This window comes from Kocuria rosea, from assembly GCF_023715525.1.
GTDB lineage: Bacteria > Actinomycetota > Actinomycetes > Actinomycetales > Micrococcaceae > Kocuria > Kocuria rosea_A.
The window spans coordinates 1-112,408 of sequence record NZ_JAMBOG010000006.1; the positions used below are offsets into that span (position 1 = coordinate 1).

Sequence of the window (112,408 nt, forward strand, 5' to 3'; positions counted from 1 at the left end):
GCGCACGGGCCCGGGACAGCGTCGTCCCGCGCCCGTGCGCCACGGCGAGGTCACGAGGAGGAGCCCGTGGACGAGGACGCCAGCGGCAGCCGTCAGGCACGCCGGGTCCAGCAGGCGCTGGCCGCGGCCGGGGTCGAGACGGTCCAGCTGTGGTGGGAGTACGTCGGCCTCGGCGGGGAGGCCACCGCGATCGACGTGGAGGCCTATCTGCGCCGCCGCGTGCGGCTGCCGCGGGAGCAGCGTGAGCTGCTGGTCCTGGCTGCCGCCGGGCTCCTCGGTCCCGGGCCCCGCGCCGCCGCGGGATGACGCCGGGCAGCGGTGGCACCGCAACGACTGCAGCCCGCTGCTGATGGGCCCGGTCCTGGAACGGGCCACCGCACGGGACGCCTCCGGGGGCCCGGCCGCCCGCCGCCAGTACTGGTGGTGGGTCGACACCGCCCGTGCGGGCCGCTTCTACGCCCGCGGCAGCATCGGGCAGTTCGTCCACGTCGACCCCGCCGGCGTCGTCGTCCGCCTGGGCCCGGAGTCCGGCCGGGGGGACTGGCCGGAGATCCTCCGCGACGTCGCCGTCCAGGTCGAGCGCCTGCCCGCAGGAGGATGAGCGTGCTCCTCGCGGCGGCGGGTGTGCTGTGCACCACTGCCCTGACGGTCACGCCGTGCGGGCCAACGTCGAGATCACCGGCTCCCGGCCGGTGGAACCTCTTCCACGCCGTGCGCACCGCGCTGACGGCCCTGGCCCCGGTCTGCCCGCTCACCCCCGTGATGCCGACCGCCCCGCACGGGCGCGCGGACCCCGGGGCGGGCGCGGTCAGGACGGTGCATGAAGGTCCGGGACCGTGACGTCGGGCTCCGGTGCGGTTACCTCCTGGTACAGTTCTGCCGCCGGTGTGCCTCCACACCGGTCTCGGGCGCGGCGAGGGGGTCCGCGCAGGACACAGAACGGGGGTTGGACCCATGGCGGATCTGACGGTGATCAACGCACGCGCCCTGGAACTGGAGGAGCTGCTGCTGAGCTCGACGGATCTGACCGACTTCCTCCAGCAGTTCGTGGCCGGCACAGCCGCCGCCCTCGCCGAGGGGGCCGAGGACCTGTGGTGCTCGATCACCGTGCTGCGCGGGAGCACCGCGGCCACGGTGGCCACCAGCCACGAACGCGCCGCGGCCCTGGACGAGGTCCAGTACGCCTTCGACGGCGGCCCGTGCCTGACGGCCGCGGAGGAGCAGCGGCTGGTGCTGCTGGCCGACAGCCGCAGCGACGACCGGTGGCCGCCCTACGCCCGGGCCGCGGCCGGCACCGGGATCCGCTCCGTGCTGGCCGCCCCTTTCGACCTCGACGGGGAGGCCAGGGCCGCCCTGAACGTCTACTCCGAGTCCCTCCGCCAGTTCGACCCCACGACCGTCGCGGCGATCGAGCGCGAGGTCGCCCTGGCCTCCCGCGCGATGCGGCTGGCCGTGCGCCTGGCCCGTCACCACGACACCGAGGCCGACATGGGCGCGGCCATGCAGTCGCGGAGCACCATCGACCTGGCGGTGGGCATCGTCATGGGCCGGCAGGGCTGCACGCACGACGAAGCGGTGGAGCTGCTCAAGTCCCTCTCCAACCGGCGCAACATCAAGCTGCGGGAGCTGGCCGCCGAGCTGGTGACCCGCGCCAACAACGGGCCGGTGACCGCCCACTTCAACCCCTCCACCCCGCCGGCCACCGGCGGGGCCGTGGCGTGACCCGATCCGGCCCCGTGCTGGGCGCCCACTCCGCCAGGGCACCCCGGGTGCTGCGCGCGGAGGAGATGCTCTAGGCCGGCAGACGCGTCGGGCAGTCGGCCACGACCTTGTCGTAGCCACCGAAAGAAGCTGCTGTGCATCCTGCCCCCGACCACACCGCCCAGGAGCCGGCCTGCGGTCGGCGCAGCCCGACCCGTCGCACGGATCCTCCCGTCCTGGTCCCGGCCACGCTGCTGGCCCCGGACCAGGACTTCCCCGACGACCTGGAGCACCTGCCCCTGGAGCAGGTGCAGCTGCTGCACAGCCGCCTCACCCGTCAGCTCGACCACGAGCACCTCTCCCCGGCCGGGCCCCACCCCGTGACCATGGAACGGCACCGGGACCTGAGCGTCGAACTGGACTACCGGGAGTGCACCGGCCGCCCCTGACCCTTCCACGAGCCCGGACCCGGCCGGGGCGCCGATGCCGTCCAGGGGAGCGCCCCTGGGGAAGAAGGGCGGCAACCGCCGGAGCTCCTCCGCGGCCCGTGCATCCCGGCGTGGTGCCCTGACACCGCAGCACCTCCGTGGACGGGGTCTCCAGGGGCTTCTCGGGACGGTCCCGAGGGGATCACCGAGAACTCCCCGGCGTCGCCGGGACCGGACCCTGCGGCAGGCCGGGACGAGGTGCGCTCTCGACGCTGGAGAGGGAGACGGCGAGGACGGCGGCGAGCACCAGGGCGGAGGCCGGGCCGAGCACGGTCCAGGGGGCGCGTTCGACGTAGCCGATGCCCTCGGCCAGCAGCAGCCCCCACTCGGGGGTGGGGGGCTGGTGTCCGAGCCCGAGGAAGCCCAGGGCGGCCAGGGCCAGGGCGATGCCGGGCAGGCGCAGGACCGCGTGGCGGCTCACCTCCGGCAGCAGGGAGGGCAGGACGGTGCCGAGCAGGACCCGTGCCCGGCCCACGCCCAGCAGCGGCAGCACCCGGACGTAGGGGCGGCCGCTGATCTCGGCGGCCAGGGCGGCGGTGTGGGCCGCCAGCGGGGCCCAGCTCACCGCGGTCACGGCGAGCGCGGCTCCCGCTCCGGAGGGCCCGGCGACGGCCACCACGAGGATGCCGGCGACGATCGGGGGCGCGGCGTTGGTGACCTCGACCGGGCCGGTGGACCAGCGTCCGGTCAGTCCCACGGCCAGGCCGATGACCAGGCAGGCGGCGGCCACCAGCAGGGCCAGCCCCAGGGTGTCCACCGCGCCGTGGCCGACCCGGGCCAGGACGTCGCGCCCGGCGGCGTCAGCCCCCAGGGGCAGGGCGGGCGACGGGGCCTGGAGCCGCTCGTGGGCGGAGCTGTAGGGATCGCGGAGGAGCCCGGTGAGGACCAGGGCCGCCAGGGCGGTGGCGGAGGCCGCCGGGACCGCCCACCACCGGGGTCGCGGCACCGCAGGCGGGCGGGGCACGGGCAGGTGTCCGGTCCGGGCGGCGGGTCCGAGCAGGACCCGTTGGGCGGTCACCGCCAGGGCCCCACAGACCGTGGCCAGCACGAGCAGGACCAGGGTTCCGGCCTGCAGGGTGGGCAGGTCCTGGGCCGCGGCGGCCCCCAGCAGGGACCGGCCCAGGCCCGGGACGGCGAAGACCTCCTCGACGGCCACCGCACCGCCGGTGAGGCCGATGACGACCAGCCCGATCTGTCCCACCACCCCGGGCAGGGCCCGGCGGGTGACCGCGGCGGCGATGCGGGTCCGGGGGTGGCCGGCCACGGCCCAGGCCTGCACCCAGGGCTCGGTGAAGGCCCCGGCCAGGGCGGTCCCGGCCAGCCGCCCGATCAGCCCGCCGGCCGGGATCCCCAGGGCCAGGGCGGGCAGGACCACGTGCTCGGGTCCGCGCCACCCGTACGGGGGCAGCCACCCCAGTCCCACCGCCACGACCACCAGCAGCACGGCGGCCAGCAGGAACTCCGGCAGCGCCGTCAGTGCCGCCGCCGCCGTGCCCGCGCCCCGGGCGGGCCGCCCGTCCAGCCCGGCCCGCACCGCGGGCAGGCACAGCAGGACGGCGAGCACCAGGGCGACCACCAGGGCGGCTCCCATCAGGGTCATCGACACCCCCACGGCCTGCACCACCCCGGGCAGCACCGGGTGCCCGGAGATCCACGAGGTTCCGAGGTCTCCGGCGAGCACCCCGGAGGCCCAGTCGGTGAACACGCCCAGGGGACCGCGGTCCAGGCCGAGCTCGGCACGGATCTGGGCGAGGACCTCCGGGGTGGGCTCCCGGTCGGCGTAGCGGGCGCGCAGGATCGTGTACTCGGGGCTGCTGCCCGACAACCACGGCAGCGCCCCGATGAGCACCACCACCGCGGCCAGCGACGCGGTGCGCGAGATCAGGGCCGCGGCCCAACCCCGTCCCCTCATCCGGCCACGGTGGTCTCGGCGGTGACCAGCTCGCGTTCGCGCGGATCACGGGCGGCACCGGCCACGCCGCTCTGCTCGCCCTGGATCACACGCTCGTGCAGCATCGGGATCGCGGCGTCCTCGGCCAGGATCGCCGCCTCCGCCTCCATGATGGCCGCGCGCCGCTCCTCCCCGGGGGCGGCCTTCTCGGCCCGGTCCAGGGCCGCGTCGACGGCCTCGGAGCAGAACTGGGAGAGGTTGAAGGAGCCCTCGCAGCCGAAGTCGCTGACCAGGTAGGCCACCGGGTCCCCGGAGTCCAGCACGGTGGCCCGGGAGAGGACGAACGCGTCGAACTCGCCCTCGAGGGCGTCGGCCTCGATGTACTGGTACTCGCGCACGTCCAGGTCGACCTCGAAGCCGGCGGCCTCCAGCTGCTGCTGCAGCTGGACCGCGACCTCCGGCAGCTCGGCGCGGTCGGTGAACGTGCCGATGGTGATCTTCCTGCCCTGGGGGTCCTCGGGCTGGGCCCGGTCCGCCAGGGCGGTGCGGTAGGCGCCGGTGTCCCGGCCGGCCGCCGCGTAGGGGATGGCCGGGCCCAGCAGGCCGGCAGCCTCATCGGCCCGGCCCTCGTAGACCCCCTCGACGACCGCCCCGGGGTCCAGGGCCTCCCGGGCGGCCGCCCGGATCGCGGGGTCGGCGAACGGGCCCTGCTCGGTGTTGAGGTAGACGGTGTTGGTGCGCGGCATGGGCACCTCCTGCAGGAGGTCCTGCTCGATCCGGGCGGCCTGGCCGACGGGCACGGCCTCGACGACGTCGGCCTCCCCGGTCCGCAGGGCCGCGGCCCGGGCCGTCCCGTCGGGCACGAAGGACACGTCGATGCCCGCCGCCGCGGCCGGACCGTTCCAGTGGTCCTCGTAGCGGTCGAGGGTGGCCCCGGAGGTGCCGTCCACGCCGGTGAGCTCGAAGGGCCCGGTGCCGTGACCGACCGGGTCCACCGCGGTGCCCTCGTAGGCGGCCGGGGCCAGGATCGCCAGCTGGGGACTGGACAGCCGCTGCGGGACCAGCGGGTCGGTCTCGGCAGTGGTCACCCGCACCGTGTCGCCCTCGGCGTCCACCTCCATCTGCACCCCGTCGAGGATCCGCGGGGCCGGGGACGCGCTCGCGGCGTGCTGCAGGGCGGCCGCGGCGTTGTCGGCCGTCAGCGCGGTGCCGTCGTGGAAGGTCACCCCGTCGCGGATGGTGAAGGACCACGTGGTGCCGTCGAGCTGCTGCCAGTCGGTGGCCAGCTGCGGCTGGGCCTCACCGGCCTCGTCGAGGCGCACCAGCGTCTCGGCGGTGGACCACCGGGAGAGCTTGAACGCGTCGTCGCTGAGCGGGGACAGCCCGGAGCGGGGCGGCTGGAGCATGGCCACCTCGATCCGCCCCCCGGTGCCGCCGTCTCCGCCGGCGGCACCGGGGTCCGCGGAGAAGCATCCGGTGAGCAGCACGGCGCTGGCGCCGGCCACACCGGCCGCGCCGAGGCGGCGGGCGGAGCGGGAACGGGACGGAGGCGGGCGGAGGATCATCGAGGGGTCCTTTCGGAGGAAGACGGTGCGGACGACGGACCGGTGAGGGCACCCAGGGCACCGGCCGGGAACGCGACCACGGCGTGGACGCCGTGGTCGGCCACCGGCTGGGCGCCCGGTGGTGTGCGGGCCTCAGGCGGGCAGGCGCGGAACAGCATCCACCAGCTCCCGGGTCAGCCGGTGACGAGGAGCGTCGAGGAGCCGGCCGGTGAGCCCCTCCTCGACCACCCGTCCGTGGTCCAGCACCAGCGCCCGGTCGCACAGGAACCGGATCGCGGCCAGGTCGTGGGAGACGAACAGCAGGCCCAGCCCCGCCTCGGTGTGCAGCTCCCGCAGCAGCTGCAGCACCTGCCGGCGCAGGGGCACGTCGAGCCCGCTCACCGCCTCGTCGGCCAGCAGGATCCGGGGCCGGATCACCAGGGCGCGGGCGATGGCCACCCGCTGGGCCTGTCCCCCGGACAGCTCGTGGGGGCGCCGGTCCAGGTGCTCGGCGCCCAGCCCCACCCGCTCCAGCGCCTCCCGGACCATGCGGGCATGGTCGCCGTCCACGCGGAACCGCCGCAGCGGCTCCCGCAGCTGCCGGCCCACGGACCGGCGGGGGTCGAGGCTGGAGGCCGGATCCTGCGGGACGTACTGCACCGCCCGGCGCAGCCGGCGGATCCGCTGCCGACCGGCCGCGGGCGCGCCGTCGAACAGCACACGGCCCCGGTCCGGGCGCTGCGCTCCGAGGAGCACGGACAGCAGCGTGGACTTCCCGGACCCGGACGGGCCCACCACCCCCAGGGCCGTCCCCTCACGGACGCTCACGTCCACGTCGACCAGCGCCGAGGCGGTTCCCGAGGGGCCGCGGTAGGACTTGCCCAGTCCCACACCGCGGAGGGTGACCGGCTCGGGCGGCGGGGTCACGAGGCCACTCCCACCGGTGCCGCAGCAGGCGGCTGACCGGCCTGGGCGGCGGCCACCAGAGCGGCGGTGAACGGCGCCTGCGGGGAAGCGAGGATCCGGTCCATGGGCCCGGACTCCACCACCCGTCCGCGCTCGAGGACCACGGCGTGCTCGCACAGGCTGGCCGCGACGGCCAGATCATGGGTGATGAACAGCAAGGAGCTGCGCCCCTCCCCCGTGCACCGGCGCAGCGCGTCGACCACGTGGCGCTGGCTGATCATGTCCAGGGCCGTCGTCGGCTCGTCGGCCACCAGCAGCCCCGGGGAGGCCGCCATGGCCCACGCCAGGCACACCCGCTGGCGCTGACCACCGGACAGCTGCGCGGACCGGCTGTCCAGGATCCGCCCCGGGTCCTCGAAGCCCACCTCGGCCAGCAGCCCCTGCACGAGGTCTCTGGCGTTGCCGGCGGTGAGCCCCCGCCGGCGGGCGATCGGGGGCAGCAGCTGCCGGTCCAGGCGGACCACCGGGTTCAGGGCGGTCGTCGAGTCCTGGAAGACCGCCGCCACCCCGGGACGCCGTCCCGGCGCCTGGCGCCACGGCAGCTCGTGGCCGTCCACGCGCACGGTGCCCTCCACCTGGAACTGCGGGCCCAGCAGCCCCAGCAGGGCCAGGGCGGTCAGCGACTTGCCCGACCCCGAGGCCCCGAGCAGAGCCGTCCGCCGGCCGGGCTCCACCCGGAAGCTCACGTCCTGCAGCACAGGCGTTCCGCCCACGGTGACACCCAGATCCACCACGTCCCACCGGGCCCGAGCGCGCACGGACTCTCCCTCGTCAGAGTTTCATCAGCAGGCTCCCATGCTAATGAGTATCATTCGCATTAAACAAATGGGCGTGCCCTTCGGGGCGCGCCGGCTTCCGGGAACCGCCCCACCACTGCCGCGCCCAGCGTCCGAGGCCGGCGACGACCCCCTGCCGCCTCTGCGCAGGATCACCGGGGCCGTGGTGGCGCCGGCCGGATGGAGGACCGCCCTCGGCCACCGGCACTGCGGGACGGTGCGTGCGTGCGGTGGACGGGTCCGGCTCAGGGCCGGCGGTGCAGCGCCACGACCGTGACGTCGTCCTCCCGGCCGCGCTCGAGCGCGAACGCGGTGGCACGGTCGACGAACTCCTGCGGGTCGGCGGTGTCGGCCATCAGCTGCGCGGCCGCCCGGATCGCCGCGGTGTCGTCGGAGAAGTAGTCCAGGAAGCCGTCGGAGACCACCACCAGGGTCTCGCCCGGGGCCAGGACGTCGTCGTGGGCCTCCCAGCGCAGGCCGGGCAGGACCCCGATGGGCGGGCCGGAGTAGCGCAGGCGCCGGTAGCCGCCGTCGGGCCGGTAGATCGCCCCGAGCCCGTGGCCGGCATCGACGCAGCGCAGGCCCCCGGTGCCCGGGTCCAGGCGCACGCAGATCGCGGTGACGAACGCCCCGGCCTCCTCCAGCACCGGCGCGATCGTGGCCGCGGCCTCGTCGACCGCCTCGGGCAGGCCGAGGAACCCGGACGCTCCGCGCAGGGCGGTGCGGGCCGAGGAGGCCAGCAGGGCCGCCGGCACTCCCTTGCCCATCACGTCGGCGACGTTGACCTGCAGCTGGTCACCGAGCGGGAACCAGTCGTAGAAGTCCCCGCCCAGGTCCCGGGTGGGCGTGCAGCGGCCCGCCAGCTCGTAGCCGTCCAGCCGGGGGGTGGACTGCGGCATGATCAGGCGATGGACCTGGGCGGCGCGGTCCATCTCGTCCTGGGCGGCGAGCTCGCGCTCGACCCACCCGGCCATCTCGGCCAGCAGGCGACGCTCCCGCGCGTCCAGCTCCCTGGGACGGTCATCGACCAGGCACAGCGAGCCCACCGGCTCCCCGCCGGGGGCGTGCAGCGGGTGCCCGGCGTAGAAGCGCACCGGGTCCGGTCCGGCGATGAAGGCACTGCCGGCGAACCGCGCCTCGACCACCGCGTCGGGCACCACCAGCGGGGCGTCGGCCTCGACGGTGCGGGCGCACAGCGAGTCGGTGCGGGCGGCGTGGACCAGCCCGTCCAGCCCGGTCTCGGCCTTGGTGAACTGCCGGTCGGCGTCGATGAGGTTCACCGCGGCGGCCTTCACCCCGAAGACCTGCTGGGCGATGCGCACCACCCGGTCGTAGCGCTCCTCCTTGGGGGTGTCGAGGACGTTCAGCGCGTGCAGAGCGCGCACCCGGGCTGCCTCCTCGGGGGTCCCAGCATCCACTGTCATGGCCCCTACGCTACCGGCCCCCGCGAGCACGGAGCCGGCACCGCACTCCCGGAGACCCTCGACGGGGCCTGCCCGGAGGTCGGGACCTGCTTCCGGTTCGGCGCCGGCCAGGAGCCGAGCACGTCGTCGAACTGCACAGGCTGGGCGAAGGGCATCCCGCGACCTGCCCCGGCCAGGATCTCGACGCGGCCGTCGGGGAGGTGACCGGCATGCGCGGCACGCTCCTGTGGGGCCACTCGCTGCACGACCCGTCGATCGGGATGGTGGTGCTCGGGCCCGTCCTCGCGGTCGCGGGACCGGCGCCACGCTCCGAGCAGCACCAGGACGGATGGGCGGTCCAGGCGGAGGCACCGCTGCGGTCCCGGCAGCACGGCCGGGGCCTGCGCCTCATCGCAGGCCCGTGAGCGGGGCACGGCCGCCGGAACGCACACCCCCCTTCCGCAACGACGCGGACCTGTCCAGAATCGTGGGAAGAACAACCGCGTGACGTAGGACCTGACCGTGAGAGCCATCATCTGCGGCGCCGGCATCGCCGGTCTCAGCTGCGCCCTGCAGCTCCACCGTCAGGGCTGGGCGGTCACGGTGGTGGAGAGCGCCGCCGGACCCCGCGCCGAGGGCTACATGCTCGACTTCTTCGGTCCCGGGTACGCGGCCGCGGAGGCGATGGGGATCCTGCCGCGACTGCGCGAGCTGAGCCACCCCATCTCCGAGCTGGTCTACGTCGACGACCACGGCCGGCGTCGAGCCGGCGCCGGCTACGCCCGCTTCGCCCGCGCGCTGGACGGCCGGCTGATGAGCCTCATGCGCCCCGACCTCGAGCTCGCCCTGCGCGAGCAGGTCGCCGGCAGCGTCGACCTGCGCTTCGGGTGCACGGTGGACCGGATCGACGACGGGCCCGGCTCGGTCCGCGGGGTCCTGGACGACGGGACCGTCCTCGAGGCGGACCTGCTGGTGGGCGCCGACGGCATCCACTCCCGAACCCGATCACTGGTCTTCGGCCCGGAGGAGCAGTACATCCGCCTCCTCGGGCTGCACACCGCGGCCTTCACGTTCACCGATCCGCACCTGCCCGCTCTGCTCGGGGACCGCCTGCACCTCACCGACACCGTCGATCGGATGATGGGCCTCTACGCACTGCGCGACGGCCGGACCGCCGTCTTCACGGTGCACCGCACCCCGGAGGCGGCCAGGCCCGACGATGCCCGTGCGGCGCTGCGGACCGCGTTCGCGGGCCTCGGCTGGCTGGTGCCCACAGCGCTCGACCGCTGCCCGCCCTCCGGCGGGATGTACTACGACGTCGTCGCCCAGGTGGAGGTCCCCCGGTGGAGCGCCGGCCATGTCGTGCTGGCAGGGGACGCCTGTCAGGCCGTGTCGCTCGTCGCCGGCCAGGGCGCCTCGCTCGCGGTGGCCGGCGCGTCCGTGCTCGCCGCCCAGCTCGCGTCGGCGCCCACGGTGCCGGACGGGCTGTCCGCCTACGAACGGCGCTGGAGGCCTGTCGTCGCCGAACGACAACGAGCCGGACGATCCGGGATCGAGTGGTTCCTCCCGTCGAGCAGCGCGACGCTGCGGAAGCGGCACGCGGCCCTCCGCCTCCTCGCGCTGCCCGGGTTGAACCGTGCGCTGGCGGGTTCGCTGCTCGGGCGCACCCGCGTGCCGGCAGCCGGCCCGGGACCCGACCCGATGGACGCCGTGAACGGGGCCGAGGCCCTACGATGGCGCCGTGGCACGAACTGACACCGCCTCCCGGGTGGTCGCCGCCTCCCCGGACCAGGTCTACGCCGCCCTGGTCGACCCGGACGCGCTCGCGGCATGGTTGCCCCCGGAGGGGATGAGCGGTCGTTTCGAACGGTTCGACGCCCGGCCGGGAGGGTCCTACCGCATGGTCCTCACCTACGCCAGCGCCCCGGCCGTTCCCGGCAAGGCCACCGCCGACTCCGACGTCGTGGACGTGCGCTTCGTCGACATCGTCCCCGGCGTGCGCATCGTGCAGGCCGTGGACTTCGTCTCCGACGACCCCGCCTACGCCGGCACCATGACCATGACGTGGGAGGTCACCGAGGTCGACGGCGGCACCCGCGTGGACATCCGTGCCGACGACGTTCCCGCGGGGATCTCCGCGGACGCCCACGCGGCCGGTCTCGCCTCGTCCCTGGCGAACCTGGCCCGCCACCTGGAGCCGTGAACCCGCCGCCGGAGCGGCCCCGTCGTCCCCGGCAGGGCCGCGGCCAGGGGCGCGGTCAGGAGCGGGGAACGGCGGCGGGGCGGTCGGCGGCCCAGGAGGCCAGCAGCCGCAGCCGCTCGGCCGAGGGCGAGCCGGGCTCGGCGGTGTAGATCATGAGCACGTGCCCGGGCTCGGCGGTGACGGCCAGCTCCTCGTAGGCCAGGACCAGCTCCCCCACCACCGGGTGGTGGAAGCGCTTGGTGCCGGCCCCGTGGGTCCGCACGTCGTGCGCCCCCCACAGGGTGCGGAAGACCTCGCTGCGGGTGGACAGCTCCCCCACCAGCTCCTGCAGCCGGTGATCGTGCGGGTCCCGGCCGGCCTCGGCGCGCATGATCGCCACGCACATCCCCGCGAAGGCCTCCCAGTCGGGGTAGAAGTCCCGGGAGGCCGGATCCAGGAACTGGAACCGGGCCAGGTTCGGGGTGCGCCCGCCCGCCCCGATCAGCGGGGCGTAGAAGGCCCGCCCCAGGGCGTTGACGGCCAGCAGGTCCTGGCGCGCATCGCGCACGAAGGCCACCGCCTCGGTGCTCGCCTCCAGCGCCCACTGCAGGGAGGGCCGGGCCGTCACCGGCCTGACGGCCCGCCGCCGGGGCCGTCCCGAGGTGGGCACACCGTCGGCGGCCCGGGCCAGGTCGAACAGGTGGGCCCGCTCGGTGTCGTCGAGGCCCAGGGCGGCGGCGATCGCCTCGAGCACCGAGGCGCTGGCCCCGGCGACCTGCCCGCGCTCGAGCTTGGCGTAGTACTCCACGCTCACCCCGGCCAGGGCCGCGACCTCGCTCCGGCGCAGCCCCGGCACCCGCCGGGTGCCCCCGGCCGGCAGTCCGGCGGCCTCGGGGGTGAGCTTGGCCCGGCGTGACATGAGGAACTCGCGGACCTCGGTGCGGTTGTCCATCCCGCCAGGATAGATCTGCTCCGCCACGCCAGGGACACCCTGCCGGTACACCCCTCAGCAGGGACTCCCTGCCGGCCATGAGGGCTGACCGGGGAGCATGCCCGCCCGGTGCACACCGGGGTGGCCGTCTGCGCCCTCACCTCGCGCCACCTCTCCTCCGCTGCCGCCCCTCCGACGACGGAGCATCGACCACCGCACCAGGAGGAGCGCCCCCTGGCCGGGGTCGTCATGCACCTCCTCGGCGACGTCCGTGCCGGTGACCGGCAGGACCCGGCCACCGTCGAGCCGCCCGACGGTGACCGGGGCCCGCGGCGGCGGGGGCTCAGGCGAGCGGTGCGCCGGCGGGCCCGGCCGGGGCGTGGGCGCCGATGCCGCTGGGGGGTGCGCCCATCCAGGTGCGGCACGTCCAGGGGCGTGCGCCCTGGGGGGTGGCCTGGAGGACCACCACGCCGGTGTTCTCCAGCGGGCGCCGTTCCAGGGTGGCGGCGTCGAGGTTGTCCGCCCGCCGGGCGCTCCAGCAGCGGATGGCCGTGCCGTGGCCGACCACCGCCACGGTGTCCTGCCCGGCCGCCCGGGCGGCGCGCACGGCCTCGTCGACGACGGCGTCGTAGCGGGCGAAGAACTCCTCGCCGGTCTCCCCGCCGGGCATCGGCCGCTGCAGCTGCCCGTGGGCCCAGGAGAGCACGACGTCGTAGTAGGCGTCGAGGTGGGCGGGGTCCCCGGAGAGCTCCCAGTGCGGGGCCTGGATCTCGTGGAGGCCGTGGCGCTCGACCGGGCTCAGCCCGTGCGCCCGGGCCAGGGGCGCGGCGGTCTGGTGGGTGCGGAGCATGCTCGAGACCCACAGCGCCCCGAGGTCCTCCCCGGCCAGGACCTGCGCCAGTGCCTCCGGCAGCGCCGCCGCCTGCCGGGTTCCCAGGGCGGTCAGCGGGGGCCCGGGGATCCGGGTGTCGATCACCTCGTCGGCGTTGGGCTGGGTCTGGCCGTGGCGGATGAGCAGCAGTCGCATGGTTCCCATCCTACGGAAGTTGATCGATCAGTCGAGCAAATGTGATCGAACGATCACATGGGCATAGACTGCGCGCATGGGAACACTGGAACGGCGGGAAGGCATCCTGCGCCTGCTCGAGACCGCCGAGAACGTCAGCGTGGCCGAGCTCGTGGACAGGCTGGGAGCCTCGGAAGCGACCGTGCGCCGGGACCTGGTGCAGCTGGACAAGGAGGGCGTCCTGCGGCGCACGCACGGCGGCGCCCGCCGGCTGTCCCTGCGCGGTGTCACCACGCCGTTCGCCGCTCGCACCTCGGTCAACCCCGAGGCCAAGCGGCGCATCGCCGCTGCCGCCGTCGCGATGCTGGCTCCCAGCGAGAGCGTCGTGCTCGACGGAGGCACCACCTGCCTGGAGGTGGCGCGCCACCTCCAGGACCCCAGCCTGCGCGTGGTGCCGCTGTCCCTGCGGGCCGCGACCGTCCTTGGTGACGCCGGCGTCCCGATCACCGTGTGCGGCGGGGACATCCGCCCCGACGAGCTCTCCGCCACCGGGGCCCAGGCGCTCAACAGCATCACGACCATGCGCTTCGACACCGCCGTGATCTCCTGCTGCGGGTTCTCGTTCCCCGAGGGCGTGACCTCCTACGACGCAGAGGACGCGGCGATCAAGACCGCCGCCATCCGGTACTCCGGCCGCGTGGTCCTGCTGTGCGACGAGACGAAGTGGGGCAGGACCACCTTCGGGTGGGTCGCCGACGCCGACGCCCTCACGACCGTCATCACCGACCACGTGCTCTCCCCCCACGAGCAGGCCCGCGCGGCCGAGCTCGGCCTCGAGGTCATCACGGTCTAGGCAGCACGGCCACGCCGGCGCTCCCGACGGGCGGGGCCCTCGGGCCCCGGCGGACGCTCAGGTGACGAGGTTGGCGGCGGCCTCGTCCATGTGGGAGAGCATGTAGTCCGCGGCCGCGGCCGCGTCGCCGGCGGCGATGACGTCGACGATGGTGGTGTGCCGGTCCACGCGCATGTTCCCGACGGCCCGTTCCATGCCGGCCCACATGAACGACATCCGGATCGATCCCTCCAGGGACTGCCACGAGTGCAGGAGCATGGCGTTGCCGGTGAGCTGGCACAGGGTGCGGTGGAAGTTCAGGTCGGCCTCGATCCGCTCCTCCATCGTGTGCTCGACGGCCTCCTCCATGGCCCGCACCGCCTCGCGCAGGGTGGCCACGGCCGCGTCGCGGTTCTCCGCCTGGCTCAGGGTCCGGACGGCCAGGGCCTCCAGGGCCGCGCGGACGGCGAAGATGTCCAGGATCTCCTTGGCGTCCAGGCTGCGCACGGACAGCCGGCCGCGGGCCCCGGCGGAGATGAGGCCTTCCTGCTGGAGCTGGCGCATGGCCTCGCGCAGGGTGCCGCGGCTGATCTGCAGCTGCTCGGACAGCTCCGTCTCCACCAGGTGGGTGCCGGGGGGCAGCTCTCCGGTGGTGATGGCACGACGCAGCGCCGTCAGGGCCTGCTGGCGCAGGTTCACCTTGGCCAGGCCCGCCAGGGCGGCTGTCTGAGTGGTCATCGAGGTCGTCCTTCGAGAGCGGGGGCGAGAGAGGTCTGTGGCCCTGTGGTCTGCGGTCACGGCGGGCCGGTGCCGTTCTCATGACGCGGCGCTTCCAGCGCGGCCCCGGTGCAGACCCCTGCGGGTTGCCGCGGCCGATCCGGCCATGCCTCGATCATACGTGCCGGTTAACCGTTGACGGAGGACAATCCGCTCAGCCGGACCGGAGGTCCCCGGTGCACGGATCCTGCGAGGCGCCTCGTCCGCCCGCCGGCGGACACGGGTGCGGCCCGGTCCCGCCTGGGACCGGGCCGCACCCGCTGCTTCCCGGCCGTCGGCCCCGGGCTCCGGAGCCGGCGAGCGCGCGTCGCTCACGAACCGGCAGGCACGGGCTCCTGGACGGAGGCCTCCTCGGCGAGGCGTCGCTCCGCCGGCCCCCAGGTCTCACGGGTGAGCAGGGCGGCGAGCAGGCCGATCACCGCGTAGGCGGAGAACAGCAGGGCCGGGCCCGTCCAGCCGAGCTGGATGAAGAGCAGGGTGGTGATGAAGGGCGTGAACCCCGAGACCATCGCGGAGATCTGGTAGGCCAGCGACGCCCCCGAGGAGCGGGTGTTGGCCTGGAAGAGCTCGGGGAACCAGGCGCCCTGAGCCCCGGCCAGGGAGTTCTGGCACACCGCGTAGGCGATGACGATGGTGGCGATCACGGCCAGGAACGCGCCGGTGTTGGTCAGCAGGAACATCGGGATCCCGAAGGCGGCCGCGAAGGCGCAGGAGGCGATGTAGAGCGGGCGCCGGCCGATGCGGTCGGTCAGTCGCGCCCAGGCCATCGTGGCGAAGATGCCGATCGCGGAGGCCACGCACAGGGCGGTGAGGGTCTCGGTCTTGGTGGCCAGCTCGGCGGTGTGCAGGTAGGAGATCATGTAGGTCACCGACACGGCGTAGCCGGCCGTCTCGGCGACGCGCAGGCAGATGCCGCGCACGATGTTGCGCCAGTCGTCCCTGATCACTTGCACGATCGGGTTCTTCACGATGTCGCCGTGGTCCTTGACGTCGTCGAACACCGGGGACTCGGGCACCTTGGAGCGGATGATGAGCCCCACGACGACCAGCACGATGGAGGCCAGGAACGGGATGCGCCAGGCCAGGTCGCCCGCGAGGTTCGCGCTGGCGAGGAACACCAGGTTGGCCAGCAGCAGCCCGACGGGGAAGCCGGCCTGGACGATGCCGGTGTACTTGCCCTTGGACTTCCAGGGGGCGTGCTCGTAGCTCATCAGGATGGCCCCGCCCCACTCGGCCCCGAAGGCCAGGCCCTGCACGATGCGCACGACCACCAGCAGGATCGGGGCGATGATCCCGACCTGGGCGTAGGTGGGCAGCAGGCCGATGAGGAAGGTGGCCAGGCCCATGACGATCAGCGAGGTCACCAGCACCGGCTTGCGGCCCACCTTGTCGCCGAGGTGCCCGCCGATGATCCCGCCCAGCGGGCGGGCGGCGAACCCCACGCCCAGGGTGGCGAAGGAGGCCAGCGTGGCGGTCACGGGGTCGGCCCCGGGGAAGAACGCCGGGCCGAAGTAGAGGGCGGCGGCGGTGCCGAAGCCGATGAAGTCGTAGGTCTCGATGACCGCGCCCACACCGGAACCGACGGCCACGCGCTTGGCGTCCTTGGTGCCGTGCACGTGGCCGCGCATCTGGAGAGCATCAGTGCTCATGATCAACCCTTCCGGTGTTGACTGTTAACAACAAGTGCGTCCAGTGTGAGTCACACCACAGTCACTGTCAACAGTCAGCAGTGAACCGGTGCACGGCAGGGGGACGTGCACTCCCGGCTCCTCCGCGAACCGAGCCCCTCTTGCCAGCACCAACGTGACCTGCTTCACTGTTAACTGTCAACGTTGGAGGTTTCGGCGGACCGGAGGCCTTCAGCCGCGGGCTCGGCCCGTGAAACGCCCCGATCGGCGCGAGCCGGCTCGGGGCGGGAGAGCCCTGGTGCGCACCGGCCGGCACAGCAGGTGCGCGGTCCTCGCACGGCCTCCCCGCCGCCCACCGTCCGCGCCACGACCCACATCACTCGAGGTGAAACCCATGCCAACAACCACCGAACCGGCTCCGGTCGAGACCGAGCGCCTGCAGCGGATCAAGGAGGCGGCCTTCCGGATCCGCACCAATGCGCTGATCCAGGCCGAGGTCCAGGGCCAGGGCTACATCGGCCAGGCCCTGGACATCGCCGACGTGCTGGCCGTGCTCTACGCCGACCAGCTCAACCTGCGCCCGGAGGAGCCGGAGTGGGAGGGCCGGGACCGGTGCCTGCTCTCCATCGGCCACTACGCCCTGGCGCTCTACGCGGCCCTGGCGGAGGCGAAGTTCCTCCCGCTGGAGGAGCTGGAGACCTACGCGACCGACGACTCCCGCCTGCCGATGTCGGCGATGGCCTCCTACACCCCGGGGGTGGAGATCTCCGGCGGGTCCCTGGGCCACGGCCTGGTGATCGCCAACGGAGTGGCCCTGGGCCTGAAGCGCAAGGACAACCCCGCGTTCGTCTACAACATCCTCTCCGACGGGGAGCTCAACGAGGGCTCCACCTGGGAGGCCGCCGCCGTGGCCGCCCACCACGAGCTGGACAACCTGATCGCGATCGTGGACTTCAACGACCAGCAGGCCGACGGCAAGAGCCAGGCGATGCTGGGCATGGAGCCCATCGAGGGCAAGTTCGAGTCCTTCGGCTGGATCACCCGCCGGGTCGACGGCAACGACGTCGCCGCCGTGCTCACCGCCCTGGAGGAGCTGCGCGCCCTCGAGGTACGGCAGCCGCGGTGCCTGGTCGTGAACACCAAGCTCGGCAAGGGCGTCGACTTCCTGGAGAACCGCGAGAAGCTGCACTTCATGTCCGTCGCCGCCGACGAATGGCAGAAGGCCCACGACCGACTGAAGGAGTCGTCCCAGGCATGAACACCACCCAGAACACCAGCGCCGCCCCCAAGCAGAGGCTGACCTCCGACGCCATGAGCGCCTCCCTGGCCCGTGAGGGCCAGCGCACCACCGCGGCCCCGCTGGGCCACGCCCTGGTGGAGCTCGCGGCCCGCGACGAGCGGATCGTGGGCCTGTCAGCGGATCTGGCCAAGTACACCGACCTGCACATCCTGCGCGACGCCATGCCGGACCGCTTCTACCAGATCGGCATGGCCGAGCAGGCCCTGCTCGGGGCCGCCGCCGGCCTGGCCATGGAGGGCTTCGTCCCCTTCGCCTCCACCTACTCGGTCTTCGCCACCCGCCGGGCCTACGACTTCCTGTGCCTGGACATCGCCGAGGCCGACCTCAACGTCAACATGGTCTGCGCCCTGCCCGGGCTCACCACCGGCTACGGGCCCTCCCACCAGGCGACCGAGGACATCGCGATCCTGCGCGGGATGCCCAACCTCACCATCGTGGACCCGTGCGACGCGGTGGACATCGAACAGGCCGTCCCGCAATTGGCCGCCCACGACGGGCCCACCTACACCCGCATCCTGCGCGGGAAGGTGCCCCGGGTGCTCGACGAGTACGACTACACGTTCGAGCTGGGCAAGGCCAAGATGCTGCGGGACGGGGCGGAGGTGCTGCTGATCTCCACCGGGCTGATGACCGAACGCGCCCTCGAGGCCGCCAGGGCCCTGGAGGCCGACAAGGTCGACGTCGCGGTGCTCCACGTGCCCACCCTCAAGCCACTGGACGAGGACACCATCCTGCGGGAACTGGGCCGGGACCGCCTGGTGCTCACCTGCGAGAACCACACCGTGATCGGCGGGCTCTTCGACGCCGTCGCCCACGCGGCCGTGCGCGACGGCATCCTGCGCCAGATCACTCCCGTCGGGCTGCCCGACGCGTTCCTCGACGCCGGGGCCCTGCCCACCCTCAACGACCGCTACGGGGTCTCCACCACCAAGATCGTCGAGAAGATCAAGACCCTCCTCCACCCCCGCCGCACCGAACGCGCGGACTGATCGCGGACGCACCACAACACGGCTGTGGGCCGGACGGGGACCGCTCCGTCCGGCCCACAGCCGTGTGCGGCCGCTGCCGCTGCGCCCACGGCACGGGCACCAGCCTCCGCGAGGGAACGGGGCGGGAACGCGAGGAAATCGGGCGGGGAGATGCCGGACCGGCGCCCCACCGGCACGACGGCGCCCGGGCCCCTCGGTCCTCCGAGGGGTCCGGGCGCCGTCGCACGGGCGGTGGATGTCAGTGCATGTGGCTGCCGCCGTTGATGTCCAGGGTCACACCCGTGAGGTAGGCGGCGTCCTCGGAGGCGAGGAAGGTGATCGACGCCGCGACCTCCTCGGTGGTCGCCGTGCGCCCCACGGGAACGCTCGCAGCAATGGCGGCCTCCTGCTCCGGGGTGCTGCCGACCCGGATGTTGGTGTCCACCGCACCCGGGGTGACGGCGTTGACGGTCACCCCGGTCGGGCCCAGCTCACGGGCCAGGGCCTTGGTGAAGCCCAGGACGGCCGCCTTCGCCGAGGAGTAGGGCACCTTGCCGAAGACCCCGCCGCCGCGCTGGGCGGAGACGGAGGACATGTTCACGATCCGGCCCCAGCCGTTCTCGATCATCTCGGGGAGGAAGGCCTTGGTGACCAGGTAGGTGCCGGTGGCGTTGACGTCCATGACCTTGTGCCACAGCTCCAGGGTGGTGTCCAGGAAGTCCACCGGGGAGGTGATGCCGGCGATGTTGACCACCGCCCCCACGGGGGGCAGGTCGCCCGCGGCGACCTCGGCGGCCACGGCGTCGTGGGCGGCGGTGACCGAGGCCTCGTCGGACACGTCGACCGCGTGGCCGAAGGCCGGCACACCGCACTCCTGCGCGATGCCCCGGGCGACCTGCGCGGACTTCTCACCGTCGAGGTCCAGGATCACGACCCCCCAGCCCTCGCGGGCGAAGCGGCGGGCGGTGGTGACGCCGATGCCCTTCTCGGAGGTGGCGCCGGTGATGACAGCGGTGCGTTGAGTACTCGACATGATGCTCCTCGAATGGGTCAGGGATGAACGGGTCTCGGGCTGCGACACGGCCGGGAACCCTGGGAAGGGTTCGTCCTGGAGGGCGCTCCTGCCGTGCAGAGCAGCGCCCTCAGTGGCCGGCGCCATCGGCGTGGGCCTCGACGTGCAGCGCCGGACTGTGTGCCATGTCACGCTATCGCAGTTGACTGTTGACAGTCAACGTTCACTCCGCGAGGATTTGTTCCGGGAAGTGACGCAGGACACAGGCGAGGAGAGCACGTGGTGGAGAGGGCGGGAAGGATCTGATGAGCGCCGTCAGCATCGACCCCGGGCGGGCAGGTCCCGACGCCTCGACGCTGTCCATGGCCGCGAAGGCGGCCCTCGTCCTGGCGGCCTTCTCCGGCGGTCCCGGGTCCGCGCGGTGCTCCGAGCTGGCCCACCGCACCGGCCTGTCGCTGTCGTGCGTGCACCGCATCGTCAAGGAGCTGGTCGAGCAGGGCCTGCTGGAGCGGCGGGGCTACGAGGTGCTGCTGGGCCTGAAGATGTTCGAGCTCGGCGCGAGGACGCAGCGGCCCCACGAGGTGCGCCGGCTGGCCCTGACCACCATGGTGGACCTGCACCGGGCCACCGGCCGGCCCGTGCAGCTGAGCGTGCTGGAGGGACGCGAGGTCCTGGTCGTCGAGGCCCTGAGCGGTCCGAGCCGACGGCCGGGGGTCCCGCAGGCCGGGGACCGCCTGCCCGCCCACGCCACCGCGGCCGGCAAGGCGATGCTGGCCCGCTACCCCGCCGAGTGGCTGTCCCTCTACCTCAGGAGCCCCCTGGAGCGGGCGGGGCCGCGGACCATCACCTCCGGCACCGCCCTGGACCGCGAGCTCGACGGCGTGCGGGCCCACGGCACCGCCTGGGACCTCCAGGAGTCCGGCCCAGGCCTCAGCGCGGTCGCCGCCGCCCTCCGCCGGGCCGACGGCCTGCCCGTGGGAGCCCTCAGCATCACCGGCCCCGCCGGGGCCCCGCCCACCCCCCGAGCCGCCACCGCCCTCCAGGCCGCCGCCGAGGACCTCAACCGCCGGCTCCGCACCGACCCTCACCTGGTCTCCCCGTGACGGACGAAACCTGCAGGATCACCGCACCGGCAGAATGAGCGCGCACGGGCTTCCGCTTCCCGCCGTCGCCCGGTGGCCTTCCCCGGCCGGATCATCCGGGAGCGGACAGCCTTCCCGCCCGGCCTCCACTCAGCCCCGGTCATGGCCGTGGGCGCGAAAGGACCGATCATGAGCGCACGTTTTCTGGTGACCACCCCCATCCCCGATCCTGGCCTGCCGCTGCTGGAGGAGGCCGGCACGGTCACCGTCCTGCCCGCACCCCCCGACCACGCCCGCCTGACGCAGCTGTGCGCCTCGGGGGACTACGACGTGGTCCTCACCCAGCTGCGGGACCGCGTCGACGCCGAGCTGCTGGCTGCGGCGAAGCTGCGGGGGGTGTCCAACTACGCGGTCGGGGTCAACAACATCGACGTCGCCGCCGCCACCGGCCGCGGCATCCTCGTCGGCAACACCCCCGGGGTCCTCACCGACGCCACCGCCGACGTGGCCCTGGCCCTGATCCTGGCCACGGCCCGCCGGGTCGTGGAGGCCGACCGCATGGTCCGCCAGGGCCGGTTCACCGGCTGGGAGCCTCAGCTGCTGCTGGGCCACGACGTCACCGGGGCGGTGCTGGGCCTGGCCGGCTTCGGGCGCATCGCCCGGGCCACCGCTCGCCGGGCCCTGGCCTTCGGCATGACCGTGCTCTTCGCCCCCCGGCCCCCGGCACACCGCGAGGTCACCGAAGAGGAGCTGGGCGAGTTCGCCGGGCGGGTCGCCCAGGTGTCCTGGGAGGACCTGGTGGCCCGCAGCGACTACCTCTCCCTGCACGTCCCGCTCACCGTGTCCACCCACCACCTCGTGGACACGGACGTGCTGGCCCGGATGAAGCCCTCGGCCGTCCTGATCAACACCGCCCGCGGCCCCGTCGTGGACGAGACCGCTCTGGTCACCGCCCTGCGGAACGGGACCATCGCCGCTGCCGGGCTGGACGTCTACGAGCACGAGCCCGCCCTGGCTGCGGGCCTGGCCGAGCTGGACAACACCGTGCTGCTGCCCCACATCGGCTCCGCCACGGTGCCCGTGCGCGCCGAGATGGCCCGGCTCGCGGCGCTGAACGCCATCGCCATCGCCGCAGGACGCACCCCACCCCACCTGGTCAACCCCGAGGCGCTCCGCTGACGGTCCTCCTCGCCCACCGGCTCACCCACCGCCCGGGGCAGCCCGCGGATGCGGCCGCTGAGCGCGGCCCGGGAGGACCTGGCGGCCTGCGGAGGCACGTGGCCGGGACGGGGCGAGCCGGTGCTGCTGCTCCACGGCTTTGCCCGGCACTGGTGGGGGTGGCGGGAGGGGATTCCCGGTGGCGGCCACCCGTCCACGAACAGCCCGAGGCCGTGCCCGCGAGCTCCACGGTCCTCGACCTCCGGGCGGACGACGTCGGCGCCGCCGGGGACGTGCCGTCCGTTCCGCAGGAGGAGCAGCGCCGCCGCGCGGGAGCAGGGCCGGACAGGACGCAGGTGCGTGCTGCCCGGCCCCCCGGCGGGTGCGGTCAGCGGTCCACCGCCGCCATGAAGCCCCGGGGCCGTTCGCGCAGGCCGGCGATGCGGTCGGCGATGTGGGCGTCCATGTCGAAGCCCTTGTACGGGGAGGGCGGGCGCTTCCGGACGTTGGCCGAGCACTGGAAGCCCTCACAGATCAAGGTGCCCACGGTGGAGCCGTCCCGTCCGGCCGCGCCGGACCGGCGGGCCACGTACATGACCACGGGGTGGGGCAGGCGCACGTCCTGGCACCACGCGCACATCGCCTGCTTGCCCGGCCCCGCGGGCCCGGAGGTCTGCAGGACGATGCCCTTCGGCCCCTCCTCGGTGGGGACGACGGCGAATCCGCGCCGCGGGGACTGGGGATCGCGCCAGCCCAGGTAGTCCAGGCGGTCCCAGTCCACCTGATCCAGCTCAGGGGGCACGGGCAGGCGGGCGGCGTCCCGGCGGGAGCAGTTGATGAAGCTGGAGCGGATCTCTTGTTCGGTCAGCGGGTGCATGGGAAGTCCTTCGGGGGTGCAGAGGGGCTCCCGCACGCGCGCAGCAGGGCGCCGGCCGGGGCCGGAACGGGCCCGGGGGGCAGGAGCACCCGGTGCGGCAGCGCGGGAGGGGATCAGGCGGTCGGGTCCGCGAAGCAGGATGGCCGGCACACGCCCAGGACGTGCCCGGGCAGCGGCCCGGGCGCTCCACGGAGCGCAGCGCTCCTGGAGCCGCCGAGGCGGCATCGGCCAGGAGTCCGGCGCGGGCACGCCTATCTCTGACCGGCGGAGAAGCCGCCGACGTCCTCCTGAGCGATCGAGGCGCTGCCTGACGACGGCCGGACAGGGTGGACCAGCGCTCGCGCCGCACTTCCCTGTTCGCCCATGCCACCACCCTAGAGGGGAAGCGGCAGGGCTGCCACCGCACCCGCCCGTCGGTGCGGCCTGCGCGGCCCCGCACCCCGGGCCCTTCAGCCCAGCTGCGCCGGCAGGTCCGGGAACGCGGCGGCCACCCCCGCGTGGCGGATCGTCCCGCCGGCCACGTTGAGCCCGGCCGCGAACTCCGGGTCGGCGCCCAGGGCCTGCTGCGGGTCCCGGGCGAGGCGGCGGAGGTAGGGCGTCGTGGCGTTGGCCAGCGCCCGGGTCGCGGTGCGGGGCACGGCACCGGGCATGTTGGCCACGCAGTAGTGGGTGATGCCGTCGACCTCGAACGTCGGGTCGTCGTAGGTCGTGGGACGCGAGGTCTCGAAGCACCCGCCCTGGTCGATCGCCACGTCCACGAGCAGGGCGTGGTCGTGCAGCATCCCCAGGTGCTCCCGGCGCACCAGCTTCGGCGCCGCCGACCCGGGGACCAGCACCGCGCCGATCACCACGTCCGCCCCGGCGATCTCCTCCTCGAGCACGTGCTCGTCGCTCATGAGCACCCGCGCGCGGTGACCGAGCAGGTCGGTCAGCTCCCGGATCCGCACGCCGTCGGCGTCCAGCACGGTCACGTCGGCCATGAGCCCCGTGGCCGCGAGCGCGGCCTGGGTGCCGACCGTGCCCCCGCCGACCACCACGACCTTCGCGGCGGCGACGCCGGGGACCCCGCCCATGAGGATGCCGGGTCCCCCGGCGTTGGACTGCAGGTGGTGGGCGGCGGACTGGGCGGCGAGCCGTCCCGCGATCTCGGACATCGGCCGCAGCAGGGGCAGGGTGCGCCCGGCCCGCACGGTCTCGAAGGCCACGGCGGTGGCACCCGAGGCCACGAGGGCCTCGGTCAGCGGGCGGTCGGCGGCCAGGTGCAGGTAGGCGAACAGCGTCAGGTCGGGGCGCAGGAACCCGTACTCGGCCTCGACCGGCTCCTTGACCTTGACCAGCAGCTCGGCCCGCGCCCACACGGCCTCCCGGTCGGTCACCTCCGCCCCGGCGGCGGCGTAGGCGTCGTCGTCGAACCCGGAGCCCAGCCCCGCGCCGGTCTCCACGAGCACCTCGTGGCCGTCGCGCACGAGCTGCGCGACCCCGGCGGGCAGCAGGCCCACGCGCTGTTCGGCCGGCTTGATCTCCCGGGGGACTGCGACGCGCATGGGACGGTCCTTTCGTGGCAGGGGCTACCGCCGCAGCTGTTCGGCGGCGGTGGGGTCGGAGTCGTTGAGGAACTTCTGGATGCGCTCGGCCTCGTCGAACTCGCCGATCGCGGCCGCGGCCCGGCCCAGGCACGCGAGCGCGCGCAGGAAGCCCTGGTTGGGCACGTGGGAGAACGGGACGGGCCCGTGGCCCTTCCAGCCGTGGCCGCGCAGGGCGTCGAGGCCGCGGTGGTAGCCGACGCGGGCGAAGGCGTAGCCCTCGAGGGTGCGGCCCTCGGCGAGGGCGTCCTCGGCGCACAGGGCCCACGCCAGGGGCGCCTTCGGGAAGCGCGCGGCCAGGTCCTCGGCCTCGTCGCCCGCCTCGATGCGCTCGGTCAGGCCCGGCTCCTCGGTCAGGTAGGTGGGCTCGGGGCCGTCGAGGAGGTTCTTGCCGGCAAGGTTCACGGGGCGGGTCCTTTCGGTGCGGGAAGCGGGGGAGGTGGTGCGGGGAGGACGACGGCGGCGCCCCGCACCGGGCAGGACGCCGCCGTCGGGCTCCGCGGGCGCGGAGCGGGGAGGACCTACTTGACGGAGGTCCCGGCGGAGCCGAGGTTCTGGCAGGCCTCGACCACGCGGGCGGCCATGGACTCCTCGGCCAGGGCGCCCCACACGCGCGGGTCGTACTTCTTCTTGTTGCCGACCTCGCCGTCGACCTTCAGGACCCCGTCGTAGTTGGCGAACATGAACCCGGCGATGGGGCGGGTGAAGGCGTACTGGGTGTCGGTGTCGACGTTCATCTTGACCACGCCGTAGGAGACGGCGTCGGCGATCTCCTGGGCGGAGGAGCCGGAGCCGCCGTGGAAGACGAGGTCGAAGGGGCGGTCCTTGCCGATCTTCGCCCCGACCTCCTGCTGGATCTGCTGGAGCAGCTCGGGGCGCAGCTTGACCCCGCCGGGCTTGTACACGCCGTGCACGTTGCCGAAGGTCAGGGCCGTGATGTAGCGGCCGTTCTCCCCGGCGCCGAGGGCCTCGACGGTGGCCAGGCCGTCGGCGACCGTGGAGTACAGGTCCTCGTTGATCTCGTTCTCGACGCCGTCCTCCTCGCCGCCGACGGCGCCGATCTCGACCTCGAGGATGATCTTGGCCTTGGAGGTGCGCGCCAGCAGCTCCTGGGCGATCCGCAGGTTCTCGTCGAGGGCGATCGCGGAGCCGTCCCACATGTGGGACTGGAAGATCGGGTCCTCGCCGCGGGCCACGGCCTTCTCGGACTCCGCCAGCAGCGGCAGCACGAAGGAGTCGAGCTTGTCCTGCGGGCAGTGGTCGGTGTGCAGGGCGATGTTGACGTCGTAGTTCTTGGCGACCTCGCGGGCGAAGGCGGCCATGGCCAGCGAGCCGGTGACCATGTCCTTCACCGAGGCCCCGGACCAGTAGGCGGCGCCGCCGGTGGAGGCCTGGATGATGCCGTCCGAGCCGGCCTCGGCGAAGCCGCGGATCGCGGCGTTGAGCGTCTGGGAGGAGGTGACGTTGATCGCCGGGTAGGCGAACCCCTTCTCCTTGGCGCGGTCGATCATCTCGGCGTAGACGTCAGGGGTGGCGATGGGCATGCTGGCTCCTTCGGGTCGGGTGTGGCCTGGCTCCCACTCTAGCCAAATCGGCGCCGGGGAACGACGACCGGACGCGGCTCCGTCAGGGGACGGTCTGGCCGAACACGTGCCGCCGCACCCAGGCGTGCATGGCCACGGCGGCCGCGGCGGAGGCGTTGACGGAGCGGGTCGACCCGAACTGGGCGATGGACAGGGTCACCTCGGCGGCCGCGTGCATCTGCGGGCTGAGCCCGGGGCCCTCCTGGCCGAGCACGAGCACGCACCGCTCGGGCAGGTCGTAGGTCTCCAGCTGCTCGGAGTCGGGGAAGTTGTCGATCCCGATCACGGGCAGGCCCTCGGACCGGGCCCATGCGACGAACTCCTCGACGCTGCCGTGGTGGCGCAGGTGCTGGTAGCGGTCCGTGACCATGGCGCCGCGCCGGTTCCAGCGCCGCCGTCCCACGATGTGCACCTCCCGGGCGAGGAAGGCGTTGGCGGTGCGCACCACGGAGCCGATGTTGAGGTCGTGCTGCCAGTTCTCGACGGCCACGTGGAAGCCGTGCCGGCGGGTGTCGAGGTCCGCGACGATCGCGTCCATGCTCCAGTACCGGTAGCCGTCCACGACGTTGCGCCGGTCCCCGTGCGCGAGCAGCTCGGGGTCCCAGTGCTCGCCCTCGGGCCAGGGGCCCTCCCACGGGCCGACGCCGACCTCCGGGGCCCCGTCCGTGCCGGGCGCGGGGTCAGTCAAGCCCCAGCTCGTCCTTCGTGAAGGCGTAGAGGCAGGGCACGCCGGCGGTCTGCTCGATCCGCTCCTTGGCGCCGGTGCGGCGGTCGACGATGATCGCCACGGCCACGACGTTGGCGCCCGCGCGCTGCAGGGCCTCCACCGCCGTGAGCGCGGAGCCGCCGGTCGTGGAGGTGTCCTCGACGACGACGACGTTCCGGCCCTCGACGGACGGGCCCTCGACCTGCCGGCCCATCCCGTAGCTCTTCTGGGCCTTGCGGACCACGAACGCGTCCACGGCCCGGCCCTGGTCCCCGGCGGTGCGCATGATCGCCTGGCCCACGGGGTCGGCGCCCATCGTGAGCCCGCCGACGGCGTCGAAGGAGATCCCGGCCTCGTCGAGCAGCGCGAGCATCACCTGCCCCACGTAGCGGGAGGCCTCGTGGTGGAGGGTCACCCGGCGCAGGTCCACGTAGTAGTCGGCCTCGATGCCGCTGGCCAGGGTCACCTTCCCGCGCACGACGGCGAGGTCGACGATCAGCTGGCGGAGGCGGTCGCGGGCCGTCGCGAGGTCGACGGGCGAGAAGTCGGTGGTCATGCCGACCAGTCTAGGGCCGCGGCGATCCGTCCCCGTTCCACCGCCCGCGCGGGCGGACCGGCGGGACGCTCAGCGGGGGGCCATGCGCAGGGCGCCGTCCATCCGCACGGTGGTGCCGTTGAGGTAGTCGTTGTCCACGAAGGTCGCCACGAGCTGCGCGAACTCCTCCGGCCGGCCCAGCCGGCGCGGGAAGGGCACCCCGGCGGCCAGCCCGGCCCGGTACTCCTCGCTCACGGTCGCGAGCATGGGCGTCTCGATCACGCCGGGGGCGATGGTGTTGACCCGGATCCCGGAGCTCGCGAGATCGCGGGCCGCCGTGAGGCCCAGGCTGTGCACCCCGCCCTTCGACGCCGCGTAGGCGGCCTGGCCGACCTGGCCCTCGAACGCGGCGACGGAGGCGGTGTTGACGACCAGCCCGCGCTGCCCGTCGTCGTCGACGGGCCCGGTCGCGGCGATCCGCTCGGCGGCCAGGGTCAGCACGGTGAAGGTGCCGATCAGGTTGACGCGCAGCACGGTCTCGAACAGGTCGAGGTCGTGCACGCCCTGTCTCCCCAGCACGCGGGCGGAAGGCCCGATGCCGGCGCAGTTGACGACGGTGCGCAGGGGACCGGCGTCGGCCGCGGCGGCCACGGCCTCGCGCACGGCGTCGCGGTCGGTGACGTCGGCGGGCACGTAGCGGAGGCCGTCGACGGCGGGGGCCCGGTCGATCGCGGTGGGGAGGTCGACGGCGGTCACGCGCACCCCGCGCGCGGCGAGCATCGCGGCGGCGGCGGCGCCGAGGCCGGAGGCGGCGCCGGTGACGAGGGCGGAGGTGTCGGTGACGTCCATGGAGGTCCTTTCGGGCGGGGACGGGAGGGGCTCAGACGAAGGCGGAGACGCCGGTGACGGCGCGGCCCACGATGAGGGAGTTGATCTCGTAGGTGCCCTCGTAGGTGTAGAGGATCTCGACGTCGTTGAAGAGCTTGGCCATCTCGTGGTCGGTGACCACGCCGTTGCCGCCGAGCAGGGCCCGGCCGGCCGCGGCGGCCTCCCGCGCCAGGGACGTGGTGGTGGCCTTGGCCAGCGCCGCGTGGGGCATGTCGAGCAGCCCGTCCTCCTGCAGGCGGGCGATCTGGGTCATCAGGCCGAGGGACGCGGTGGCGTGGCCGAGGATCCGGGCCAGGGGCTCCTGCACGAGCTGGAACGCGGCGAGGGGCCGGCCGAACTGGTGGCGGGAGATCGCGTAGGCGCGGGCGACGTCGAAGATCCCCAGCTGCACCCCGGCGGCCTGCCAGCCCACCCAGGCGCGGGAGTTGCGCAGCATCTCGTTGGCGGCCGCGAAGCTGGTGGCTCCGGGCAGGAGGGCGTCGGCCGGGACGCGGACCTCGTCGAGCACGATGTCGGCGTTCTGCATGATCCGCAGACCGGTCTTGTGCTCGATCCTCGTGGCGGACCAGCCGGGGCGGTCGGTCTCCACGAGGAAGCCCTTGACCTGCCCGTCGGCGGTGTCCCGGGCCCAGACCACGGCGACGTCGGCGACGGTACCGGAGCCGATCCAGCGCTTGGCCCCGGAGAGCACCCACCCGCCCCCGTCGCGGGCCGCGGTGGTGGCCAGGCCCCCGGCGATGTCGGAGCCGTGCTCCGGCTCGGTCAGGGCGAAGGCCCCCAGCGCCCGGAACCGGCGCAGGCCCGGCAGCCACCGGGCCTTCTGCTCCGCGGAGCCCAGCGCGTCGATCAGCCCGAGGACGAGCTCGTTGTGGATGCCGACCAGGGCGGACAGGGAGACGTCCGCGCGGGCGACCTCGGCGTAGGCCAGTCCCCGGAACAGCCGGCTCGCCCCGGACAGCTCGAGCTCGCCGAGCCCGTGCTCGGCGAGCGCGGGCAGCAGGTGCGCCGGGAACTCCTCGCGGTTCCAGTGCTCCGTGACGACGGGACGGATCTCCGCCTGCAGGAACGCGTGCAGGGCCGCGAGCCGCTCGCGCTCGGGCGGCACGAGGAGGGATGCGAAGGAGAAGAGGTCGGCGTCCGGGAACGGGATGCCGACGGCGTGCTCCACGGACGGGGATTCCCCGCGCAGGACCGGGATCATGGGATGTCCTCTCGTCGGTCCGGGGCGGAGGGGTGGCCCGCGTGGACCGGGTCGAACAGTACGGTTGTGAGTACGATCGTACTGTGACGGACCTCACTGGGCCAGCCTCCGCGCACGGGGCGCCGGCGCGCACGCCCCGCCAGCGCCAGCTCTTCGACGAGCTGCTGGCGCTCTTCCTGCGCGAGGGCTTCCGCGATTTCACCATGGACGGCGCGGCGGCGCGGCTGCACTGCTCCAAGGCCACGATCTACGCCCTGGCCGGCGGACGGGAGGAGCTGGTGCGCGCCGTGCTCGTGGCCTTCTTCAAGCAGGTCAGCCGGGGCACCGAGGAGGCCCTGCGTGGACCCGGCGGGGCGGCGCAGCGGCTGCTGGCCTACCTGGAGGCGATGGCCGAGCAGCTGCGGCCGGCCTCGCCGCGGTTCCTCCAGGACGTGGCCGGCTCGCCCGTGGCCTCGGAGGTCTACGAGCGCAACACGCGCATCGCCTCGGCGAAGCTGGCCGCCCTGGTGGCCGAGGGAGTGGCCACCGGGGAGTTCCGGCCGGTGCCCACGGGCTTCATCGCGGAGGTGATCTCCTCGGCCATGGACCGCATCCAGCAGCGCACGGGGATGGGCGGCCTGGAGGGCCCGAGCGCGTACCGGGAGCTCGGCCTGCTCATCGTGGGCGGCGTCCGCGCCGGGTGAGCCCGGCCGGGCCGGCGGGTCAGGGCCCGGGCAGGACCCTCCCGCGCTCCAGGCGCACGACGGCGTCGGCGAGGGCGCCGACGTCGGCGGGGTCGTGCGTGACGATCACGGCCATGCGCCCGGCCAGGACCCGGCCCAGGAGCTCGCGCAGGGCGGGGGCCGCGGTCCGGTCGAGGGACGCGAACGGCTCGTCGAGCAGCAGCAGGCGCGGGTCCGCGGCGAGCGCCCGCGCCACGGCGACGCGCTGGGCCTGCCCCCCGGAGAGCTCCGCGGGGCGGCGCCCGGCCAGGGGGCCGGCGTCCACGGCGTCGAGCCACTGCGCGGCCGCCTCGCGGGCCCCGCGCCGTCCCGCGCCGCGGGAGCGGGGCCCGAACGCGACGTTCTCGAGCACGCTCAGGTGCGGGAACAGCAGGGGGTCCTGGGCCAGGAGGACGACGCCGCGGTCGTGGGCCGGCACCCAGGGCCCCCGGCCGCGCGCGTCCAGGTCGAACAGGACGCGGTCGTCGAGGACGGCCCGGCCGGTGTCGGGCACGAGCAGGCCCGCGACGATCCCGAGCAGGGAGGACTTGCCGGCCCCGTTGGGCCCGGTCACCGCCAGGGTCTGCCCGTCGGCCATGGACACGGCGAGGTCGAGACCGCGGGCGCGCAGCCGGGCGGTGACGTGCAGGCTCATGCCCCGTCCCCGCCGCCGTCGGCGCTCCGCGCCCGGGCGCCCCGGCGCCGGCCCGGCGCGGAGACGCCCACGACGAGCACGGCGACGAGCACGAGCACCAGCGACAGGGCGATCGCGGCGTCGGGGTCGGTCTCGCGCTGCAGGTAGATCTCGAGCGGGAGGGTGCGGGTGACGCCCTCGAGGCTGCCGGCGAAGGTCAGCGTGGCCCCGAACTCCCCGAGGCTGCGGGCGAAGGCCAGCACGGCCCCGGAGGCGAGGCCGGGCAGCGCGAGGGGCAGGCTCACCCGGCGCAGCACGGTGCCGGGGCCCGCGCCGAGGGTCGCGGCGACCCGTTCGTAGCGCTCCCCCGCCGTGCGCAGCGCCCCCTCGAGGCTGACCACGAGGAACGGCAGGGACACGAACGTCTGGGCGAGGACCACCGCCGCGGTCGAGAAGGCGATGCTGACCCCGGCCAGCTCCAGGTGGCGGCCGACGAGCCCGTTGCGCCCGAAGGTGTGCAGCAGCGCGAGTCCTCCGACGACGGGGGGCAGCACGAGCGGGAGGAGGACGAGGGCGCGCAGAGCACGCCGGCCCGGGAACGCGGTGCGGGCCAGGAGCAGCGCCAGCGGCACGCCCAGGAGCACGCACAGGGCGGTGCTCGCGGACGCGGTGCGCAGGCTCAGCCCCAGCGCGTGCAGGGCGGAGGGCGAGGTGACCAGCCGGGGGAAACCGGCCCAGTCCACCCGGGCGAGCATGGCGAGCACGGGCAGGACCACCACGCCTGCGCCCAGTGCCGCCGGGAGCCACACCCATCGAGGGACGGTGCCGAAGCCGCGGGGGCGACGCCGGGTCACGGTGTCACGAGCCGCTCGGCGGGCCCGGCGGATGCCCCCGTGGAGGCGGAGTCCCCGGCGCGCACGGCCGCCTCACGCCCCGGGGGTCTCGACGACGACGTCGGTCGACTTGACGACGGCCGTGGCCACGCGCCCGGGCTCCAGGCCCAGGTCCCGGACGGCCTCGGTGCTCATGAGCGAGACCACGCGGTGCGGACCGCACTGCAGCTCCACCTGGGACATCACGGTGTCCGAGACGACCTCGGTGACCAGCCCCACGAAGCGGTTGCGCGCGGAGCTGGCGACCCGCGCGGGGTCCTCGGGCCGCACGGAGCGCTCCTTGAGCAGGCGGGCCAGCTCCAGCCCGTCCACCACGGTCTGGCCGGTCGCGCTCCTGGCGCTGCGCAGGGTGCCCTGGTCGATCCAGCGCCGGACGGTGTCGTCGCTGACGCCGAGGAAACGAGCGGCGTCAGTGATCCTGAGCTCGGTCACGGAGCCATGCTATCCGCGTCTGCGGCTCGTGCACAGCCGAACAGGCGCAGGTGCGGCACCCGGCCGCCCGCAGGGATCGTTCCACCGGGCCGGGCCCCGGGGTCCACGGGAGTCGTCCGCACGGTGGACGCGCGGGGGAACGGGCGAGGGCGGAGCTCAGGCGCCGGCGACGACCTGGCGGACGGACTCGCCGTAGCGCTCCAGCTTGGCGTCACCGACGCCGGAGACGGCGCGCAGCTCGCTCAGCGAGTCCGGCCGCGCCTGCGCGATCGCGGCGAGGGTCGCGTCGGTGAAGACGACGTACGCCGGCACGCCCTGCTCCTTCGCCACGCCGGAGCGCCAGGCCCGGAGCCGCTGGAAGAGCTCCTGCTGGGGCTCGTCCAGGGCCGGGACCGCGGCACCGGTCCTCGACGTGCGGGGGGCCTTCCTCCGCTCGGACTCGCGGCGCAGGAGCACCTGCTGCTGCCCGCGCAGCACCTCCCCCGCCGCGCCGGTGATCCCGAGGACGCCGTACTCCCCCTGCACCTGGAGCAGGCCCCGGGCGAGCAGCTGGCGCACCACCCCGCGCCACTCCTGATCGCTCAGCTCGGTGCCGATGCCGAACGTGGTGAGCTCGGTGTGGCGCATCCGCACCACCCGCTCGGTCTGCCGGCCGAGCAGGATGTCCACCAGGTGCCCGGCGCCGAACTGCTGGCCCCGCTCCCGCTGCAGCCGCACGATCGTGGACATGAGCTTCTGCGCGGGGACCGTGCCGTCGAAGGCCTCGGGCGGGTCGAGGCAGGTGTCGCAGTTGCCGCACGGCCCGCTCGCCTCGCCGAAGTAGCGCAGCAGCTGCTGACGGCGGCACTGCACCGTCTCGCACAGCGCCAGCATCGCGTCCAGGTGGAGGGTCTGGGCGCGCTTGCGCTGCCGGTCCCCCTCCCCGTCCTCGATCATCCGCCGCTGCTGCACGACGTCCTGCAGCCCGTAGGCCAGCCACGCGGTCGACGGCAGCCCGTCGCGCCCGGCGCGACCGGTCTCCTGGTAGTAGCCCTCGATGCTCTTGGGCAGGTCGAGGTGGGCGACGAAGCGCACGTCGGGCTTGTCGATGCCCATGCCGAAGGCGATGGTCGCGACCATGACCACGCCGTCCTCGCGCAGGAAGCGGGTCTGGTGGCGCAGGCGCGTCTCGGCGGACAGGCCGGCGTGGTACGGCAGCGCGTCGACGCCCTGGGCGGCCAGCCACTCGGCCGTGCGCTCGACCGAGGCGCGGCTGAGGCAGTAGACGATCCCGGCCTCGCCGTCGTGCTCCGTCCGGACGAGCCGCAGCAGCTGCCGGCGGGCGTCCTGCTTGGGCCCGACACGGTACTGGATGTTGGGCCGGTCGAAGCCGGAGACGAAGACGCGGGCCCCGTCCAGGCGAAGGTTGCGGACGATCTCCTGGCGCGTCTCCTCGGTCGCGGTGGCGGTGAGGGCGATACGCGGGACTCCGGGCCAGCGCTCGTGCAGGATCGTCAGGCCGAGGTAGTCGGGGCGGAAGTCGTGGCCCCACTGGGCCACGCAGTGTGCCTCGTCGACGGCGAAGAGCGCGACGCGGGCGCGGTCGAGCAGCCCGGCCGCCACCGGCAGGCGCTCGGGAGCGAGGTAGAGCAGGTCGAGCTCGCCGGCCAGGAGACGGCGCTCGACGGCGCGGCGCTCCTCGGCGGTCTGGCTGGAGTTGAGGTAGGCGGCGCGCACACCCAGCTGCTCGAGGGCGTCGACCTGGTCGTGCATGAGCGCGATGAGCGGGCTGATGACGACGCCGGTGCCCTCCCGGACGAGCGCGGGGACCTGGTAGCACAGGCTCTTGCCGCCGCCGGTGGGCATGAGCACGAGCGCGTCGCCGCCGCGGGTGACCGTCTCGATGATCTCGGCCTGACGGCCGCGGAAGGCGTCGTAGCCCCAGACGCGGGTGAGCACGTCGAGCGGGGCGGACGGCGTCGCGCGCGAGGCTCCGGACGCATCGGCGCCCGGCGTGCCGGGGTCGTGCGGGCCCCGCTCGCCCGGCTCCTCCGGCGGAGGCCCCGTCCGGCCGGGCTCGGGCTCGCTCCACGTCTTCCCCACACGGCCAGGGTAGCCGGTGCGGGCCGGACGGCGGATCGCGGGTGTGCGCGGCGGGGTCTCAGCGGTGCGTGAACCGGGGGTCGCGCTTGTCCGCGAAGGCGGCCATGCCCTCCTTCTGGTCGGCGGTGGCGAACAGGGCGTGGAAGAGCCGGCGCTCGAAGAGCACGCCCTGGGCCAGGGTCGTCTCGTAGGCGGCGTTGACGGCCTCCTTGGCCGCCATCGCGGCGGGCAGCGATTTCTCCGCGACGGTCTGCGCCACGGCCAGCGCCTCGTCGAGCAGGGCCTCGGCGGGCACGACGCGGGAGACCAGCCCCGCCCGTTCGGCCTCCGCCGCGTCCAGCTGCCGGCCCGTGAGGACCATGTCCATGGCCTTGGCCTTGCCCACGGCGCGGGTCAGCCGCTGGGAGCCGCCCATCCCGGGGATCACCCCGAGGTTGATCTCCGGCTGCCCGAACCGGGCGGTGTCCGCGGCGATCAGGACGTCGCACATCATGGCCAGCTCGCACCCCCCGCCCAGCGCGTAGCCGGCGACGGCCCCGACGATCGGGGTGCGCACCCGGGTGAAGGCGTCCCACCCGGCGAACCAGTCCGCGAGGTACATCTCCGGGGCGGTGCGCCGGGCCATCTCCTTGATGTCGGCCCCGGCCGCGAAGGCCCGCTCGGAGCCGGTCAGGACGATCGCCCCGATCCCCGGGTCCGTGTCCAGGGCCCCGGCGGCGGCCACGACGTCGTGCAAGGTCGCGGCGTTCAGGGCGTTGAGCGCCCTCGGCCGGTTCAGGGTGAGGACCCCGACCCGCCCGCGCCGGTCGACGAGGACGTTCTCGTACGGCTGCTCCTGCGACTGCTCGCTCATGCTCGTCTCCCTGGGTCGGTGTGCTGCTGCGGTGGTGCGTCGTCGTGCGGGGTGCTCACCCGTCGGGGGGCCCCGGAGGCCCGAAGCCGGCCTGCGCCAGCCGTTCCCGGCCGGCCGGCCCGGTCACGAAGGCCACGAACTGCTCGGCCCGCTCCCGGTCCCCGCCCTCGACGCCCACCACCGCGTAGGGGTTGGTGACCTGCGCGGCCGCGGGCAGGGGCACGCCGTCCACGTCCTGCTCGTGGGCGGCCACGTCGGTGACGTAGACCAGCCCGGCGTCGGCCTGCCCGGCGCGGACCTTGCCCAGCACGTCGGTGACCGAGTTCTCCTCGCTGACCGGGTCCAGGAACACCCCGGCCAGGTCCTGCACCGTCCGGGCGGCCTGACCGCACGGGACCTGCTCGGCGCACACCACGGTGCTGAGGTCCTCCCGCCGCAGGTCGGCCAGCGAGCGGACGCCCTCGGGGTTGCCCTGGGCCACCGCGATCGTCAGCCGGTTGGTGGCCAGGGGCTGCGGCGTGCCGGCGGCCCGCCCCGAGTCCAGGACCCGGTCCAGGGTCCGCTCGTCCGCCGCGGCGAAGACGTCCGCGGGCGCGCCCTCGGCGATCTGGACGGCGAGATCGGCGGAGCCCGAGAAGTTCAGGGCCACGTCCACCCCGGGGTGCTGCTCCTCGAACCGGGCGGCCAGGTCGGTGAACACCTCGGTCAGCGACGCCGCGGCGTAGACGTCCACCCGCTCGGCGCCCGCGGGCGTCCCGCACCCGGCCAGCACGGCGCCCAGCGCGAGCGCGGCCCCGGCGGCGCGGCAGCACGCGGCGGCCTGCGGCCGGCGCGAGCGGGCCGGCCGGACGGGTCCGGCGTCGTGCAGGGGCATGCCCCGATCCTATCCGCGGGTCCCTTGCCGCCGCGCGAAGGCCCGGCACTAGCATGAGTGCATGCGGAAACTGCAGGCAGCAATCATCGAAGAGATGGGCGTCAAGCCCGAGATCGACCCGCAGCAGGAGGTTGATGCACGCGTCCAGTTCCTCTGCGACTACCTGAGGGCCAGCCGCACCCGGGGCTTCGTCCTGGGCATCAGCGGCGGCCTCGACTCGACGCTCGCGGGCCGGCTCGCCCAGCTGGCGGTCGAGAAGCTCACCGAGGAGGGCGCCGAGGTGCAGTTCGTGGCGATGCGGCTGCCCCACAAGGTCCAGCACGACGAGGAGGACGCCCAGGCGGCGCTGCGCTTCATCGCCCCCGACCGCACGGTCACGTACGACATCGGCACGGCGGTGGAGGGCTTCGACCGGGGCTTCTCGGACGCGACGGGCCGGGAGATCTCCGACTTCAACCGGGGCAACGTCAAGGCCCGCGTGCGGATGGTCGCCCAGTACGCGGTCGCCGGCGAGCACAGCCTGCTGGTGGTCGGCACCGACCACGGCGCCGAGTCGGTGACCGGGTTCTTCACCAAGTACGGCGACGGCGGGGCCGACGTCCTGCCGCTGTTCGGGCTGAACAAGCGGCAGAACCGCCTGCTCCTGCAGTGCCTGGGCGCCGAGGAGCGGCTGTGGAGCAAGATGCCCACCGCCGACCTGCTCGACGAGGAGCCCGGCCAGGCCGACGAGGTCGAGCTGGGGCTGAGCTACGACGAGATCGACGACTACCTCGAGGGCCGCGAGGTCGACGACGCCGTGGCCGAGCGGATCGAGGCCCAGTACCTGAAGACCCGGCACAAGCGCACGACCCCCGTCACGATGCTCGACGACTGGTGGCGCGGCTAGCACCACCGCAGCACAGCACCGGGCCGGGGCGTCAGAGCAGGGGGTCGGCGCGGTAGAGGAACGCGGCCATGACGCCGCGGGTGACGTCCAGCCCGGGCCGGTAGGTCACGCTCCCGTCCCCCGCCACCCACCCGGTGGAGATCCCGCGCTCGGCCAGCCAGGCCATCTCGTCGTAGAACACGTGGCTGGTGCGGACGTCCCGGAACGGGGAGACCCGGGGCGGGGTGTAGGCCGGGGAGCCGGCCGCCCGGTAGAGGAACGCGGCCATCTGGGAGCGGGTCACCGGCTGGGCGGGTCTGTAGGTGCGCACCCCGGTGGCCGAGACCCAGCCGGTGGAGATCCCGCGCTCGGCCAGCCACGCGATCTCCTTGTAGAACACGTGGCCGGTGGGGACGTCCCGGAACGGGGAGACCCGGGGCGGGGTGTAGGCCGGGGAGCCGGCCGCCCGGTAGAGGAACGCGGCCATCTGGGAGCGGGCCACCGGCTGGGCGGGTCTGTAGGTGCGCACCCCGGTGGCCGAGACCCAGCCGGTGGAGATCCCGCGCTCGGCCAGCCACGCGATCTCCTTGTAGAACACGTGGCCGGTGGCGACGTCCGCGAAGGGCGGGATCCGCGGTGGGGCGTAGGGCGGGACGAACCCGTCCGCGGGCCTCGCGTACGTGCCGGGCACGTGCTTGCCGGCCGGATAGGCGTAGAAGTAGATCGTCACGTAGGTCTCCCACCCCGGTCCGGCCGGGCCGGTGGTGGGGACGCTGGCGACCCCGATGCCCAGGTGGGTGAGGTCCCGGGCGAACTGGTCGGTGCCGTTGCGCGGGAAGAAGTCGAGGAGGTAGTGGGTGATCGCCTCGACGGCGTCGGGGCCCGCGAACGTCCCCGTGAACTCGCCCTTGCCGTAGTACTGGTCCATCCGCAGCGCCCCGGCGGGGGCGCCGGTGTAGGGGCCGGGGTTGTACAGGGGGGTGCGGGCGCCCGCCATCGACTCGGCCCACTGCTGGGCGTTGCGGGACAGGGCGGTGTTGTAGGCCAGCGGCGCCCGGTTTCCCTGGCGGCGGTGGTCGTTGACGATGTCGAAGACCTCGGTGATCTGCTGGACCGTGGTCGGCAGGGGGGTCGCCGCGGCGGCCGCGCCGGGACCGCCGGAGCCCTCGGGAGCCGCTGCGGCCCGGCCGCCGGGCAGCTCGGCCGGCAGGTCGGCGGGCACGCCGCCGACGCTCCTGCCGCCGCTCAGGGCGCCGGCCGGCGCGGTGCCGGGTTCGGACGCTGCCGGGGCGGGGAGCTCCGCCGCGGGTGCCGCCGGAGCACCGCCGAGGACGAGGGCTGCCGCGGTGGCCACCGCGAGGACGGACCGCCTGAGGTTCATGGTGCTCTCCCTGTCGGGTGTCGGCGCCGCCGGGGGTCGCGGGCCACGAACAAATTAGCATTTGCAACAAAAGGAGGGGGCCCGGCCGGGAAGCCCCAGGTGGGCCGGCGCGGCGTCCGTCCGTCCCGGTACTAACGCCCCGGCATGAACGGCCCGGCGGGGCGCCCGCGCCCGTCGGCGCCCGTCCGGGCCAGCCGGTAACGTGGGGGCCATGAGGATCGCCACCTGGAACGTCAACTCCGTCCGCGCCCGTGCCGACCGCGTGGAGGCGTGGCTGCAGCGGTCGGACGTGGACGTCCTGGCCATGCAGGAGACGAAGACGAAGGACGAGAGCTTCCCGTGGGAGCTGTTCGAGTTCATGGGCTACGACGTCGCCCACTTCGGGCTGAGCCAGTGGAACGGCGTGGCGATCGCCTCCCGCGTGGGCCTCGACGACGTCCGGCGCACCTTCCCGGACCAGCCCGCCTTCGGCAAGCCGGGCGAGGAGCCCGTGCAGGAGGCCCGGGCGATCGGGGCCACGTGCGGCGGGGTGCGGGTCTGGTCCCTCTACGTCCCGAACGGGCGCGGCCTGGAGGACCCGCACATGCCGTACAAGCTCGAGTGGCTGCGCGTGCTCAAGGACCACGCCCGGCAGTGGGTCGAGGAGGACCCCGGGGCGCAGGTCGCCCTCGTGGGCGACTGGAACGTGGCCCCGCAGGACGAGGACGTGTGGGACATGGACTTCTTCCTGCGGAACGGGCTGACGCACGTGAGCGAGCCCGAGCGCGCGGCGTTCCGGGCCTTCCTGGAGGAGGCGGGCTACCAGGACGTGGTGCGTCCCCGCCACCCGGGCCCGGGCGTCTACACCTACTGGGACTACAAGGGTCTGCGCTTCCCCAAGAAGGAGGGCATGCGCATCGACTTCCAGCTCTACTCCCCCGCCCTGGCCGCCCGCGTCACCGACGCGGTGATCGACCGGGAGGAGCGCAAGGGCAAGGGCGCCTCGGACCACGCCCCCGTGATCGTCGAGATCGCCTGAGCGCCGTGGCCCAGCTGCTGCAGGTCGGGCGGACCTTCCGCTCGGCCACCGGGATCCCCCACCAGTTCTCCCTCCGGGTCTACGTGCCCGGCGAGGAGCTCGACGCCGTCTACGCCCCCCTGCTGTCCCGGGCGCTGCCGCCCGAGGAGGCCGGGGTGAACGAGCTGACCGAGCAGCTCGCCCGCCTGGCCGAACCGGGCGAGGACCCGCTGCCCCCGGCCGTGGAGCCCCTGTGGGTCCTGCCGTTCTCGGCGGCTCCGGCGGGGCGGCGGATGCTGGCCGCGGGCGTCGGGGACTTCCCCGTCTACCACCCGCCGCAGCGGCTGCGCCGCTCCCTGCGGCTGGTCGCGCTGGCGGAGGAGGACGGGGGCCAGCCGCTGCCGAACCTGCTCATCCCCGAGGAGGCGGTCCGGGCGGCGGGCGAGCGGGTCACCCGCGAGCACTTCACCCCGGTCCACGCCCGGCAGTCCGCCTTCACCGTGCCCATGGCCTGGTTCGCCCTGTTCACCCCCGAGGACCACACCGAGAGCTTCCACCACGGCAACCGCGTGCACCGCTGCGCGGTGCCGGTCGACGTCGCGACCCGCCGGGTGGTGCGCGCCGCGCAGGTCGTGGAGGACACCGCGGGCGAGGACCTCGAGGAGCTCGCCGAGGACCTCACCCACCTGGGCCGGTGGCTGGGGGCGTTCTCCGCCAACTCCCTCGTGGTCCTGCACTACGGGGCGATCGCGGACCGGTTCCAGCCGGACGAGAGCCCCGAGGACTTCCAGGACGCCGTGGAGCTGCTGGCCGCCCAGGACGCGACCGGGGCGGCCGTGGCGTTCCGGCGGCTGATGCACCGCTGGCTGCCCCTGGCCCACCTGGAGAGCGCGAGCTGAGCGCTCCCCCGCGCGCCCGGACTTCGCTAGGTTGGGACGCACATCCTCCGACCCGGAAGGCCCCGAGGAGAACCCCATGACGCAGCAGGCCAGCACGCCCCCCGCGACCGCCGACGCCCCGTGGTGGCGGTCCGCGGTGATCTACCAGATCTACCCCCGCTCCTTCAACGACTCCAACGGCGACGGGATGGGCGACCTCCCCGGCATCGTCGACCGGCTCGACTACCTCGCCGACCTCGGCGTGGACGCCCTGTGGCTGTCCCCGTTCTACGTCTCCCCGCAGAACGACGCCGGCTACGACGTCGCGGACTACCGCGACATCGACCCGCGCTTCGGCACCCTCGAGGACTTCGACCGGATGCGGCAGCGGATGGCCGAGCTGGGGCTGAAGCTCATCGTGGACCTCGTGCCCAACCACACCTCCAGCGACCACGAGTGGTTCCGCGCCGCCGTCGCCGCCGGGCCCGGCAGCCCCGAGCGGGACCGCTACGTCTTCCGCGAGGGCCGCGGCGAGCACGGGGAGCTGCCCCCGAACAACTGGCGCTCCGTCTTCGGCGGGGAGGCCTGGACCCGGTTGCCGGACGGGCAGTGGTACCTGCACCTGTTCGACAGCACCCAGCCCGACCTCAACTGGGAGAACCCCGAGGTGTGGGAGGAGTTCCGCTCCGTCCTGCGCTTCTGGCTGGACCGGGGGGCGGACGGCTTCCGCGTGGACGTCGCCCACGGGCTGGTCAAGGCCGAGGGCCTGCCGGACTGGGACCACCAGGTGCGCATGGTGGAGGGCGAGCACGCGGCGCGCGAGCACGACCAGCCGGACACCCCCATGAGCACCGGCAGCCCCTACTTCGACCAGGACGGGGTGCACGAGGTCTACCGCGACTGGCACCGGGTGCTCGCCGAGTACGACGGCGACCGGATGATGGTGGCCGAGGCCTGGGTCGAGCCGGCGCACCGGCTGGCGATGTACGTCCGCTCGGACGAGATGCACCAGGCGTTCAACTTCGACTTCCTGATCGCCGGGTGGAGCTGGGCGCGGATGTCCCGGGCCATCGAGGACTCGCTGGCGGAGTCGGCGAAGGTCGGCGCCCCGACCACCTGGGTGCTCTCCAACCACGACACCGTCCGCCACGTCTCCCGCTTCGGGCTCTCCGACCCGGTCGCCTATCCCAAGGGCATCGACGCGGACGCCGAGCAGCCCGACCACGACCAGGGCCTGGCCCGCGGCCGCGCCGCCGCCCTGGTCGAGCTCGCCCTGCCGGGCTCCGCGTACCTCTACCAGGGGGACGAGCTGGGCCTGCACGAGCACACGACCCTGCCCTCCGCGCTGCGCCAGGACCCGACGTTCGCCCGCACCCGCGGCGAGGAGATCGGCCGCGACGGCTGCCGGGTGCCGCTGCCCTGGACCGCCGGGGAACCGGGCCACGGCTTCGGCCCCGAGCCGTGGCTGCCGCAGCCGGAGGCCTTCGGCGAGCTCGCCGCGGACCGCCAGGTGGGCGTCCCGGGCTCCACGCACAGCCTCTACCGGACCGCGATCCGGCAGCGCCGGGAGCTGGGTCTCGGCCGCGGCTCCTTCGCGTGGCACGGCGCCCACGACGCCGCCACCCGCCTGCTCGCCTTCGTCAACACGACGCCCGCGGGCGAGCGGGTCCTCGTGGCGGCGAACATGGGCGACGCCCCGGTCGCGCTGCCCGAGGGCGAGGTCCTGGTGCGCAGCCGCGAGGACGCCCTCGCGGACGGCCTCCTGCGGCCGGAGGCCGCCGTGTGGGTGGGCCTGGGCTAAGCCCCGCGCACGGACGGCGGGTGGGCCGGGGCGGTGCACCGGCCCGCCCACCGCTCGTGCGCGCCCCGGCCGGGGCGCGGCTCAGTGGCTGGTGCGCCCGCGGGTGGAGGCGAGGACGGGGGGCAGCGCCCGGTCGGCCACCGCGCCCGTCACGAACGAGTACACCGCCTTGTGCACGACGTCCACGGCCTTCTCGCCGGCCGGCCAGGACGCGGGCGGGGCGCCCACGCCGGTGGCGTTCTCGACCGTCTGGTCGAAGGCCAGGCGCACCACGGTGTGCCACGCGCTGGCCCGGGCGCCGCGGATGCCCGTGACGGCCCAGACGCCGCGCAGCGCGCCGAGCGCGGCGCCGGTGCCGTAGTGCATGGCGTGGTTCCAGAGCAGCGGCCTCACGTCGTCGCCGGGGGACCGGCCCAGCAGGGTCAGCAGGGCGCGGGCGGGGACGTAGGAGTCGGGGCGGTGGGTGAGCGCCTGCTCGGCCTTCTCCCCCAGGGTCATCACGCCGGCGCCCACGAGCCCGGCCACGGCGCCCCGGCCGGCCGCGCCCGCGACGCCGCCCAGGCGGGACCCGCCGCTCACCCCTCCTCCCCCTCCGCGGGGAGGTCGTTGCTGCGGAGGTCGCGGTCCAGCTCGGCGTCCGGCTCGACGACGAGGCCGTCCTCGCGCTGGTCCTCGCGCTGGTCCTCGATCGCCCCGCGCTCCGGTTCCTGATCGGTCATGGTCGCTCCTTCCCTTCCGCGGCCCGGGCCGGGGCGCGTGCGCCCAGTCTAGACAGGATGCTGATCATCCGGCGGGGGTCGGCTCTACGCAGTGCCGCTGCAGCCAGTCGCCGACGGGGGCGAGCGCCCCGTGCAGCGCGGCGAGCTCGGCGGGCTGCACCGATCCGCCCGCGGAGCGCAGGGCCTCGACGGCGTCGTCGAACGCCGGCCGCAGCTCGGCGGGCATCCGGGAGGCGAGCTCGCGCACGGAGGCGACCGTCTCCCGGGGGCGGAAGTCCGGGTCGGTCTCGTCGGTGGACAGCGGGACGAGGCCCAGGGCGGTGTATGCGCTGGCCACGTCGAAGCAGGTCTCCGGGTCGGCGGGCGGGGCGGACGGCGGGGAGGCGGTGGCGGAGCCGGCCGACGGGTCGACGTCGAGGCCCCGGCTCTGCGGTCCGGGTCCGCAGCCCGTCAGGGCGAGCAGGCCCAGCGCGCACAGGGCGAGCGCCGCCCCTCGGGGGCCCGGGCGTCGGAGAAGGCGGATCACGGTCCCAGACTAGGGTCCCAACCTCGGGACCGGCTGGCAGCCGGGTGCGGGGCAACCGGGCGCGGGACGCGAAAAAACCGCCGGCCCCCTGGGGGACCGGCGGTTTCCGCGGTGGCTCCGACCGGCGTCGATCCGGTGACCTTACGATTTTCAGTCGTACGCTCTACCAACTGAGCTACAGAGCCCCGGCACATCCTCGGATATGCCGCGACGGCGCTGCATCAGCGGAAGTGCCTTCCGGTGTGAACGCCGCCTGAGCGACCCTGACGGGACTTGAACCCGCGACCTCCGCCGTGACAGGGCGGCACGCTAACCAACTGCGCTACAGGGCCTTGTTGTTTCCAACGAGGACTGATCTTACCAGCATCTCTGCCTCGTTGTGCAAATCGGCGGCAGGACCGCCGTTCCGCGTACCCCCAACGGGATTCGAACCCGTGCCGCCGCCGTGAAAGGGCGGTGTCCTAGGCCGCTAGACGATGGGGGCCAGAACGCCCGCATCGGCGACCACGACCTGGACGACCAGGGTCTGGACACGGGAGAAACCGAGTACAGCTTAGAGGCTGGCGCGGATTCTGCACAATTCCCGCCCCCGCCGGTCCCCCGCGCGGCGGGGGCGGCGGTGGGGTAGGAATGGGAGGGTGATCGAGATGACGCACGCAGAGTTCGACGACGCCGTCGACGACGCGATCGACCTCATCCCGGACGAGCTGTTCCGGGCGATGGACAACGTGGCGATCCTCGTCGAGGAGGAGCCGCCCGCCCACTGCCCGGGGCTGCTCGGCCTCTACGAGGGCGTGCCCCTGACCGCGCGGGACGGCGGCTGGGGCGCCGGCTCCCTGCCGGACCGCATCTACGTCTACCGCGGGCCGCTGCAGCGGATGTGCGCGGACCGGGAGGAGCTGGTGGAGGAGATCACGGTGACCGTCATCCACGAGGTCGCCCACCACTTCGGCATCGACGACGACCGCCTGCACGAGCTGGGCTGGGGCTGAGCCACGCCCTCAGACGTCCCAGGGGCGCACGTCGTCCCGGTCGAAGTCCTTGCGGGTCTCGATCCGCTCGTCGTAGCGGTCCGGGACGATCAGCACGGGGCCGGCCGCGTTGTGCAGCACGCCCTGGGACGTGGAGCCCAGGAGCATGCCCGCGAAGCCGCCCCGCCCGCGCGTGCCGAGCACGACCAGCCGGTTCCGGCGCGTCTGCTCCACCAGCACCTGCACCGGGGAGCCGTCGGCGAGCTCCGAGCCGATCTCGAGGTCGGGGAACCAGCTCTGCAGCCACGCCACCCCGCCCCGGAGGGCTCGGGCGACGTCGTCGAACATCAGCTCGAAGTCCACCGCCGTGGGCATCCAGGCCAGGGCCCCGCTCACGGGCGGCAGCGCGCACACCACGGTCAGCGGGACGCCGAGCAGCTGCGCCTCCTCCGCGGCGTGGAGCATGGCCGTGCGGGCCTGGGGGGAGCCGTCGGAGCCGACGACCACGCCCTCGACGAGCGCCTGCGTGCTCGTGAGCTGCTCCTCGCCCAGGTGCTCCGCAGCCCACGGGAGGGGGACCACCCCGGTGGGGCACTGGGCGTGGGCGGGCACGGCCGTCGAGACGGTGCCGAGCAGCCGGCCCAGCAGGCCGCCGCGGCCCCGGGAGCCGAGGACCATCAGCTCGGCCGTGCGGCTGAGCTCCAGCAGGGCGCTGGACGGGTCGCCCGTCTCGACCGTGGCCCGCAGCTCGACCCCCGTGGCCCGGACCTGGTCCGCGGCGTGGTTGAGCAGCTCCTCGACCCCCTGGACCAGCGCGTCCTCGTCGACGGTCGCGTAGCCGGTGTCGAACCCGGAGCCGGAGAAGACGGGCACGCTGTAGGCGGTGACCATGCGGACGGGCCGGCTGCGGCGCCGGCCCTCCCGGGCGGCCCAGCGCAGGGCCCCGAGGCTCTGGTCGGACCCGTCCACGCCCACGACGATCTCCCCCGTGGCGTCCAGGGAGCGGCTCTGCCCGCCGCCGGACGGCACGCGCCGGCGCACCGCCTCCGCGCCCAGCGTGGGCTCGCTGCCCTCCGCGGGGCCCTCTTCACGGTCCGGTGACGGTCGGTCGGTCATGGCGGTCCTCCTGTGCGCGGGGCCCGGGCCCGGCCCGCGGGGGAGCCGGTCCCGGGCTTCGCCTCCGATGGTACGCGCGCGCGCCTCCCGCGCGCCCTCGTGCGGCGCGGGCGCGCGGAACGGAGTGAGAAGATGGGGGCGCACAGCGCATCCGACGCCGAGGAAGGACGGTCCCGCCGATGAGCGAGATCCCGTTGTCCGACACCCTGCCCGGGGAGACCGGGACGAGGGAATGGGCCACCTGGGGCAGGACCCACTCGGTCGTGCCCCGGCACGTGCTCCTGCCGTCCTCGGTCGCCCAGCTGGCGGAGGGCGTCGCCGCCGCCGCGCGCCGCGGCCTGGGCGTGCGCGCCGTCGGCTCCGGCTGCAGCTTCTCGGCCCTGCCGCTGGCCCCGGACGTCATGGTCGACCTCAGCGGCCTCGCCGGGCTGGTCAGCGTGGACACGACCCGGCACCGGGTCACCGCGCTGGCGGGCACCACGATCGGCGAGCTCAGCCGGGCCCTGGACGACTACGGGCTGGCCGTGAGCAACCTGCCGGACAGCAGCTGGCAGACGCTCGCCGGGGCCGTCTCGACGGGCACCCACGGCACGGGCCTGGCCTTCGGGTCCCTGTCCGAGCAGGTGGTGGCCCTGACGCTGGTCACCCCGGAGGGCGAGCTCCTGGAGTGCTGCGCCGAGCAGCGCCCCGAGGTCTTCCAGGCCGCGCGGGTGGGCCTGGGCGTCCTCGGGGTGGTCGTCGGCGTGACCCTGCAGTGCGAGCCGGCGTTCCGGCTGCACGCGGCGGAGTTCCGGGAGCCGCTCGGGCAGCTCGTGGACACCCTCGGGGAGCGGATGGCCGGGGCCGACCACTTCGAGTTCTTCTGGATGCCCGGCACCTCCACGGCGCAGACCCGCATCCTCTCCCGGCTGCACAAGCTCCCCGACTCCTACACCCGCCCCGGCTCGCCCGTGGCCCGCACCGTGCGCCGGATCGACGACGCCCTGCTGCGCAACACCCTCACCACCGGGCTCAACCAGCTCGCCACGGTCCTGCCGCGCTCCACCCCGGGGGTCAACCGGCTGGACGCGTTCACCAACAGCCCGCGGGCCTACAGCGACCTCTCCCACCGGGTGTTCACCGTGCCGCGGCGGGTGCGGTTCGTCTCCGCCGAGTACGCGCTGCCGGTGGAGGACCTGCCCGTGGCGTTCCGGGAGCTGCAGACGCTCATCGAGCGCCGCGGCTACGCGTTCTCCCTGCCCGTGGACGTGCGCTGCTCCGCCGCCGAGCAGGCGCACCTGTCCCCCGCCCACGGCCGGGACACCGGCTGGATCGCGCTGCGGCAGTACTGGCGCCGCTACGAGCCCAAGGCCTTCGCCGCGGCCGAGGAGATCTTCGTGGCCCACGGCGGACGCCCGCACTGGGGCACCGTGCACACCCGGGACGCCGCGTACCTGCGCTCGGTGTACCCGCGGTTCCAGGACTTCCTCGACGTCCGCGCGGCGCTCGACCCGGACGGGGTGTTCCTCAACGACCACACCCGGGAGCTGCTGGGGCTGTGAGCCCCGGTGCCGCCTCCTCCGTCCCGGACGGCGCCGCGCCGCGGGACGGAGGAGGGGGTGGTGCGGATCAGGCGTGCGTGCCGACCGGCTCCGCGACGCCCTCGCGGGAGACGCTCACCATCTCCTCGCGCTCGACGACCTTGACGCGCTCGCGCGGGTTGCCCTCGGCGTCGTGCGAGGACTGGCCGAGCGCCTGCTCGTACTCGTCGAGGGCCAGCCAGCCCTCCCACGTGGTGTACTCGACGCCGCGGGCCTCGAGCACGTCGTTGACGGACTGCGGGTCCGGGTGGCTCAGCGGCGGCAGCAGCGGCCGGTCCTCGAGCAGGTGGTTGACCGTCTCGAGGGCGTCGGACTTGGTGGCGCCGATCAGCCCGACCGGGCCGCGCTTGATCCAGCCGGTGGCGTAGAGCCCGTGCAGCACGGTGCCGTCCTCGGCGAGCACGCGGCCCTCCGCGTTCGGGATCACGCCGCGGGCCTCGTCGAACGGCAGCTCGGGCAGGCGGGAGCCGTGGTAGCCGACCGCGTGGTAGACGGCCTGCACCGGGTAGTCGACGTACTCGCCGGTCCTGGACACGGAGCCGTCGCCGTTGAGGCGGGTGCGCTCCATGCGCAGCCCCACGACCTTGCCGTCCTCGCCGAGGACCTCGCGGGGGCTCTGCAGGAAGTGCAGGTGCAGGCGCCGGGAGGCGGTCTTCGGGCTGTCGTCGGCCCGCCACTTCTCGAGGGTCTTGACCATGACCTTGATCTGGTTGTTCTCGGCCATGGCCTGCTCGGAGCCCTCGTCGTACTGGAAGTCCTCGTCGTAGACGACGATGTCGACGTCCCGCGACTTGGCGAGCTCGCGCAGCTCCAGGGGGGTGAACTTCACCTGGGCGGGGCCGCGGCGGCCGAAGATGTGCACGTCCGTGACGGGGGACGCCTTCAGGCCCTGGTAGACGTTGCCGGGGATCTCCGTGACGAGCATGTCGTCGGCGTGCTTGGAGAGCACGCGGGCGACGTCGAGGGCCACGTTGCCGTTGCCGACGACCGCGACCTCCCGGGCCTCGAGCGGCCAGGTGCGCGGGAAGTCGGGGTGGCCGTCGTACCAGGCGACGAACTCGGCGGCGCCGTGGACGCCCTCGAGCTCGATGCCGGGGATGTTCAGCGGGGCGTCGTAGACGGCGCCGGTGGCGAAGATCACCGCGTCGTAGTGGGCGCCGAAGTCGGCCAGCATCAGGTCCTTGCCGTACTCGACGTTGCCGAAGAAGCGGATGTCGCCGCGGCCCAGGATCGAGCGCAGGGCGGTGATGATGCCCTTGATGCGGGGGTGGTCGGGGGCCACGCCGTAGCGGATGAGCCCGAAGGGGGTCGGGTAGCGGTCGAACAGGTCGATGCTGACCTCGAGCTCGCCGCTCTTGACGGGCTCGGACTTGGTCAGCATGTCGGCGGCGTAGATGCCGGCGGGGCCGGCGCCGATCACGGCGACGCGGAGGGGTCGGGTGGTGGTGTCAGCCACGGGATTCCTTTCGAGTGCACGCGCGGTGTGCTCCGCGCGCATCATGGACCGGTTCCAACGTTAGTGAGGTTGTCGCAGGATTCCCCTGCGGAGAGACGCAGCTCACGCCCGGGGGCCGAGCAGCCCCCGCCCGCGCAGCAGCCGGCGCTCGACGGGGTTGAAGAACAGCAGCTCCACGAGGATGCCGACGGCGAGGATCGCGATGACCGCAGCCATCACCACGGCCATGTTGGAGACCGTCCGCCCCTGTTCGAGCAGCGAGCCCAGGCCGAAGCCGATGGAGCCGCCGACGGCGATGAGCTCGGCGCCCATCAGCGAGCGCCACGAGAACGCCCAGCCCTGCTTGAGCCCGGCCACGTAGCCGGGCAGGGCGGCGGGCAGCACGATCCGGCTGGCCATGGTCCAGCCGGACGCCCCGAGCACGTGCCCGGCGCGGCGCAGCTGGGGCGGGATCTGGTCCACGCCCGCGAGCATCCCGTTGACGATCGACGGGACGGCGCCCATGAGCACCACGAAGTACACGGTGGCGTCGGAGAGGCCGAACCAGATGATCGCGGCAGGCACCCACGCGACGGACGGCAGCACCTGCAGCCCGGAGATGAGGGGCCCGACGGCGTTGCGCAACCCCTGCCGCTGCGCCACGAGCAGGCCCAGCGGGGTGGCGACGGCGACGGCGATCAGGAAGCCGCTGAGCCCCCGCCACAGGCTGGTGCCGAGCGCGCCGAGCACGGTGCCGTCCGCGAGGAGGGCGCCGAACTGGCGGGCGACGTCGAGCGGGCCGGGCACCACGTCGGGGCGGGGGCCGAGCAGGGCGACGAGCAGCTGCCACAGCAGCAGGGCGAACAGCAGGGCGACGACGGGCGGCGCGACCTTGGCGCGCAGCACCTCCCCGACCGGGGCGCGGCGGGTGCGCTCGGTCTGCAGGGCGTCGAGGCCGGCCAGCTCGTCGGCCGGGGCGTGCGGGCGGGCGTCGGCCCGCGCCGTGGGGGCCGGGGCGCGGTCGGCGCGGGCACCGGTCACGGCGGGCAGGGCGGCGGTCTCAGGCGGCATGGCGGCTGATCTCCTCCCGGAGTCGTCCGGTGATGGTGCGGGTCAGCTCGCCGAGGGTCTCGTCGAGCGACTGGGCGTTGCCCTCGAAGCCGTAGGCGTCGGGGTCCTTCCAGGGGCGGGTGTCCCACTCCTGGACGATCCGCCCGGGCCGGGAGGACATGAGCAGCACGCGCTCCCCCAGCCGGACGGCCTCGCCCACGTTGTGGGTGATGAACACGATCGTGCGCCCGGTGGCGCGCCAGATCCGCAGCAGCTCCTCGTGCAGCAGGTCCCGCGTGATGGCGTCCAGCGCGGAGAACGGCTCGTCCATCAGCAGCACCTCCCGCTCCTGGGCCAGCGCCCGGGCCAGGGCCACGCGCTGGCGCATGCCGCCCGAGAGCTCGTGGGGGCGCTTGTGCTCGGCGTGGGGCAGCCGGACGAGCTCGAGCAGCTCCCCGGCGCGCCCGGCGCGCTCGGCGCGGGGCACCCCGCGCAGCTCGAGGGCGAGTTCGACGTTGCGGCGGGCCGTGAGCCAGGGGAACAGCGCGGCGTCCTGGAACATCAGCGCCGCGCCCTCCTCGGGCACGGCCACGGACCCGTCCGTCGGCTCCTCCAGGCCCGCCACGATGTTGAGCAGCGTGGACTTGCCGCACCCGGAGGCCCCGAGCAGCGCCACGAACTGGCCGCGCTCGACGCTGAGGTCCACGTCCTCCAGCACGGGCCCGTCGCCCGCGGCGAAGGTCTTGGTCAGGTTCTCGATCCGGATCGCGGGTCCGGGGGCGGCCGTGCGCGCGGGCACGGGCGTCGCCGTCGTGCTCATCGGTCCTCCTCGGCGCGGACGCGGTCCAGGAGGGTGGTGTCCACCAGGCCCTCCACGGACGCGTCCTGGGTGGTGCCGGCGTGCACCGCGTGCTCGAGCAGCGCCGGGTAGGTGTCGGGCAGGGGGTCGACGGTCCACTCGATCGCGTCGAGCGCGCCCACGAGCGTGGCCTGCGGCAGCGGATCGGTGCGCGCGGCCTCGAGGCCGCTGTTGAGCACCTCGGCGACCCCCGCCGGATCGTCCTCGTGGGCGTGCAGCCAGTCCACGGACTCGTCGAGGCCGGCGATGAGCTTCTCCACGGTCTGCGGGTGCTCGGCCAGGAAGTCCTGGCGCACCACGAGCACCGTGGTGGGGTAGCGGCCGCCGGGCCACAGGTCGCGCTCGTCGACGAGGACCTTCGCGCCGCCCTCCTGGACGAGGCGCGTGGCCCAGGGCTGCGGCAGCCAGCCGCCGTCGAGCCGGCCCTGCCGGATCGTCTGGAAGGCCTGCCCGTTGGCCATGGGGGCGATGGCCACGGCGTCGTCCCCCTGCCCGTCCACCGCGTAGCCGTGCTCCTGCAGCCACACGCGCAGCGCCACGTCCTGGGTGCCGCCGAAGTCGGGGGTCGCGAAGGTGCGGCCCGCGAGGTCGTCGGGGCCCCGGACGTCGTCGGTCACGACGAACTGGGCGCCGCCGGAGGCCGCGCCCGCCACGACGGTGAGGGACTCGCCGCGGGACTGGACGTAGGAGTTGATCGCGGGGTTGGGGCCCACGAACGCGGCGTCGAGCTCCCCGGCGTTCATGGCCTCGACGGCCGTGGGGCCGCTGCCGAAGACCTGCGTGGACAGCTCCGTGTCCCCGAGCTCCTGGGCGAAGAGCCCGTTCTGCACCCCCACCAGGGCCGGGCCGTGGGTGAGGTTGCCGAAGTAGCCGAGGCGCAGCCGCTCGGCGTCGGACGTCTCGACCGCGGTGCGCTCCCACGCCGCGAGCGTCCCGTTGGCCCGCAGCGCGGTGGCGACGACCGTGAGCACGGCCAGCACCGCGAGGGCCCCCAGGACGAGCGGCCAGCCTCCCGGTCGACGACGCCGCGCCACCTCAGGCATCCCGGGCGAGACCCGCCCCGAGCGTGTTGCCGGTGGCCGGGTCGACGATCAGGAAGGCGCCGGTGCGCCGCAGCCGGTCGTAGGGGTCCACGGGCAGCGGGGAGGCCAGGCGGAGCCGGACGCGGCCGATGTCGTTGAGCTCCAGGGCCGTGGCGTCCTGCAGCACGAGCTCGTCGAGGTCCAGCCGGCCCTCGAGCTCCTGGACCATGGCCTGGACCGTGGCCGTGCCGTGCTTGACGAGCACCCGGGCCCGCGGCTGCAGGGGGCGCTCGCCCAGCCACGCCACGGAGGCCGTGAGGTCCTGCGTCGGGCGGGGCAGCTCCTGGTCGACGCCCGCGAGCAGGTCGCCCCGGGCGATGTCGATGTCGTCGGCGAGGCGCAGGGTCACGGACAGCGGGGCCGCCGCCTCCTCCAGCTGCACGCCGGGCAGGGGCTCCCCGGGGCCGGGGGCGGTGCCCGCGACGTCGATGCCGGTCACCGTGGTGCGCCGGCCCGAGGGCAGGACCACGACCTCGTCGCCGACCGCGACGGTGCCGGAGGCGATCTGACCCGCGTAGCCGCGGTAGTCGCGCAGCGCCTCGGCGTCGGCCCCGGGGGCGGTCCCGCCCTGGGGGCGGATCACGTACTGGACGGGGAGGCGGAACGGGCGGGCGGCGCCGCGGCCGGACTCGTCCACGGTGGGCAGCTCCTCGAGCACCCGCAGCAGCGGGCGGCCCGTGTACCACGGGGTCCGCTCGGAGCGCTCCACGACGTTGTCGCCCTCGAGGGCCGAGACCGGCACCACGTGCAGGTCCTCGATCCCGAGCCGGGCGGCGACGTCGGTCGCGTCGGCGGCGACCCGGTCGAACACCTCCTGGGACCAGTCCACGAGGTCGATCTTGTTCACGGCGACCACGACGTGCGGCACGCGCAGCAGGGCCACGACGGCGAGGTGCCGGCGGGTCTGCTCGACCACGCCGTGGCGGGCGTCCACGAGCAGCACGACGGCGTCGGCGGTCGAGGCGCCCGTGACCGTGTTCTTCGTGTACTGGACGTGCCCGGGGCAGTCGGCCAGCACGAAGGAGCGGCGGTCGGTGGTGAAGTAGCGGTAGGCGACGTCGATGGTGATGCCCTGCTCGCGCTCGGCGCGCAGCCCGTCCGTGAGCAGGGCCAGGTCGATCCGGCCGGTGCCGCCGCCGAAGCCGCGCTCGGCGGAGGTGCGGCCCACGGCCTCGAGCTGGTCGGCCAGGATCGCCTTGGCGTCGTGGAGCAGCCGGCCCACCAGGGTGGACTTGCCGTCGTCGACGGAGCCGGCGGTCGCGAAGCGGAACAGCGACCCGGGGTCGATGGTGGGGGCGTGCTCGGGCGCGGAGCCGTGCGAGCTCACGGTGCTGGGGGAAGTCATCTCTAGAAGTACCCGTCCTTCTTGCGGTCCTCCATGGCGGCCTCGGAGATCCGGTCGTCCGCGCGGGTGGCCCCGCGCTCGGTCAGTGTGGACACGGCCACCTCGGCCACGACGTCGGAGACCGAGCGGGCCTCCGAGAGCACGGCGCCGGTGCAGGACATGTCGCCCACGGTGCGGTAGCGCACCGTGCGCAGCTCGACGTCCTCGGCCTCGGTGGGCAGCGAGAACTCGCCCACGGCCATCCACATCCCGTCCCGGCGGAAGACCTCCCGCGGGTGGGCGTAGTAGATGGGCGGCAGCTCGATGTTCTCGCGCTCGATGTAGCGCCAGATGTCCAGCTCGGTCCAGTTGCTGATGGGGAACGCCCGCACGTGCTGGCCGGCGGTGTGCCGGCCGTTGTAGAGGTTCCACAGCTCGGGGCGCTGGTTGCGGGGGTCCCACTGGCCGAACTCGTCGCGCAGGGACAGGATCCGCTCCTTGGCGCGGGCCTTGTCCTCGTCGCGGCGCCCGCCGCCGAACACGGCGTCGAACCTGTGCTCGGCGATCGCGTCGAGCAGGGGCACGGTCTGCAGGGGGTTGCGGGTGCCGTCGGCGCGCTCGAGCAGCCGGCCGTCGTCGATGTAGTCCTGCACGGAGGCCACGACCAGGCGCACGCCCAGCCGCTCGACCGTGCGGTCCCGGAAGTCGAGGACCTCGGGGAAGTTGTGCCCGGTGTCCACGTGCAGCACGGGGAACGGGATCCGCCCCGGCCAGAAGGCCTTCGCCGCGAGGTGGAGCATGACCACCGAGTCCTTGCCGCCGGAGAAGAGCATGGCCGGGCGGTCGAACTCGGCGACGACCTCGCGGATGATGTGGATGGACTCGGCCTCCAGCGCGTCGAGGCTGCTGTGCGTCGTGGTCGTGGTCATGGTCCCGTCCGTCGTGGTGCTCGGCGTCGTGGTCGCTGGTGCGCTCACAGGTGGATCCCGCACTCGATCTTGTTCTTCCCCGCCCAGCGGCCGGCGCGGGGGTCCTCGCCCGGGGCGACCGGACGGGTGCAGGGCGCGCAGCCGATGGAGAGGTAGCCCTCGGACATCAGCGGGTTCACGGGCAGGCCGTGGCTCTCCGAGTACTCCAGGAGCTCGTCGAGGGTCCACCGCACCATGGGGTTGACCTTGATGAGCTTGTGGGTCTCGTCGAAGGTCACCATCGGGGCGTTGGTGCGGGTCCAGGACTCGTCGCGGCGCACGCCGGTGAACCAGACCTCGTAGCCCTCCAGGGACTTCTTCAGCGGGTCCATCTTGCGGATCGCGCAGCACCGGGTGGGGTCGGTCGCGAAGAGGTCCTTGCCGATCTGTGCGTCCTGCTCGGCGACGGTCAGCTCGGGGAGGACGTCGACGACGTTGATGTCCAGCACGTGGGCCACGGCGTCGCGGGTGCCCAGCGTCTCCGGGAAGTGGTAGCCGGTCTCGAGGAACAGGACGTCCACGCCGGGCAGCTGCTCGGCCACGAGGGCGGGCAGCACGGCGTCGGCCATCGAGCACGCGACCGCGACCTTGCGCAGGTCGAAGTTCTCGGCGACCCAGCGGATGGCCTCGGCCGGGGAGGCCTCGCCCTCGGCGGGCACGCGCCCCTCGGCGTCGAGCTCGGCGTGCAGGTGGGCGGCGCCGGCTGCGGCCAGCGCACGCAGCTGCTGCTCGTCGCGCAGCGTGGTGGTGGTGGTCATACGAGTTCACTCTCCTCGACCCGAAGGGTCCACTCGGCGAAGGTCTCGTTGTCGGCGCGCTGGTCCAGGAAGCGGCGGACCAGTCGTTCCACGTAGTCGGGCAGTTCGTCCGCGTAGACCTTCAGCCCGCGCACGGTGCGCCCCAGTCCGGCCTCGGCGCGGTCGTCCGCCGCGAGCCCGCCGCCCAGGTGGACCTGGAAGCCGGGCTTCTGACCGCCGTCGTCGGTGGGCAGCAGCTGGCCCTTGAGCCCGATGTCCGCGGTCTGGATCCGGGCGCACGAGTTGGGGCAGCCGTTGACGTGCAGGGCCAGCGGGTGCGGCAGCTCCACGTCGGCCAGACGGCGCTCCAGCTCGTCGATCGTCTCGGAGGCCGTGTGCTTGGTCTCCACGATCGCCAGCTTGCAGAACTCGATGCCGGTGCAGGCCACCGTCGAGCGGCGGAACGCGGAGGGCCGCGCCTGCAGGTCCAGGGCGTCGAGGTCGGCGACGACGGCCTCGACGTCGCCCTCCTCGATGTCGAGGAGCACGAGCTTCTGGTGCGGGGTGGTGCGCAACCGGTCGGAGCCGTACTTCTCCATAACGTCGGCGAGCTCCAGAAGCTTCCGCCCGGAGACGCGGCCCACGCGCGGGGCCACGCCGATGTAGTACCGGCCGTCCTTCTGCCGGTGCACGCCGATGTGGTCGCCCGGGGTGGCGGCCTTCTCGGGCGCGGGCCCGTCCGCGAGCTCGTAGCCCAGGTACTCGTCCTGCAGCACCTGGCGGAACTTCTCGGGGCCCCAGTCGGCCATCAGGAACTTCAGGCGCGCGCGGTTGCGCAGGCGCCGGTAGCCGTAGTCGCGGAAGATGCTGGTGACCCCGGCCCACACCTCGGGGGCCTGCTCCTCGGTCACGAAGGCCCCGAGGCGCTCGCCGAGGCGCGGCACCACGGACAGGGCGCCGCCGACCCACAGGTCGTAGCCCGGGCCCAGCTCGGGGTGGACCACGCCGACGAGCGAGATGTCGTTGATCTCGTGGACGACGTCGAGGGAGGGGTGGCCGGTGATCGCCGTCTTGAACTTGCGCGGCAGGTTGGAGAACTCCGGGGAGCCGATGTAGGTGGACTTGATCCGCTCGATCACCGGGGTGGGGTCGATGATCTCGTCCTCGGCGATGCCGGCGAGGGGGGAGCCCAGGAGCACGCGCGGCACGTCGCCGCAGGCCTCGATGGTGTCCAGGCCCGAGTCCTCGAGCCGCCGCCAGATCTCGGGGACGTCCTTGACGTCGATCCAGTGGTACTGGATGTTCTGCCGGTCGGTGATGTCGGCCGTGTCCCGGGCGAACTCGGAGGAGATCTGCCCCAGCACCCGCAGCTGCTCGCGGGTCAGGGCCCCGCCGTCGAGCCGGACGCGCATCATGAAGTACTCGTCCTCGATCTCGGCGTCGGACAGGGACCCCGTCTTCCCGCCGTCCACGCCCGGCTTGCGCTGGGTGTAGAGACCCCACCAGCGGAACCGGCCGTGCAGGTCGTTCGGGTCGATCGAGGCGAAGCCCTCCTTCGAGTAGACCTCCTCGATGCGGGCGCGCACGTTGAGCCCGTCGTCGGCCTGCTTGAAGACCTCGTTGGGGTTGAGGGGCTCGCGGCCGTCGACCTTCCACTGCCCCTCGGGCTTGGGCTTCCGGGCAGCGCGGGGCGCACGGGTCGTCTGAGTCATGCCCTCGATTGTTCGCCGCCGCCTCCGGTCCGTCACCTCGGCCGTCATGAAACGCCACATTGCGTCGCCGACGATTAACACACTTGACACAGCCCCCGGAACATGAGATGGCCCCCGGGTCCGCTCCTCGTGGAGGGAGGCCGGGGGCTGGGAACGGGATCAGGCGGTGGGGCGGGCGCCGCCGAGCTTCGCGGCGGCCTCGTCGATGTACTCGGCCTCCACGAGGACGTCGTAGGCCTCGGCCTCGAAGCCCTGGACGCTGCGGAAGTCGCGGCGCCCGCCGGTCGCGGCGTGGCCGACCAGGCCGAACAGCAGGCCCCAGAACGCGCCGAGCAGCACGCCCCACAGGACCACGGCGAACCAGCTGCCCACGGTGAAGATGCCGAGCAGCAGGCCGACGAACAGGCCCAGCCACGCGCCGGAGGCGGCTCCGTAGAGCGCGGCCCGGCCGTTGGTCAGCCGGCCGGTGACCTGCTCGACGGAGCGCAGACCGGTGCCGACCACGCGGACGTGCTCGACGGGGAACTGGGCGTCGGAGAGGCTGTCGACGATGCGCTGCGCCTCGTCGTAGGTGGGCACGGTCCTGAGGACGCGGTAGTTGCCCGACGTGGTGGGAGGGATCCGGGAGGGCTGGGACATGGGATTCGTCACTCCTGTTCGAGAGCTCGGGGCCGCGCGGGCGCGCTCCGGACGCGTCGTCGCCCGTCGTGGTGCACAGCACAACGCGCCGCGCCCGCGGCCTGTTCCGGCCGGGAACGACCCCCGGGCCCCTCCCGGAGCGCCCGGGGCGCCGTTAGGCTCGTCCCCAAGGCCCGCGCCCCAGCCCCGCGCGTCCCGGTCCCGCACCCGCGGTGAGCGCCTGCCGGCACGCCGCCACCGCCGTAGACTCCCCTCGGCCCACCTCGTGCCGAGCCCTCGTCCCGTCGACCGCCCAAGGACCACCATGGCCTCCTCCACCCCCGTCTCCGCCGAGACCTCCCCGCCCCGTCCGCCGCGCAACGGCCTGGACCGCTTCTTCCGGATCACCGAGCGCGGCTCGTCCGTGCCGCGCGAGATCCGCGGCGGCGTCGCGACGTTCATCGCGATGAGCTACATCGTGGTGCTGAACCCGCTGATCCTCGGCTACGGCCCGGACGGGGCGGGCAACGTCCTGGGCGGCGAGCGCGTCGCCGCGGTGACCGCGCTGATCGCCGGCGTGATGACCATCCTCATGGGTCTGGTGGCGCGCTCGCCGTTCGCCGTCGCCACGGGCCTGGGCGTCAACGCGTTCCTCGCCGTGACCGTCGCGACCACCCCGGGCATCACGTGGCCCGTGGTCATGGGCCTGGTGGTGTGGGCCGGGCTCATCATGTTCGGGCTGGTGCTCACCGGCTTCCGGACCGCCGTGTTCAACGCCGTGCCGGCGTCGCTGAAGACCGCCATCGTGGTCGGCATCGGCCTGTTCATCGCGCTGATCGGCTTCGTCAACGCCGGGTTCGTGCGCCGGATGCCGGACGCGGCCGGGACCACCGTGCCGGTCCAGCTGGGCAACGGCGGGACGCTGCTGGGCTGGCCCACGCTGACGTTCGTCGTCGGGCTGCTGCTGATGGTCGCCCTCATGGTGCGCAACGTGCCGGGGGCCATCCTCGTCGCCGTGGTCCTCACCACGGTCCTGGCGCACGTGCTCGAGGCGTTCGTGCCCTCCGGCTCCTCGGTGGACAGCCCCGCCGGCTGGTCGCTCGTGGTGCCCTCCGCCCCGGCGTCCCTGTTCGCGCTGCCCGACCTCTCCCTCGTGGGCTCGGCCGCCCCGCTCGAGGCCTTCGCGAACCTCGGCGCCCTGGCGGCGCTGCTGCTGATCTTCACGATCCTGCTCTCGATCTTCTTCGACGCGATGGGCACGATGGTGGGCCTGTCGGAGCAGGCGGGGCTGGTGGGCCGCAACGGGCAGATCGAGAACGTGGACCGGGTGCTGCTCGTCGACGCCGCGGGGGCGATCGCCGGCGGCGCGGGCTCGGTGTCCTCCAACCAGATCTTCGTGGAGTCCTCGACCGGCATCGCCGACGGCGCCCGCACCGGCCTGGCGAACCTGGTCACCGGCGTGCTGTTCCTGCTGGCCATGTTCATCACCCCGCTCGTGAACGTCGTGCCGTTCGAGGCCGTGGCCCCGGCGATGGTGATCGTCGGGTTCCTCATGGCCCGCCAGGCGGTGCGCATCGAGTGGGAGGACTGGGGGCTGGCCATCCCCTCGTTCCTGACCTTCGCGGTCATGCCGTTCACCTACTCGATCGCCGACGGCATCGGCGCGGGCTTCGTCTCCTACGTCTTCATCCGCCTCGTCCAGGGCCGGGCCAAGGAGGTCCACCCGCTGATGTACCTCGTCGCGGCGGCCTTCGTGGTCTTCTTCGGCAAGGGCGTGGTCGAGGGCTGGATGGCCTGAGCCCCGCCCCTGCTCGCGCGAGCGCAGAAGGCGGCCGCCGGAGCGCTCCGGCGGCCGCCTTCCGTCATCCCGCCGGGAGCGGACGGTGATAGGACAGGAGCATGATCGACGACGACGCCCGCTGCCCCTGCGGCACCGGGGAGACCTACGGGGCCTGCTGCGGGCGGTTCCACGCCGGCCGCTCCGCGGCCCCCACCGCCGAGCTGCTCATGCGCTCCCGCTTCAGCGCGTTCGCGGCCGGGGACGCCGCCTACCTGCTGGCCACCTGGCACCCGCGCACGCGCCCCGAGCACCTGGAGCTGGACCCGTCCCTGCGCTGGTACCGGCTCGACGTCCACGGCACCGCCGCCGGCGGGCCCTTCGACCGGGAGGGGCACGTGGACTTCACGGCCCGCTGGCGCAGCGGCCCCGGGACCGCCGGGCGGGGGGAGCAGCGGGAGAACTCCCGGTTCCTGCGGGAGGACGGCCGGTGGTACTACGTGGACGGCGTGGTGGGCTGAGCCGCTCCGGGCGGCGGGAGCCCGGGCTCAGTCGTCCTCGAGGTCGGCCAGCACGCAGAACTCGTTGCCCTCCGGGTCGGCGAGCACCACCCACGTCACGTCGGAGCCCTGGCCCACGTCCGCTCGGCGGGCGCCCAGGGACTCCAGGCGCGCCACCTCCCCGGCCTGGTCGCCGTCCGCGGCGCGCAGGTCCAGGTGCAGCCGGTTCTTGACGGTCTTCGGCTCCGGGACGAGCAGGAAGTCCAGGCGCGGCCCGGCTACGTCCTCGGGCGGGGCGATCCCGACGTAGCCCTCGGCCTCGCCGTGGACGACGTAGCCCAGGGCCTCGCACCAGAAGCGGGCCAGGGCCTCGGGGTCGCGGCAGTCGACGGCCACGGAGTACACGGTGCTGGTCATGGGGCCAGCCTAGGCACGCCGGCGCCGCCCCGGGAAGCCCCGCGGCACCGCCTGCAGCACCGGGGTGAGCGCGTGCAGGACCGGCCAGTAGGACCCCGGGAGCAGCCGGGCCAGGGCGGCGGGCAGCACGGCGGTCGGGGCGACCAGCAGCCGTCCCCGGCGCTTCTCCACGGCCCCGAGGATCTCGGCGGCCGCCCGCTCCGGCGGATAGCCGAGCAGGGCGGCGAAGCTCTCCCGGTCCGCCCGCGCCCGGTCCTCCGGCACCGTGGCGGGCCGGCGCGCGGACTCCGCGATGCGGGTGCGTACCCCGCCGGGGTGGACCACGGTGACGCCGACGCGCCCCGCCAGCTCGTGGCGCAGCCCCTCGGTGAAGCCGCGCAGCGCGAACTTGCTCGACGAGTAGGCCACCTGCCCCGGGGGCGCCACGAGCCCGAAGAGGCTGGACACGTTGACCAGGTGGCCGCCGGGGGCGCGCAGCAGGGCCGGCAGGAACAGGCGGGTCAGCGCCACGGGCGCCCGGAAGTTCACGTCCATCACCCAGTCGAACTCCTCGGCCGAGACCTGGTCGAAGCGCCCGCCCAGGGCGACCCCCGCGTTGTTGACCAGCAGGTCGATCCGGGGGTGCTCCGCCAGCACCCGCTCGGCGACCGCGGGCAGCGAGGAGAGCTCCGCGAGGTCGACCACCACGGTCCGCAGCCGCACCTGCGGGTGCCGCTCCCGGATCGACGCGGCGACGCCGTCCAGGCCGGCCGCGTCGCGGTCGAGCAGCACCAGGTGGGTGCCCCGCGCGGCGAGCCCGCGCGCCAGGTGCTCCCCGATCCCGGAGGCCGCGCCGGTGAGCACGGCGGTGGCGCCGGGGAAGCGGAAGGGGGCCGAGGGGGACATGGGCTGCTCCTGGGTGGTGGACGGGGACCGCCCCCAGTCTGCGCGGGCGCGGCGGGCTCGCGCTTGACCCTCCACGACAGGAAGTTGACGCCCTGCGACACGCTCAGGACGCCGCGGGGCCCCGGCGCCGGACCTCGCGGGGCGGGACGCCCCACCACCGCCGGGCGCAGCGGGTGAGGGCGGAGGCCTCGGACAGGCCCACCAGTCCGGCGATCTGGCTCACGGGGACGTCGGTCGTCGTGAGCCAGCGCAGGGCGGCGCCGCGCCGCGTCTCGTCGAGGACGGCGCCGTAGGTGGTGCCCTCGGCCGCGAGCCGGCGCTGGAGGGTGCGGGGGTGCAGGTCCAGCACCCGGGCGACCGCCTCGATCTCGGGGGCGGCCGTGCCGAGCAGCTGCGCCAGGACGCCCCGGACCCGGGGCGTCCACGCAGCGCCCCCGCGGGGGAGCTGGGTGTCGAGGAAGGCCAGCGCCACCTGCCGCACGCGGGCGTCCCCGTGCAGCGGGCGGGCCAGGGTGCTCGTGGGGATGCGCAGCAGCGTCCCGGGCCGGTCCGTGCGCACGGGCACCCCGAAGAACTCCTCGTAGGCGTGGGCCGGTGCGGCCGGGCGGTGGGCGAGCTCGACGGTGCGCAGCCCGTAGCGCCCGCCCACCAGCGAGACCAGGGCCCGGTGCAGCAGCCCCAGGCCGAGGTCGGTGCCCTGGGGGCTGTGCATCGCCTCCGCGGAGCTGCCGTAGCGCACGGCCGTCACGCCGCGGGCGCCGTAGGGGTCCGCCCCGAGGGACAGCTGGAGGAAGGACGCGTGGACGAACAGGTAGCGGGAGGTGCACTCGAGGGCGTCGCGCACCGTCTCGGAGTGCCGGGCGGCGAGCGCCAGGGGCCCGAGCACGCCGGGGTCCTGGCGCGCGGCCACCCGCAGCCCGAGGTCGGGGCAGTCCCGCTCGCGCGCGGCGGTCTCGAGGACCCGCCCCACGGCCTGCGCCGGGACGAGCAGGTCGTCGGTGTCCAGGGCGGCGCGGGGCAGGCCGGCGGCGTCGGCGAGCGCCTCGGCGTCGCCGCCGAGCTCGGCGACCGTGGCGCGGAACCCCCGCAGCGCCGCGGATCTGATGACGGACACGACTTCTCCCTTCTGTCGCCCAGGGTCAAGCAATCGTCGTCCAGCGTCAAGCACGGCGGGGCCGGCTCGGCGATCCTGGAACCATGCCCGAACTCGACCCCTCCTCCGGCGGCGCCCCTGCGGCGGAGCACCGCGACGTGGTCGTCGTCGGCGCCGGCCTCTCCGGGATCGGCGCGGCCTACCGCCTGCAGACGGAGTGCCCGGAGCACTCCTACGTCGTCCTGGAGGCCCGGGACTCCGTCGGCGGGACGTGGGACCTCTTCCGCTACCCCGGGATCCGCTCCGACTCCGACATGTTCACCCTGGGCTACCCGTTCAAGCCCTGGCGGGACCCGCAGTCGATCGCCGACGGCCCGTCCATCCTCGCGTACGTCCGCGAGACGGCGCAGGAGTTCGGCATCGACCGGCACATCCGCTTCCGCACCCGGCTCGTCTCGGCCGACTGGTCCGGCGGCGAGCACCGCTGGACCCTGGGCCTAGAGGAGCGCGGCGAGGACGGCTCCGTGCGCCGGCGCTCCCTGACGTGCTCGTTCCTGTACTCGTGCGCCGGCTACTACGACTACGAGAGCGGCCACGCCCCCGGATTCCCGGGGGCCGAGACCTTCCGCGGGCGCGTGGTGCACCCGCAGTTCTGGCCCGAGGACCTGGACTGGGCCGGCCGGCGGGTGGTGGTGATCGGCAGCGGCGCGACCGCCGTGACCCTCGTGCCGGCCATGGCGGACGAGGCGGCGCACGTGACCATGCTCCAGCGCTCCCCCACGTGGATCAGCGCGGTGCCCGGCCGGGACAGGCGCGCGGACGCGCTGCGCCGGGTGCTGCCGCCGCGGACGGCCCACCGGCTGATCCGCACGAAGAACATCCTCTTCGGCACGGCGTTCTACCAGTTCTGCCGGCGCCGCCCGGCCCTGGCGCGCGCCTTCCTCACGAGCAGGGCCGCCCGGGCCCTCGGCTCCGAGCAGCTGGTCGCCGAGCACTTCACCCCCTCCTACGACCCGTGGGACCAGCGGCTGTGCGCGGTCCCGAACGCGGACCTGTTCAAGGCGCTCAGGAAGGGCCGCGCGGAGGTCGTCACGGACGCGGTCGACACGTTCGTGCCCGAGGGGATCCGGCTGCGCAGCGGGCGGGTGCTCGAGGCCGACGTCGTCGTCACCGCCACGGGGCTGAAGCTGCGGTTCTTCGGCGGGGTGGTGCCCTCGGTGGACGGCACGCCGGTGGAGCTGTCCGAGCAGTTCGTGTGGAACGGGGCGATGCTCACGGGCGTGCCGAACTTCGCGCTGTGCATCGGCTACACCAACGCGTCCTGGACCCTGCGGGCCGACCTGACCCACCGGCTGGTCTGCAAGGTGCTGCGGCACATGGACCGCCACGACGCGGTGGCCGTGGTGCCCCGGCGCGCCGAGGGGATGCGGGAGCACCCGCTGCTGGACCTGAGCTCCGGCTACGTCCGGCGCGCGATCGCGGGCTTCCCCCGCCAGGGGGACCGCCACCCGTGGCGCGTGCGGCAGAACTACCTGCTGGACTCCGCGACCACCCTGCGCACCCCGCTCTCCCGCACCCTCGACCTCGTCCCGCGCACCCGCCGGCGCCGCGGCACCCACCACCAGGAGGCCCTGGCATGAGCGAGCACCCTGCCCCGGACCTCCCGGCGGAGACCACGAACGGGACCACGACGACGGTGCCGGTGGCCGGGCGCCCGGTGCGCATCCGCCTCTCCGGGCCGGCGGACGCCCCGCCCGTCGTGCTGCTGCACGGCATCGGCCGCAGCCTGGAGGACTGGTCGGCCGCCCACGAGCTGCTGGCCCGGGACCACCGGGTGCTCAGCACCGACCTGCCCGGCTTCGGCCTCACCCCGGCGGGGGCGGAGAAGCCGGGGCTGGCGGCGTTCGCGCGCGCCGTGGTCGGCGTGCTCGACGCCGTGGGCGAGGACCGGCCCGTGCACCTGATGGGCAACTCGCTGGGCGGGGCCGTGGCCATGACGGTCGCCGCCGAGCACCCCGAGCGGGTGGCGGGGCTGCTGCTGGCCAACAGCGCGGGCTTCGGCCGCGAGGCCAACGTCTCGCCGATGCCGATGCTCTGGGCCGCGCTGTCCCGGCTGCCCGTGCTCGGCCCCCGCTTCCGGCCCCTCGCGAGGGCGGCCGCGGTGCGCTCCAACCAGAACTGCTTCTTCGACCCGGCCCTCGCCACCCCCCAGCTGCTGCGCCACGCCGCGACGGTGGGCTCCCAGCCGGACTTCCGCGCCACGTTCCTCGGCACCTACCGCAGCATCGGGCTGCCGGTGCTCGGCGTGCTCCCCGGCTGGCGCAAGGACCTGCTGGAGCGGATCCGCGCGTCGGGCGTGCCCGTGCTCGTGGTGTGGGGCGACGCCGACGCCGTGCTGCCCGCTCACCACGCCCGGGCCGCGGCCGCCGCCCTGCCCGCCGCCCGGCTGCACGTCTTCCCGGACACCGGGCACATGCCGCAGATCGAGCGGACCGAGGAGTTCGTGGCGCTGGCCCGCGAGTTCGTGGCCGCGGTGGAGGAGTCGCGCCCGGCCGGGTGACGGGTGCGCGCTCCCCTGATCCGCGGCCCCTCGCGCAGGGGAGGGGCCGCGGATCAGGGGTCGTGGCGCGGCGGGGTGCCCCCGGCGAACGCGCGCGCCCACGCCGCGTCCTTGTACTGCGCCGGGACCGCCCCGCCCAGCAGCTCGCGCGTGAGCGCCGCGGCCTCCGGTGAGCCCTCGGCCGGCAGCGCCGCGTGGGACGCGGCCAGCACGATGTTGCCGTAGCGGCGGCCCTTGAGCATCGCCGGATCGGCCACGGCCGCGACGTGCTCGAACACCGCGGACAGCGCCGCCAACTCGGCCCGGGCCCCGGCGAGGTCCCGGGTGTCGCCGCAGTTGAGCACGTACAGCCCGCCCGGGGCCAGCACCCGCTCCACGTGGCGGACGAACTCCACCGTGGTCAGGGGCTCCGGCGTCACGGCGCCCGCGAACACGTCCCGGACCACGACGTCGCGCGTGGCGGGGGTCAGCGACTCGGTCACCGCCCGGGCCTCCCCCACCCGGATCCGCAGCAGCGGGGCGCGCGGGAGGTCGAACCACGTCCGGACCAGCTCGGCGAGCCGGCCGTCCAGCTCGACCACGACCTGGCGCGCCGCCGGGTGGGCGTGCGCGAAGAAGCGCGCCAGCGAGCAGGCGCCCCCGCCGAGGTGCAGCACCCGCAGCGCCGCCGGGTCCAGGTGCGCGGCGACGTGGGCGTCCACGAGCGCGGCGATCCAGCGCATGTACTCGAAGTCCAGGCGCTCGGGGTGCTCGGGGTCCACGTGGGAGGAGGGCACGCCGTTGACGTGCAGCACCCAGGAGCCGGGCGCGTACTCGTCCGGGACGAGCTCGGCGGTGCCGGTGGAGATCTCGTAGGTGCCGGCCGCGGGGCCGGCGGACGGCGGCGCGTCCGGCGCCCGCCTGGACCGGCGGCTCACGCGGCGCCCGTCCGCACCATCCGGTGCATGTGCTGGCCCGCCCAGGGCCCGCCGGCCGGGAACGACTCGTCCAGGGGACGGAAGCCGTGCTTGGCGTAGAACCGCTCGGCGCGGGGGTTGCCGTCCATGATCCACAGGTAGGCGTCCGCCGGGCCGAGCGCGGCCTCCAGCAGAGCCGCGCCGAGGCCCGTGCCGTGGGTCGCCGCGAGCGTGTAGAGCTGGAACAGCTGCAGCGGCAGGACGGGGGCGGGCACCCCGGCCCTGGCCTCCCACGCCGCGGGAGCCGGTCCGGCCGCGGCCAGGCCGAGGGGGGCGCCGTCGTCGCCGACGGCCAGGAGGGTACGCACGCCCGGGTCGGCGAGGAGCGCGCGGTCGTAGCCGGCCGCGCGCCCGGCCGCGGCGTGCTGCCGCTCGGCGAACGCGTCGCCGAAGAGCGGCCGGTAGGTCTCGTCGAGGCAGCGCCGGTGCAGGGCGGACCACGCCGCGGCGTCGGAGGCGTCCGCGGCCCGCACGTGCACGGTGGTCGCGGAGCGGGTCAGGACTCGATCGCCTGCCGCTGGATCGCGGCCTCGAGCCGCTCGACCTTGCCGCTGAGCTCGCCCGTGCGCCCCGGGCGGATGTCGGCCTTGAGGACGAGGGAGACGCGGGGGCCGAAGGCGCCCACCGCCTCGGTGGCGCGCTTGACGACGTCCATCACCTCGTCCCACTCCCCCTCGAGGGTCGTGAACATGGCATCGGTCTGATTCGGCAGTCCGGACTCGCGGACGACGCGGACGGCGGCGGCGACGGCGTCGTGCACGGACCCGCTCGAGTCCGCACCGCCCGTCGGGGAGACGGAGAAGGCAACCAGCATGCCCCCAGTCTCCCACCCGGGGCGGGTCCGCGACACCCCGCGCCGCACCCCGCGCGGAGTCCCGGGGACGGCGACGGCCCCGTCCCCGGTCCGGCCGGTGGGCGGACCCTAGACTGGGACCAGCACGCCCGCCCCGAGCCCGCCCATCGGAGGACGCCCGCCATGACCCAAGGCATCTACGTCAGCGCCATGACACCGCAGTCCGGCAAGTCGCTCGTGGTCCTGGGGCTCGCCGACTCCCTCTTCCGCAAGACCGACCGCCTGGGCTACTTCCGCCCCGTCCACCTCGGCGCGACGCCGGCGGACGACCCCATGCTCCAGCTGATGAAGCGCAACTTCGGGCTCAAGGACGAGCGCTGCCGCGGGGGCCTGTCCCTGGCACGGACCCGTGAGCTGCTCGCGGCCGGGAACCACGACGAGCTCGACGCGACGGCCGTGAGCGTCTACGCCGAGATGGCCCGGCACTGCGACGTGGTCGTGGTGGACGGGACCGACATGCTGGCCCACAACGCGGCCACCGCGGAGTTCGACATGAACGCCCGGATGGCCAACAACCTCGGCGCCTCCGTCCTCGCCGTGATCGGCGCCGACGAGGCGGAGAGCCCCGACGACGTGCTCAACGCGATCGAGGTCTCCCGCGCCGAGCTCCACCAGGCCGGGTGCGACATCTACGCCGTCATCGTCAACCGGGCGCGGCCCGAGTGGGTGGACCGGCTCACCGCCCACGCCGCGCGCGGGGTGCGCGGTCTGCCGGTCTACGTCATCTCCGAGAACCCGGCCGTGGCCGCGCCCACGGTCGCCGAGCTGCGGGACGCGCACGGGTTCGGCACCGGCCCGGCGCAGGTCTCCCTGGACCGCGACGTCAGGGGCGTGAAGGTCGCGGCCATGACCGTGGGCCACTACCTCGACCAGCTCGCCGACGGCGACTTCGTCATCACGCCCGGGGACCGGGCCGACATCGTGGTCGCCTCCCTGGCCTCGGCCCTCTCCCCCGCCCTGCCCGTCCCCTCGGGGATGCTCCTGACCGGCGGCTTCACCACCGAGGGACGGATCCAGGAGCTCACGGCCGCCGCACCCTTCCCCGTGCTGACCACGGAGCTCGACACCTACAGCGCCGCGCGGGCGGTCTCCCGCGCCCGCGGCACCCTCTCGGGCGCGCACCCCCGCAAGGTGGCGGCCGCCCTGGGCGAGTGGGCCCGCCGCGTGGACGGCCAGGAGCTCGTGAGCCGGCTCGACCTGCCCCGCCCCGCCCGGCGCACCCCCCTGCGCTTCCTGCACGAGCTCGTCGAAGCCGCCCGCGCCGACCGGAAGAACATCGTCCTGCCCGAGGGCGAGGACCCCCGCATCCTGCGCGCCGCGGAGATGATCCACCGCCGCAACTTCTGCGACCTCACCGTCCTCGGCGACCCCGGGAGGATCGCGCAGCTGTGCCAGACCGAGGGCATCAACCTCGACTTCGACGAGGACGGGCTCACGCTCATCGACTTCGAGCACGACGAGGTCCTGCGGGAGAAGTACGCCGACGAGTACGTGCGGCTGCGCGCGCACAAGGGCGTGCAGAAGGAGGCGGCGCTCGAGCGGATGCTCGACGGCTCCTACTTCGGCACCATGATGGTGCAGACGGGCGACGTGGACGGCATGGTCTCCGGGGCGGCCCACACCACCGCCAACACCATCCGCCCGGCCCTCGAGTTCGTGAAGACCGCCGAGGGCGTGAAGATCGTCTCCTCGGTGTTCTTCATGCTCCTCGCCGACCGCGTCCTCGTCTACGGCGACTGCGCCGTGAACCCGAACCCGGACGAGCAGCAGCTCGCGGACATCGCGCTCGCCTCCGCCCGCACCGCCCGCCGGTTCGGGGTGGAGCCCAAGGTCGCGATGCTCTCCTACTCGACCGGCGGCTCGGGCTCCGGCCAGGACGTCGACAAGGTGCGCGCGGCCACCGAGATCGTCCGCAGCATGCACCCCGACTTCGAGGTCGAGGGCCCGATCCAGTACGACGCCGCGGTCGACGCCTCCATCGCCGCCTCCAAGCTCCCCGGCTCGGCCGTGGCCGGGCAGGCCACCGTGTTCGTCTTCCCGGACCTGAACACGGGCAACAACACGTACAAGGCCGTCCAGCAGTCCGCGGGCGCCGTGGCCGTCGGCCCGGTCCTGCAGGGGCTGCGCAAGCCCGTCAACGACCTCTCCCGCGGCTGCACCGTGGACGACATCGTCAACACGGTCGCGATCACCGCGATCCAGGCCCAGAGCATGTAGTCCACCACCCGCCGTCCCCGCCCCGCCGTCCCCAGGGAGTTCGCCCATGCTGGTCCTCGTCGTCAACTGCGGCTCGTCCTCGCTCAAGTACCAGGTCCGGGAGGTCGTGGCCGTCCCGGACGTCGAGCCGCAGCCCTACACCTCGACCATGCCGGCCCTGGACGAGAACGTCCCGCTGGAGGTCGCCACCCGGGGGGAGGTGGGCGGCGAGGTGCTGGCCTCCGGGCTGGTCGAGAACATCGGCGGGCCCGGGATCCGCGACCACACGCAGGCCCTCGAGCTGCTGGCCGAGCGGCTCGAGGAGGAGCTGGCCGGGCGCACGATCGACGCCGCGGGCCACCGGGTGGTGCACGGCGGGGAGCGCTTCTCCGCCCCGGTGCTGGTCAACAACGAGATCATCCGGGAGATCGAGCGCCTGGCCCCGCTGGCCCCGCTGCACAACCCCGCGGCCGTGCTGGGGCTGCGCGCCGTGCAGCGGACGTGGCCGCACCTGCCGCAGGTCTGCGTGTTCGACACCGCCTTCCACCGCACCATGCCCGAGCACGTCTGGCGCTACGCCATTCCCGAGGACATGTACACCCGCTACGGGATCCGCCGCTACGGCTTCCACGGCACCTCCCACGACTACGTGACCGGACAGGCCGCACAGTTCCTGGGCGTCGCGCGTGATCAGTTCGCCGCCGTCGTCGCCCACCTGGGCAACGGCGCCTCCGTGACCGCGATCAAGGACGGGCGCTCCTACGACACCTCCATGGGCTACACCCCGCTGGCGGGCCTCGTGATGGGCACGCGCTCCGGGGACCTCGACCCGTCCGTGGTCACGGCCATCATGCGCCGGGACCCCGCCGCGGACCCGGAGACGCTCGACGCCATGCTCAACAAGGAGTCCGGGCTCAAGGCGATCGCCGGCGACCACGACATGCGCGCCGTCCAGGAGGCCGCGGACGCCGGTGACGAGCGCGCGGAGCTGGCCCTGGAGATGGCCGCCTACCGCCTGGCGAAGTACGTCGGCGGCTACCACGTGGCCGTGGGCGGGACGCAGGCCCTCGTGTTCACGGCCGGGATCGGCGAGAACGCCGCCCCGTTCCGCCGGCGCGTGTGCGAGCGGCTGGGCGCCCTCGGCATCACGGTCGACGACGACGCCAACGCCGTCCGCTCCCCCGAGGTGCGCCGCATCTCCGCCCCGGGCTCCGCCGTGGAGGTGCTCGTGGTGCCGACCGACGAGGAGCGGGCGATCGCCGAGGCGACCGCGGCCCTGGTCGACCGCCGCCGCAGCCGCTAGCTGTACCCGGGCAGGGGATTGGTAGCGCGGTGTTGACGTGAGGAGAGCCTCCGGGTGGGGTGTGGCTTGTCGAAGGCCCACATCCACCACGGAGGCTCCCATGTCCCACGGTAATGCCCGCACCACCGTCCACGGCAGGCTCCTGATCGTGCAGCGCCACCAGGCCGGGATGCCCAAGGCCCACATCGCCGCGGCCATGGGTGTGTCCCGCAAGTGCGTGGCGACCTGGATCGCCCGCTACGAGCACGAGGGTGAGGCCGGCCTCCACGACCGGTCCTGTCGCCCGCACACCACCCCGACCCGCACCCGACCCGAGGTCGAGCAGCAGGTGCTGGCGCTGCGCCGCACCACCCGGCGGGGTCAGGACTGGCTCGGCCCCGAACTCGGGATGGCCCCCAGGACCGTGGGACGGGTCCTGCGCCGCCACCGGGTCCCGTACCTGCGGGAGCTGGACCGGCTCACCGGGGCGGTCATCCGGGCCTCGAAGGCCACCGCGGTGCGCTACGAACGCGACCGGCCCGGGGAGCTGGTGCACATGGACGCCGAAGTTGCTCGGCCGGATCCCTGACGGTGGCGGGTGGCGGGCTCACGGGCGAGCCGGCAGCCGCCTCGGGCGGGACCGCAGCACCCGGGTGGGGTTCGACTACGTCCACTCACTGGTCGATGACTACTCCCGTCTGGCCTACTCCGAGGTCCTGGCCGATGAGAAGGGCACCACCTGTGCAGGGTTCCTGGCCCGGGCCGCGGCCTACTTCGCCGCCCATGGCATCCCCCGGATCGAGCGGGTGATGACCGACAACGCCTGGGCCTACCGCCATTCCACGGCCGTGCGCGAGGTCATCACTACCCTGGGCGCGAGGCAGGTGTTCATCCGCCCGCACTGTCCCTGGCAGAACGGGAAGGTGGAGCGGTTCAACCGCACCCTGGCCACCGAGTGGGCCTACCGGCAGGTCTTCACCAGCAACGACGAACGCGCCGCGGCCCTTGCCCCGTGGCTCGAGCACTACAACACTGGCAGGCGTCACAGCGCACTCGGAGGCCACCCGCCGATCAGCCGCCTGCGACCAACCCAGTGACCGGGTACAGCTAGCCGGGCGCCCCCAGGACGGCACGCCGCTGACCGGACCGGCGGCGTGCGCCTCGTGGACCGGGGCCCGTGGCCCCGGGGCGTCAGCGCGAGGTGCTGGAGGCCCGGCCGCCCCGACCGCCCGGCCGCCCCGGTGATGAACACCGGCTTGCGCCCGACCCGGTCGGCGACCATGGCCGCCGCGGGGATCGCGAGCAGGGCCACGGCGTTGGCGATGACGGAGACCCAGAGCATGCTCGAGCGCTCCAGGCCCACCACGGAGGTGGCGAAGGACAGCGACCACACCAGGAACACCACGTTGACGGTGTTGATCATCGCCGCGCACGCGATCCGGGCCACGGCGCTCTTGTGGTGCTTCAGCATCAGCGACAGCGGGGTGGCCGGCTTCCGCCCCGGCAGCCCGGCGCGGGCCTGGACGAAGGCGGGCGGCTCCTCCAGGTGGCGGCGGATCAGGTAGGCCACGACCACCACGACGGCGGAGAGCCAGAACGGGACCCGCCAGCCCCAGCTGAACAGCTGCTCCTCGGTGAGGACCAGGGTGAAGGGGATGAACACGGCCGTGGCCAGCAGGATCGCCACCGCCGGGGAGGTCTCGGCGGGGAAGAACAGGTGGTTGAGCACCAGCGCGGCGGCGGTGCCGTAGACGGCGAAGTCGTAGTACTCCAGGGCCGAATCGATCCAGCTGGCCAGGGCCGCCCTCTTCGGCGTCTTGACATGGGCGGCCGATGGTGAGGCGTGGGCCATCACGGGACCCTTCACTCGGAGGTCTGGTGGTCGGGAAGGAGGGGCGGCAGGAGGCCCGGCGCTCACGCCCGGGATCAGGAGAGGCGCCCGGAAGCACCTTCCACCTTGTTCTCACATGTTGGCAATAATTGCTGTACATTGGACTATCGGAATGATCCGCATCACACCCGGCGCCAAGGGAGGAACCGCGATGACGGACAGGACCGGCACGGTCGGCAAGGCTCTCGGGGTGCTCACGCTGCTCGGCGAGTACCCCCGGGGGGCGATAGCGGGCCAGATCGCCGAGGCGGCGGGGTACCCCTTCAGCACGGCCTACCGCCTGCTCAACACCCTGGTCGACGCCGGTTTCGCCACCTACGACCCGCAGGAGAAGCGCTACGGGCTGGGCCTGCGGATCTACCAGCTGGGCCAGAAGGTCGCCCACCAGCGGGGCTTCGAGGGGGCGGCGGTCCCGGTCCTGCAGCAGCTGACCGACCTCACCGGGGAGAGCTCGATCCTGGCCGTGCTCGACGGCGACCGGTTCCTGACGGTGCACAAGGTGGACGGACCACAGTTCCGCACCACCACCGACCCCGGCGACCGCGGACCCCTGCACACCTCCTCCCTCGGCAAGGCCCTGCTCGCCTTCGCCGATCCCGCCACGCGCGAGCACCTGCTGGAGACCGTCGACCTGACCCCGCGCACCGAGCACTCGGTCACCGACCGCGACGAGCTCCGGCACCAGATCGAGCAGGTCCACCGACAGGGCTGGGCCGGCCAGTCCGAGGAGAACGACATCGGCATGGCCGCCGTCGCCGTTCCCGTCCTGTCCCCGTCGAACCGGCTGATCGCCGCGGTCTCCCTGGCGGCCCCCGTCTTCCGGACCGATCTGCGGGGACTGCAGGACCACCTGCCCGAACTGCGCCGGGCCGCCGCCACCCTCGCGCTGGAGCTGCCGCTGCGGCCGTGACCATCCGCCGGGCGCCCCGTCCGCCCCGGGGCACATCCCTCGCAGGCCGCGCCCCGCGGCTTCGCCGCCGGACTCGCCACGCAGCTGCCCGAGGTCCCCCGGGAGCACGTGGTCCAGATCGGCACCGGCGGAGCCGGCTCCGCGGTGGCCTCCGCCCTGCTCTCCTCAGGCGTGCGCACCCTGCACCTGTTCGACCTCGACCCCGCCCGCGCCGCCGAGCGCGCGGCGGCCCTGGCCGCGCTGCACCCCGACCGGCAGGTCGCCGCCGCCACCGCCGAGACCCTGCACGTCCAGCAGGGCTGAGCCGCGCGGAGGGGACCCGCGCGAGGACAGCGTCCCCGTGCTACCCCCCCCCTTGACGCCACGCAGCAACCCCGGGGGCAGGACCACCCGCTTCCGACCAGGGCTTTCGTCGACCCCTTCCGTCCGTGACCCCGGCGGGACGCCGCCGGTCGGGTCGCGCTCCTGGAGCCACCTGCATCCGGACCCATGCGGTACGAGAGGTGAGCACCCCGATCACGGTCAACATGAACAGCGCCGCGCTCCGCGAGCTGGAACGGCAGGTCCGGGCCGCGCCCGTCCCGGCCCGGGAGGCCCGCACCCGGCCGGCGGTCCCCGCCGGAGCGGTCACGAGCTGCACGACCGCCCGAGCCCCGGACCGTCAGGACCGGTGACCGGAGGAGTCCCGGCGCAGCACCCACACGTTGTCGTTCCCGTGGCGCTCGAAGACCACGGTGCTCACCAGCGCCTGGATCAGGGACAGGCCCCGGCCGGACTCCCCGTGCACCCCGGCGTCCGCGCCGGAGGTGAGGTCCACCTCGGCCGGGGCGGCGTTGAGCTCGTAGACCCTGGCCTCCAGCCGGAAGGCTCCGGCGGTGAGCTCCACCTCGAGCTCCAGGGGCGCCTCCGCGGCGGGCACCGCGTGGGCGACGACGTTCGCGGCCGCTTCCACGACCGCCAGGGTGAACGCCATCCGGTCGGCCTCGGGCACGAAGTCCGCCTCCGCCCACATCCCGTCGAGGTCGTCGTGCACGGCCTCGACGGTCGCGGCGGTGGCGGGCCCTCGGCGGACCCGCCGCACCACGCTCTCAGGCACCGGCGAACGCCTGGTCCGGCGTGTCGTACGGGGTGAGCACCCGGTGCATGCCGGTGAGCTCCAGCACCATCCTCACCTGCGGGCCCACGCCGGCGATGCGCAGGTCCCCTCCTGCCCCCCGGGCGACCTTCAGGCAGCCGACCAGGGCCCCCAGCCCGGAGGAGTCCATGAACTCCACCCCGCCCAGGTCGACCACCACGCGGTTGGACCCACCGTCCACCACCTCGGCCACGACCTCCCGCAGCCGGGGGGCCCCCACCATGTTCAACCGGCCCGTGCCGGTGATCAGGGCGTAGCCCGGCCTGTGCTCGACGGTGAACTGCATCGACATTCCTCTCCTGGACGGCGCCGCCCGCGCGGTCCGCGGCGACGGTCACCCCGCGGGGCACGGGCCGATCGCACGTGTTGCGGGCGACACCGACCAGCGTACCGATCGCCGCGCCCGATCGGCCGACCGGCGCGGGCCGGGCCGCGCCTCAGCGGGGGATGATCCCGAACAGGAACCTCTTCTTCACCATGACCCACAGCAGGCCCAGGACCACGACGTAGGCGGCGGTGTTGAGCCACAGGTTGCCCCGCTGCAGCGCGGGGACGTTGGTGACGGCCAGGATGACGAACACGTGGACGACGAAGACGTAGAGGGTGGCCTGGCCCAGGGGGATGAGGAACCAGCCCAGGGCGCGGTGGAGGGGCCGCCAGCAGACGCTGAGCAGGGTGTACGCGGCGACGACGACCAGCAGCACGTTCAGCAGCCGGCCGACGCCCAGGTAGGTGCGCCCGAAGAAGCGGTCGTAGACCGCGCGGAAGGACGACTCCGGGAGCAGCGTCAGGCGCACGTCGTAGGCGTTGGTGAGGTAGGGGCTGGACCAGGAGAACAGGGCGAGGGCGGCTGCCAGCACCAGGCAGGCCACCAGCAGCACCCGCCGCGGCGGGGCGGCGAACCACGCGACGATCTGCCGGCGGTAGTAGCCGCCGACCATGCCCAGCACGAACAGCACCTGCCACACCAGCAGCGGGAAGGAGTCCTCGAACTGGGACGGCAGGAGGCGGATCCGCAGGAGGGATCCCCCGGCGTAGAGCGCCAGGCTGACCCCGAGGACCGCCCACGCCCGGCCACGGGCCAAGGCGGTCAGCACCAGGGGGCTGAGCAGCAGCAGGATCACGTACAGGCCCATGATGTTGAACTGCCACGGTCCGATCTGCAGGAGGAACACCGCCGGGATCGCGTGCGCCGAGACGGGGTACGCGACCAGGCCCTCCATCCCGGCGTAGAGGTCGTAGACGGCGCCGGCCGCACCGGCGCCGGCGGCACCGGTGCCCTGGTCGGTGAAGGTCGTGACGGCCGTGGCGTCGAGGAACGGCAGCCGGCTCAGCGCGAAGACGAGCAGCACCACGACCAGGGCGGTGACGTAGAGCTTCCGGGCCCGTGAGGTCGTGCGGTCCAGGACCTCCCCCAGCTCGTCCCGCGCCCGGGGCCCGTACACCAGGCCCAGGACGGCCCCGGACAGCAGCACGAACAGCTCCGCCCCCGAGACCACCCCGACGGTCTCCTGGGTGAGCAGCTGGAACAGCGAGGCGAGGCCGACGTGGTTGACGACGACGAAGACGATGGCCACCCCGCGCAGCATGTCGATCCGGGCGTCGCGCGGCGACGGGTCCGTGTAGGCCCACCCCGTGACGGGACGCCGGGAGAACAGCAGGCTCAGGAGCACGACTGCGGTCAGGACCGCCACCGCGCTCGCCCAGGCGGCCGGGCCCTCCAGCACGGTCCCTGCCGCGGCGGATCCGCCGCCGTGCAGCACGGTCCGCTCGGTGACCGGGCCGGTCACCACCGGCGTGCCCTCCAGCCGGTCGCCGGCGGCGGCGGCCAGCTCGGGGTCGGCGGTGATCCGCCAGTCCACGGTCGCGGCCCCCTCGCCGCGCTGCTCGACGGTCTCGTTCCACACCACGGCCGCGATCCGGTCGTAGTCCCCGCCGGATGCCGCCGCGAGGACCTGGTCCCACCAGCCGCTCTTGATCTCCCGCTCCGGTGCACCCTCCGCACCGGGGCTGTAGAAGGCGGACGTCTCGACCATCAGAGGTTTGTCGCGGCCGGCCGCGTAGGCGGCGTAGAAGTCCTCCCCGGCGGGCGGGCCGGTGGCGCGGGCCGGGCCCAGCTGCGCCTCGAAGGCCCCGGGGGCCGCGACGGTGTTGCGGACCGGCCCGTCGCCGGTGTCGTCGTGGTAGGCGGACAGCCCCACCCAGTCCACGACGTCGTCACCGGGGTAGTAGGGGCGGTAGGCGTCGTCGTCCTGGTTCCACACCCCGTTGCCGTCGGTGTCCAGCGCGCCCAGGTCCCCGCCCGACGGCGGGACGGTCGAGGCGGCACGGAAGGGGTAGTCACCGCCCACGGTGGGCGACCACACCATCACGGGGTCGCCCAGCTCGGCGTCCATCGCCTTCGCCACGGCGCGGAAGGCGTCGCGGTACGCCTCGGGCTGCTGCCCCCAGGGCACCCAGGAGGCGTTCATCTGCGGGGCGAACCGGACGAACACGGTGCCCTCGTACCCCTCGGCGACGTCCGCCACCTGCGCGGCCAGGACCGCGGCCCGGGCGTCGTCCACCTTCTCCAGGGACACCTCGGGCCGGACGGTGAGCAGCGCGTGCGCCCCCTGGCCGGCGACCTGCACGAAGAAGTCCCGGAGGTAGCCCTGCTCCTGGTCGCTCATCGGCAGCTGGACCGGGCGGCCGTAGACGGCGGCCGGGGCGCCCGACCGTTCCGCGTGAGCGGCGGCCGAGTCCGTGGCCCAGTCCAGCAGCGCCCCGAGGTACGGCCCCCCGGACGGGCTCGAGCCGGCGGGCGCGTCGTCCGCCGCCCGCGCCGAGGTGGCCGGGAGGACCAGCGCGGCCAGCGCCAGCAGGACGACGGCGAGCAGCGCAGCACGCACGGATCGGTGGGCGATGGAGTTCACGGTGTTCCTCCGCGCTGGGGGGGGGTGACGGGGGCAGGACCCATTGTGCCGCCCCGGGGCCCGGGCACGACGCCACGGCGCGGCCGGGCAGGACAGGATCCCGCAGGGCGGGCCGCTGGCGGACGAGCGAGCACGGTGGCGCCGTCGGTGACTGCACCGCGCCGCGGCGTCCCCTAGTCTGGTGTCTCGGTCCCGCGGCGCGGTCGTCGCCCCGGGTCCCCGACGAGGGAGGACTGGCTTTGCACCGCTTCTGGATTCGCCTGTTGGTGGTTCTGACCGTTGTGCTGGGCGTCAACTACGTGGCGTGGCGGTGGCTGGAGTCGCTGAACTGGTCCGCGTGGTGGATCGCCGTGCCGCTGGTGCTGGCCGAGACCTACAGCCTGATCGACGTGACGCTGTTCGGCCTGACCATGTGGCGGTTGAAGGAGCGCACTCCGCCACCGGCGCCGCCGGGGATGACGGTGGACGTGTTCATCACCACCTACAACGAGCCGCTGGAGATGGTGCTCGAGACCGCCCGCGCCGCGCAGGCGATCCGGTACCCGCACAATACGTGGATCCTCGACGACGGCGCCCGGGCGGAGCTGCGCGAGCAGGCCCGGCGGGAGGGCATCGGCTACCTCACCCGCAGCGCCGACTGGGCGGACCGGCCCCGCCACGCCAAGGCCGGCAACCTCAACAACGCCCTGATGATGACCCAGGGCGAGTTCCTGCTGATCCTCGACGCCGACCAGGTCCCCAAGCCCGAAATCCTCGACCGGACCCTGGGCTACTTCAACAACCGCAAGGTCGCCCTGGTCCAGACCCCGCAGTGGTTCGTCAACGTGCCCGAGAGCGACCCGCTGGGCAGCCAGGCCCCGCTGTTCTACGGCCCGCTCCAGCAGGGCAAGGACGGCTGGAACGCGGCCTTCTTCTGCGGCTCCAACGCGATCCTGCGCCGGGAGGCGCTGATGCAGCTGGGCCTGGTCGGCTACGTGGACGAGGTCGAGCGCAACATCCGCCGGGCGCTGAAGGGCTCGCGCTCGGCCGTGCGCAAGGCGCGCAAGTCCGGCCAGGCGGCCGATCCCGTGGTGGCCCGGCTGCTGGACGAGGTCGAGCGGGTGACCCACCAGGCGGAGGTCGACCTCAAGCGCGGCCGGTCGCTGAGCGAGATCACCTACGAGGTCCGGCGCACCGTGGACTCCGCCGTCCAGGAACTGGTCGCCGCGGACTTCTCCGCCCTGCAGGCGGACCTGGCGGAGATCGCGGCCATGGGCCTCGACGCCGGCCACGGCCCGCTCGCCCCCGACGAGGTGGACGAGGCCGTGGCCCGCCTCTCCGGCCGGGAGTGGTCCCCGCTGGGGGCCCTGGAGTCGGTCCAGGCCGTCCTCGACGCGATCTCCGTGGAGCGCGGCAACGAGGCCCAGCCGATCATGCCGCTGGCGACGATCTCGGTGACCGAGGACATGGCCACCTCCATGCGCATGCACGCCATGGGCTGGAAGAGCGTGTACCACCACGAGATCCTGGCCATCGGCCTGGCCCCGGAGGACCTCAAGACCATGCTCACCCAGCGCCTGCGCTGGGCCCAGGGCACGATCCAGGTGCTGCTGCGGGAGAACCCGCTGACCAAGCGCGGCATGAAGTGGACCCAGCGCCTGATGTACTTCGCCACGATGTGGAGCTACCTGGCCGGCTTCGCGGCCGTGGTCTACATCGCCGCGCCCATCATCTACCTCGTGCTGGGGGTCCTGCCGGTCGCCAGCCTGAGCACCGAGTTCTTCATCCGGTTCATCCCCTTCATGGTCATCAACCAGGTCCTGTTCGCGGTCGCCGGGCGCGGGGCGAAGACCTGGCGCGGGCAGCAGTACAGCCTCGCGCTGTTCCCGACCTGGATCAAGGCCTGCACCACGGCCGCGCGCAACGTGTGGTTCGGCCGGCCCCTGGGCTTCGCCGTCACCCCGAAGGTGAAGGAGGGCACCAGCCGCGACTGGCACCTGATCCGCCCCCAGCTGATCGCCATGGGACTGCTGACCGGCGCTCTCGTGGTGGGCCTCGTGCGCCTGGCCGTGGGGCTCAACGAGCCCGTCGGCACCCTGGTGAACGTGGCCTGGGTGGTGTACGACCTGGTCGTCTTCAGCGTGCTGATCCAGGCCGTGCGCTACGACGGCTACGCCCCGGAGGAGAAGACGACCGACCCGGTGCCGAGCTGACGGGCGCGAGGACGTCCCCGTGGCCCGCCGGACCGGCTCGCGCACGACCCCGGACCACCGCAGCCGCGCGGCCCCGGGCACGGGGCGCAACGGCGACCGGAGCGCCGCCCGCCCCTCCCGCCGCGCCGTGCTGGCCGGGGCCGGAGCACTGACGCTGGCGGCCTGCACCGAGCGGAGCACCATGCGCAACACCATCGAGTCCATCCCCCCGCACCACCGCATCCGGCCGCTGGAGCACGGGGTGTTCCTCCCCGGCGGTCCGCAGGAGGGCCCGGCCTACGCCGCGCTGACCGGTTCCGCCCCGCGGTGGATGCTCCTGTTCCGCGACTGGACCCACGAGACCCCGCCGCTGGGGGTCCTCGACGCCGTGCTGGCCCAGGGCGCCACCCCCGTGCTCACCTGGGAGCCCTGGTACGCCCCCTCCGGCGGCGCCGGGTCCGCCGGAGGGGCCCGGCAGCCGCCCTTCGCCCTCGACCGGCTGCTCGCGGGCGACCACGAATACCGGATCCGCACCTGGGCGGAGGCCCTGGCCGGGTGGGGCCGGGACCTCGTGCTGCGCTTCGCGCACGAGATGAACGGCGACTGGTACCCCTGGGGCGCCGGGGTGCAGGCCAACACGGCCGAGCAGTACGTCCGGGCGTGGCGGCACGTCCACGACCGCTTCGCCGCGGCCGGCGCCGACAACGTCCGCTGGTGCTGGGCCCCCAACGTCCCGGCGCCCACGGGGGAGGGTCCCGGCGGGACCGGGCTGGCGGACTTCTTCCCGGGCCCTGACGTGGTCGACCTCCTCGGGATCGACGGCTACAACTGGGGCTCCGCCACGCCGCCCCTGGCCTGGACCGGCCCGCAGGACCTCTTCGGTCCCGGCCTCGAGGAGCTCCGCGCCCTCCGGAGCGGCCTGCCGGTCCTCGTGACGGAGACCGCCTCGGCCGAGGGGACCCGGGACGGGGAGTCGAAGGCCGGGTGGATCGCCCAGCTCTTCGACTTCCTCGACCGGCAGGGGGACGTGCGCGCCGTCGTCTGGTTCCAGGAGGACAAGGAGCGCGACTGGAGGGTCGACTCCTCCCCCGCCGCCCTGGCCGCCTACCGCCAGGCCCTGACCGGCACGCGCTAACTCCCCGCCCTGTTCACCCGGTGTTGCGCAGCCCGGCGGACACCCCGTTGATCGTGATCAGCAGCGCCCGCTGCAGCCCCTCGTCCGGCTCCTCCCCGGCCTGCCGGATGCGGCGCAGCAGCTCCACCTGCAGGTAGGAGATCGGGTCGAGGTACTGGTCGCGGACCACGAGCGTCTGCTTGAGCGTGGGGTTGCCTCCCAGCGGCTCCTCCTCCCCGGTGAGCCGGGCCAGCTCGGCGCAGGTGAGCTCGAACTCCTCGCGGACGGCGTCGAAGACGTGGCGCAGCCGCTCGGGCACGAGCGCCCGGACGTAGTGCGCGGCGATCTCGAGGTCCGTCTTCGCCACGGTCATCTCCACGTTGGAGACCACGGAGCGGAAGAAGTGCCAGCGCTCCAGCATGGCGCGCAGGTCCTCCTCCATCCCCGCCTCGCGCGCGGCCCGCAGCCCCGAGCCCACGCCGAACCAGCCCGGGACGATCTGCCGGGACTGGGTCCACCCGAAGACCCACGGGATGGCCCGCAGCCCCTCGATCCCCGTGTCCGACGACGGGCGCTTGGCCGGGCGGGAGCCGATGTTCAGGGCCCCGAGCTGCTCCACGGGGGTCGCGGCCACGAAGTACTCGGGCAGGTCGGGGTCCTCCACGAGGCCGCGGTAGGCGGCGAAGGCGGCGTCGCTGACGGCGTCCATCACCTCGCCCCACCGGTCCAGCTCCTCCTCCGTGGAGCGCGGGTCCTGGTGCAGGGCGGTCGCGCGCAGCACCGCGGCCAGGGACAGCTCGAGGTTCTCGCGGGCCAGCGCGGGCAGGGAGTACTTGTCGCTGATCACCTCGCCCTGCTCCGTGAACCGGATCTCCCCGGCCAGGACGCCGCTGGGCTGGGCGAGGATCGCGTCGTGGGTGGGCCCGCCGCCGCGGCCCACGGAGCCGCCGCGGCCGTGGAACAGGCGCAGCCGGACCCCGTGGCGGGCGGCGACGTCGCGCAGCCGGCGCTCCGTGCGGTGGATCTCCCACCGGCTGGTCATCACCCCCGACTCCTTGTTGGAGTCGGAGTAGCCGAGCATGACCTCCTGGAGGTCCCCGCGCGCCCGCACCACCTGACGGTAGGCGGGGTCGGAGAGCAGCTCGTCGATCACCTCGGCGGAGCGGCGCAACTCGTGCACCGTCTCGAGCAGGGGCGCGAAGCCGATGGTGGCGCGGGCGCGCTCGCCGGTGAGGTCCACGAGCCCGGCCTCGCGGGCCAGCACCACGGGGGCCAGGATGTCGTCCGCCCCGCGGGTCATGGACACGATGTAGGTCTCCACGACCTCCTCGCCGTAGATCGCCTGTGCGCGGGCGATCTCCCGGAAGACGGCGAACGTGCGGTCGGCGTCGCCGTCCAGCTGCACGGCCCCGGTGGCGAGCCCGGGAGGGGCGAGCGGTCGGCGCCCGGCCAGCTCCCCCGAGAGCACCCGTGAGCGCCCGGCCCGGTCGAGCTCCGCGTACGGCCGGTCCAGCTCCCCGAGCCGGTCGAGGAGCTGGCCCACGGCCTCGTGGTGGGCGTCGGCGTGCTCGCGCACGTCCAGCGTGGCCAGGGCCAGGCCGAACCCGGCGATGGTGCGGGTGGCGGCCGCGAGGGACCCTCCGGCGGCGAGCTCCCCCGCGTGCCGGCGCAGGGAGCGCGCCACCACGCCGAGGTCCTCGAGCAGCTCGGCCGTGGTGCGGTAATCCCGGCCCGGCTCGTGGGCGGTCTCCTCGGCGAACCGGCGGCGGGTGTTGAGCAACTTGGCCTTGATGCACGTGAGCTTCAGCCGGTACGGCTCCTGCGTGTTGAGCTCCAGCACCCGCGGGTCCAGGCCGGGCAGGTGCGCCACGTCCTCCGTCAGGGACGCCAGCAGCTCGGGCTCCACGTCGACGATCGCGGTGGAGGAGGACAGCCGGGACACCAGCACGTCGAGGAAGCCCAGGGCGACGTCGACGGCGGCCTGCCCCTGCAGCTGCAGCACCCGGCGGGTGATCTCCGGGGTGACGTTGGGGTTGCCGTCGCGGTCCCCGCCGATCCAGGAGCCGAAGCGCAGCGGCGGGATCCCCGCCGGCAGCGCCACGTCGTGCTGTCCGAGCAGGTCCTCGAGGTCGGCGAGCAGCACAGGCATGGTCTCGGTGAGCACCTCCCGCAGGTAGTAGAGGGCGTTGCGGGCCTCGTCCAGCGGGGTGGGGCGGTTCTGGCGCAGCTCGTCCGTCTGCCACAGGAGCTCGATGAGCTCCGCGAGGCGCCGGTCCTGGCGGCGGCGGGCCGCGGAGCCCTCGGGCGGGCTCTGCGCCAGGAGGTCGGAGAGGTGGCGGATCTTGGTCAGCACCGACCGGCGGGAGGCCTCGGTGGGGTGGGCGGTGAACACCGGGCGCACGTCGAGGCGGTCGACGGCCGCCCGCAGCGTCCCGGGCCCGGCCTCCCGGACGACGTCGGCGACGGCGGCGGCGAGCCACCCGTCCTCCTCGGGGCGCTGCTCGAGCAGGCGCACCCGGTGCACCTGCTCGGCCGCGTTGGCGAGGTGGAAGTAGTGGGCGAAGGCCCGCACCAGGTCGGTGGCCTGCTCCAGCGGCAGCGACCCGAGCAGCTCGCGCACGCGGCGGGCGGCGTCGTCTCCCGGGGAGGCCTTCGCCTCCTTGGTGAGCAGGCGGACCTGCTCCACCAGCTCGAGCAGCTCCGGGCCGCGCTGGCGCACCAGGGTCTCGCCCAGCAGGGTGCTGATCCGCCGGACGTCCGCGCGCAGCGGCGCGTCGATGACGTGCGCGTCGGCGACCTGGGCGTCGGTCCGGTCCTCGGTGGGGGCGGCGGTGCGGTGGTGCTGGGTCATGGTCGACAGCTCCTGCCTGGACGGTCGGCGGCGTTCCCGCGCACGACCGTCGGCCGGTCGCGCCGTCGGTGCCTTGCGCCACAGACTACCCCGGTGCCGCGGCGCCGCACGGATCCGTCCCCACTGTGGCACGCACCGGGGAGCACACCGGGAAAACCCGTGCCGCCCCGGCGCCGGGGCGGTAGGTTCGGCGGTGAGCAGCACCGTCCGCCCCGCTCCAGGAGGCACCCGCCATGACCCAGAACCCCGACGGCGCTCCGGACCCCGGCTTCCAGGGCCCCGGCTTCCAGGGCCCCGGTGCCCCGCGGCCGCCCGGCGGCGGGCAGCCGCCGCTCCACCCCGGCGGTCCACCGCCCCAGCACCCCGGCGGGCAGCGGCCCTACCACCCCGGGGGCGGACGGCCCCCGCAGTGGAGCGGCCCGGGCGGGCCGACGGTCCCGCCGCGGCCGCCGATGACCGGCCCGCTGCGGCTGCTGCTGAAGCTGACCCTCGTGTCCTTCGCGGTGGGCGTGCTCAACAGCGTCGTGGAGACCCTCGCGGGGCCCACGCTCCCGGGCACGGAGGGCATGGGCCCGGCGGTGGGGACGCCGGGGGGCGGGCTGGTCGCCATCGCCCTGGTGATGGGGCTGGTGCTGACCGCCGGGCTCTACGCGCTGGTGTACTTCCCGCTGCGCGACCAGCGGCAGTGGGGCTGGGTCCTGGGCCTCGTGTTCTGCTCGCTGGCCGTCCTCGGCGACGCGTTCAGCCTGGTGCTGCAGCTCGTGGGCGGGCACCTGCTGCCCGGCCTGACCACGCTCGTGCTCGTGGGGGTCAACGTCGCGTGGCTCGCGGTCGCGAGCAGGCCCGGGGTCCGGGCGGCGCTGCGCTGAGCGGGCCCCGGGGACGGAGCGCTAGGACCCCGCCGTGATGGGCGGAGCGGCGGACCAGGGGAAGACGATCCACTCGTCGGTGGCCTTCCACACGTAGTCCGGCTCGATGACGGAGCGGGGCTTGCTGTAGATCACCGCGGAGCGCGCCTCGGCGCCGAAGCCGCGCAGCAGCTCGAGGACGAGCGCGAGGGTGCGCCCGGAGTCGGCGACGTCGTCGACGACGAGCAGCTTCTGCCCGGTGATGGACTCGGTGTCGAGCATCGGGGCCAGCAGCACCGGGTCGGGCAGGGTCTGGTGCACGTCGGTGTAGAACTCCACGTTGATCGCGTCGGAGAGCTTGACCCCCATCGCGTAGGAGAGGGCCCCCGCCGGCAGGAGGCCGCCGCGGGCCACCGCGATGATGATGTCCGGGACGAAGCCGCTGTCCACGACGCTCCGGGCGAGCTCCTGGGTCGCCTCGCCGAAGCGCTCCCAGGTCAGGATCTCCTTGCCCTCGAGCTCGAGGGCATCCGCGTGATAAGCCATGCGCCTCAGGCTACCCGAGCCGCGGGGGGTGCCCCTGCCGGTGGAGGATTGCACCCCGAAGCAGTAAGTTTGCTGATCGGATCCTCCGCGGCCTCCTGTGCCGCGACCGAACAGAGAGGGGCACCATGCGCGAGCACCGCGCCGAGGGCCGCACGGCCCTGCTGGTCATCGACATGCAGAACTCCTACTTCGACTTCCCCGAGCTCGAGGAGCAGCGCGAGTCCGTGACGGAGAAGGCCAACGAGCTGATCCGCTGCGCCCGCGGCGCCGGCTGCCCGATCCTGCTGATCCGCACCCAGCACGAGCGGGACCGCTCCACCTGGACGGTCAACATGCAGGACGACGACCAGGGCTTCGCCTACCCCGGCACGGAGCAGGCCGAGTACGTCGCCGGCCTCGACACCGAGGACGGGGTGGGCCTCGTCAAGACGCGCGACAGCGCGTTCTTCGACACGGACCTCGCGGCGCGGCTGCGCAATCTCGGCGTGAGTCACCTCGTGCTGTGCGGGATCTCGACGCACAGCTGCGTGGCCCAGACCGCGATCGACGCGTTCGCCCACAACTTCCGCGCCGCCGTGGCCCGGGACGCGGTCGCCTCCGAGAACCCGGACCTCTCCCGGGCGCTGCTCGCCTTCCTCGAGGACGAGATGCGCCAGGACGTCCTGCACCAGGCCGACGCCCTGGCCCGGCTGGAGGGCTGAGCCCCGCAGCGCCCCCCGGCCCGATGTGACACGGTGCGTCGTGCCGGTGCGCCCCGTGCCCGCCGCCCGCGACGGCGGCGGGCACGGGTGCCACAGGGTTTTCTCAAGTGTGCTTTCGCATATTCACGCTGTCAGCACCATCGCTTCTTGAGGAGACATCATGAGCACCTCCACCGGTCCCCGCGGGCTGCGGCGGGATCCACCACGGCGTTCTCGCGGTCGCCGCACCGTCGCCGCGTCCGTCGCCCTCCTGCTCGGCGCCACCGGAGTCAGTGCGTCGATCGCCGCCACCGAGGTCACCCAGCGCAACCCGGGCGGCCTGACCGCCGTGGGGCCCGTGAACACCGACCACGGGTACCCCGCCTGGTACGAGGACCGCACCAAGACCCGGACCGAGCTGTGCCTGGACGCCGACAACCCGCTGTGCGGCTTCCTGCCCGGAGACGTCCCCGATCCGGCGAAGCCCATCTCCTTCCCGGGCAACTTCCCCGGGGAGGCGTTCTACATGCTGGCCGGGTCCGAGCTGGAGCTGCCCGGCGGGGGCCGGGCGGTGCTCGTCCTGGCCCTGGAGGCCGCCTTCGCCAACGAGAACCCGATCCCCGGGGACCAGGTCGTCTTCGCCCGTCAGCGCATCACCGTCAGGGACGCCCCGCCCAACACCACCCTGACGTTCACGCATCCCTACGGCACGATGACCATCGACACCGACGCCGAGGGCGCGGGCAAGCTGGTGGAGGACGTCTCGCCGGCCATCGGGAACTTCCAGACGCCCCTGAAGGGCGATGTCGGTCCGTTCCTGAAGTGGGACAGCGGCGCCCCCGAGGGCTACCTCGGCAACCCGGACGTGGAGCACACCATCACGGGCAGCCCGTTCGGCACCAACTTCTTCTCGGTGAGCGGTGGCGGTCTGGACGTCAGGAACGACCTGTTCTCCGTGATGGGCAAGATCTCAACCAACACCGGGGTGCAGACCGACCGGGCGGTCGTCAACGGGGAGTACATCGACGTCTTCGCCACCAGCCGCGGGGACCAGCTCGAGGTGGCCGGCCAGGACGGCGTGTTCGAGACCACCCCCATGGAGAAGGAGGACGGGGACTCGGAGCGCGCCTACGCCCGCATCAAGTTCACCGGGGCCGCGCCGGCGAGCGTGACGGTCCGGAACCTCGGCGACAAACCGGTCAGCAGCAGCCAGGTCGCCGTCACCGACGTCTCGGTCGCCACGGCCGCCACCTACGACGGCACCGCACTGACCGTGGAGGCGACGTCGTCCTCCGGGGTCGCCCCGACGGTCGCCGGCTTCGGGAAGCTGGCCGCAACGGGCACCGCGAACGTCTTCAAGGCCTCGTTCAACACCGTGGCCCCGCCGGTGGAGGTCACGGTCTCCACCTCGGAGACGAGCAAGGCCACGGTGCCCGTCGGTGTGACCGGCGGCGCGGCCAGCCCGGTCGGCGAGGACCCGATCGCCCCGCAGCCGGACCCGGGCCCCGTCACCGAGGGCACGACCCCGGACAACCCGGGCACCGGTGACCCCGCCCCGGTGGAGCAGCCGGCGGCGACCGCGGCCGTGGCGGCCCTGCCGGGCTCGGTGGCCCGCGGCATGCCTGCGGAGCTGGACGGCTCCGGTTCGGTGAACGCGACCGCGTACGAGTGGTCGCAGGTGAGCGGACCCACCGTGACGTTCAGCAGCAAGACCGTGGCCAAGCCCAAGGTCACCGTGCCGTTCTTCACAGCCACCTCCGCTACGGCACCCGCCGCACTGGACCAGGACCCGGTGCTCCAGCTGGTGGTCACCAACGCCGCCGGGGTGAGGAGCGCACCGGCGACGGTCACGCTGAAGAGCGATGACCGGGTGAGCGTCGCGGCGACCTCCCGGCACCGCGTGGGCAAGGAGTTGCGCCTCACCGGCACAGCACTCGTGCCCGGCGCCCCGGCCCTGCTGAACCCCGCCTCGCAGGTCAACATCTACAACACCACCTCGGGCAGGCCTGTCAAGATCGCCTCCGTGCCGGTGGACTCCCTGGGCAACTGGGAGTACCGGGCCAAGCCGGGGCCCGGCCAGCGCATCTCCAGCGTGCTGGTGCAGTCCACGCGCGGCGGGGAGGCCAGGGGGGTGGTCGCCGGATAAGAGCAGCACAGGCAACGCCTTCTCCCCGGCCGGCCCGCGCTCCAGTTCCTCGGAGCGCGGGCCGGCGCCTGTGCGCGCCCGGTCCGCAGGATGCCCCCGTGGGCGGACGGCCTGCGCCGCCGGGCGCGCCCGGCGCCCGGGACCGCCGTGGCGGCGCCCGGGCTCCCCCACGAGGAGGCCCCCGGACCTCGAGGGTCCGGGGGCCGCGGAGCGCGCGCTCGGGGTGCTCAGTCCGTCTCCTCGACGTGCTCGTCCTCCGGGTGCTCGTCCTCGGGCACCTCCTCCCGCTCCGGGTCCTCGTCCTCGTTGCCGGTGGGCATGTTCTCGAGCGCCCCGGCCATCCGGAGGAAGTCGCCGCAGGCGAAGGGGGTGGCTCCCGGCGTCCACGGGGTGGCCGCGTTGAGGAACGACGAACGGTCCAGGGAGAGGACTCCCAGGATCACCTCCGCGACGATCCGCCCGCCCACGGGGCCCAGCGTCCGCCCGCCCAGCAGCTCCGCCTCCTTCAGCACGTAGAACCACAGCGGGGCCCGGCCGTTCCAGCCGGGCTCGGTCAGCCCGAGCCGGTCGTTCGAGATGGGTGCCACGCCCATGGCCCGGGCGACGTCCTGCCCGGCCGGCAGGCCGAGCCGCTTGCCGCGCAGCAGGTTGCGCTGGGCCAGGTTGAGGATGGCGCCGTCGACGTGCTGGACCACGGTGGGTGGGAGCTCGGCCAGGGGCAGCGCCAGCTTGGTGTCGATGAGCCGGGTCAGGTTGCGGTCGTCCGGTGCGCTGACGCCGGGGAGGTCGAAGAAGTAGTTCCAGTCCGCCCGGGCGGCGGCCGGTATCGGCCGGGAGCCCCGGAGGTCGTTCGACGGCGAGCCGAAGAACGGGATCGTGACCTCGTCGTTCATCTCGTACTCGGCGCGGACCATGCTGTGCCCGAACCGGTAGGCGCCCACGGAGTACTCGACGGGCATCATGGGGCGGGCGGGATTGCCCGGCCTGTAGAACCGGCGGTCCACGGCCACCGGGCCCTTCCCGCCGGCCCCGAGCATGCTCCGCACCAGGGGCCGGCCCACGATCCGGGGCAGGAAGTCGTGGACGATCAGCCACTGGAAGTGCCAGCGGGTCAGGCGCTGCGCCTCCTGGAACGACGCCCCGGAGTCCACGAACCTGTTGTGCGCCTGGAGGAAGGCCAGGTGGAACTGGGCGATGATCAGGTTCTCGTCGTTGCGGTGGTCGCCGATGACCGCGGTCCCGTCCGCACGGCGCGGCAGGTCCGGCAGGCCGTCCGGGGTCCGGCCGATGCGCATCCTCCGCGGGTCCGCCGGGTCGTAGAGCTGGGGGTCGGCCGCCGGTCCCCGGCCGTACACGGAGCCGAGGTCGAAGAAGGGGGTGTCGAAGTTCGTGAGCCCCTTCGGGTCGAGCTCCTGCGCGGGCAGCGGCGTCCGGTCGAGGGTCATGTCGTGGTCGATGAACTGCCCCAGGTAGGCGAAGCCGGCCGGGATGTCGGGGTTGTCGAAGCCGTCGTTGCTCAGCGAGACGTCCTCCAGGGGCGGCGTCCGGTCGATCATCCGCTGGGCGAGGCCCACCAGGAGCGCGTCGTCGGGCGAGAAGGCGGGCAGCTTCGGGAACATCACCCCGAAGCGGCCCTCGGCCTTCCGGCCGACCGTGACCGCGATCCCGGATCCCCGCAGCTCGCCCGCACCGTGCCCCGTTCCCCGGGACAGGACACCGGGCGCGGCGGCCGGGGCCGGCCGGCGCGGGGCGGCGTGGGCGCCCGTGGCGCCCACCACGGGCAGGGCGGCGAGTCCTGCGGCGAGCCCGGCGAGGGCGCCGCGGCGCGAGACGCCGGGGCGCGAGACGCCGGGGCGCGACGGGGACGAGGATTCCATGGTGCTTCCTTCCGGAACGGCCCGGTCTGGCGGGCGCGGAGTTTGCTCCAGTGAATCCAGGGGTTCTTGGAAAAGTCTTGGATCCCGGACGGGCCGGGGCCGGCGGTCACGAGCTGCGGGGCAGCAGGACCGTCGCCTCGACGGCGGCGACGGGCACGCTGCCGTAGTCGCGGGAGTCCACGGACGGGGACCGGTTGTCCCCCAGGACGAAGACGTGGGCCGGGGGGACCGTGACGGGCCCGAACCAGGTGGCGTCGATCCGGCTGTGGTCCACGAACGGCTCGGGGACCGGGTCGCCGTCGACGACCAGGACGGAGTCCTCGATGGCCACGGTCTGCCCCTCGGCGGCCACGACCCGCTTCACGGTGGTGTGGCCGTCCTCGGGGCCGGCGAAGACCACCAGGGACCCCGGCTCCGCCCGCCGGTCCGGGGAGCCGGCCTTCAGCAGGAGCACCACGCCGCCCTCCGGCAGGGTGGGCTCCATGCTGTCGGAGCCGACGACGAGGGGCTCGACCAGCCACAGCCGGCAGCCGAGGACCGCCGCCGCGCCCAGCAGCACCGCGGCGGCCGTCCTGCGGCGGACCGGTGCGCCCATCACCTGCCGCCCGGTTTTCCTCCGGGGGTCTTGCGGACCTTGGTCGGCGTGGGCGTGGGCGTGGGCGTCGCCGTGGCGGAGCGCGACGGGCTCGGAGCCGGCGAGGTGGACGGGGACGAGGACGGGGACGAGGACGAGGACGGCGTGGGGCTGGGGCCGACCACCGGCGCGGAGCCGTCGTCCCACTTCGCGGGCGCGGCCGTCATCGGGTCGTCGGGGTCCGGGTCGTCCTCCTTGAGGCCCACCCGGAACTGGACCATCATGTCGTGGTCCTCGTGGGAGAGGTTGTGGCAGTGGATCATGTACCGGCCCTTGTGGGGCCCGAACTTCATGAGCAGCCGCACCGTCTCCCCCTCCCCCACGTAGACGACGTCCTTGGGGCCGCGCTCGTAGTTGAACGGGGACCGGCCGTTGCGGCTGAGGATCTGGAAGTCGACGAGGTGGATGTGGAGCGGGTGGTACCACCCGCCGGAGTTGTTCTCGAACTCCCAGATCTCGACGGCGTTCACGTCCACCTCGGCCGCGACCTTCTTGTAGCCGCTGGCGACGACCTCCTGCCAGGTGACGTCGTTGACCGTCCACATCCCGTTGGTGCGGTCGAGCTCGAACCGCCGGGTCCGCGTGGACTGGCCGGCCGTCAGGGCCATCACCTCGTTGTGCGTGCTCAGCTGCGCCGGGATCCGGTTCCAGGTGGGGTCGGAGGTGTCCACGGGCTCGTCGACGACGTCGAAGGCCATGATCTGGTGGGTGTAGTCGTAGTCCACGTTGTTGTCGTTGGAGAGGTTGCGCAGCTCGACCCGCTGCCCGGTCCGGTACTTGCGGAAGTCGATGAGCAGCTCGTAGCGCTCCGCGCCGGCGTGGCGGTAGTTGTTCACGAACTGCGTCGTGGGCACCAGCCCGCCGTCCGTGCCGACGACCGCGATCGGGTCTCCCGTGCTCAGGGTGGGGCGCAGGGACCGGGAGATGCAGGCGTTGAGCACCCGGAACCGGTAGACGCGCTTCTGCACCTTCATGACCGGCCACGGCCGCCCGTTCACGAGGATGACGTCCCCCCACAGCCCGGAGTGGCTGTTGTCGTCGTAGCCGAGGGAGCCGTCCTCCGCGAACATCGCGTCCGAGATCGTGACGGCCACGTCGAAGCGGCCCTGCGGCAGGAGCGCCCGCTCCAGGGGATCGTGCATGTGGTACTGCGCCGCCAGGCCGGAGTAGGCGTTGAGCGCCGTGTAGTGGACGCCGTGGTCGTGGTACCAGAGGGTCCGTGCCGGCTGGAAGTTCGGGTAGTGGTAGTCCTTGTAGAACCCGGGGTTCGTGACGTCGTTGGCGTAGCCGTCGTACTGCGGCAGGGACGCGGACCCGTGCAGGTGCGTCGAGGTGGACAGGACGTGCCCGTCCAGCGGGTGCGTGGCGGGCAGCTGGTTGCGCACGCGGAGCACCGCCTTGGTCCCCTGGTCGAGGCTGATGGTGGGCCCGGGGAAGATCCCGTCGTAGCCCAGGATCGGCGTGGTCAGCCCCGCCCGGGGCAGGATCTGGGCCCGCGCCGCCCGCTCGGTGACCACGTAGTGGTGCACGGGCAGCCCGTCCACGGGGTCGACCGTCCGGGCACGGGGCTGCAGCACGGGCGGCTCGACGAACGGCGTCCGGAAGGGCCGGGGCATGTCGGCGTCGCGCAGGGCGCTGGCGGACTTGGCCTCCACGGACCGGGTGGGCACCGCGAGCGCTCCGGCGCCCACGGCCCCCAGGCCGCCGAGCAGCAGGACGTTCCTTCGCGAGACGGTCATGGGTGTTCTCCTTCGAGCTGGTTGTACGACGTCGGGCCGGGTTCCCGCGGCACCCGGTGGAGCAGCGCGGCGGTCACGGCCGGCCGCGTCGAGGAGGTCATCGCGGACCGCCGCCGTGGTGGTGGTCCGCCCCGAGCGACAGGCGCGCGCGCTCCGGGCCCTCGAGGGTCAGTTCGAGCGCCCGGTCGGGGACCTCGAAGAGGAGCTCGGCCTGCAGGACCTCGCCCTGGCCGATCAACCGCTCCTGGACGGACGCCCGCACGGCCTCGGACTCGCCCCCGCCGAGACGGTCCACCGTCCAGTCCGCGGCGTCGAAGTCGACGCCCTCGGCCTCGAGGGCGGTGAGCTCCAGCAGCACCCGCACCCGGTGGGTGCCGCCCTCGGCGGGCTCGTCCTGCGCGGCCGGGCCGTCCCCGTCCTCCACGGGGAGGACGCCGTTGATCCGCGCGAGTCCCCCGGGCACCGGGGCCACCGCACCCAGCGGGGCGCTCGGCGCCTCGTCCTGCCCCAGCACGGCGACGCCGAGGATCCCGGTGAGTCCGAGCAGGAAGGCCGCCGGGACCAGCCAGCGCCGGCGGGCCGCCCTCGGGGGGCGGTCCGGGTCGGCGGAGCCTGCGTCCGGGAGCACGGTGGAAGTGGTCATGCCAGCACGATGGGGAGCGGACCTTGGAGAAAAGTTGGCACCCGGAGGACGAATGTCCAGGTCCGCGCCGGCGGGGAAACAGAGCGTCATCCACCCTTCCGCACCCCCCATTTTGGGGAGGCTCCCACCCCCCATCCGGGGCTGACCCCATCCTTCCCCCGGCTCCAGACTGGTATTCACTTTCGGGAAGGGGGAACCGTGACCACGACAGGTGACGACAGAACAGCCGGGGGGCGCCAGGTGCGGCTGTCGGTGCGCGTGCTGGGACCGCTGGAGGTACGCCGGGGGGACCGCACCCTGACGGCCCAGGAGCTCGGCGGACCCAAGCAGCGGCAGATCCTGGAGATCCTGCTGCTGCAGCTGGGCACGCCCGTGTCCAAGGACCGGCTCGTCGAGCTGCTCTGGGGGGACCGGCCGCCGGCGGCGGCGCTGCAGAACCTCGAGAGCTACGTCAGCGTCCTGCGCCGCGGCCTCCAGCCGGGTGCGGGCCGGAGCGGGCCCCTGCGGACCGCCAACGGCGGATACGTCATGGACGGCGCCGTGGTGGACCTGGACCTCCACCGGTTCGAGCTCGCCGTGGAGCGAGCCCGCCGCAGCCGCGCAGAGGCGGCGTATCGGCTGTGGTGCGCGGCGCTCGAGCTGGCGTCGGGGCCGTTGCTGGAGAACGAGCTGCGCTGCGAGTGGGCGGAGCACCAGCGCGAGCTGCACGGCGCCCGCGTGGTCGAGGCCCGCGTGTCGGCCGCCGAGACCGCCCTCGAGCTGGGGCTCCACCGCGAGGCCGTGGAGCATGCACGGGCCGCGCTCGCCGGGGACCGGCTGCTCGAGCGTGCGTGGGCGGTGCTGGTGCTGGGCCTCGAGGGGCTCGGGCGCCCGGTCGAGGGCCTCCAGGCCTACGAACGCTGCCGCCGGGTCCTCGACCAGGAACTCGGCTGCGCCCCGTCGGCCGCACTGCAGGCGGCCCACACCCGGATGCTGCACGCCACCGCGTCGACCGGCAGCGAGCTGGGGCAGGTCCTGTCCGCCCTGCTGGTGCTCCACGGCCAGGCCGGCGCCCCGGACGGGCTGCCCGGCGACCCGGTGCCGCTCGCCCGCCACGAGGCCGCCACGGTCCTCCAGGCCTTCCTGGGGCGCACCCTGAGCCCGGCCGCCTAGGGCCGGATCCATGAGACGGTGCACGCGAGGTCGGCCGGGGGCGCAACCGGCTGCCGACCGCGGAAGTGGCCACACCTTCCCGCTTGGTCACCCGGGTTTGCGATCGCCATACTACTGGTACGTAGTACGGGGGTTGCCGGGGGGCGAGTCTGGAATGACCGATGGAGCGGAGGGGGTGCGTGATGCGCGCACCTCGATACTGGTGGTCGACGACCACACGACGTTCGCGGAGCTGCTGACCGGCGCGCTGCGGCGGGAGCCCGATCTGCGCAGCGTCGGGGTGGCCCACGACGTGGAGTCGAGCGTGCGGCTGTGCGCGGCGCTGCGGCCCGACGTGGTCGTCATGGACTACCACCTCTCCGGGGGCAACGGCGTGGCGGCCTCCGCCCGGATCCTCGCGGACCGGCCGGGAACCCGCGTCGTCATGCTGACCGGCGACCCGGCCCAGCACGTCCTGGAGGCCGCGGCGAGCACCGGGATCTGCGCCTTCCTGCCGAAGGACGGGTCGCTCGCCACCCTGCTCGAGACCGTCCGCAGCGCGCGGTGCGGCACGATGGCCGTCCACCCGTCGCTGCTCGCGGCGGCGGTCCCGGACCGCCACCGGGGCGCGACCGCGCCGGCGCTGACCCAGCGCGAGATGGAGGTCCTGCGGCTGATGGCGCAGGGGCACAGCGTGGGGACGAACGCACGGCTGCTGAGCATCACCCCGAACACGTGCCGGGGCTACGTCAAGGCCATCCTCGCCAAGCTGGGCGCGCACTCCCAGCTCGAGGCGGTCGCGGCGGCGTCGCGCCTCGGCCTGCTGGCGGACCACCGGTGAGGCACCTCCTCCCCCGCGCGGAGCGCACCGTTCCGGAGGCCGCGACCCTCGCCCTGGACCCGCCGGACCCTTCGGCACGGACCGTCACCGGGCGGTCCGAGGTGCACGCCGCCGTGCGCAGGTTCCTGCTCGCGGGGCTGGTGGTGGTGCTCCTCGCCGCGGTGCCCGCGACGTGGTGGATCCGGGCCGTGGCCGAGCAGCACGCCGTGGAGCACGTCCTGCGCGTGACGCAGCGGCTCGCCAACCACGCCGTCGCACCCCTCATCACCGAGGACCTCCTGGCGGGCGGGTCGGCCGCCACGGCGCAGCTGGACGTCCGGATGCGTCCCTGGCTGGAGGACGGGACCATCCGCCGCATCAAGATCTGGGACGACGACGGCACGATCGTCTACTCCGACGAGCACGAGCTCATCGGGCAGAACTTCGGCCCGACGTCGTGGGACGACGGACTGGTCGCCCGCGGCGAGGGGGTCGCGACCATCGAGCACCAGCAGGACGCGGAGAACTCCCACGAGGCCGGCGCCGGGCGGCTGGTGGAGGTCTACGTCGGGTTCGTCCCCGACGCCGGGCAGCAGCTCGTGCTCGAGGTCTACTACGACGACTCGATCGTGCGGGAGGAGCAACGCTCCGTGCTCATGAGCCTGGCTCCCGCCTTCCTCCTGACCCTGGTGCTGTTCCAGCTGGCCCAGCTCGCACCGGCCGTGGGCCTCGCCCGGCGGATCCAGGACCACCGCTCCGCACGCGCGCGCCTGCTCCAGCACGCCGTGGACGCGGCCGAGCTGGAGCGGGTGCGGGTCGCCCGGGACCTGCACGACGACGTGATCCAGGACCTGGCCGGCCTGTCCTACTCCCTGGAGGCCCAGGAGATGACCGCGGACGACCCGGAGCAGCGCCGGGCCCTGGTCCGGTCCCGCACGATCCTGCAGGGCAGCCTGCGCACCCTGCGCGGGATCACCACCGCCCTGTACTCCCCGGACCTGCTGACCCTCGGGCTGCCGAAGGCCCTGGCCCGGCTCGCGGACCCGCTGGCCCGGCGGGGGATCGACACGTCCGTGCGGATCAGCCCGGCGGTCCTCCTGACGCCGGAGCAGGAGGGGATGTTCCTGAAGGTGGCCCGGGAGGCTCTCGCCAACATCTCGAAGCACGCCCACGCGTCCACGGTGACCCTGCACCTGGAGGTGGAGCACGGCGCCACGGTGATGTCCATCAGCGACGACGGCACAGGCTTCGACGACTCCCGGGGCTCGCCGGAGGGCCACCTCGGGCTGCGGATCATGCGGGACGTCGCCGACGCCGCGGGGGCCGCGCTCGAGATCAGGTCACGGCCCGGGACCGGCACCACGGTGCTCGCGGTCCTGCCCCCGGGCGCCGTCACCGTGCGCCCCTGAGCCGCTCCTACCGGGCAGCGCCGTCGGCCGTGCCGTCGGCGAGCATGTCCTCGACGTAGCGGCGCACCTCGGTGCCGAACAGCTCGATGCTGCGCGTCATCCGGGCGTGGTCCAGGGTGCCCACCGCGTACTTGAGGTCGAAGCGGGAGGCGCCCAGCGCCGTCGAGGACCGCACGATCTTGCGCGCGACGGTCTCGGGCGAGCCCACGAAGTAGGCGCCCTCGGGCCCGCACATCGCGTCGAACTCGCTCCGGGTGAGCGGGCCCCAGCCCCGCTCCTTCCCGATCCTGGCGTGCGTGTAGGCCTGGTGCGGGAAGAACTCCTCGCGGGCCTGCTCGTCGGTCCGCGCCACGTAGCCCGGGGAGTGGAACGCCACCGGCTGCGGCTCCCGGCCGAAGTGCGCGAGGGCCTCCCGGTAGTAGTCGGCGAAGGGCTGGAAGGCGGCCGGGCGCCCGCCGATGATCGCGAAGATCACGGGCAGCCCGTAGTGGGCGGCGCGGACCACGGAGTTCGGGGACCCGCCCACGGCGATCCACGTGCGCAGCGCCCCGGACTCGGTCTTGGGGAAGACCTCCAGGCCCTCGAGGGGCGCGCGCAGCCGGCCGGACCAGGTGATCTCGCCCTCGGTGCGCAGCCGGTCGAACAGCTGGAGCTTCTCCTCGAACAGCGCCTCGTACTCGTCCAGGGGGTAGCCGAAGAGGGGGAAGGACTCGGTGAAGGAGCCGCGCCCCAGGATGACGTCCGCGCGCCCGTGCGAGAGCGCGTCGACCGTGGCGAAGCGCTGGTAGACGCGCACGGGGTCGTCGGAGCTCAGCACCGTGACCGCCGAGCCCAGCCGGATCCGCTCCGTGACCGTGGCGATGCCGGCCAGCACGGTCTCCGGCGAGGAAACTGCGAAGTCCTCGCGGTGGTGCTCCCCGACGCCGAAGAAGTCCAGGCCGACCTGGTCGGCCAGCACCGCCTCCGCGACGACGTTGCGGATCACCTGGGCCCCGCTGAGCATCCGCCCGTCGGGACCGGGGTAGATGTCCCCGAAGGTGTTGAGGCCGAGCTGGAGGGTCATGGGAGCTCCTGGTCGCAGTTTTGTGGACGTGTCCCTATAAGCGCTCCGCGGCTGCCGTTATTCCGGGGCGGCTCCTCCGCTCAGCGCGTGAGCCACTCCCACGCCGTGTGCTTCTCCGGGCCGGGCACGCCGCTGACGATCCAGGCGATGTCGTCCGTGGAGAGCGGGAAGGGCGCCCGGCCGTCCTGCTCCGGCCCCGGGTCGAGCTCGTCCCCGTGGTCCAGGCTCCACAGCTCGGCGAACACCTGCGTGGGCCCGCGGCGGGCGAGGATGCGGTCCCGGACCTCGTCGGCGAGCTCGTCCAGGTGGTCCTGGAGGAACCCGGAGACCTCCGCGGCGAAGCCGGCAGGGTCCTCCTCGGCCTCCTGCGGGTCGATCTCCCACGTCCGCCGCACGACCGCGAGCGCCTCGTCGTCCTCCAGGGGGGCGCCGTCCCGGCGGGGATCGGGGACCTCGGCCGGCACCGGCCCCCCGGCGGCGACGGCCCGGAACCGGTCCCGGAGGGCGAGCAGCGCCGCCACGGCGAGCAGGTCCTGCGCCCGCCGGCCCGGACCCGCGGCGGCGCCGGACCCGGCGTCGTCGTCCGGTTCCGGGCCGGGCGCAGGCTCCCGCAGGAGGTCCTCCCAGGCGTGGCGCACCCACGCCCAGGTGCGGCCGGGGTCCGCGGACCGGATCGAGGACGGCCGCCAGCCCGCGGTCGCGGCGCGCCACCGGGCGTCCAGGGCGGGGTCCCCGAGGGCGGCGTCGGACGGGCTGGGGCGGTCGGCGGGGGCGTGGCTGAACACGGGCTGCTCCTGGGTGGGGCGGGACGGGTGCGGGACCGGGGCCGGGCTCCGGCGCAGGCCCGGCGCACGACGGGCGAGGGGGCCGGTCCGGAGGGCTACCATTCTCCCAGACCCCGCCCCCGTCCCGAGGATGCCCCATGCCCTTCGCCGTCCGCGCCCCGGAATCCGCGCCCACCGCACCCCGCCCCGAGGACGAGCGGCTGCCCCTGGGACGCACCGCCGTCCACGCCGTGCAGCACGTCCTGACCATGTACGGCGGCCTCGTCGCCGTGCCGCTCGTCGTGGCCGGCGCCGCGGGCTACGGCCCCCAGGAGACCGCGCTGCTCGTGGCCGCGGCCCTGTTCGTGGGCGGCTTCGCCACGTTCGTCCAGGCCTGGGGGCTGCCGCGCATCGGTTCGCAGCTGCCGCTGGTGCAGGGCGTGTCCTTCACCGGCATCGCCACCATGCTCTCCGTGCTGGCCTCCGACGGCGGGATGCCCTCCGTCATGGGCTCGATCATGGTGGCCTCCCTGATCGGCTTCCTGGCCGTGCCCTTCTTCGCCAAGGTCCTGCGCTTCTTCCCGCCGGTGGTCACCGGGACGATCATCACGACCATCGGCATCACCCTGGTCCCGGTCGCCGCCGGCTGGGCCATGGGCGGCGACGCCGGGTCGCCCGACCACGGCTCCCCGGCCAACATCGCCCTGGCCGGGTTCACCCTCCTGCTGGTGCTGGTGCTGTCCCGGTTCGGCGGGCCCGCGGTCTCCCGCCTGGCCATCCTGCTGGCCGTCCTGGGCGGCACCGTGGTGGCGTGGCTGCTGGGGGTCGCCGACTTCTCGGCCGTGGGGGAGGGCGCGTGGTTCGCCCTGCCCTCCGTCCTCCACTTCGGCGCCCCGACCTTCGAGCTCGCCGCGGTCGTGGCCATGACCATCGTGATCTTCGTCAACATGGCCGAGACCACCGCGGACATCATGGCCCTGGGCGAGATCACCGGATCGCGGGTGGACGCCCGGCGCATCGCCGACGGCCTGCGGGCGGACATGCTCTCCTCGGCGGTGGCCCCCGTCTTCAACTCCTTCACCCAGACCGCGTTCGTGCAGAACGTGGGCCTGGTGGCCATCACCAAGGTGCGGTCGCGGTACGTGGTGGCCCTGGGCGGGGCGTTCATGGTGGTGCTGGGCATGCTGCCCGTGCTGGGGCAGGTCATCGCCGCCATCCCCCTGCCGGTCATGGGCGGGGCCGGCGTCGTGCTCTTCGGCACGGTGATGTCCTCGGGGATCCGCACCCTGGCCCGCGTGGACTACCGCGGCGGGGCGAACCTGGTCGTCGTCGCGGTGGCCCTGTCCTTCGGCATGGTGCCCATCGTGGTGCCCGCGTTCTACGCGCAGTTCCCGGACTGGGTGGGGGTCATCTTCTCCTCCGGCATCTCCTCGGCGGCCGTCATGGCGCTGGTGCTCAACCTGCTGTTCAACGAGCTCGGCGGACGCCGCCGGACGGAGGCCATGGGCATGGGCGCCGTGGGCCTGCGGGTGCTGAGCCCCCGGGAGTTCGCCGCGCTGCAGGACGGGGACACCTTCGTGGACGGACGGCTCGTGGACGCCCACGGCCGCGAGGTCCCGCACGCCACGAGCCAGGAGCAGTACGAGGCGCTGCGGGCCCGCATCGAGTCGGGCGAGCTGTCCAGCGCGGAGCAGGTCCGGGAGGCCTGCCGGCAGGACTGACCACGGCGGAGGCGCCGGGGCGGGCGCCCGTCCCGGCCGGTGCCGGCCCGGCGCCCCGGACCGGCGCTCCCGGTCAGCGCTCCCGGTCCGGGCGGACCACCATCGCCGAGCCGCCGTAGCCGCGCTCGGTCTCCGCGGCGGAGGTGAACCGGCCTCGCTCCAGGATCCGGATGGCCGAGGCGTTGCCGATCCACCGCCGCGGGGGCGGGACGAGCTCATGGCCCAGTCCGCTCAGCTGCCGGCCGACCGCCGAGTCGGCCAGGCCGAGGTCGGCCTCCTCCGGGCCGTTGCGGGAGCTCAGCCGCGGCGCGGCGATCGCGTCCACGAGGGGCAGGTCCCGGTCGACGTGCCCGGTGATGATCTGGCCCACGGTGGTGATGATGGTCGCCCCGCCGGGGGTGCCCACGGACATCCACGGCTCGCCGTCCCGCAGGATGATCGTGGGGCTCATCGACGAGCGGGGCCGCTTGCCGGGGGCCGGCAGGTTCGGGTCCTTGACGCCCTCGGTGACGGGGGCGAAGTTGAAGTCGGTGAGCTCGTTGTTGAGCAGGAACCCGTGGTCCGGGACCGTGATGCCGGAGCCGCCGGTCTGCTCGATGGTGAGGGTGTAGGAGACCACGTTGCCCCACCGGTCGGCCACGTTGAGGTGGGTGGTGGAGACGCCGCCGGCCGCTTCGGGCTGTCGGGCCCCGGACGGCGCGCAGGCGGCGTAGTCGCCGTCGGGCTCCCCGAAGGGGATGGGCCGCGGCAGCGCCGCGGCGGGGTCGAACAGGCAGGCCCGCTCGTCGGCGAACTCCTGGCTCGTGAGCTCCTCGACGGGCACCCCCGCGACGTCCCCGACCCACCGGTTGCGGTCGGCGAAGGCCGTCGCGGTGGCCTCCGAGAAGCGGTGCAGATACTGGGCCTCCGAGACCTCCGAGAGGTCCTCACCGGTGCGCTCGTCGTAGGCCTCGAGCAGGTTCAGCGTCTCGGCCACCGCGATGCCGCCGGAGCTGGGGACGCCCATCCCGTAGACGTCCAGGCCGCGGTACTCGGTGGAGACGGGGTCGCGGAACACCGCCTCGTAGGCGGCCACGTCGTCCTCCGTCAGCTCGCCCGCGAACACGTCCACGCCCTCGGCGGTGGTGGGGTCGCGGACCTCGTCCACCACGGCCCGCCCGATCGAGCCCTCGTAGAAGGCGTCGACGCCGTGGGTGCGGATCGTGCGGTAGGTGCGGGCGAGGTCGGGGTTGCGGAACACGGTCCCGACCTCGGGCGCCTCGCCGTCGCGCAGGAACACCTGTGCGGTCTCGGGGAACATCCGGAAGCGCTCGGCGTTCTGCGCCGTCTGCTCGGCGAAGTTCTCGTCGACCGCGAAGCCGCGGGCCGCGATCCGCTCCGCGGGCCGCAGCAGCCGGTCCAGGTCCATCGTGCCGAACTCCTCGCTCGCGGCCTCCCACGTGGCCGGGGTGCCGGGCACGCCCACGGACTTGCCCGAGCTGACCACGGTGGCGAAGTCGAGGGGCTCGCCGTCGGCGCCCAGGAACTCGTCCTCCGTGTACGTGGCCGGGGCCGTCTCCCGCCCGTCGATCGTGCGGACCTCCCCGGTGCCGGCGTCGTAGTGGACGAAGAACCCGCCGCCGCCGATGCCCGCGGAGTACGGTTCGGTGACCCCCAGGACCGCGGCCGCGGCCACGGCGGCGTCCGCCGCGTTGCCGCCGCGCTCGAGGACGTCGATGCCCGCCCGGCTGGCGAGGGGGTCCACCGAGGAGACCGCGCCGCCGCTGCCGGTCATCGTGGGCACCTTGGGCGGCTCCGCTGCGACGGGCGGCCCGTGGCGCTCGTGCTGCCGCTCCTCCCGGGCGACGGCCGCGGAGCCGCCGAGTGCGGTGCCGGTGACGCCGAGCGCCCCGGCCAGCCCCAGTGCGAGGTACCTCAGGGATGCACGCATGCCCTCATGCTGGCACCGTCCTCCGGGCCCCACCAGGGCGGGCGGTCAGGTTTCCGATGGTTGCACGGGCATCCCCACGGCCGACGGGACGGCGATGAGGTGGCGCACCACCGTCTCGGCGTCCGTCGAGGGGTTGCCGAAGCGGTGCATCGTGACGGAGACGGACTGCTCGGCGAGCATCGGCAGCATCTCGACCCGCGAGGCGCCCACCACCGGGTCCGTGAGCAGGGCGACCTCCGGCCGGTCCGCGAGGGCCTCGGCGAGCCCGTGCCCGGTGCCGACCACCCGGATCCGCCCGCCCCCGCCGGGGTCGGACCAGCCGGCCGCGACCCGGGCGAAGGCCTCGTCCCCGCTGGGGGCCAGCACGGAGCGGAACAGCTCACGGACCTGCGGGGGCACCTCCGCGGCCGGGGCGAGGACGACGCGGGAGCCCGAGCGGGCCGCGGCCAGTCCCACCCGCGCCACGTCCGTCAGGGACGCGTCCTCGGCGGCGCGCACGACGACGTCGCGGGGGCGGTAGCGGAACACGTTCGCCTCGCACCCGAGGCCGGCGGGGTCGTGGGCCCGGCCGAACTCCTGCTCCCACCAGGTCTGGTCCTGCTCCGCGCACGCCCTCAGCCAGGCGGCGTCCGCCTCCGGCAGCAGCGGCACCAGCTCCTCGAGGTGGTGGGCGAGCCGCGGCTCCAGCGCCGCGCCCGCGCCGGGCGCGGCGAACGGGGCCTTCTCCCACGTGCCGAGCTGGACGAGGTAGTTGGGGCCCCCCGCCTTGGCGCCGAGGCCCACCGCGGACTTCTTCCACCCGCCGAACGGCTGGCGCCGGACGATCGCGCCGGTGGTCCCGCGGTTGACGTAGAGGTTGCCGGCCTGCACGAGGTCCGCCCACGTGCTGATCTCCTCCGGGTCGAGGGAGTGCAGCCCGGCCGTGAGCCCGTACTCCACGGCGTTCTGCAGCTCGATGGCCTCGCCCAGGTCCGCGGCGCTCATCAGCCCGAGCACGGGCCCGAAGCACTCGGTGCGGTGGAAGAAGGAGCCCGGCGCCACCCCGGTCCTGATCCCGGGGCGCCACAGCCGTCCGGTGCCGTCGAGGGGGCGGGGCTCCAGCAGCCACTCCTCCCCGGGGTCGAGCCGGGTGAGCGCCCGGTGCAGCCTGTCCCCGGGCTCGGAGATTACCGGGCCGACCCGTGCCTGGAGGTTCTGGGGCCAGTCCACGACCATCGAGGACGCGGCGTCGAGCAGCTGCCGGCGGAACCGCCGGGACCCCGCCACGCTGCCCACGAGGATGCCGAGGGACGCGGCCGAGCACTTCTGCCCGGCGTGGCCGAACGCGCTGGTCACCAGGTCCCACACCGCCCGGTCCCGGTCGGCGCTCGGGGTGACGACCACGGCGTTCTTGCCGGAGGTCTCCGCGGTCATCGGCCGCCCGCCCCGCCAGGAGCCGAACAGCCGGGCCGTCCCGAAGGCGCCGGTGAGCACGATCCGGTCCACCCCGGGGTGGGCCACGAGCGCCCGGCCGGTCTCCCCCTCGGCCGAGTCGACCAGCTGCAGCACGTCGCGCGGGACGCCGGCGTCCCACAGCGCCTGCACCACGGCGGTCGAGCAGCGGCGGGTCTCGGGGGCGGGCTTGTGCACGACGGCGGCGCCGGTGGCGAGGGCCGCGACCGTGGACCCGGTGGGGATCGCCAGCGGGAAGTTCCAGGGCGGGGTGACGAGCACGAGCCGGTCGGGGACGAAGCGGGCGCCGTCGACGCCCTCGAGCTCGAGGGCCCGGCGGGCGTACCAGCGGCAGAAGTCGACGGCCTCGGAGACCTCCGGGTCGCCCTGGTCCAGGGTCTTGCCCGCCTCCGCCCCGGCGACGGCGAGCAGGTGCGCGCGGCGCTCGGCCAGGACGCCGGCGGCGCGGTCGAGGATCTCGGCGCGCTCGCGGGCGCCGCGGGCGCGCCAGGCCTCCGCGGCGGCCCGCCCGGTCGCCACCACGCGCTCGACGTCCCCGGGTCCCAGCGGGTCCGGGACGGGCAGGGCGTCGAACCACTCGCGGTCCGCGATCCGGGCGGCGACCCGCTCGGCCCACGCCCGGTTGGCCGGCACGGACACGTCGGTGTCGGGCTCGTTGCGGAACGGCTCGTCGAGCGGCAGGCGGAGGGAGCCGGCGCCGGCCGCCGCCCGGTCCTGGACGCGGAAGGGGGCCGGGACGTCGTCGTCGGCGGCCAGGGCGTCGAGGGCGGCCCGGAAGCGCTGCTCCTCGCGCCGGAAGACCTCGTTGTCGGGGCGCAGCCCGAAGATCCCGGACATGAAGTTCTCGGGGGAGGCGTTCTCCTCCAGCCGCCGGACGAGGTAGGAGACGGCCACGTCGAACTCGACCGGGCGCACGGCCGGCACGTAGAGGAGCAGCTCGCCCACGTCGGTGCTGACCGCCCGGGCCTGCTCGACCGCCATGCCCTGCAGCATCTCGAACACGATCCGCCCCGTCACCCCGCGGCGGTCGGCGAGCAGGTGGGCGAAGGCGAGGTCGAAGAGGTTGTGCCCGGCCACGCCCAGCCGCAGCCCCGCCATCCGCTCGGGCACGAACAGCCAGTCCAGCACGCGCTTGTAGTGGGTGTCGGTCTCCCGCTTGGTGGACCAGGTGGCCAGGGGCCAGCCGTGCAGCTCGGCGTCCACCCGCTCCATGGGCAGGTTCGCGCCCTTCACCAGCCGGACCTTGATCCCGGCCCCGCCGGTCGCCACCCGCCGCCCTGCCCACGCCGAGAGCCGCTGGACGACGGCGAGCGCGTCCGGCAGGTAGGCCTGGACCGCGATCCCCGCCTCGAGCCCGCGCAGCTCCGGGCGCTCGAGCAGGCGGGTGAAGACCTCGGTGGTCAGGTGCAGGTCGGAGTAGGCCTCCATGTCGAGGTTGATGAACTTCGTGCCGGCCGGGGCCCCGGCCGCGGAGCGGTAGATGGGGACCAGCCGGTCGACGATCTGTTCCACGGTGCCCTCGAAGCCCCAGTGGGAGAGCTGGGGGACCACGGAGGAGATCTTCAGGGAGACGTGGTCGACGTCGTCCCGGTCCAGCAGCGCGGCGGCGTCGGCGAGGTGCTTGTCCGCCTCCGCCCGGCCGAGGACCTCCTCGCCCAGCAGGTTGATGTTGAGCCGGTGCCCCTGGGCCCGCAGCCTCCTGACGGCCTCGCCGAAGGGCGTGGGCCGGGCGTCCACGATCATGTGCCCCACCAGCCGGCGAAAGCGGGTGCGGGCGGCCGGCACGACGATGCGCGGGGCGGTCGGCGCCAGGGCCGCGCCGGCGAGGAGCTCGGCGCGGTCGGCCCGGGGCATGGTGCGGGGCACGATCTCGGCGAGCGCGTGCAGGGCCTTGGCGGCGGCCTCGACGTCCTCGGTGCGCACCACCCGGTCCACGAAGCCGACGGTGAAGTCGAGCCCGTGGGGGTCCTGGAGGACGGTGGCCAGGCGGGCCGCGGCCGGGTCGCAGTGCCGGCGCCCGTCGCCGGCCCGGGTGAGCCAGTCGCGGACGAGGGCCACGGCGTCGTCCGCCAGGGCATGGGAGTCGGGGACGGACGGGGCGTCGGCGGACATGGCGGCACACTCCTGCAGGCTCCGCCCGGCGGCGGTGCCGAGGCCCACCCCCGGCCGCCGGCCGCTTCCACCGGGCGCCACAGTGGCCGGTGAGACCACGCTACGACCGCACCGGTCCGGGCGGAAGAGGCTCAGGAGCCGGCGTGCCGCAGGACGTCCCCGGCGAGCCGGCCGAGGACCACCCGGTGCGGGACGAGCATCCCCCACCAGTAGGCGTGGCCTGCCGCCCCGGCGGGCCGGAACACCGTCGTCTGGCGGTAGAGTAGCGTTGCTCCGGGGCCGGGATGGAGGCTGATGTCCAGCCAGGCCTCCCCCGGCATGCGCACCAGCGAGCGCAGCCGCAGCCGCCGCGGGGGCTCGAGGGCCTCGACCGTCCACCAGTCCAGGCGCTGCCCGACGGCCAGTCGCCGCGGGTCCTCCCGGTGGCGCAGCCGCGAGGGCGGCAGGTGCAGCCGGTTGGCCGCGGCGCGGGCGAACCACACCGGGTCGGTGCTGTACCAGCCGCGCTCCCCGCCCAGGCCCTCGACCACGGCCCACACGGCGTCCTGCCCGGCCGTGGTGGTGCGCTCGACGGTGTCGACGTAGAACCCGCGCGTCCGTGCCATGCGCTCATCCAAGCACGTGCGCCCCGGCCTCGTCGCGCGCCGAGCAGCGCACGCCCTCACCGCCGGGGTTCCTCCGGGGCGGGCAGGACCCCGAAGCGCACGAGGTGCGCCAGGAGCCCGTCGGTGGTCTCCAGCGCCCGGAACTCGTCCGGGGCGACCCAGCGGACGGCGTCGGCGTCGTCGCCCGCCCGCAGCGTGCCGCCGAGGTATGTCGCGGCGACGTCGTGCACCTCGTACACGACGTCCCGGCCGCCGGGAACCCGCACGACGCCGAGCTCGCGCTCCGCGCGCACCCGGGCGCCGGTCTCCTCGAAGGTCTCGCGGACGGCGGCCTGCTCGACCGTCTCGCGGGGCAGCACCGAGCCCCCCGGCACGGTCCACCGTCCGCGCTGGGGCTCCTTGCCCCTCCGGACCAGGAGGAACCGGCCGTCCGTCCCCACGACCACCGCTGCGGCGGCCAGCACGACGCGCATGCCCCGACGCTACCAAGGGCTCCGGCCCGCTCCCACCGTCCCCGCTCCCGGACGGATGCGGTGGACCGGGCCGCGCCCGGCCCTGGGAGCACCCCCGGCGGGCCGGACCCGTCCCGGGCCGATCGAGGAGGTGCCACCGTGGAGCGGTCCTCGTGGCGTTCCCGCGCCGCCTGCCGCCGGGGCGGCCGGTGCGCCGCCCCCGTCGCCGCAGCGGATCAGCGGATCAGCGGATCAGCGGATCAGAAGTGTCCGTCCCGCGCGTAGGGACGGGACCACAGACCGATCTGCAGGGTCACGGCCTTGAACCAGGCGTCGTGCATCCGGGCCACGTCGGCGGCGGACCGCCCGCTCTTCTCGAGGAAGGGCCTGATGGTGGCCGTGATCGGGTAGATGAACGCGATGAGGTAGCGCAGCGGGACGACGGGCGGGGCGTTGCGGGCACTGTCGGTCTCGTTCTTCCTGCTGGTGTGCCGCAGCGCGATCTCCTCCTGGTAGTCCAGCCACGCCTGGTCGTAGGGACGCCGGCACGTGTCCAGGATCCACTGGGCGAACCGTGCCCGCACCCGCGCGAGGTACTCGGCGTCCGGTTCGCCCGTGCGGGCGTCGGCGAAGTAGTGGAGGAGGTGGGGGTGGTCCCCCACGAATCCGTACCACACGTCGAGGACGTCGTCGGTCTGCCCCTCGAGGGCCTCACCCGCCATCCTCAGGTACTTCTCGTCCTCGTCGGTGAGGAGGACGGTCCGACGGAGCAGTCCGAGCTCCTCCGTCGTCACGGGCGACCGCGGGATCCTCGCGGATCCGTAGTCGTAGCCCGGGATGCCTTCCTGCGGTTGTGCACTCATCGCCGCTGCCTCGTCTCTGCCTCTCGGCCCCACGGCGGCCCTGCCGGGAGTGCCCAAAATAGTCGAGTCGGCGGGGGCGAGCACGGGATCGCCCCGTGCGAAGCAGGTGTTACGGGCGCGGCGGCGCCCCGTCCCCGGAACGGCCGACGGCGGGCCGGCCGCGGACCACCCGGACGGTCCGGGGATCCCGGTGCGGGAGTCCTAGTAGAGTGCGAGGCCCGCCCGTTGCGCCGCCACCCTCCGGAAGGAATGCCGTGACCGAGACCCCCCTGACCCGTCTGCACGACCCCGCCCGCAAGGGCTTCGCCAGTGACAACTACGCGGGGGTCCACCCCGAGGTGCTCCAGGCGCTGGGGACCGCCAACGAAGGGCATGTGGGCGCCTACGGCGCGGACCCCTACACCGAGGCCCTCCAGGACGTGGCCCGCCGCCACTTCGGGGAGCAGGCGGTCTGCTACCCCGTGTTCAACGGGACGGGAGCGAACGTCGTCGCCCTCTCCGCCATGACGGACCGGTGGGACGCGGCGATCTGCACGGCCACCGCCCACGCCCACGTCGACGAGTGCGGCGCTCCCGAGAAGGTCGGCGGCGTGAAGATGCTCCCTGTGCCCACGCCCGACGGCAAGCTCACGCCCGAGCTGATCGACCGCGAGGCCCACGGCTTCGGCTTCGAGCACCACGCCCAGCCGCGCGTCGTCACGCTGAGCCAGTCCACCGAGCTCGGCACCCTCTACACGCTGGAGGAACTGCGCGCGGTGTGCGAGCACGCGCACGGGCTGGGGCTGACCGTCCACCTCGACGGCGCGCGCCTCGCCAACGCGGCGGCGGCCCTCGACGTCTCGTTGCGCGAGCTGACGGTCGACGTCGGGGTGGACGTCCTCTCCTGGGGCGGGACCAAGAACGGGCTGATGGGGGCGGAGGCCGTCGTCGTGGTGAACCCCGACGCCGTGCGGCAGCCCCGGTTCGTGCGCAAGCTCTCGACGCAGCTGGCGTCCAAGATGCGCTTCGTCTCCGTGCAGCTGCTCGCCATGTACTCCGGGGACCTGTGGGTGACGGCCGCCCGGCGGGCCAACAGCATGGCGCAGCGGCTCTCCGACGGCCTCGCCGACGTGCCGGGGGTCCAGGTCACGCAGGCGCCGCAGGCCAACGCGGTCTTCGCCGTGCTGCCGGCGGACGTCACCGCCCGGATGCAGCAGCGCTACCCCTTCTACGTGTGGGAGGAGACCACCGGGGAGGTGCGCCTGATGTGCTCGTGGGACACGTCCCCGCGGGACGTCCACGGGTTCCTGGAGGCGCTGCGGGAGGAGTCCTCCCGCTGACGGGGGTGCGTCGTTGTGCATCCCCGGTTCCCGTGCTGATCCTGGGGCCGGGGTGCCCCTGCCGTGCCGTCCGGCCCCGTGACGGGGGCTCCCCCGGCCCGGAGGAGACGTGATGGCGGTGCACGACGGTGGAAGTCCGGAGCTGGACCAGTGGGCCCAGCGGTTGGCTCAGGCGCTGCAGATCCTGGATCTGCAGGGGGACACGCGGCAGATCGTCGCCGTGGCGGCGGGAGGAGGCGCCCCGGGCTTCCACCGGAACGGGTCAGGGGCCCACCAGGGCCCGCCACGTCCGCCGCAGGAACGCCACGAACCCCTTCTCGGCGACCGTGCGCTCCAGCCGGTCGATGCGCTCGGCCTGCTCGCGGGCGAGCGCGAGCAGCTCCCGGACGAGCAGCTCGGAGTCGTCCATCCGCCGGTGGAGCCGGCCGGCCTGGTCCTGCGCCTCCCGGCTCAGGTACAGCGGCAGACCGATGCCGTTCTCGGAGGTCCACTGCCTGAGGTGGCGCTCCCGCACCAGCAGGTCCTCCCGGCGCCGTGCCTCCGCCCGCGCGGGGGGCTCGTCGGGGAGCGCGCCCCGGAGGGCGAGCGGGCGCCCGTCGAGCAGGCCCGCGGTGAAGGTCTCGAGGAACCGGAGGAGGAACTCCCACTCCCCCGCCCCGGTCAGGGACTCGTCGTAGTCCCCGAGCACGCCGTGCACCGCCCGGCGGTAGAGGAACGAGCTGGGAGCGGTGGCGTCACCGCGCAGGAGGTCCGCGAGGGTGACGTCGCGCCGTCCGGGCCACAGCAGCTCCCGGTCGAGCTCCCGGATCCGGTCCTGCTCGACCTGCTCGTGCACGACCTCCGTGCGCACCAGCACCCCGTCGTCGGAGACCAGCGGGTTCTCGAGGTGGGACACGGCGCGCTGCAGGAACGTGGGGTGCCACTGGTCGTCGTCGTCGTGGAGGACGACCAGTTCCGAGTCGGCCGCCCGCAGCCCCCGGTTGGCGGCCGCCCAGGCTCCCAGGGGGCGGCGGTGGTGCAGCACGGTGACCCGGCCGGCGAGTGCCTCGCGGCGCTCCTCCACGAGCGCCGCCACCGCACCGGCGTCCCCGCCGTCGCCGACCACCACCAGCCTCCAGTCCGTGAACGTCTGGCCCAGCACGTCGTCGAGGGCGCGGCGCAGGAGCACGGGGCGGTCGTGGGTGCGCAGGACCACCGCCACGGTGGGGCGGGCCCCGGCCGCCTCGGGCACCGTGTACCGCCGCCGGAGGGCGCGGGCCACGGGAGCGCCCACCCCGCGCGGAGCGGCTCCGGGCGCGGGGACGTCGCCGGGGGCGCCGCTGCGGAGGGCGCGGGCGACGGCGTCCCACCACTGCGCGGCCGCGGCGCGGCGGGCCGGGGCGGCCGCGGCGAGGGCGGAGCGGACCGCCTCCCGGCGTCCGACCGTCTCCTCCGCCCACTGCTGGGCCGCGGCCCGCGTGTCCCAGGCGGCGTCGCCGGGGGTGAGCAGCGCGGCGAGGGGCACGGCGTGCTCCACGAGCCCCCACCCGCTCAGCGCCCCTTGCATGCGCTGCTCGGCATATGCACTGGTCGGGACGGGCAGGACGGCGGCTCCGCCCGCTGCGGCGAGGGCCGCCGCCCGGGGGCGGGTGGTCACGACGTAGTCGGCGGACGCCGTGCGGGCGACCACCTCGTCCGCGGTCCCGGCGGCGCGCTCCTCCCCCGGGCCGCGCCGCGGCGCGGTCAGCTGGGCGGCGACGCGGTCGTGGAAGGCCGGATCGGGCCCGGGGGGCCCCGCGGCCCCCGGCAGGAGCTCGACCGTTCCGCCCGTGCGGTGCACGAGGGCGTCGAGCAGCGCGGTGAGCACCGGGGCCGCCTCGTCGGGGGTGAACGGGCCCGCTGCGGGCGTGAGCGCCACGACGATGCGCGGCCGCCCCGCCCCCTCCGGTGCGCGTGCGGGATCCGGAGCGGGTTCCGGCGCAGGCCCCGGCACGGCGAGGAGGGCGGTGGCGTCGCTCCCGACGTGCAGGGCGGGGTGATCGGGGCACAATCGGCGGGCCACGGCGAGCGAAGCAGGGTCGCGCAGGCCCACGAAGGAGGCCGCCCCGAGCAGCTCCCGCACCCGCTCGGCCCGGGCACCGGCGCAGCCGGCGTCGAGGGCCAGGCCCGTGACGACCACCGGCCGGCCGGCCCGGGCGGCGGCGCCGGCGGCGTCGGCCCAGCGGGTGAGCGGCGCCCCGGCGAGGGGCTCGTCCGTCCCACCGCCCACGATCAGCACGGCCTCGGCCGCCCCGCTGCCCGCGGGCGGGGCCGGCTCCCCGGCGGTCGTCCGCACGCCCTCCGCCAAGGGTTTCTCGTCGGGCTCCCCGACCGCCTCGACGCCCCGCGCCGCCAGCTGCTCGAGCACGGCCCGTAGCTCGGCCTCGGCGACGACGTCGCGCGGCGCCCCGTCGAGCTCGGTCAGCACTGCTGCGCGCATGGGGGACGACCTCTCCTCGGACGATCCGGACGCCTCCATTGTCCTCTCCGCCGCGCGGTGGCCGCCCCGGCCCCGCACGGGCAACATTGCTCCCCGCGACGCCGTCGCGGACATGCTGACGCCGCAGGTCAGAGCGCGTTCCGTGTACGAAGTTGCAGGTCCGCACGGATCCGCCTTGCCCTTGCGCGTGCCGATCCTGGATCGTGGGAGGACACAGCGCACCATCCCCGCCGGCGGCACCCGCCCGGAGGACCAGTGCTCCGGGGTCGGCCCCTCCCGCCCGAGTATGCCCCCTCAGGCATATTCAGGGTGGGGGCGCATCGACCGCGGACCCCCGTCCACCGGCCGCCGGAGCAGGCCGGGCGCCCGGCCGGCCCGGGAGGCCCCGCCCTCATCGCGGGCGGAAGAGTCGAGGAGCCCCCACCACATGTTGAACGCCGCCGTCATCAGCCCCCAGCCCATGACCCGCATCGCGATGCAGCGGGAGTCCCTCGAGCACCCCGAGCACGGCGTGCGGATCGGGACCGTGGCGGGCACCGTCCCGGAGTTCCTGGAGCAGAACGCGGCGGACGTCGCCGTCGTGCTGCTGAGCATGAGCACCCTGGACGGGCGGACGCTGGCGCAGAACATCATGGAGCTCACCGCCCACGAGCACACGGTGGTGGTGCTGACCCCGCCCGGCGACGTGGTGCGGGTCCGCTCCGCCCTGGCGTTCGGTGCGAGCGGGGCCGTCGGCAAGTGGGAGCCGATCAGGATGGTCTTCCGGACCATGCGCCTGGCCCGGCAGCTGGGCCACTTCGTCAGCGACAGGCTGCAGACCGCCCTGGCGGAGCTGCCCAGCAAGGATCCCGCGAAGCTGTCCGCCCGGGAGCGCCAGGTGCTCGCGCTCTACGTCGACGGCATGCAGGAGCAGGAGGTGGCGGCCGAGCTGGAGATCGCCGAGTCCACGGTCGAGGAGCACCTCAAGCGCATCCGCCGCAAGTACGCGCTCGTGGAGCGCCCGGCCCGCACGAAGCTCGAGCTCTACAAGCGCGCCATCGAGGACGGGATCATCCCGCCCATCCTCCCCCTGTCCTGAGCACCGCCCCGGGCGCCACCGGAGCACCGCCGGCGGGCGTGCGGGCGCCCGTCGAAGAAGTCAGGCCGCCCCGAGCAGCCGCAGCACCGCCGCCGTGACCGCCCCGAGGGCCACCACGAGGAGGAACGGGGCGCGCAGCCACAGGGCGACCCCGGCCACGAGCAGGGCCCCCAGCCGGGCGTCCAGGACCAGGGCCTGTCCGGAGCCGAACGCGTTCATCACCACGAGGGCGGCCAGCAGGCCGACGGTCACCGTACCGGCCATCCGCCCGACGCGGGGGTCGTCCAGGACCCTGTCGGGCACGAGGTAGCCCACGAGCTTCAGAGCGTAGGCGAGCGCGCACGCGGCCAGGACCCAGAACCACAGGCTCATGCGCCCGCCCCCGTCCCGGCACCCACGGGGCCCGCCGCGGCGGGCCGGGGACCGCGGGTCCGGCCCAGCACGGCCGCCACCACGGCGGCCACGAGGATCGGCACCCCCGGCGGCAGCAGCGGGATGGTCAGGGCCGTCACGAGGGCGCACGCCACGGCGACCGCCACCGGCTCCCGGGCGCTCAGCCGCGGCCACAGCAGGCCCAGGAACGCGGCCACCGCGGCGCCGTCCAGGCCCCACCGCGCGGGGTCGCCCAGGGTGTTGCCGAGCAGGGCCCCCAGGACCGTGAACGCGTTCCACAGCACCCACACGCCCAGGCCCGCCGTCCAGAACCCCCGCCGCTCCTCGAGCGGATCGGTCTGGGAGGAGGCGGCGGCGTTCGACTCGTCGATGGTCACGTGCGCGGCCAGCAGCCGGCGCCACCCGCGCGGGCGCACCAGGGCGTTCATGCTCATGCCGTAGACGGCGTTGCGCACGCCGAGCATGGTCGCCGCGCCGAGGGCCGAGGCGCCGGCCCCGCCCCCGGAGAGCACGCCGATGAACGCGAACTGCGACCCGCCCGTGAACATCAGGGCGGACAGGGCCACGGTCTGCCAGATGGTGAGGCCGGCCGCCACCGACAGCGCCCCGAAGGAGATCCCGTACAGCCCGGTGGCCACGGACAGCGACAGCCCGATCCGCACCGCCGGCGAGGCCCGCCAGGGACCGGGGGTGCCACGGCTCACCCGGCGCTCCCCTCGGCCCCGGCGGGCGCGACCGGACGGCCCTGGGCGGCGTCGAGCGCGTCGAGGGCCTGGACGAGCGCCAGGTGGGCGAAGGACTGCGGGAAGTTGCCGGTGAGCCGCCGCTCCGCCGGGGAGTACTCGGTGGACAGCAGCCCGAGGTCGTTGGCCTTGGCCAGGACGAGGTCCACGAGCTTCTCGGCGCTGTCGGCCCGCCCGGAGCGCGCGTACTGGGCGGCGAGCCACAGGGAGGCGCCCAGGTGCGGGTTGTCCTGGGCCGTGAACCCGTCCACGCCGATCACCCCGGAGTACGCGTCCGGGTCCTCGGGGTGATCGGGGCCCAGGACGTTGCGGTAGCGGTGGATGAGCCCGCAGGGGTGGCGCAGCTCCTCCTCGATCCGCCGGACGGTCCCCAGCATCCGCTCGTCGTCGTAGGCCACGAAGCCCACCTGCGGCAGCTGCAGCAGGGAGGCGTCCACCGCCTTGGAGCCGTAGTACTGGACGAAGGAGCCGACCTCGGGGTCGTAGCCGGAGGTCCAGATCTCCTGGGCCAGGGCGTCGCGCAGCTGCTCCCACAGCGCGGCGTCGCCGGGCAGCCCGTGCACGCGCACGGCGTCGACGCCGGACTGCAGCGCCGCCCACATCAGCACCCGGGAGTGCGTGTAGTACTGCCGCTCGCCGCGCATCTCCCACAGGCCCTGGTCCTTGACCTCGTAGTGCTCGACGACGGAGCGCAGCATCGCCTGCTGCAGCGGCCAGGAGAGGTGGTCCTCCACGGCACCGCGCCGGCGCAGCTTCTCGAACACGACCATGACGTGGCCCACCGCGTCCGTCTGGTGCTGGCCCGCGGCGCCGTTGCCCTCGCGCACCGGGCGGGAGCGCTCGTAGCCGGGCAGGTCCAGCTGGTGCTCGCGCCCGCGGCGCTCCCCCGAGACCCCGTAGAGGTTCTGCAGGTCGTGCGGGTCGCCCGCGACGGCGCGCAGCAGCCAGTTGCGCAGCTGCGCGGCCTCCCGGTCGTGGCCGTGGTCGAGCATGACCTCGAGGGCCATCGCGGCGTCGCGCAGCCAGGAGAAGCGGTGGTCCCAGTTGCGCTCCCCGCCGACGACGTCCGGCAGGGACGTGGTGGGGGCGGCCACGAGCCCGCCGGTCTCCTGGTGCATGAGCGCCCGCACCACCAGCAGGGAGCGCCGGACGATGTCGGAGCGCTTCGCGACCGCGTGGCCGCGCACGGGCACGATGTGCACCCGCTCGCCCGCCGGACCGCCGGGCGGGGAGTACAGGCCGGACCACTCCTGCCACAGCTCGACGGTGCGGGTGAGCTGCTCGTTGACGTCGATGGGCGCGGGCGGCGGGCGGTGGGACGGGAAGTGCGTCAGGACGAAGTCCCGGGCCTGGCCGGCCGAGACGGTGAACGT

At 74.2% G+C, this 112,408-nt stretch carries 103 protein-coding genes, 3 tRNA genes and 2 pseudogenes (1 of these 108 cut by a window edge); 40 read left to right on the top strand and 68 right to left on the bottom strand.

Features of this window, described 5'->3' with window-relative positions; genetic code table 11:
* The 4 genes and pseudogenes from M3185_RS05620 to M3185_RS05635 form a co-directional block, all read left to right on the top strand.
* A pseudogene (locus M3185_RS05620) lies at positions 1-306 on the top strand (hypothetical protein); the annotation flags it as partial.
* The gene (locus tag M3185_RS05625) at positions 242-601 is read left to right on the top strand and encodes a hypothetical protein (protein WP_251332698.1); all 360 of its coding nucleotides are present in this window, start codon (positions 242-244) and stop codon (positions 599-601) included. The pseudogene M3185_RS05620 and the gene M3185_RS05625, both read left to right, overlap by 65 nt.
* Positions 602-954: 353 nt before the next feature.
* Positions 955-1,722: a GAF and ANTAR domain-containing protein gene (locus tag M3185_RS05630; RefSeq protein WP_251332699.1), complete on the top strand. Its 768-nt coding sequence runs from the start codon at positions 955-957 to the stop codon at positions 1,720-1,722.
* 134 nt (positions 1,723-1,856) lie between these two features.
* Positions 1,857-2,150 carry a hypothetical protein gene (locus M3185_RS05635; protein ID WP_251332700.1) on the top strand — a complete coding sequence of 98 codons (294 nt, stop codon included), beginning with the start codon at positions 1,857-1,859 and terminating at the stop codon, positions 2,148-2,150.
* Between the two features lie 181 nt (positions 2,151-2,331).
* On the opposite strand, the gene M3185_RS05640 is transcribed toward M3185_RS05635, so the two are convergent.
* The 5 genes from M3185_RS05640 to M3185_RS05660 all read right to left on the bottom strand — a co-directional run bounded on the left by M3185_RS05640 (position 2,332) and on the right by M3185_RS05660 (position 8,790).
* On the bottom strand, positions 2,332-4,101 hold the full coding sequence (locus tag M3185_RS05640; RefSeq protein WP_251332701.1) for an ABC transporter permease subunit: 1,770 nt from the start codon (positions 4,099-4,101) through the stop codon (positions 2,332-2,334).
* A complete protein-coding gene (locus M3185_RS05645; RefSeq protein ID WP_251332702.1) occupies positions 4,098-5,645 on the bottom strand; it encodes an ABC transporter substrate-binding protein in 1,548 nt (515 codons plus the stop codon). Before M3185_RS05645 ends, M3185_RS05640 begins: the two co-directional genes overlap by 4 nt.
* A 132-nt stretch (positions 5,646-5,777) precedes the next feature.
* Complete coding sequence (locus tag M3185_RS05650) at positions 5,778-6,551, bottom strand: ABC transporter ATP-binding protein (RefSeq protein ID WP_308222175.1); 774 nt, start codon at positions 6,549-6,551, stop codon at positions 5,778-5,780.
* Positions 6,548-7,348 (bottom strand): ATP-binding cassette domain-containing protein, encoded by an 801-nt coding sequence (locus M3185_RS05655; protein ID WP_251332703.1) that lies wholly within the window; start codon positions 7,346-7,348, stop codon positions 6,548-6,550. The genes M3185_RS05650 and M3185_RS05655 overlap by 4 nt, the downstream gene beginning before the upstream one ends.
* Before the next feature lie 263 nt (positions 7,349-7,611).
* The gene (locus tag M3185_RS05660; RefSeq protein ID WP_251332704.1) at positions 7,612-8,790 is read right to left on the bottom strand and encodes a PP2C family protein-serine/threonine phosphatase; all 1,179 of its coding nucleotides are present in this window, start codon (positions 8,788-8,790) and stop codon (positions 7,612-7,614) included.
* Between the two features lie 209 nt (positions 8,791-8,999).
* On the opposite strand from M3185_RS05660, the gene M3185_RS05665 reads away from it, so the two are divergent.
* From M3185_RS05665 to M3185_RS05675, 3 genes are all read left to right on the top strand, one after another.
* Complete coding sequence (locus M3185_RS05665) at positions 9,000-9,194, top strand: hypothetical protein (protein WP_251332705.1); 195 nt, start codon at positions 9,000-9,002, stop codon at positions 9,192-9,194.
* Positions 9,195-9,291: 97 nt separating this feature from the next.
* Positions 9,292-10,524 (top strand): FAD-dependent oxidoreductase, encoded by a 1,233-nt coding sequence (locus tag M3185_RS05670; RefSeq protein WP_251332706.1) that lies wholly within the window; start codon positions 9,292-9,294, stop codon positions 10,522-10,524.
* Positions 10,511-10,972: an SRPBCC family protein gene (locus tag M3185_RS05675; protein WP_251332707.1), complete on the top strand. Its 462-nt coding sequence runs from the start codon at positions 10,511-10,513 to the stop codon at positions 10,970-10,972. Before M3185_RS05670 ends, M3185_RS05675 begins: the two co-directional genes overlap by 14 nt.
* 55 nt (positions 10,973-11,027) lie before the next feature.
* On the opposite strand, the gene M3185_RS05680 is transcribed toward M3185_RS05675, so the two are convergent.
* Positions 11,028-11,903 (bottom strand): helix-turn-helix domain-containing protein, encoded by an 876-nt coding sequence (locus M3185_RS05680; RefSeq protein ID WP_251332708.1) that lies wholly within the window; start codon positions 11,901-11,903, stop codon positions 11,028-11,030.
* A gap of 322 nt (positions 11,904-12,225) precedes the next feature.
* Positions 12,226-12,909 (bottom strand): histidine phosphatase family protein, encoded by a 684-nt coding sequence (locus tag M3185_RS05685; RefSeq protein WP_251332709.1) that lies wholly within the window; start codon positions 12,907-12,909, stop codon positions 12,226-12,228.
* 76 nt (positions 12,910-12,985) lie between these two features.
* Between M3185_RS05685 and M3185_RS05690 the strand changes: the two genes are divergently transcribed.
* Positions 12,986-13,741 (top strand): DeoR/GlpR family DNA-binding transcription regulator, encoded by a 756-nt coding sequence (locus M3185_RS05690; protein ID WP_251332710.1) that lies wholly within the window; start codon positions 12,986-12,988, stop codon positions 13,739-13,741.
* A 57-nt stretch (positions 13,742-13,798) separates the two neighbouring features.
* On the opposite strand, the gene M3185_RS05695 is transcribed toward M3185_RS05690, so the two are convergent.
* Positions 13,799-14,458 carry a GntR family transcriptional regulator gene (locus M3185_RS05695; RefSeq protein WP_251332711.1) on the bottom strand — a complete coding sequence of 220 codons (660 nt, stop codon included), beginning with the start codon at positions 14,456-14,458 and terminating at the stop codon, positions 13,799-13,801.
* 350 nt (positions 14,459-14,808) lie between these two features.
* Positions 14,809-16,146 carry an MFS transporter gene (locus M3185_RS05700; protein ID WP_251332712.1) on the bottom strand — a complete coding sequence of 446 codons (1,338 nt, stop codon included), beginning with the start codon at positions 16,144-16,146 and terminating at the stop codon, positions 14,809-14,811.
* 373 nt (positions 16,147-16,519) lie between these two features.
* On the opposite strand from M3185_RS05700, the gene M3185_RS05705 reads away from it, so the two are divergent.
* Both M3185_RS05705 and M3185_RS05710 read left to right on the top strand, forming a co-directional pair.
* Complete coding sequence (locus tag M3185_RS05705) at positions 16,520-17,383, top strand: transketolase (RefSeq protein ID WP_251332713.1); 864 nt, start codon at positions 16,520-16,522, stop codon at positions 17,381-17,383.
* Entirely contained in the window at positions 17,380-18,414 is a 1,035-nt protein-coding gene (locus M3185_RS05710; protein WP_251332714.1) for a transketolase family protein, read from the top strand. The genes M3185_RS05705 and M3185_RS05710 overlap by 4 nt, the downstream gene beginning before the upstream one ends.
* A gap of 238 nt (positions 18,415-18,652) precedes the next feature.
* On the opposite strand, the gene M3185_RS05715 is transcribed toward M3185_RS05710, so the two are convergent.
* Positions 18,653-19,426: an SDR family NAD(P)-dependent oxidoreductase gene (locus M3185_RS05715; RefSeq protein ID WP_251332715.1), complete on the bottom strand. Its 774-nt coding sequence runs from the start codon at positions 19,424-19,426 to the stop codon at positions 18,653-18,655.
* A 284-nt stretch (positions 19,427-19,710) separates the two neighbouring features.
* Between M3185_RS05715 and M3185_RS05720 the strand changes: the two genes are divergently transcribed.
* Positions 19,711-20,508 carry an IclR family transcriptional regulator gene (locus M3185_RS05720; protein WP_285859543.1) on the top strand — a complete coding sequence of 266 codons (798 nt, stop codon included), beginning with the start codon at positions 19,711-19,713 and terminating at the stop codon, positions 20,506-20,508.
* 168 nt (positions 20,509-20,676) lie between these two features.
* The gene (locus M3185_RS05725) at positions 20,677-21,666 is read left to right on the top strand and encodes a 2-hydroxyacid dehydrogenase (RefSeq protein ID WP_251332716.1); all 990 of its coding nucleotides are present in this window, start codon (positions 20,677-20,679) and stop codon (positions 21,664-21,666) included.
* Between the two features lie 367 nt (positions 21,667-22,033).
* Here M3185_RS05725 and M3185_RS05730 read toward each other — a convergent pair whose 3' ends face one another.
* From M3185_RS05730 to M3185_RS05765, 8 genes are all read right to left on the bottom strand, one after another.
* Positions 22,034-22,522 carry an FBP domain-containing protein gene (locus M3185_RS05730; RefSeq protein ID WP_251332717.1) on the bottom strand — a complete coding sequence of 163 codons (489 nt, stop codon included), beginning with the start codon at positions 22,520-22,522 and terminating at the stop codon, positions 22,034-22,036.
* 449 nt (positions 22,523-22,971) lie between these two features.
* Positions 22,972-24,066: an alanine dehydrogenase gene (ald, locus tag M3185_RS05735; protein WP_251332718.1), complete on the bottom strand. Its 1,095-nt coding sequence runs from the start codon at positions 24,064-24,066 to the stop codon at positions 22,972-22,974.
* Positions 24,067-24,090: 24 nt separating this feature from the next.
* Positions 24,091-24,510, bottom strand: a complete 420-nt coding sequence (locus M3185_RS05740) for a DUF3151 domain-containing protein (RefSeq protein ID WP_251332719.1) — start codon at positions 24,508-24,510, stop codon at positions 24,091-24,093.
* Positions 24,511-24,626: 116 nt separating this feature from the next.
* Positions 24,627-25,649: a class II fructose-bisphosphate aldolase gene (gene fbaA, locus M3185_RS05745; RefSeq protein WP_251332720.1), complete on the bottom strand. Its 1,023-nt coding sequence runs from the start codon at positions 25,647-25,649 to the stop codon at positions 24,627-24,629.
* Between the two features lie 82 nt (positions 25,650-25,731).
* Positions 25,732-26,376, bottom strand: coding sequence for a TrmH family RNA methyltransferase (locus M3185_RS05750; RefSeq protein ID WP_251332721.1), 645 nt, complete (start codon positions 26,374-26,376; stop codon positions 25,732-25,734).
* Positions 26,369-26,950: an orotate phosphoribosyltransferase gene (pyrE, locus tag M3185_RS05755; RefSeq protein ID WP_251332722.1), complete on the bottom strand. Its 582-nt coding sequence runs from the start codon at positions 26,948-26,950 to the stop codon at positions 26,369-26,371. Before pyrE ends, M3185_RS05750 begins: the two co-directional genes overlap by 8 nt.
* Positions 26,951-27,019: 69 nt before the next feature.
* On the bottom strand, positions 27,020-27,778 hold the full coding sequence (locus M3185_RS05760) for an SDR family NAD(P)-dependent oxidoreductase (RefSeq protein ID WP_251332723.1): 759 nt from the start codon (positions 27,776-27,778) through the stop codon (positions 27,020-27,022).
* A gap of 31 nt (positions 27,779-27,809) precedes the next feature.
* Positions 27,810-29,018, bottom strand: a complete 1,209-nt coding sequence (locus M3185_RS05765) for an acyl-CoA dehydrogenase family protein (RefSeq protein WP_251332724.1) — start codon at positions 29,016-29,018, stop codon at positions 27,810-27,812.
* Between the two features lie 83 nt (positions 29,019-29,101).
* Between M3185_RS05765 and M3185_RS05770 the strand changes: the two genes are divergently transcribed.
* A complete protein-coding gene (locus tag M3185_RS05770) occupies positions 29,102-29,701 on the top strand; it encodes a TetR/AcrR family transcriptional regulator (RefSeq protein ID WP_251332725.1) in 600 nt (199 codons plus the stop codon).
* Between the two features lie 19 nt (positions 29,702-29,720).
* Here the strand turns inward: M3185_RS05770 and M3185_RS05775 are convergent, their stop codons facing one another.
* The 6 genes from M3185_RS05775 to modA form a co-directional block, all read right to left on the bottom strand.
* Positions 29,721-30,374, bottom strand: a complete 654-nt coding sequence (locus M3185_RS05775) for an ATP-binding cassette domain-containing protein (protein WP_374238470.1) — start codon at positions 30,372-30,374, stop codon at positions 29,721-29,723.
* On the bottom strand, positions 30,371-31,207 hold the full coding sequence (locus M3185_RS05780) for an ABC transporter permease (protein WP_251332726.1): 837 nt from the start codon (positions 31,205-31,207) through the stop codon (positions 30,371-30,373). Before M3185_RS05780 ends, M3185_RS05775 begins: the two co-directional genes overlap by 4 nt.
* A 72-nt stretch (positions 31,208-31,279) precedes the next feature.
* Positions 31,280-31,678, bottom strand: coding sequence for a TOBE domain-containing protein (locus tag M3185_RS05785; protein ID WP_251332727.1), 399 nt, complete (start codon positions 31,676-31,678; stop codon positions 31,280-31,282).
* Positions 31,679-31,834: 156 nt separating this feature from the next.
* Entirely contained in the window at positions 31,835-33,760 is a 1,926-nt protein-coding gene (gene recQ / locus M3185_RS05790; protein WP_374238471.1) for a DNA helicase RecQ, read from the bottom strand.
* Positions 33,761-33,818: 58 nt separating this feature from the next.
* Positions 33,819-34,613 carry an enoyl-CoA hydratase gene (locus M3185_RS05795; RefSeq protein ID WP_251332728.1) on the bottom strand — a complete coding sequence of 265 codons (795 nt, stop codon included), beginning with the start codon at positions 34,611-34,613 and terminating at the stop codon, positions 33,819-33,821.
* Positions 34,614-34,668: 55 nt separating this feature from the next.
* Positions 34,669-35,487 (bottom strand): molybdate ABC transporter substrate-binding protein, encoded by an 819-nt coding sequence (gene modA, locus M3185_RS05800; protein WP_251332729.1) that lies wholly within the window; start codon positions 35,485-35,487, stop codon positions 34,669-34,671.
* Between the two features lie 61 nt (positions 35,488-35,548).
* Here modA and nadE point away from each other — a divergent pair, with 61 nt between their 5' ends.
* Positions 35,549-36,373, top strand: coding sequence for an ammonia-dependent NAD(+) synthetase (nadE, locus tag M3185_RS05805; protein ID WP_251332730.1), 825 nt, complete (start codon positions 35,549-35,551; stop codon positions 36,371-36,373).
* A gap of 31 nt (positions 36,374-36,404) precedes the next feature.
* On the opposite strand, the gene M3185_RS17340 is transcribed toward nadE, so the two are convergent.
* On the bottom strand, positions 36,405-37,733 hold the full coding sequence (locus M3185_RS17340; protein WP_308222176.1) for an S-layer homology domain-containing protein: 1,329 nt from the start codon (positions 37,731-37,733) through the stop codon (positions 36,405-36,407).
* Positions 37,734-37,944: 211 nt separating this feature from the next.
* On the opposite strand from M3185_RS17340, the gene M3185_RS05820 reads away from it, so the two are divergent.
* From M3185_RS05820 to M3185_RS05830, 3 genes are all read left to right on the top strand, one after another.
* The gene (locus tag M3185_RS05820) at positions 37,945-38,751 is read left to right on the top strand and encodes an exodeoxyribonuclease III (RefSeq protein WP_251332731.1); all 807 of its coding nucleotides are present in this window, start codon (positions 37,945-37,947) and stop codon (positions 38,749-38,751) included.
* A 5-nt stretch (positions 38,752-38,756) separates the two neighbouring features.
* Positions 38,757-39,629: a hypothetical protein gene (locus M3185_RS05825; protein ID WP_251332732.1), complete on the top strand. Its 873-nt coding sequence runs from the start codon at positions 38,757-38,759 to the stop codon at positions 39,627-39,629.
* Positions 39,630-39,705: 76 nt separating this feature from the next.
* A complete protein-coding gene (locus M3185_RS05830) occupies positions 39,706-41,409 on the top strand; it encodes a glycoside hydrolase family 13 protein (protein WP_251332733.1) in 1,704 nt (567 codons plus the stop codon).
* Between the two features lie 81 nt (positions 41,410-41,490).
* Here M3185_RS05830 and M3185_RS05835 read toward each other — a convergent pair whose 3' ends face one another.
* The 6 genes from M3185_RS05835 to M3185_RS05860 form a co-directional block, all read right to left on the bottom strand.
* The gene (locus M3185_RS05835; protein ID WP_251332734.1) at positions 41,491-41,988 is read right to left on the bottom strand and encodes a hypothetical protein; all 498 of its coding nucleotides are present in this window, start codon (positions 41,986-41,988) and stop codon (positions 41,491-41,493) included.
* Positions 41,985-42,128, bottom strand: coding sequence for a hypothetical protein (locus tag M3185_RS05840; RefSeq protein WP_251332735.1), 144 nt, complete (start codon positions 42,126-42,128; stop codon positions 41,985-41,987). The genes M3185_RS05835 and M3185_RS05840 overlap by 4 nt, the downstream gene beginning before the upstream one ends.
* A gap of 64 nt (positions 42,129-42,192) precedes the next feature.
* Entirely contained in the window at positions 42,193-42,654 is a 462-nt protein-coding gene (locus M3185_RS05845; protein WP_251332736.1) for a hypothetical protein, read from the bottom strand.
* 112 nt (positions 42,655-42,766) lie between these two features.
* A tRNA-Phe gene (locus M3185_RS05850) sits at positions 42,767-42,839 on the bottom strand.
* Between the two features lie 73 nt (positions 42,840-42,912).
* A tRNA-Asp gene (locus M3185_RS05855) sits at positions 42,913-42,986 on the bottom strand.
* Between the two features lie 79 nt (positions 42,987-43,065).
* A tRNA-Glu gene (locus tag M3185_RS05860) sits at positions 43,066-43,138 on the bottom strand.
* Positions 43,139-43,301: 163 nt separating this feature from the next.
* On the opposite strand from M3185_RS05860, the gene M3185_RS05865 reads away from it, so the two are divergent.
* A complete protein-coding gene (locus M3185_RS05865; RefSeq protein WP_251332737.1) occupies positions 43,302-43,646 on the top strand; it encodes a metallopeptidase family protein in 345 nt (114 codons plus the stop codon).
* A 9-nt stretch (positions 43,647-43,655) separates the two neighbouring features.
* Here M3185_RS05865 and M3185_RS05870 read toward each other — a convergent pair whose 3' ends face one another.
* Positions 43,656-44,741 carry a universal stress protein gene (locus M3185_RS05870; protein WP_251332738.1) on the bottom strand — a complete coding sequence of 362 codons (1,086 nt, stop codon included), beginning with the start codon at positions 44,739-44,741 and terminating at the stop codon, positions 43,656-43,658.
* Positions 44,742-44,920: 179 nt separating this feature from the next.
* Here M3185_RS05870 and M3185_RS05875 point away from each other — a divergent pair, with 179 nt between their 5' ends.
* Complete coding sequence (locus M3185_RS05875; RefSeq protein ID WP_251332739.1) at positions 44,921-46,282, top strand: D-arabinono-1,4-lactone oxidase; 1,362 nt, start codon at positions 44,921-44,923, stop codon at positions 46,280-46,282.
* A gap of 67 nt (positions 46,283-46,349) precedes the next feature.
* Here M3185_RS05875 and M3185_RS05880 read toward each other — a convergent pair whose 3' ends face one another.
* The 9 genes from M3185_RS05880 to M3185_RS05920 form a co-directional block, all read right to left on the bottom strand.
* Entirely contained in the window at positions 46,350-47,819 is a 1,470-nt protein-coding gene (locus M3185_RS05880; protein WP_374238475.1) for an FAD-dependent oxidoreductase, read from the bottom strand.
* A gap of 60 nt (positions 47,820-47,879) precedes the next feature.
* Positions 47,880-48,827 carry an ABC transporter permease gene (locus M3185_RS05885; RefSeq protein ID WP_251332741.1) on the bottom strand — a complete coding sequence of 316 codons (948 nt, stop codon included), beginning with the start codon at positions 48,825-48,827 and terminating at the stop codon, positions 47,880-47,882.
* Positions 48,817-49,626 carry an ABC transporter ATP-binding protein gene (locus M3185_RS05890; RefSeq protein ID WP_251332742.1) on the bottom strand — a complete coding sequence of 270 codons (810 nt, stop codon included), beginning with the start codon at positions 49,624-49,626 and terminating at the stop codon, positions 48,817-48,819. Before M3185_RS05890 ends, M3185_RS05885 begins: the two co-directional genes overlap by 11 nt.
* A complete protein-coding gene (locus tag M3185_RS05895) occupies positions 49,623-50,708 on the bottom strand; it encodes an ABC transporter substrate-binding protein (protein WP_251332743.1) in 1,086 nt (361 codons plus the stop codon). The genes M3185_RS05890 and M3185_RS05895 overlap by 4 nt, the downstream gene beginning before the upstream one ends.
* The gene (locus tag M3185_RS05900) at positions 50,701-52,092 is read right to left on the bottom strand and encodes a sulfate adenylyltransferase subunit 1 (RefSeq protein WP_251332744.1); all 1,392 of its coding nucleotides are present in this window, start codon (positions 52,090-52,092) and stop codon (positions 50,701-50,703) included. Before M3185_RS05900 ends, M3185_RS05895 begins: the two co-directional genes overlap by 8 nt.
* 2 nt (positions 52,093-52,094) lie before the next feature.
* Positions 52,095-53,000 (bottom strand): sulfate adenylyltransferase subunit CysD, encoded by a 906-nt coding sequence (gene cysD, locus M3185_RS05905; RefSeq protein WP_251332745.1) that lies wholly within the window; start codon positions 52,998-53,000, stop codon positions 52,095-52,097.
* A gap of 44 nt (positions 53,001-53,044) precedes the next feature.
* The gene (locus tag M3185_RS05910; RefSeq protein ID WP_251332746.1) at positions 53,045-53,797 is read right to left on the bottom strand and encodes a phosphoadenylyl-sulfate reductase; all 753 of its coding nucleotides are present in this window, start codon (positions 53,795-53,797) and stop codon (positions 53,045-53,047) included.
* Positions 53,794-55,488, bottom strand: a complete 1,695-nt coding sequence (locus M3185_RS05915; RefSeq protein ID WP_251332747.1) for a nitrite/sulfite reductase — start codon at positions 55,486-55,488, stop codon at positions 53,794-53,796. The genes M3185_RS05910 and M3185_RS05915 overlap by 4 nt, the downstream gene beginning before the upstream one ends.
* A 159-nt stretch (positions 55,489-55,647) precedes the next feature.
* A complete protein-coding gene (locus M3185_RS05920; protein WP_251332748.1) occupies positions 55,648-56,127 on the bottom strand; it encodes a general stress protein in 480 nt (159 codons plus the stop codon).
* A gap of 304 nt (positions 56,128-56,431) precedes the next feature.
* Here M3185_RS05920 and M3185_RS05925 point away from each other — a divergent pair, with 304 nt between their 5' ends.
* The gene (locus tag M3185_RS05925; protein ID WP_251332749.1) at positions 56,432-57,904 is read left to right on the top strand and encodes an NCS2 family permease; all 1,473 of its coding nucleotides are present in this window, start codon (positions 56,432-56,434) and stop codon (positions 57,902-57,904) included.
* Between the two features lie 101 nt (positions 57,905-58,005).
* Entirely contained in the window at positions 58,006-58,404 is a 399-nt protein-coding gene (locus M3185_RS05930) for a YchJ family protein (RefSeq protein ID WP_251332750.1), read from the top strand.
* 27 nt (positions 58,405-58,431) lie between these two features.
* On the opposite strand, the gene M3185_RS05935 is transcribed toward M3185_RS05930, so the two are convergent.
* The 3 genes from M3185_RS05935 to M3185_RS05945 form a co-directional block, all read right to left on the bottom strand.
* The gene (locus M3185_RS05935; RefSeq protein WP_251332751.1) at positions 58,432-58,800 is read right to left on the bottom strand and encodes a VOC family protein; all 369 of its coding nucleotides are present in this window, start codon (positions 58,798-58,800) and stop codon (positions 58,432-58,434) included.
* Positions 58,801-58,809: 9 nt separating this feature from the next.
* Complete coding sequence (locus M3185_RS05940) at positions 58,810-59,685, bottom strand: SDR family NAD(P)-dependent oxidoreductase (protein ID WP_251332752.1); 876 nt, start codon at positions 59,683-59,685, stop codon at positions 58,810-58,812.
* Between the two features lie 103 nt (positions 59,686-59,788).
* Positions 59,789-60,799 (bottom strand): AraC family transcriptional regulator, encoded by a 1,011-nt coding sequence (locus M3185_RS05945; protein WP_251332753.1) that lies wholly within the window; start codon positions 60,797-60,799, stop codon positions 59,789-59,791.
* 83 nt (positions 60,800-60,882) lie between these two features.
* Between M3185_RS05945 and M3185_RS05950 the strand changes: the two genes are divergently transcribed.
* Both M3185_RS05950 and M3185_RS05955 read left to right on the top strand, forming a co-directional pair.
* Positions 60,883-62,418 (top strand): flavin-containing monooxygenase, encoded by a 1,536-nt coding sequence (locus M3185_RS05950; RefSeq protein ID WP_251332754.1) that lies wholly within the window; start codon positions 60,883-60,885, stop codon positions 62,416-62,418.
* A complete protein-coding gene (locus M3185_RS05955; protein WP_251332755.1) occupies positions 62,415-63,338 on the top strand; it encodes an alpha/beta fold hydrolase in 924 nt (307 codons plus the stop codon). Before M3185_RS05950 ends, M3185_RS05955 begins: the two co-directional genes overlap by 4 nt.
* 53 nt (positions 63,339-63,391) lie before the next feature.
* On the opposite strand, the gene M3185_RS05960 is transcribed toward M3185_RS05955, so the two are convergent.
* Genes M3185_RS05960 through M3185_RS05970 form a run of 3 tightly spaced genes read right to left on the bottom strand, consistent with a single transcriptional unit; the run spans position 63,392 to position 65,108 of the window.
* Positions 63,392-64,255, bottom strand: coding sequence for a spermidine synthase (locus M3185_RS05960; protein ID WP_251332756.1), 864 nt, complete (start codon positions 64,253-64,255; stop codon positions 63,392-63,394).
* Positions 64,252-64,767, bottom strand: coding sequence for a GNAT family N-acetyltransferase (locus M3185_RS05965; RefSeq protein WP_251332757.1), 516 nt, complete (start codon positions 64,765-64,767; stop codon positions 64,252-64,254). The genes M3185_RS05960 and M3185_RS05965 overlap by 4 nt, the downstream gene beginning before the upstream one ends.
* A gap of 23 nt (positions 64,768-64,790) precedes the next feature.
* Positions 64,791-65,108, bottom strand: coding sequence for a thiamine-binding protein (locus M3185_RS05970; protein WP_251332758.1), 318 nt, complete (start codon positions 65,106-65,108; stop codon positions 64,791-64,793).
* Between the two features lie 162 nt (positions 65,109-65,270).
* Between M3185_RS05970 and pta the strand changes: the two genes are divergently transcribed.
* The 3 genes and pseudogenes from pta (at position 65,271) to M3185_RS05985 (ending at position 69,722) form a co-directional block, all read left to right on the top strand.
* Positions 65,271-67,364, top strand: a complete 2,094-nt coding sequence (gene pta, locus M3185_RS05975) for a phosphate acetyltransferase (protein WP_251332759.1) — start codon at positions 65,271-65,273, stop codon at positions 67,362-67,364.
* A gap of 46 nt (positions 67,365-67,410) precedes the next feature.
* Positions 67,411-68,646: an acetate/propionate family kinase gene (locus M3185_RS05980; RefSeq protein WP_251332760.1), complete on the top strand. Its 1,236-nt coding sequence runs from the start codon at positions 67,411-67,413 to the stop codon at positions 68,644-68,646.
* A 100-nt stretch (positions 68,647-68,746) separates the two neighbouring features.
* A pseudogene (locus M3185_RS05985) lies at positions 68,747-69,722 on the top strand (IS481 family transposase).
* On the opposite strand, the gene M3185_RS05990 reads toward M3185_RS05985, so the two are convergent.
* The gene (locus tag M3185_RS05990; protein WP_251332761.1) at positions 69,668-70,477 is read right to left on the bottom strand and encodes a hypothetical protein; all 810 of its coding nucleotides are present in this window, start codon (positions 70,475-70,477) and stop codon (positions 69,668-69,670) included. The pseudogene M3185_RS05985 and the gene M3185_RS05990 sit on opposite strands and share 55 nt — an antisense overlap.
* A 190-nt stretch (positions 70,478-70,667) precedes the next feature.
* Between M3185_RS05990 and M3185_RS05995 the strand changes: the two genes are divergently transcribed.
* From M3185_RS05995 to M3185_RS06005, 3 genes are all read left to right on the top strand, one after another.
* A complete protein-coding gene (locus M3185_RS05995) occupies positions 70,668-71,426 on the top strand; it encodes an IclR family transcriptional regulator (RefSeq protein ID WP_251332762.1) in 759 nt (252 codons plus the stop codon).
* A gap of 108 nt (positions 71,427-71,534) precedes the next feature.
* Complete coding sequence (locus M3185_RS06000; RefSeq protein ID WP_374238472.1) at positions 71,535-71,729, top strand: hypothetical protein; 195 nt, start codon at positions 71,535-71,537, stop codon at positions 71,727-71,729.
* A 200-nt stretch (positions 71,730-71,929) separates the two neighbouring features.
* Positions 71,930-72,100, top strand: coding sequence for a hypothetical protein (locus tag M3185_RS06005; RefSeq protein ID WP_251332763.1), 171 nt, complete (start codon positions 71,930-71,932; stop codon positions 72,098-72,100).
* Here the strand turns inward: M3185_RS06005 and M3185_RS06010 are convergent.
* The 3 genes from M3185_RS06010 to opgC all read right to left on the bottom strand — a co-directional run bounded on the left by M3185_RS06010 (position 72,088) and on the right by opgC (position 75,473).
* Positions 72,088-72,522, bottom strand: coding sequence for an ATP-binding protein (locus tag M3185_RS06010; protein WP_251332764.1), 435 nt, complete (start codon positions 72,520-72,522; stop codon positions 72,088-72,090). The genes M3185_RS06005 and M3185_RS06010 overlap by 13 nt on opposite strands.
* Positions 72,515-72,847 (bottom strand): STAS domain-containing protein, encoded by a 333-nt coding sequence (locus M3185_RS06015; RefSeq protein WP_251332861.1) that lies wholly within the window; start codon positions 72,845-72,847, stop codon positions 72,515-72,517. Before M3185_RS06015 ends, M3185_RS06010 begins: the two co-directional genes overlap by 8 nt.
* A 151-nt stretch (positions 72,848-72,998) precedes the next feature.
* On the bottom strand, positions 72,999-75,473 hold the full coding sequence (gene opgC, locus M3185_RS06020) for an OpgC domain-containing protein (RefSeq protein ID WP_251332765.1): 2,475 nt from the start codon (positions 75,471-75,473) through the stop codon (positions 72,999-73,001).
* Between the two features lie 239 nt (positions 75,474-75,712).
* On the opposite strand from opgC, the gene M3185_RS06025 reads away from it, so the two are divergent.
* Positions 75,713-77,665: a glycosyltransferase gene (locus tag M3185_RS06025; RefSeq protein WP_251332766.1), complete on the top strand. Its 1,953-nt coding sequence runs from the start codon at positions 75,713-75,715 to the stop codon at positions 77,663-77,665.
* 19 nt (positions 77,666-77,684) lie between these two features.
* Positions 77,685-78,779: a glycoside hydrolase family 26 protein gene (locus tag M3185_RS06030; RefSeq protein ID WP_251332767.1), complete on the top strand. Its 1,095-nt coding sequence runs from the start codon at positions 77,685-77,687 to the stop codon at positions 78,777-78,779.
* Between the two features lie 13 nt (positions 78,780-78,792).
* Here M3185_RS06030 and ppc read toward each other — a convergent pair whose 3' ends face one another.
* Positions 78,793-81,609 (bottom strand): phosphoenolpyruvate carboxylase, encoded by a 2,817-nt coding sequence (gene ppc, locus M3185_RS06035; RefSeq protein ID WP_251332768.1) that lies wholly within the window; start codon positions 81,607-81,609, stop codon positions 78,793-78,795.
* Positions 81,610-81,842: 233 nt separating this feature from the next.
* Between ppc and M3185_RS17100 the strand changes: the two genes are divergently transcribed.
* On the top strand, positions 81,843-82,478 hold the full coding sequence (locus tag M3185_RS17100) for a hypothetical protein (protein WP_285859547.1): 636 nt from the start codon (positions 81,843-81,845) through the stop codon (positions 82,476-82,478).
* Positions 82,479-82,499: 21 nt separating this feature from the next.
* On the opposite strand, the gene M3185_RS06045 is transcribed toward M3185_RS17100, so the two are convergent.
* A complete protein-coding gene (locus M3185_RS06045) occupies positions 82,500-83,003 on the bottom strand; it encodes a phosphoribosyltransferase (RefSeq protein WP_251332769.1) in 504 nt (167 codons plus the stop codon).
* A gap of 125 nt (positions 83,004-83,128) precedes the next feature.
* Between M3185_RS06045 and M3185_RS06050 the strand changes: the two genes are divergently transcribed.
* Both M3185_RS06050 and M3185_RS06055 read left to right on the top strand, forming a co-directional pair.
* On the top strand, positions 83,129-83,704 hold the full coding sequence (locus tag M3185_RS06050; RefSeq protein ID WP_251332770.1) for a cysteine hydrolase family protein: 576 nt from the start codon (positions 83,129-83,131) through the stop codon (positions 83,702-83,704).
* Positions 83,705-83,864: 160 nt separating this feature from the next.
* The gene (locus M3185_RS06055) at positions 83,865-85,829 is read left to right on the top strand and encodes a hypothetical protein (protein WP_251332771.1); all 1,965 of its coding nucleotides are present in this window, start codon (positions 83,865-83,867) and stop codon (positions 85,827-85,829) included.
* Positions 85,830-86,056: 227 nt separating this feature from the next.
* Here the strand turns inward: M3185_RS06055 and M3185_RS06060 are convergent, their stop codons facing one another.
* The 4 genes from M3185_RS06060 to M3185_RS06075 form a co-directional block, all read right to left on the bottom strand.
* A complete protein-coding gene (locus M3185_RS06060) occupies positions 86,057-87,706 on the bottom strand; it encodes a peroxidase family protein (protein ID WP_251332772.1) in 1,650 nt (549 codons plus the stop codon).
* A 106-nt stretch (positions 87,707-87,812) separates the two neighbouring features.
* Entirely contained in the window at positions 87,813-88,301 is a 489-nt protein-coding gene (gene lepB, locus M3185_RS06065) for a signal peptidase I (protein WP_251332773.1), read from the bottom strand.
* A complete protein-coding gene (locus tag M3185_RS06070; protein WP_251332774.1) occupies positions 88,301-90,079 on the bottom strand; it encodes a multicopper oxidase family protein in 1,779 nt (592 codons plus the stop codon). Before M3185_RS06070 ends, lepB begins: the two co-directional genes overlap by 1 nt.
* 97 nt (positions 90,080-90,176) lie before the next feature.
* Complete coding sequence (locus M3185_RS06075; protein WP_251332775.1) at positions 90,177-90,722, bottom strand: hypothetical protein; 546 nt, start codon at positions 90,720-90,722, stop codon at positions 90,177-90,179.
* Between the two features lie 198 nt (positions 90,723-90,920).
* Here M3185_RS06075 and M3185_RS06080 point away from each other — a divergent pair, with 198 nt between their 5' ends.
* From M3185_RS06080 to M3185_RS17345, 3 genes are all read left to right on the top strand, one after another.
* Positions 90,921-91,874: an AfsR/SARP family transcriptional regulator gene (locus M3185_RS06080; RefSeq protein WP_251332776.1), complete on the top strand. Its 954-nt coding sequence runs from the start codon at positions 90,921-90,923 to the stop codon at positions 91,872-91,874.
* Positions 91,875-92,028: 154 nt separating this feature from the next.
* Entirely contained in the window at positions 92,029-92,694 is a 666-nt protein-coding gene (locus M3185_RS06085; protein WP_251332777.1) for a response regulator, read from the top strand.
* Positions 92,691-94,082: a sensor histidine kinase gene (locus M3185_RS17345; protein WP_251332778.1), complete on the top strand. Its 1,392-nt coding sequence runs from the start codon at positions 92,691-92,693 to the stop codon at positions 94,080-94,082. Before M3185_RS06085 ends, M3185_RS17345 begins: the two co-directional genes overlap by 4 nt.
* 7 nt (positions 94,083-94,089) lie before the next feature.
* Here the strand turns inward: M3185_RS17345 and M3185_RS06095 are convergent, their stop codons facing one another.
* Together M3185_RS06095 and M3185_RS06100 are read right to left on the bottom strand one after the other, a co-directional pair.
* On the bottom strand, positions 94,090-95,145 hold the full coding sequence (locus M3185_RS06095) for an LLM class flavin-dependent oxidoreductase (RefSeq protein WP_251332779.1): 1,056 nt from the start codon (positions 95,143-95,145) through the stop codon (positions 94,090-94,092).
* 80 nt (positions 95,146-95,225) lie between these two features.
* Positions 95,226-95,930, bottom strand: a complete 705-nt coding sequence (locus M3185_RS06100) for a hypothetical protein (protein WP_251332780.1) — start codon at positions 95,928-95,930, stop codon at positions 95,226-95,228.
* 137 nt (positions 95,931-96,067) lie between these two features.
* Here M3185_RS06100 and M3185_RS06105 point away from each other — a divergent pair, with 137 nt between their 5' ends.
* Positions 96,068-97,630, top strand: coding sequence for a nucleobase:cation symporter-2 family protein (locus M3185_RS06105; RefSeq protein WP_251332781.1), 1,563 nt, complete (start codon positions 96,068-96,070; stop codon positions 97,628-97,630).
* A 73-nt stretch (positions 97,631-97,703) separates the two neighbouring features.
* On the opposite strand, the gene ggt is transcribed toward M3185_RS06105, so the two are convergent.
* The 5 genes from ggt to M3185_RS06130 form a co-directional block, all read right to left on the bottom strand.
* Positions 97,704-99,560, bottom strand: a complete 1,857-nt coding sequence (gene ggt, locus M3185_RS06110; RefSeq protein ID WP_251332782.1) for a gamma-glutamyltransferase — start codon at positions 99,558-99,560, stop codon at positions 97,704-97,706.
* Between the two features lie 45 nt (positions 99,561-99,605).
* On the bottom strand, positions 99,606-103,124 hold the full coding sequence (locus M3185_RS06115; RefSeq protein WP_251332783.1) for a proline dehydrogenase family protein: 3,519 nt from the start codon (positions 103,122-103,124) through the stop codon (positions 99,606-99,608).
* A gap of 131 nt (positions 103,125-103,255) precedes the next feature.
* On the bottom strand, positions 103,256-103,729 hold the full coding sequence (locus tag M3185_RS06120) for a DUF2867 domain-containing protein (protein WP_251332784.1): 474 nt from the start codon (positions 103,727-103,729) through the stop codon (positions 103,256-103,258).
* A 56-nt stretch (positions 103,730-103,785) separates the two neighbouring features.
* Complete coding sequence (locus M3185_RS06125; protein ID WP_251332785.1) at positions 103,786-104,202, bottom strand: NUDIX hydrolase; 417 nt, start codon at positions 104,200-104,202, stop codon at positions 103,786-103,788.
* Positions 104,203-104,441: 239 nt separating this feature from the next.
* Positions 104,442-105,044: a protoglobin domain-containing protein gene (locus M3185_RS06130; protein ID WP_251332786.1), complete on the bottom strand. Its 603-nt coding sequence runs from the start codon at positions 105,042-105,044 to the stop codon at positions 104,442-104,444.
* A 254-nt stretch (positions 105,045-105,298) separates the two neighbouring features.
* On the opposite strand from M3185_RS06130, the gene M3185_RS06135 reads away from it, so the two are divergent.
* On the top strand, positions 105,299-106,363 hold the full coding sequence (locus tag M3185_RS06135; protein WP_251332787.1) for a threonine aldolase family protein: 1,065 nt from the start codon (positions 105,299-105,301) through the stop codon (positions 106,361-106,363).
* Between the two features lie 262 nt (positions 106,364-106,625).
* Here the strand turns inward: M3185_RS06135 and M3185_RS06140 are convergent, their stop codons facing one another.
* Complete coding sequence (locus M3185_RS06140; protein WP_251332788.1) at positions 106,626-108,821, bottom strand: glycosyltransferase; 2,196 nt, start codon at positions 108,819-108,821, stop codon at positions 106,626-106,628.
* A gap of 427 nt (positions 108,822-109,248) precedes the next feature.
* Here M3185_RS06140 and M3185_RS06145 point away from each other — a divergent pair, with 427 nt between their 5' ends.
* The gene (locus tag M3185_RS06145; protein WP_251332789.1) at positions 109,249-109,899 is read left to right on the top strand and encodes a helix-turn-helix transcriptional regulator; all 651 of its coding nucleotides are present in this window, start codon (positions 109,249-109,251) and stop codon (positions 109,897-109,899) included.
* Between the two features lie 60 nt (positions 109,900-109,959).
* Here the strand turns inward: M3185_RS06145 and M3185_RS06150 are convergent, their stop codons facing one another.
* The 3 genes in view from M3185_RS06150 to M3185_RS06160 are tightly spaced (each overlapping or abutting the next) and all read right to left on the bottom strand, a layout consistent with a single transcriptional unit that may run on beyond the window.
* Positions 109,960-110,271, bottom strand: coding sequence for an AzlD domain-containing protein (locus M3185_RS06150; RefSeq protein WP_251332790.1), 312 nt, complete (start codon positions 110,269-110,271; stop codon positions 109,960-109,962).
* The gene (locus M3185_RS06155; protein ID WP_251332791.1) at positions 110,268-110,996 is read right to left on the bottom strand and encodes an AzlC family ABC transporter permease; all 729 of its coding nucleotides are present in this window, start codon (positions 110,994-110,996) and stop codon (positions 110,268-110,270) included. The genes M3185_RS06150 and M3185_RS06155 overlap by 4 nt, the downstream gene beginning before the upstream one ends.
* A protein-coding gene (locus M3185_RS06160) for a glycoside hydrolase family 15 protein (RefSeq protein WP_308222177.1) crosses the window boundary here: on the bottom strand, positions 110,993-112,408 show its 3' portion. 600 nt of this gene lie beyond the right edge of the window; only the last 1,416 of its 2,016 coding nucleotides appear in the window; its start codon lies beyond the right edge, outside the window — the gene reads right to left on this strand; the stop codon is at positions 110,993-110,995. Before M3185_RS06160 ends, M3185_RS06155 begins: the two co-directional genes overlap by 4 nt.

Excerpts from the sequence above, each read along its gene's own strand:
- M3185_RS05630 (WP_251332699.1), top strand. The coding sequence starts at position 955 with ATGGCGGATCTGACGGTGATCAACGCACGCGCCCTGGAACTGGAGGAG.
- M3185_RS05640 (WP_251332701.1), bottom strand. The coding sequence starts at position 4,101 with ATGAGGGGACGGGGTTGGGCCGCGGCCCTGATCTCGCGCACCGCGTCG.
- M3185_RS05645 (WP_251332702.1), bottom strand. The coding sequence starts at position 5,645 with ATGATCCTCCGCCCGCCTCCGTCCCGTTCCCGCTCCGCCCGCCGCCTC.
- M3185_RS05660 (WP_251332704.1), bottom strand. The coding sequence starts at position 8,790 with ATGACAGTGGATGCTGGGACCCCCGAGGAGGCAGCCCGGGTGCGCGCT.
- M3185_RS05665 (WP_251332705.1), top strand. The coding sequence starts at position 9,000 with ATGCGCGGCACGCTCCTGTGGGGCCACTCGCTGCACGACCCGTCGATC.
- M3185_RS05680 (WP_251332708.1), bottom strand. The coding sequence starts at position 11,903 with ATGGACAACCGCACCGAGGTCCGCGAGTTCCTCATGTCACGCCGGGCC.
- M3185_RS05685 (WP_251332709.1), bottom strand. The coding sequence starts at position 12,909 with ATGCGACTGCTGCTCATCCGCCACGGCCAGACCCAGCCCAACGCCGAC.
- M3185_RS05690 (WP_251332710.1), top strand. The coding sequence starts at position 12,986 with ATGGGAACACTGGAACGGCGGGAAGGCATCCTGCGCCTGCTCGAGACC.
- M3185_RS05695 (WP_251332711.1), bottom strand. The coding sequence starts at position 14,458 with ATGACCACTCAGACAGCCGCCCTGGCGGGCCTGGCCAAGGTGAACCTG.
- M3185_RS05700 (WP_251332712.1), bottom strand. The coding sequence starts at position 16,146 with ATGAGCACTGATGCTCTCCAGATGCGCGGCCACGTGCACGGCACCAAG.
- M3185_RS05705 (WP_251332713.1), top strand. The coding sequence starts at position 16,520 with ATGCCAACAACCACCGAACCGGCTCCGGTCGAGACCGAGCGCCTGCAG.
- M3185_RS05710 (WP_251332714.1), top strand. The coding sequence starts at position 17,380 with ATGAACACCACCCAGAACACCAGCGCCGCCCCCAAGCAGAGGCTGACC.
- M3185_RS05715 (WP_251332715.1), bottom strand. The coding sequence starts at position 19,426 with ATGTCGAGTACTCAACGCACCGCTGTCATCACCGGCGCCACCTCCGAG.
- M3185_RS05720 (WP_285859543.1), top strand. The coding sequence starts at position 19,711 with ATGAGCGCCGTCAGCATCGACCCCGGGCGGGCAGGTCCCGACGCCTCG.
- M3185_RS05725 (WP_251332716.1), top strand. The coding sequence starts at position 20,677 with ATGAGCGCACGTTTTCTGGTGACCACCCCCATCCCCGATCCTGGCCTG.
- M3185_RS05730 (WP_251332717.1), bottom strand. The coding sequence starts at position 22,522 with ATGCACCCGCTGACCGAACAAGAGATCCGCTCCAGCTTCATCAACTGC.
- ald (WP_251332718.1), bottom strand. The coding sequence starts at position 24,066 with ATGCGCGTCGCAGTCCCCCGGGAGATCAAGCCGGCCGAACAGCGCGTG.
- fbaA (WP_251332720.1), bottom strand. The coding sequence starts at position 25,649 with ATGCCCATCGCCACCCCTGACGTCTACGCCGAGATGATCGACCGCGCC.
- pyrE (WP_251332722.1), bottom strand. The coding sequence starts at position 26,950 with ATGACCACCGACTTCTCGCCCGTCGACCTCGCGACGGCCCGCGACCGC.
- M3185_RS05760 (WP_251332723.1), bottom strand. The coding sequence starts at position 27,778 with ATGGACGTCACCGACACCTCCGCCCTCGTCACCGGCGCCGCCTCCGGC.
- M3185_RS05765 (WP_251332724.1), bottom strand. The coding sequence starts at position 29,018 with ATGATCCCGGTCCTGCGCGGGGAATCCCCGTCCGTGGAGCACGCCGTC.
- M3185_RS05775 (WP_374238470.1), bottom strand. The coding sequence starts at position 30,374 with ATGAGCCTGCACGTCACCGCCCGGCTGCGCGCCCGCGGTCTCGACCTC.
- M3185_RS05795 (WP_251332728.1), bottom strand. The coding sequence starts at position 34,613 with ATGAGCGAGCAGTCGCAGGAGCAGCCGTACGAGAACGTCCTCGTCGAC.
- modA (WP_251332729.1), bottom strand. The coding sequence starts at position 35,487 with ATGCCCCTGCACGACGCCGGACCCGTCCGGCCGGCCCGCTCGCGCCGG.
- nadE (WP_251332730.1), top strand. The coding sequence starts at position 35,549 with ATGCGGAAACTGCAGGCAGCAATCATCGAAGAGATGGGCGTCAAGCCC.
- M3185_RS17340 (WP_308222176.1), bottom strand. The coding sequence starts at position 37,733 with ATGAACCTCAGGCGGTCCGTCCTCGCGGTGGCCACCGCGGCAGCCCTC.
- M3185_RS05820 (WP_251332731.1), top strand. The coding sequence starts at position 37,945 with ATGAGGATCGCCACCTGGAACGTCAACTCCGTCCGCGCCCGTGCCGAC.
- M3185_RS05830 (WP_251332733.1), top strand. The coding sequence starts at position 39,706 with ATGACGCAGCAGGCCAGCACGCCCCCCGCGACCGCCGACGCCCCGTGG.
- M3185_RS05840 (WP_251332735.1), bottom strand. The coding sequence starts at position 42,128 with ATGACCGATCAGGAACCGGAGCGCGGGGCGATCGAGGACCAGCGCGAG.
- M3185_RS05865 (WP_251332737.1), top strand. The coding sequence starts at position 43,302 with ATGACGCACGCAGAGTTCGACGACGCCGTCGACGACGCGATCGACCTC.
- M3185_RS05870 (WP_251332738.1), bottom strand. The coding sequence starts at position 44,741 with ATGACCGACCGACCGTCACCGGACCGTGAAGAGGGCCCCGCGGAGGGC.
- M3185_RS05875 (WP_251332739.1), top strand. The coding sequence starts at position 44,921 with ATGAGCGAGATCCCGTTGTCCGACACCCTGCCCGGGGAGACCGGGACG.
- M3185_RS05880 (WP_374238475.1), bottom strand. The coding sequence starts at position 47,819 with ATGCGCGCGGAGCACACCGCGCGTGCACTCGAAAGGAATCCCGTGGCT.
- M3185_RS05885 (WP_251332741.1), bottom strand. The coding sequence starts at position 48,827 with ATGCCGCCTGAGACCGCCGCCCTGCCCGCCGTGACCGGTGCCCGCGCC.
- M3185_RS05890 (WP_251332742.1), bottom strand. The coding sequence starts at position 49,626 with ATGAGCACGACGGCGACGCCCGTGCCCGCGCGCACGGCCGCCCCCGGA.
- M3185_RS05895 (WP_251332743.1), bottom strand. The coding sequence starts at position 50,708 with ATGCCTGAGGTGGCGCGGCGTCGTCGACCGGGAGGCTGGCCGCTCGTC.
- M3185_RS05900 (WP_251332744.1), bottom strand. The coding sequence starts at position 52,092 with ATGACTTCCCCCAGCACCGTGAGCTCGCACGGCTCCGCGCCCGAGCAC.
- cysD (WP_251332745.1), bottom strand. The coding sequence starts at position 53,000 with ATGACCACGACCACGACGCACAGCAGCCTCGACGCGCTGGAGGCCGAG.
- M3185_RS05910 (WP_251332746.1), bottom strand. The coding sequence starts at position 53,797 with ATGACCACCACCACCACGCTGCGCGACGAGCAGCAGCTGCGTGCGCTG.
- M3185_RS05915 (WP_251332747.1), bottom strand. The coding sequence starts at position 55,488 with ATGACTCAGACGACCCGTGCGCCCCGCGCTGCCCGGAAGCCCAAGCCC.
- M3185_RS05920 (WP_251332748.1), bottom strand. The coding sequence starts at position 56,127 with ATGTCCCAGCCCTCCCGGATCCCTCCCACCACGTCGGGCAACTACCGC.
- M3185_RS05925 (WP_251332749.1), top strand. The coding sequence starts at position 56,432 with ATGGCCTCCTCCACCCCCGTCTCCGCCGAGACCTCCCCGCCCCGTCCG.
- M3185_RS05930 (WP_251332750.1), top strand. The coding sequence starts at position 58,006 with ATGATCGACGACGACGCCCGCTGCCCCTGCGGCACCGGGGAGACCTAC.
- M3185_RS05935 (WP_251332751.1), bottom strand. The coding sequence starts at position 58,800 with ATGACCAGCACCGTGTACTCCGTGGCCGTCGACTGCCGCGACCCCGAG.
- M3185_RS05940 (WP_251332752.1), bottom strand. The coding sequence starts at position 59,685 with ATGTCCCCCTCGGCCCCCTTCCGCTTCCCCGGCGCCACCGCCGTGCTC.
- M3185_RS05950 (WP_251332754.1), top strand. The coding sequence starts at position 60,883 with ATGCCCGAACTCGACCCCTCCTCCGGCGGCGCCCCTGCGGCGGAGCAC.
- M3185_RS05955 (WP_251332755.1), top strand. The coding sequence starts at position 62,415 with ATGAGCGAGCACCCTGCCCCGGACCTCCCGGCGGAGACCACGAACGGG.
- M3185_RS05970 (WP_251332758.1), bottom strand. The coding sequence starts at position 65,108 with ATGCTGGTTGCCTTCTCCGTCTCCCCGACGGGCGGTGCGGACTCGAGC.
- pta (WP_251332759.1), top strand. The coding sequence starts at position 65,271 with ATGACCCAAGGCATCTACGTCAGCGCCATGACACCGCAGTCCGGCAAG.
- M3185_RS05980 (WP_251332760.1), top strand. The coding sequence starts at position 67,411 with ATGCTGGTCCTCGTCGTCAACTGCGGCTCGTCCTCGCTCAAGTACCAG.
- M3185_RS05990 (WP_251332761.1), bottom strand. The coding sequence starts at position 70,477 with ATGGCCCACGCCTCACCATCGGCCGCCCATGTCAAGACGCCGAAGAGG.
- M3185_RS05995 (WP_251332762.1), top strand. The coding sequence starts at position 70,668 with ATGACGGACAGGACCGGCACGGTCGGCAAGGCTCTCGGGGTGCTCACG.
- M3185_RS06015 (WP_251332861.1), bottom strand. The coding sequence starts at position 72,847 with ATGCAGTTCACCGTCGAGCACAGGCCGGGCTACGCCCTGATCACCGGC.
- ppc (WP_251332768.1), bottom strand. The coding sequence starts at position 81,609 with ATGACCCAGCACCACCGCACCGCCGCCCCCACCGAGGACCGGACCGAC.
- M3185_RS17100 (WP_285859547.1), top strand. The coding sequence starts at position 81,843 with ATGACCCAGAACCCCGACGGCGCTCCGGACCCCGGCTTCCAGGGCCCC.
- M3185_RS06045 (WP_251332769.1), bottom strand. The coding sequence starts at position 83,003 with ATGGCTTATCACGCGGATGCCCTCGAGCTCGAGGGCAAGGAGATCCTG.
- M3185_RS06050 (WP_251332770.1), top strand. The coding sequence starts at position 83,129 with ATGCGCGAGCACCGCGCCGAGGGCCGCACGGCCCTGCTGGTCATCGAC.
- M3185_RS06055 (WP_251332771.1), top strand. The coding sequence starts at position 83,865 with ATGAGCACCTCCACCGGTCCCCGCGGGCTGCGGCGGGATCCACCACGG.
- M3185_RS06060 (WP_251332772.1), bottom strand. The coding sequence starts at position 87,706 with ATGGAATCCTCGTCCCCGTCGCGCCCCGGCGTCTCGCGCCCCGGCGTC.
- lepB (WP_251332773.1), bottom strand. The coding sequence starts at position 88,301 with ATGGGCGCACCGGTCCGCCGCAGGACGGCCGCCGCGGTGCTGCTGGGC.
- M3185_RS06070 (WP_251332774.1), bottom strand. The coding sequence starts at position 90,079 with ATGACCGTCTCGCGAAGGAACGTCCTGCTGCTCGGCGGCCTGGGGGCC.
- M3185_RS06075 (WP_251332775.1), bottom strand. The coding sequence starts at position 90,722 with ATGACCACTTCCACCGTGCTCCCGGACGCAGGCTCCGCCGACCCGGAC.
- M3185_RS06085 (WP_251332777.1), top strand. The coding sequence starts at position 92,029 with ATGACCGATGGAGCGGAGGGGGTGCGTGATGCGCGCACCTCGATACTG.
- M3185_RS06095 (WP_251332779.1), bottom strand. The coding sequence starts at position 95,145 with ATGACCCTCCAGCTCGGCCTCAACACCTTCGGGGACATCTACCCCGGT.
- M3185_RS06105 (WP_251332781.1), top strand. The coding sequence starts at position 96,068 with ATGCCCTTCGCCGTCCGCGCCCCGGAATCCGCGCCCACCGCACCCCGC.
- ggt (WP_251332782.1), bottom strand. The coding sequence starts at position 99,560 with ATGCGTGCATCCCTGAGGTACCTCGCACTGGGGCTGGCCGGGGCGCTC.
- M3185_RS06115 (WP_251332783.1), bottom strand. The coding sequence starts at position 103,124 with ATGTCCGCCGACGCCCCGTCCGTCCCCGACTCCCATGCCCTGGCGGAC.
- M3185_RS06120 (WP_251332784.1), bottom strand. The coding sequence starts at position 103,729 with ATGGCACGGACGCGCGGGTTCTACGTCGACACCGTCGAGCGCACCACC.
- M3185_RS06125 (WP_251332785.1), bottom strand. The coding sequence starts at position 104,202 with ATGCGCGTCGTGCTGGCCGCCGCAGCGGTGGTCGTGGGGACGGACGGC.
- M3185_RS06130 (WP_251332786.1), bottom strand. The coding sequence starts at position 105,044 with ATGAGTGCACAACCGCAGGAAGGCATCCCGGGCTACGACTACGGATCC.
- M3185_RS06140 (WP_251332788.1), bottom strand. The coding sequence starts at position 108,821 with ATGCGCGCAGCAGTGCTGACCGAGCTCGACGGGGCGCCGCGCGACGTC.
- M3185_RS06145 (WP_251332789.1), top strand. The coding sequence starts at position 109,249 with ATGTTGAACGCCGCCGTCATCAGCCCCCAGCCCATGACCCGCATCGCG.
- M3185_RS06150 (WP_251332790.1), bottom strand. The coding sequence starts at position 110,271 with ATGAGCCTGTGGTTCTGGGTCCTGGCCGCGTGCGCGCTCGCCTACGCT.